We start from the raw sequence: 115,343 nt of genomic DNA on the forward strand, positions 1-115,343 counted from the left end.
GTGGTTTAAATACTCATCCAGCGTGCCATCAAAATTAATAACTTGCTTATCTTTAATATCAATAATTCGTGTAGCTAAAGACGAAACAAACTCACGGTCATGACTGACAAAAATAAGCGTGCCTTCATACAGTTTTAGTGCATTATTTAATGCCTCAATCGCTTCCATATCCATATGGTTCGTCGGTTCATCCATAATTAATACATTAATATCTTGCAGCATTAATTTGCCAAACAAGAGTCGATTTTTTTCACCACCAGAACAGTTGCGCGCTTTTTTGTTTGCATCATCTTCAGTAAATAATAAGCGCCCTAACATGCCACGTATCATTAAATCGTTATGCACGGGTCTACGCCACTGCGACATCCAATCCATAATGGTTAAATCATTATCAAATGCTGAACTGCTGTCTTGTGGACAATATCCCACATTAGCATTTTCAGACCATTTAACCACCCCATTCAACGGTGATAACTCATTGACTAAACAGCGTAAAAAAGTGGTTTTACCCACACCATTTTCGCCAATCACGGCTAATTTAGCGCCAGCTTCAAGGATAAGCTCACCTTTAGCAAATAACGTATTATCATCAAAACCGTGACCTAGGTTTTCAAGAATTAAAGCTTGGCGGTGCATTTTTTTACCCGCATCAAACCGAATACTCGGTGATACACGGCTTGACGATTTAACTTCATCTAGCTTAATTTTGTCCATGCGTTTAGCGCGTGAACTCGCTTGTTTAGCTTTAGACGCATTCGCACCAAAACGATTAACAAAGTCTTGTAATTCTTCAATTTCAGCGGCTTTTTTAGAGTTACTTGAAAGCAACTGCTCACGTATTAAACTTGATTGCTCAAGAAAATATTCATAATTGCCCGGATAAATACGCAATTCACCATAATCAATATCCGCCATATGTGTACAAACAGCGTTTAAAAAATGACGATCATGCGAGATGATGATCATGGTGCATTTTCGTTTATTGAGCTCGGTTTCTAACCAGCTTATAGTGTGAATATCCAAGTTATTGGTTGGCTCATCAAGCAATAAAATATCCGGATTAGCAAATAAGGCTTGGGCTAATAACACGCGTAACTTTCGGCCTGGTGCCACTTGCTTCATTAAACCAAAATGAAACTCTTCTTCAATACCGGCTTCAATTAAAATATCACCCGCGCGACTTTCTGCACTATAACCGTCCATTTCAGCAAACTCGCTTTCAAGCTCACCGGCTCTCATGCCATCTTCTTCTGTCATTTCAGGTTTTGAATAAATGGCATCACGCTCTTGCTTAATTTTCCATAATGCGACATCACCCATGATCACCGCATCGATTACACTATATTCTTCAAACGCAAACTGATCTTGGCTTAATGTACCTACTTTTAAGCCTTCAGTGATCGACATATTACCTGACGTTGGTGCAAGTTCGCCGCTTAAAATTTTCATAAAAGTAGACTTGCCGCAGCCATTTGCGCCAATCAAACCATAGCGGTTACCGTTACCAAATTTAGCCGAGATATTTTCAAATAATGGCTCAGGACCAAATTGCATTGTAATGTTCGAAGTAGTGATCAAAGGAGTATCCTATATTTACCGCTTAAAACACGGTAAATGGGTAATAATTTAAAAGAAATAATAAGGCGACAAAAAGAATGGGGTCGAGCCAAGATAAAGTAAAATAACGTTACCGCTCAAGCAATCATAAAATAAGGCCTTTTAAAGCCGCGCATTATACAGCAATCAAAGCAATGACCTAGCATAACTGCGGTTTTGATTAGGTTAATTCGTTCTAATTCTAAGGTTAAAGTTTACTTTGCTCTTAAAACAAAAAAAGCCGATAACATTAAACGTTATCGGCTTTTAAATTAAGTATGATGTGGTTGCTGCTTATTATTCTTCAACCCATTGCTCAGCTAAATAAGTTGCAGGTGCTTCTAGTGATAACATATCAGCTAAATAAGGCATGATAGCTTGCATATTACGCATTAAGGTCCAAGGCGGATTAATCACAATCATACCTGCGGCGGTCATGCCAAATTCATCTGAATCAGGCTGAACGGCAATTTCATAACGTTGAATATTACGAATACCACTGTCCATTAACTCGTGCTGCATACGCGTTATACGTTCACGCTGCACAACAGGATACCAAATGGCATAAGTGCCACTTGAAAAACGGTTATACGCTTTAACAATAAGATCGACCACATTATCGTAATCTTTTTTGATTTCGTAAGGGGGGTCAATCAACATTAATCCGCGTTTTTGTGCCGGAGGAACCAATCCAATGGCATTCACAAAACCATCTTCTTCAAGCACCTTCATTTGACGATCACGCCCAGCGAATGCTTTTAATAATTGAATATCGGTTGGATGAATTTCATGGGCAAAAAGCTGATCTTTGTGGCGCATCATGCTTTTAGTAAAATACGGAGAACCAGGGTAATTTAATAGCTTTTCATGATTATTAAACGTTTCAACGGCTTTTAAATAAGCATTAAGCGCATCTGATTCAACAGGCGGTTTTTCTTGCCATAAACGACCAATACCGGTTACGTATTCTTGTGTTTTTTGTGCGTGCGCGCTGGTGAGTTTATAACCGCCCGCGCCAGCATGTGTATCAATAACACAGTAAGGTTTATCTTTTAAATTTAAGTGCTGCAATATAGCAATTTGTACAATGTGTTTTAATACATCGGCATAATTGCCGGCGTGATAAGAATGTCGATAACTTAGCATTTATAAACCTTGTGCAAGTTTAGGTAAGCGCCCGGCTGTACCTCTTGCTTCATTAATAAGTTGTTGTTTAATAGGCGCAATTTGATTAGCGCTAATTAAGGCTAAACTGCGTAGCCATTTAATGGGCTTTAATTGGCTGGTAAAACTTTGATGAAATAATTCCATAGCGGCAATGCGGTCAAACGCTTCAGATTTGCGCCAACGTAATACTTTTTTAAGCTCGTCAAGATCACATCCGTGCTCAAGTATGCACTCACTTACGGCTAATGCATCCATTAACCCTAAGTTAGCCCCTTGTCCTGCCAAAGGGTGAATAGTGTGTGCGGCATCGCCAATTAACACGACATTGTGTTTAATAAAATCACGACTGTAGCGCATCGTCAGCGGAAAAGCCTGCCTTGCCGAACACAACTCAAGCATACCTAACACACCGTCAGATTGTGCGGTTATATGATGCGAGAATTCAATATCGCTCATAGCCAAACGCTGCTGGGCCACTTCAGTTTGTTGAGAATACACAATTGAACACAAATTAGCGTCGTAAAGCGGCAACAAGGCTAATGGGCCATTCGCCGTAAAAATTTGCCGTGCAATATGGTGGTGCGGCTTTTCAGTTTTGATTGTCGCGACAATCGCATTTTGTTGATAATCATTTTCGACTAACGGCATATTCATCATGTGACGAATGGATGAATGCGCACCATCAGCTGCAATCACCAACTTGCTTTGAATAAGTTGGCCATCAACTAACACAATGATACTTGAATCAAGATCGCTGTTTATTTGCGCAACCCGGCCAGAAATAACATCAACTTGATGGCTCGTTGCCGCCGCATTTTGCATTGTTAACGCTTGCCACAACCCCGCACACACCACGTCATTTTCAATAATACAACCTAGATGCTCTGCGTTAACATCTTGCGCATTAAACTCAACCCGGCCGGTATTATATTGATCCCAAACATCCATCCCCCGATAAGCACATAACCGTTGTTCACTAATCGCTTGCCACGCACCTAATTGCTCAAAAGCATTAATGCTAGCCTGATTAATCGCACTCACTCGTAAACCGGCAGGTTGTGTTTTATCAATTAAATCGACAGGGTCGGTATCAGAGATTAACACCACGTTTAATCGACTTTTTGCTAAGGCTAACGCACTTGTTAGGCCAATCATGCCCGAGCCAACAATCGCGACATCTGCTTTTATCATCATTTACTTAATCCCATCGCTTGCTGAGCAAACCAATTTTTAGCCAAACCGAAACGTTCAAACCCGCTCAATGCTTTTGTTCTAACATGGCTTAATAAAAAATCGTTGTTTGAAAAAATACGAACTAAGCCGTCTGTGGCGGCCACTATTTTTTGCGTATCACGTTGCCGATGCTCAATATAATGCTGCCACGTAACAAATTCGCCAATATCGGTGTTATGTTTATTCGCGTTTTTAAGCGCAAATACAATTTGTTCTATATCGCGTAAACCTAAATTTAAACCCTGTCCGGCAATAGGGTGAATGGTATGTGCAGCGTTTGCAACGAGTAAACAACGATGGTGATAAACTTGATCGGCTATTTGCCTGATTAAAGGGTATGTTTTGCGTGTGCCAACCTCAATTAACTCCCCTGCCCGATAGCCTAATGCTTTTTGCAACTCAGCAACAAACTCACGATCGCTTAATGCCATTAAATGGTCAACTCGATGCGCTTGTTGGCACCAAATTAAACCATAACGCTCATCTAACATCGGTAACATAGCGAGCGGCCCTTGCGCAGTAAAACGCTCAAATGCCGTATGAGGTGCGGTAGATTTAACCCGAACATTACAGCTAATCGCAACTTGATCATAAGCTGTCGCTTGTTGCTTTATGTTAAGCAATTCTCTTATACGACTTTGCGCACCGTCAGCACCCACCACTAATTTTGAACAAACAACGTGGTTATTATCTAATGTGAGTTCAACTTGTTCGGTTGATTGCTGTAACGACACAACCGAATGTGGGCAAAACAAACTGATCTGGCCACTACAGGCATTTAACGCTTGATGCAAAGCCGCGCCCAACACTTGCGCTTCAATAACATAACCTAAAGCCGGCTTTTGATAAGCCTGCGCATTAATTAAGCTATAACCTAACTGATGCTGGTCTGATATTTCAATATGTTTGATCGTGCCAACATGCGGCTCTAAAACAGGCCAAATATCCCACTGCTGCAATAATAAGGTTGAACCATATGAAAGCGCTAAAGCTCGGCCATCAAAACTGCCATGAGTTTTAGTATGCACCGGCTGAGCTTCAATAAGCGCGATTTTAAGCATTGGCATGGTTTTATGTAAAGCTAACGCCAAAGAGGCTCCTGCTAAACCAGCGCCAACAATACTTAAATCAAATTCAGGTTTAGATATCATATTGTTAATTATACAGTTAATTTTTTTTCGCCATTAATGCTTCAATAGCCTCAATGGTTTTGGGGGCGTTTTGGGTTAAATTTTCAAAGCCAGAATCCGTTATCACGACATTGTCTTCAATGCGAATGCCAATACCACGCCATTGCGGATCAACGTCAGCATCAAGGCTAATATACAACCCGGGCTCAACCGTTAAAACCATCCCGTTTTCAAAAGGACGCTCAGTATCTTGTTTTTTATAATCGCCCACATCATGCACATCTAACCCCAGCCAATGCCCTAAACCATGCATAAAATAATCACGATACGTTTTATGCTCAATGGCATCGGCAACTGAACCTGTAATAATGCCAAGCTCAACTAAACCACAACAAATAACCTCAATGGCTTTATCGGTTGCGAGTTTTAATGTTGACCCAGGTTTAATTAATTTCATTGATTCGGTTTGGGCATCTAAAACCAGTTGGTATAAGGTTTTTTGCGCAGGGCTAAATTGCCCAGATACCGGAAAAGTACGCGTAATATCAGCGGCATAACCATCAAACTCGCCACCGGCATCAATTAACACCAAATCACCCGATTTAAGCTGATCTTGATTATCGGTATAATGCAAAATATTAGCATTATCGCCACCGGCCACAATGGTATTATAAGCGGCTGAACGAGCGCCATTCATGGCGAACTCATGTAAAATTTCAGCTTCGAGTTGATATTCAAACACATCAGGTTGGCAAAATTGCATCGCACGCTGGTGCGCATGACAACTAATATTGCCAATATGCCGCATCACGGCGAGTTCTTCAGGTGATTTAAACAAGCGCATTTCATGCAAAATATCTCGGCTATCAAGCATTTGCTTAGGCGCTTTATGCAGCTTGGCTTGCTGGCGCAACGTATTCATAACCGAATACAAGGTTTCGTCGGCGGCGGCATATTCACCTATCGGCCAATAAATAGCGTTAACACCGTCAAGTAAGCCGCTTATTTTTTCATTAAATTCGGGTAACGCATAAGCGTCATCAAACAAAAACGTACTTTTGGCTAATTCGGGGCCGTATCGACGACCTTGCCAAATTTCAGCGGTTTTATCTTTAGGTCGACAAAATACTATTTGCTGGCTTGTGCCATCTGCAGCTTTAGTTAACACCAACCAAGCATCAGGCTCGTTAAAGCCCGATAAATACCAAAAATCACTATCTTGCCTAAACGTATATTCGGTATCGCGACTGCGCCGCGCTTCGGTATTAGCCGGAAAAACAGCCACAGAGTGACACGACATTTGAGCAATAAACTGCGCTCGACGCGCCTGATACGTAGCGAATTCAATCATAAAATAAACAACTAATGTAAGGTTGGTTTTTTAGGCAAATCTTCTGGTAAGGCATTACCAAATTCACCAAAACATAAAACAGACGTAATGCGAATATATTCAACGATCTCTTCAAACGACTGAAAATTTTCTTCGTTTTCTTCAAGCTGGGTGTCCATCGAACTAATCGAGACTAAATCTTGAAAGGCTTCACGAATTTCAGAGTCGGCATCTTGCAACTTAATTTTTTGAATGCCCACGGCTGATAAAAAGCCATTTAACCATTCAATTAAGGTTTCAGCGCGCTCGCTAAGTGCTACATCATCTTCAGGCAAAAAGAGTTGAAAACTGATTTGGCCATCTTTAAATTGGCTAAAACTCGTTTTATATAAATCGGTCATGGCCGCGGCAACTTCATCGGGTAATAAAGCACCATCAAGGCAAAAATCACGAATAACCGATAACCATTCTCGACTATGCTCGCTCATACCGCCGCAAATCACACCGCATAAAATACCGTGAACTTCAGAAGCACTACACGTTAATTTGTGGGTTTGCAGTAAAAAATCAAAATCGTCGTAATTAGGTAAACTGGCATCTGACATAAAAATGGTCTCTTCGTGTGTACTATTCATACCGCACAACTTAAGGGTGCGCACTAACAAATAAAAACTTATTCAATACAATCATACACTTAAGCATATAAAGCGTATTCTTTAAGGTAAACATTATAGCGCATACGGTTTGTATATGGCATTATATTACCGACTTAAACACAGCAAGTGCTATGTTTTTGTATGTTCACACTATGTTCCCTGGAGTATGTGCTAACGGTTATGTCCCTGAGCCGATAATTCTACTTTCAGGATCCTGGCTTAGTTACTATTGAGCAAGCTCGGCTCGTATCGAGAAGCCTACGGTAATTATCCAGCTTCCGCCTTGAACCTACGGTTCAAGGGCTAATACCCGCAGCGGTATTCTGGGGAACACCCACTTTTGATAATTTTCTGCTCTCTATAACCTATTTTATTCCTTATTTTTTTAACAATACCTTCTAATTATACCGTTTAAGTATATTTAGCTATTCATTTTTCGGTATAAAAAAGCCCCGACTCACTTAACTTAGGGTTAAGCTGATCGAGGCTTGGGGTTTGTGCTTTGCTTTGTGCTGAGCGCGGTACTTAGCCCTATATTACCGGGCTAAGCTCTACAGGGATTTTATAATGAACGTAAAAAGCTTAGTAGCTGTTCACGTTCGGTTGCACTGGCGCTTTCGTATGCGGCTCTTGCGGCTGCAGCTTCACCATTATGTGCTCGAACGGCGGCATCTAAGCCTTTTGCGCGGCCATCGTGCATAAACAATACGTTGTTTTCGTTTGCGGCAATGGCTTCACGTTGGTTTTTGTCGTGTGATGCATTTTTGCCTCCGGCTGAAACTTCGGCATCCATACTGAATGCGTTAACTTCGGCTGTGCGACCTAAACCCCAAAGTGGTGCGGTGCGAAATGCGCCATCGCCTAAATCATGGGTCAGTAAATCACTGTATGGACGAATAACATTGCCGTCGGTTGTGATTTGGCTTTCGGTATGACAAACCGCACATTGCATTTCGTTTTTAAACAGTGCTTCACCGGCGATCACGCTTGGCTCAAATAACAAGCTTTTATCGCGCTGCGGCACGGCTACTTCTTTTGAGTAGTTGGTTAGGCGATCAACCATGGTTTGATCTGGGTTGGTTACGCCAAAATCGGCACCCAACGCAAAGCGCACTGCGGCTTCAACATCTTCACGGTTACCAGCCCAACCAAAGCCTGCTTTACCTGGAAACTGTACTTTTTCAAGTAAACCTAAGCCAATAAGTGGCGGTGCGATACGTGGGCCAACGTTCGGCACGTTAAAGATCACTTGGCTACGACCATCGTTTACATGGCAACTTTCGCAGGTATTAAAACCTGGGTTTATGTCGTCGCCTATGTTCACGCGAAAATCTTCGTGTTGCTCAACAAAATCACGCGCGACTTGTAAATCACTGGTGTGGTTGTGTTGCATAAAGGCTGATGCTTTTTCGTATGCGTTTGCACCAAAGGCATCGATGCTGGCATAACCGCCAAGTGTTGCACGTGGGTCGACCGATTCACGTACCCAGCCATGGCCTTTTACGTAAAATAGCATTTGGCTGTATAGGTTTGAGCCTGCGCTATCACGCGGTATTACACGCAGCTCCCAATCGATGTTTTGTCCGTAGGCAAAATTTTGACCTAGGTTACACATTGCACTGTTATAAGCGGCATCGAGTGGTTCACACGCTAAGCTGATTTGCTGACGTGGGCTACCGCCGCCGGCTCGTTCTTCACTGCCTTCAATCGCAGCCCATGTGATGTCGTCGGTTGCTGACATGGTTGAGTAATTTTCGTAGGTTAAATCGATACGCACGAGTAAATCTTTACCGGGCTCATCTTGTGTAACGGTTGCGGTAAAACGCGGTAAGTTTTTAAAGTGACCTACGCTGTTATTGACTGGATCAATGCGCTCATTAAAAACGTTGTGATCGTTGAAGTATCCTTGTGGATGTTGAAAGCGTATCCAACCGGCAAAGGTTTCTGGGTCGGCATTATAGGTGCCCGACATACAGCCTTTGTTTAAACCGTATAGCGCTGAATCTTGATATGCCAGTGCGTTACCAATTTCACCTTGTTGTGGGGCAATTTTGCGCTTGTAAGATACATAGTAAACCGATTCGCCTTGCAACCAATCACTCGGTACTTGCATTGTGGCCGTATTGCCATTGCGGGCGCTTTCTACTGTGCCTAAGTGTTGTAAGCGACCGTTTACATCGTTACGGAAGAATACAGCGCGGGCACTGTCACCCCAAACGTTTGACGCCAACTGATTACCCGCTGTGAATACAACCGTGTTGTTTTGGGTATAAACATGGTAACCAATGTTAGGGATGTTGCTGCTGGCATATAAATCTGCACAGGCTGGTACTACCGATTTTTGCCATGTGTTGTCGGCAAACTCTGGCGTTGGTAAATCGGCAACCCACCATACGTCATTTACGCTATGGCCATTTGTATCACCTGCTTGTGTGTCGTTAGCGAATAAGTATAAGTTTTCGCCATTTAGGGTTACTTGCAGTGTGCCGTCGGTACGCGCTTGAGTTGCTAAACCCGTTACGCCAACTGGTGCGATCACATCTTCAGTGGTTGCGACGGTGTAAGCTGGCCATACGGTTGCACACCCGCCGTTGCACTGGCTTTCGCCACCCGCATCAACATCAAAGGTATAAAGTGTGAACCCAGCTTGTGCTGAATCGGCACCGGCCACGAGGTAATTTCCAAGCGTTGCATTGTTCGCTACACTCACCGTTGTTGCTGCAACTGGCGTTTCGGGTTCAGTTGGTGGCTCAATTGGTGGTTCTGTTGGTGTTTCAGGGTCTGTTGGTGTTTCTGGATCAACAGGTGGTTCTGTAGGTGTTGAGCTATTTTGGCTAAATTCAATGGTTTTGCTCACCATAAATTGGCTTAATATATCGTCTTGTATTTTAAATTCGATATCGTAAGTTTGACCTAATGCCGCATTCGCAGTACGACTATATACCCCATCAGTTAATGTACCTGGGCGACAATCACCGTTAACACATAGGTAGTTCCAGCTTGCTGTCCAACCGTTATCAACATGGAATACACGCATGGTATTGGCATCAACATAGGCCGCACCAAAATCTTCTGTCGGTTGTGCTGGTGTTTCTGGCTCAGTTGGTGTTTCTGGCTCAGTTGGTGTTTCTGGCTCAGTCGGCACTTCTGGCTCGGTTGGTGTTTCTGGCTCAGTCGGTACTTCTGGCTCGGTCGGTGTTTCTGGTTCTGTTGGCGGCACGCTTACGTTAGCTTTAAAGGTTGCGTCTTTGCTAACCATAAATTGGCCAAGCGAGTTATCTTGCGTTTTAAATTCGATTGCATAGGTTTGATTTAAAACCGCTGTCACATCGCGATAAAACAAGCCATTCTCACGTGTAGTTTGACGACAATCAGCATTAACACACAGGTAATTCCAGCTCGCTGTCCAACCATTATCCACATGATAAACGCGCATGGTTGTATCGTTAACGTAGCTTATACCGAACGCTTCCATCGGTTGTTCTGGTTCAGTTGGTGTTTCTGGCTCGATTGGCGTTTCAGGCTCTACCGGTACTTCGGGTTCAGTCGGTGTTTCTGGCTCGATTGGCGTTTCAGGCTCTACCGGTACTTCGGGTTCAGTCGGTGTTTCCGGCTCGGTGATCACGCTACCTTCTACGCAGGCTGAATCAACATTATTACCTGGGTTAACCGTAAATTGCCCCGACAAGCACTGACCCGTCGCGTTATCTTGCACTTTAAATTCAATAACATAATCTTGCTCTGCATTAACAGTACCAAAGTTATGTTCGTAACGGTCGCCGTTTAATGTCGCACTCTGACAACTATTGTTTAAGCAAAGATAAGCCCACGAACCACTTTGCTCACCTTTTAAGTGATAAACCAAACCTTCGTTGGTTAAACCAAATTCGGCACTGGTTGTGGGCGGTTCAGGTTCGGTTGGTGTTTCTGGATCAGGTTGTTGAACAGAATCATCGAATGCGGTTAAGGTATGGGTTTGTGTGCTGCTGTTACCGGCTGAATCTGCCGCGCTGATCACCACATTATTATCACCTACCGTTAAATCACTGGCTAAAATGGTCCACGTGTATTCACCATCCCCTTTGCTTTGTGAAGGATAAGCCGTGCTATTTACACTTAAATCAACGGTACTTAACCCTTCAGGTGAATCGGTGACGGTGCAACTAAACGTAACATTAGTTGAGGTTGCTACGGGTTGTGATTGATCAAATGCGCAGGCATTAATAACCGGATCACTGCTTGGCTCACTAACACCACCCAGTACAAAACCATTTTGCTCGCTGACTAAATCAATAAAGTGATTTTTAATTGTTGAATTTAGTTGGATGCGCGAATCGGTATATTTAAAGAAGTTAGCACCGGCTTGATCGGCTGCGCTTTCCCATTGTGGTTGCGCGGTCCAATCGGCATTAATGTAATGCCATGCTTTGGTGGATGTGCGCATGATTTCGGCATTTTTTTCGTTAAACCAATCAAGGTTATTCACGATCGTAACGGGGTTGCCTGAACCTTGTGCCGCTTGTTGGCTGCTGCCAAATACTTTTTTATAATCGTATTGCACACCCAGTTGGCCATGCGGTGTGACTTCGGCAATAAATAAAGGTAAGCCTTCGGCTTCTGCAATTTCAGCTTCTTCGTTTATATCACTGTTAAATTGTGAAACACCGACCCAATCAACATATTGCTTACCCGGCCAGTAACCTTGCTCTTGGTTACCTAATGCCGATGTGCTGACACGCCCCGTGCCATGATAAGCATCTGATTGCCATACATGCGCAACGTTATTTACGCCTTGGTTATCTAAAAAGGTTTTAACGTATTTGTAAATCGTTTTAAAGCCGTCGGCACTTAAACCGTGCGCATCACCATTGAATTCGTAACACGTACGCAAGAAGAATTTGGTATTGGTGTAGCTTTTAAAGAAGTCGGCCAGTTCAGTTAATAAATCATCGTGAGTGCCGTTTTGTGCTAATGCTTGTGCTTGTGATTCACCCGGGCAAAACATACCCAGGGCAACGACTTCTGGGTTGTAGGTTTCGATCACCCACTGTGCATTTTGTACACCTGAACCCCATTGGTTGCGACGCTGATTATCGGCACAGCCAGCGGCTGAGTTAGAGTTGTAATTACCGATATTTTTTAAACCGTCTAAGCCTTTAAAACAATAATCGGTTGTTGGCTCGGTATCACCGCGTGTTAATGTGGTGTACATGGTAAAACCATTAGGCTGAGGTAAAGAAGGATCGGCCATGTATTCTTCAATTGATACTTGGTCTTGACCCAATATGAATAGTCGTTGTCCGTCCGCTGGGATCGTTGGTTTAGCTGCAACACTTTCGGTTGCGCTTAATAAGCCACCAAAAGCAATCGACAAAGATATTATCGAATTGGCTAGTTTATTTTTTTTCATCAGCATCTCACTCTGTAAGAAAATTAGGGTGTCGTTTTTGTAAATATGTTGTTTGTCTCTTTATAAGTATTTTCAATTCGGCACAAACCAAATTGTTAACGTTATCATAACATTCAAATAGACACGGTTAATTATGTTTTTTTACTTTACAGGGTGATTTTGTTACTTTTTTATAACATTTAGTTTGAACGTTTTAATGGCTATGTGAGTAGTTGGAATAACACAAACAATTTGCTCTGTTGGGATAAGATAAAGGCTTTTTTGGTAATATCACTTTCAAGCATGACTCTTCTCTTGCTTTACCCCTTGCTTTTCCCCTTTGATATTTCCATTATGAAAGTTATATTTTTGCTTGAAAAATCATCAGTCTAATGTCTTAATTGTATCTTGACTGTGTAAGTAAATATTAATTAGGGATGTTTGATATGTCAGACGAACAAAATGAGCAAGTTAACGATCTGCCAGATGAAGTGAATCAAAATACAGAAGCATCAGTGACAGAGCTAGATCAACTAAGACAAATTGTATTTGGCAGTGCTAAAAGTCAACTAGAAAACCAAATTGCAAACCTAACTAATCACATGGATCAGCGGTTTGTTGAATTACAACAAACTATGAACGATGAGTTTTCGGCGCTTAAAGTACATTTGCAAAATACCGCAAATGAGTTAGATGACAGAATCAGTTTGAATGATCAAAAACAAGATGAAAAAGCAGTAGAGCTAAACGCATACGCAGACAAAATAGCCTCTGAACTTGAAATATCAGATACCAATTCAGACCAACACTTTAACGAAATGCAAGCACGTTTTGACAAAGAGATGGATCAATTAACCGACACCTTTAACAAAAAAATAGAAGATGCGCTTAATAAATTATCTCACGTTAATGAAGAATTAAACTCGTCTAAAACCGACCGTAAAACACTCGCTAGGTTGCTGGCAACCGTTGCTTCAGGGTTAGAAGCCGAGTAAAGGTAAACTCATGACGTCTGCCAAGGATAAGCCAGACCCAACAGACCCTAACCATGATCTAAATTCAATTAGAGACATCGTATTAGGTAAAGATAGCTCACACGTAGTCGATGCGGTCAATCGTCAAGCAAGAGAGATCGTACGCGATGTAGTAACTGAAGCCCTGCACGACCGCGAGCAATCAGATCAATCGGTTAATAAAATTTTGGTACCACTGGTTGAAAAGTCGGTTGAACAATCTGTCGCTAACCGAAGCGAACAAATGGTTAGCGCGCTTTACCCCCTTGTGGGTAGCTTGGTTAGAAAGTCAGTTAGTGCGTTTTTTGCTGAGTTTATGCAAAAAACCAATCAGCTTATCGAAAATAGTTTTACATGGCGCGGTATAAAATGGCGTTACCAAGCGTGGCGACAAGGCATTAATTACGCAGAATATATCACCCGAAAAACATTTAGTTTTAGGGTTGAACAGGTACTGCTTATTCATGCTAAAACCGGGTTATTGTTAAAGTCGATTAGTGTAGAAAAAGACGCAGCCGATGCCGATTTGGTTTCGGCAATGTTAACGGCCATCAATGACTTTGTTAGTGATTCTTTTCAACAAGAAGATTCGGCTGAGCAACAGTCGCTAAGTGTTGTTAAAACCAATGATTTTACTTTGGTTGTTAAACCTGGTCCTAACGCGATATTAGTGGGCGCAGTGACCGGTACGGTGCCTGAAACCCTCAACCAGCGCTTTGACCTTGCACTAGAAGAAGTTCACCAAATTTACCATAAGCAACTGTTAACATACGAAGGTGACAACGAACCGTTTGAAGCCTGTGATCCTATTTTACGACAATGTTTAATTAGTCAGCTTAATACCACTAAAAAAACCGTTCCGTGGCTTGCATTTATTGTTATGGGTATTGCTTCAGTCGCGTTAATTGGCGGGCTCACCTTTAGGTTTATTCAATTAAACAAGCTTAGTTTGCTTAAAAACATTGGTAACGAGCAGGGAATTGTACTGTTGCAGGCCAATCTTAATGGAATAAGCCAATTCAATCTTAAGTTACTACGCGATACACACGCTACGCCCATTACTGAATGGCTAAAAATGCATGAACTCAATATAGACCACGTTAATGTTCAAGAGTTTCCGTTTGTCTCTACCGAACCAGAAATCATTAACCATAAAATACAGTCTGTTATCGATCGTTATAATGCAGTACAGTTTGAATCAATGTCAGCTGAATTTAATGGTCAAGTTAACTTAAGCCAATATAAGTCAATGCAATCTCAATTGCTTGCTATTCCTGGTTTTAGTTTGTCTAACTACTCATTTGATAAGTTATTAATTGACACCCCAAAACCAGCGGTAAACCTGTTAGAAACACGTGAATTCAATATGTTGGTTAATGACATTAATCAATCTTGGATTGAGTTCGACATAGAGCAAGGTCAACTCTCTACAATGAGTAAAAAGACCTTGAGTCATGTACATAAAAAATTGGTTCGATTAATTGATCTGAGTATTATTTTAAATATTGATATGCGATTGCTAATAATCGGCATTAGCGATAAATCAGGTCAAAGCGGCGTTAATAAAAAATTAAGTGAGCAAAGAGCTTTTTCTGTTAAACAATATCTGGTTAAAAACGCAATAAAGGCGCATTATATTCATGCATTGGGCGCTGGTGAAATCGACGATAGCGATATAGCGTCTAACGCTCGTCGTGCCGTTTTTAGCGTGTTGCTACTTTCAGACAACAATAAGTCAGGTTTTAAACAGTAGCTTGTGATTAACCAAGGATAGATGAATGATACAAAAAAAAGTCGCTATTATTGGCGCTACCGGCGTAGGTAAAACCAGTTTAATTCGCCAGTATGTTGAAGGGATATTTAGCGAAAAGTATTTAACCTCTATTGGCGTCAAAATAGATAAAAAGCTGATTGAACTGGAATCAAAAAAAGTACAATTTATGATTTGGGATATCGAGGGTATAGACCAATTCTCTAGCTTTAACACTAAGTACCTACGCGGCACCAGCGGCGTGATTATTGTCGCTGATGTCACTCGTTCTTCTAGCTTTAATGAAGCATCAACTATTTTATTAGATGTTAAAAAGCAACTCGATATTCCTTGTATTCTGGCTTGTAATAAAACCGATTTAACTGAACTGCCAACCGACGACACCCTAAAAGAAACCACCGAAAAATTTAACTTTGTATACGAAACCAGTGCTAAAACAGGCAAAAATGTTGAAGCGATGTTTTATCAATTAGCCACAGCAGTTTGTGAGTAAACAACATGGAAAACTTACTTAATCAAGCGTTATCCATGGTTAACATGGCTATTTTTAGAAGACAGCAAAACGCGCAATATTTTTTAGTTTATGCAAGCCAACCTTGGTTTGAGCGCTGTATTCCAAACGCAAAAATAAATAGTTATTTAACACTGGCGGGTACGTCACATTTTCTCGATGATTTTTTGCTTGATGCCGATGAGTTTTGGCAACAAGGCAGCGATAAACTGCTGCAATCTGAGGTATGGAAAGAAAACCTTCATACCGCAACCATGACCTTACAAGCGGTCGCTTACGTTAAAGACGGCAATGAGTTTCTTATTATTAAAGATGCCGCACTCGAATACCAAAACAGACAAGATACACTGCAGACTGCACGTGAATCAATGATTGAACATCAACAACTAATGGATTCGCATTTTAGTGCGCAAAATCGATTAGAAAACATGTTAACCCAAGCGGAGTCACAAACCCAACAAAGCCTACAGTTACTTGAAGCTTTAGACCATGCTGATTTAGGCGTTATTGTTACTGACAATAAGCAAGGTATATTGTTACAAAACCCCGCAAGCTTTCAGTTATTTTCAATTGAAAAATCATCACTTGATAACTCACCCCTGTCACAACTAAAACGCATTTTAGGCCATCAATTACCCGAATATACTAATTTGTTATCAAGTGGCCGACGTTGGGACGGCGAGTTATATTATACCGACGCAACCAATAACGAAAAATGGTTTCAAGCCACTCTTTTTACCATTAAAAACCAATATGGTGAAACGGCTTTTATTGTTTATTTAATAACTGACATCACGCGTTTAAAGCACCTAGTTAAACTTAACGAAACACTTTATCAGCAAGACATATTAACCGAACTGCCCAATCGCCAAAGTTTATTTGCCTATATCAGTCAGCAAATGGCCAATAATATTCCGTTAAAGCTAACCTGTATAAATATAAAAAGATTTAGTTTATTTAATAAACATCATGGTTATACCAAGGGTGATCAAATACTTAATTCTTTTGCTAGTTGGCTGTCATCAAACTTTAGCCAAGCCAAGTATATTGCGCGTATAGGTGGTGACGAATTTGCACTGATAGACTGCCCTGTATCAGGCAATGACATTTTAACGCTTAATCAAAACACTAAGTGGCAAATAGACAATCAGTCCGTTGATTTAATGTTAAGCATTGCAGAGGTCGAAAGCCCGATTTATGGGCGAGATATCAACGAGTTAATGAAAAACCTAGATCTTGCAATGCATCTATCTAGACCTTGCTTTGAATCAAAATTTAAACTATTTGACGAACAAGTAAAAGCATCAGCCGAACTTACTCTTATTATTGAAAAAAACCTACCAATGGCATTAGAAAACGATGAGTTCGAGCTTTATTTACAACCCATAATAGATGTGGTTTCAGGCGAAGTCATTCAAGCTGAAGCACTTATACGCTGGAACCACCCTAAACATGGCATGATCAGCCCGGAAGATTTTATTTCAATTGCCGAACAAACCGGAGCCATAATTCCAATTGGTAACTGGGTGATTACTAAAACATGTGAATATGCTAAACGCTTTAATGATTTAGACAAAAAAATTAAAATCTCGTTTAATGTATCGCCAATACAACTCGCCAGCAATGATCTGCTGCAACATTTACAATACGAAGTCTCTCGCCACGAATTACAAAGAGGTCAATTAGAAGTAGAAATAACCGAAAACATTATGGTTTCTAATATTGACCAATATCAGCACTTATTTAAACATTGCAAAGAGCTTGGTATTTCAATTGCTATCGATGACTTTGGTACCGGTTATAGTTCTTTATCTTACCTAACTAAGTTTCCGGTAGACAAACTTAAAGTTGATCGTTGTTTTATTGCTAAAGTGCTCGAAAACCATACCAATAAGACCATTGTAGAAGCCGTTATTTCGTTAGCAAATAGTCTAAATATCGACATTGTCGCGGAAGGTATTGAAACACAAGATCAGTCAGATTTTTTAGCCGATAAAAATTGCACATCACTGCAAGGTTATTATTACAGTAGACCCTTACCGTACCAAACATTTTGCCAATTTATACTGTCGAATAATGCGGGGTAATATTGTGTAAGCCGCCCTAGTGGCTCTGTATTATGCTTGATAAACATAATGTAAATTCGGTTGATAACCCCAAGTGACTTCAAGAGGCGTGTTGCTATATCTTAAAGTCACTAAGCGTTAAGAGTTTAATTTGCGTTAGATACGTTTTATAGTACAGCTGATTATATTAACAAGAGACTTGCACATTGCTAACTTATGTTGAAGATGCATTTAATGGGGTTATTATATCAACCGCATTAACCGATTTAGATGCACCCACTTTTTCACTTACGCTTAAAGATATTATTGACGAAATAACCGGCCTTAAAAAACAATTAGCCTGGCTAACGTTAACACATGAGCAAGCACAGTATATTCCCATTGCGACTGCATTAGGTTTTGTTTTTCATAACTGCTTAGAACATGAAATCACTCTTATTTTACGCTTAAAAGCCGATGCTTACGCGCCTTTTGTGCCCACTCATTCTATTGGCGCTGGCGCATTGGTGATTAATGAACAACAAGTTTTAGTTGTTAAAGATGCAGCGCAAGAAAGCTCAGGCTTTAAATTACCCGGCGGCCACGTTGAATTAAATGAAGATATTAGCGAAGCGGCCGTGCGAGAAACATTTGAAGAAACCGGCATAAAAACAGAATTTGAGTCGATTATCGGTTTAGGTTGCCGACACCAATACCGCTTCGGCAAATCAAATATCTATTTTATTTGTAAACTAAAACCCACATCGCATGACATTGTTATTTCAGACCCGAAAGAAATTTTAGCCGCAGAATGGGTCGATATAGCGGTATTTTTAGCGGATGAAAATAATAGCCCATTTAATAAAATGATTATAAGTTCGTTATCCGACACTAAAGGGTTATTGCATTCACAGTTTAACTTGGCTAATAGCAATAAACGTGAAGTATTTTTGGGTCAACAATAAGAAGAATATTGCTCTGTGTTTAACACAGAGCAATAAATAATGATTCGGTGTTATTTAGGCTTCACTGTCGATTTCTGAATCACTATTATTAAGAATATAGTTTTGTGATGGGTCGACTAACACTTTATCGCCCATGCCTTCGCGCCCTAATAACATTAAATAACTCATATCTGAACGGTCTGTTAATGTTATTTCGATAGGCCAAGCTTGCCCACCCATTTTAATCGATGTTTGAATAACATAACGTTGTTGCGATGTGCCATTTGAAGATTTAACTCTTCGAATATCATGTAATTTAGCTTCGCACTGAGTAACGGTATCAACATTATAAAAATCGGGGTGGATATCAAATCGAACCCAAGGCTTACCAGCCCTTTTAAAACGCTTTAAATTATCAACATGTAACGAAGACGTTTGCGCGCCAGTATCAATTCTAATTTGTAACTCAGTGATATTAATATCGGGTAAATCACAAATCTCAAGCGCACCAATGATCATTTTTTCCATCTGCTATTTCTCTTAAAATATCGGTTTGATAAAACCTTGTGCTCGCGCCACAAAAAGGTGAAAGCACAAAGCAAGCAACAGGCTTTTATTTAGTTGCTTCATCGGGTAACAAGGTATCTTGCATTCGCTCTATATTTTCAACAATCTCTTCATCCGCTTCTGAAAAGTATGCAATATGAAATAATGCATCACCTTCTTGCGCCAGTGGAATATTTTGCTTACCGATAATAATGCCAGAGCGATTCGCTTTAACCGTATCAAAAATTTCACCTAACGGACTACCAATATTCGCTAGGGGTTCACCCTTATTAACTTGATCGCCTAGGTGTTTTAAGTCATTAACGATGCCACTACAGTTAGCCCGTGTCCATGCGCTGGTATTCGCAATAAAAGGGATCACTTTTTGCTTGCGTGTTTTAGCTCTAGCCGCGGTTAAACCAAGGTAAGCCAACACATTTGTAATACCTTTTAAACCCGCACGAATAGATAACTCATCAAAACGTAACGCTTGGCCTGCTTCATATAGTAATATTTTGGTACCCGATTCAACCGCAGCTTGACGTAATGAACCATCACGTAAATTTGAGTTTAATAAAACCGGTACACCAAAGGCTTCAGCTAAGTTAAGCGTCTCTTCATCTTTTAAATTGGCGCGCACTTGCGGCAAGTTTGAACGATGAATAGCACCCGTATGTAAATCAATGCCGTAATCACAGTGTGCAACAATTTCATTCAAAAACTTATGCGCCACGATGCCAGCAAGCGATCCCTTCGCCGAACCAGGAAAACAACGATTTAAGTCACGGCGGTCGGGCATGTATCGGCTTTGATTAAGTACACCATAAACATTAACCATAGGAACTAAAATAAGCGTACCCCGAATAACTTTAAGCGTTTTAAGCTTAACCAAGCGACGTATAATTTCAATACCGTTTAATTCATCACCATGAACGGCAGCTGAAACAAAAACCGTTGGCCCTTCTCTTTTACCGCGTATAACATGCACAGGCATACTCATATCGGTATCGGTATATAATCTAACAAGCGGTAAATCGATCTCTACCACGGTTCCCGGTAAAACAGTAACACCGCCAATGACGATCTCTTTCATTATTAATTAACCTTGACCACGAGTTCTAGTGTTGTTTGGTTTTGCATTAGTTTCAATGAATTCCATAACCATGGTTGCCACATCTTTGTTAGTCGCAACTTCAATGCCTTCTAATCCAGGTGAAGAGTTTACTTCCATCACGACTGGGCCATTTTTAGATTGTAAAATATCAACGCCGCATACGTTTAAACCCATGACCTTTGCGGCATTAACGGCAGTCGCACGCTCTTCTTTAGTTAATCTCACTAATGTAGCTGAGCCACCACGGTGTAAGTTAGAACGAAACTCGCCTTCAGCGCCTTGTCGTTTCATTGCGGCTACAACTTTATTGCCAACAACAAAACAACGGATATCAGCACCACCCGCTTCTTTAATAAACTCTTGTACTAAAATATTGGCATTCAACCCCATGAAAGCTTCAACAATGCTTTCTGCGGCTTTATCTGTATCGGCTAAAACCACGCCAATACCTTGTGTGCCTTCAAGTAATTTGATAACAACAGGTGCGCCACCCACATTTTTGATTAAGTCTTTAATGTTATCTGGGCGGTTAGCAAACCCCGTGCGTGGCAAACCAACACCTTTACGTGAAAGTAATTGCAACGAACGTAATTTATCACGTGAGCGACTAATGGCGACCGATTCGTTCACCGAGAACGTGCCCATCACTTCAAATTGACGTACAACAGACGTGCCATAAAAAGTAATTGACGCGCCAATTCTTGGAATAACCGCATCGTAGTATTCAAGCTCTTTGCCTTTATAACGTACTGTCGGTCGGCTTTTTGTGATATCCATATAACAATGTAATGTATCAATAACATCGACTTGGTGACCGCGGGCTTCGCCTGCTTCTTTTAATCGGCGAGTCGAATATAAACGAGGATTGCGCGACAAGATGGCAATTTTCATAATGTTCCTAGGGTAATTTTATTTAGTTATGATTAACCGTTTTTGATGGTTTAACCATAAGCGATGAACCTCATATCAGCCACTTAATACAAAAAATAAGTTTTATTTGCTTTTGTTTAAAAATTTATTTTTAGGTATTAAAACAATAACTGAACATCAAAAATATAATTAACGCACCACAAAACATGAGTCTAGATTAACCAAAAAACGCAATTATTGAGAAGCGATAAATTTTTTGCCTTTATATATGAGTTTTATCAAAACACATAATTTTATTTATCTATTTAACAAAATAATTTAGTTAATCATTTATCTAACTAAAAGCATTCAAATTATCCAATTGTGATTTTATTGTTTAGCACTATTAATTGTTCCAACATGGGTCACGATTTACGGTTATACTCAGTTATATACTCATGTTACATGGGCATGATGATTTATTTTTACTCAGTAATTAATTGGCTATCGTATGCAGAAATTGGACACGTTATATAAAGCAGAGCATCGTTATTCTTTGCAGCAACTGCTCGCGATAAAAACACCTTGTGCGCCTGATGATTTCGATTCGTTCTGGCAAAATATTTACGCCGAATGTTTAAATACCCACCCCAAGCCAACATTGCACGATACCGGTGAAATACACAAAAACTGGCGGGTTTTTAAATTGTACTACCAAACTACAGACCAACTTAAAATTGGAGGTTGGTTGTTAGTGCCACAAGATAAAGCGCCAACACGTGGTTTTATTGCAGGTCATGGTTACGGCGGCATTAACGAACCCGATTTTAATTTGCCATTTGATGATGCCGCGATACTGTTTCCTTGTTGCCGTGGAATTAGCCAAAGCCCAAATCCACCCATCTCTAATAACCCGCAATGGCATGTAATTCATGATATTGACAAAAAAGATCGGTATATTATGCGGGGCTGCGTTGAAGACATTTGGCTTGCGGTTAGTAGTATGTTGTGTTTTTTTCCTTATTTAGCCGGAAAATTAGGTTATGTCGGCATCAGTTTTAGTGGTGGTCTTGGCGCGATAGCCATGGCTTATGAAAAAAGAGTCGCTCGTGCACATTTTAATGTGCCTAGTTTTGGCGATCACCGTTTGAGGCTTCGACTTCCTACTTGGGGTTCGGGCCTAGCTGTGCAAGGCTTTTTTAAGCGTTACCCAAAAACAACATTAAACACATTACGTTATTATGATGCCGCTAATGCGGCTGAACGCATTGTAATCCCCACGCATTGTGCGTTAGCATTACAAGATCCCGTCGTCACTCCGCCTGGGCAATTTGCCATTTATAATGCGTTGAAGTGCGATAAACATTTGTATGTGCTTGAAGCAGGTCACTCTGAGTACCCTAGCCAAGAACAACAAAAACAGGAATTAAAGCAAGAGCTAATTAACTTTTTTAGCCCCTTACTCGAATAAAAATAATGAAAAGAGAATATCATAAGTGGTGGAGCCACAGTTTACAAAGAGATATGGAAATACTCGTCTTTGGGCATGCGGGTGCTAAAGTACTTGTTTTTCCTACCCGCGGTGGTCGTTTTTATGAATACGAAAACCTGCGTATGGTTGACAAGCTAAAAGATAAAATAGAAGCAGGTCAAATGCAGCTATTTTGCATTGATAGTGTGGATGCCGAAAGCTTTTATTGTTTTTGGGCTCACCCTGCTGGGCGCATTGAGCGACATCAAAAATATGAACGTTATGTTATTGATGAAGTATTACCCTTCATGGACGGAATGAACGATCACGACTGCACCATCAGCCATGGTTGTAGCCTCGGGGCTTTTCATGCCGCTAACATCGCATTCAGGCACCCTGAAAAGTTTAAAAAGTTGTGTGTGTTTAGCGGTCGTTATGATTTAACTTTACAGGTTGAACACTTCTCGGATCTGCTCGATGGCTATTATGATGAAAACGTCTACTTTAATACCCCAACTCACTTTTTACCCAACTTAAGTTGCGAATCTGCGTTATCGAATTTACGCAATATGGATATTGTTATCGTGATCGGAGCGGAAGATCCTTTTCTTAATAATAATCATCATTTAAGTGAGATATTGCATGCAAAAGGCGTTAACCATCAGCTTCATGTTTGGGGAGAGCGAGCACACCGTGGGTATTATTGGCGGCGCATGGTGCCTATGTATTTATAAATTTTATTATTTTTAAGCAATAAAAAAACCGGTATCAACATACCGGTTTTTTTGTACTCAATTGAAATTGAGTTAAGTGAATATAAGTCTATTCATCAGAAAAGCGTGTTATATAGTCTTCTCGCTCAGGTTTTATGGTTCATTGTCAGCGCTTACTCTCGACTTTGGCTCCTGCGTCGTTCTAACACCTAAATCCATTTAGGCGGCCTCAATCACATAATAGAGCATATGCTCATGGCGTCTCGCCCCTTACCTGCATGGATGCAGGTAAGGGGCGAGAGCAGGACGCGGTAGCTTTGACGGCTTCCCCTAAAACCTGATCGCTTTGACTATACACCCGAATCAGTTTGCGTTGGTAACGGTAATTCAATTGTTGAATTTTCTTTTAACGCTTCAAGCACAGCTCGGTATTGGCTTTCAGAATTTGCCGATAGTAAACGTTGTTTAACCGCATCGTCAGCTTCGGCTTCACTTGTTGTTACCGCCGTTAACTTGATCACACTAACTGCATTACCAAATTGTACCCATGAATAACTAGGTGACATATCAGTCGGTTTAGCCATTTCAAACGCTTTACGTTTAATTGGGCCAGTCACATCGGTATTATTGCGGCCAATAGCCGTCACCACTTTAAGCTCACTGTTTTTAGCGGTTAATGATTCAGTAATATCTTGATTAGCCCAAGTTGCAGCCAACTCTGTAGCCCACGCTTCTGCCGCTTCTTTTGCTTTACGTGTAGTAATAACGGCTTCAACTTGTGATTTAACCTCTTCTAACGATTGCGTTACGGCAGGCTTATAATCTTGAGCACGCAATATAACAATGCGATTCGCATCAACTTCAATTAGCTCACTGTTATAACCATTTTGCGCAACATCTTCAGAAAATGCAGCTTGCAAAATTTTAGGGTTATTCAAAGCTGCAGGTGCAGTCGCTTCATCAAAGAGTGGTGTATTAATAAGTTCAACACCCACTTCTGCAGCCGCATCAATCAATGAATCAGAAATTTCAAAAGCTAACTCAGCTACTTTCTGTTGTTTTTCAATAAATAAGATATTCGCTTTTTCACGTTTTATACTGAGCTCGATATCCGCTTTAACATCATCTAAAGGTTGAACCGCTTCAGCTTCAATGTCTGTTAACTTAATTATATGATAACCAAATGAGGTTTTAACCACATCTGAAATGTCGCCAATCGCCGTTAAAGCAAACGTGGCTTCTTCAAATTCAGGCGCCATAACCCCCTTACCAAAGAAATCTAAATCACCGCCATTTTCACCCGAAAAAGTATCTTCCGAATTTGATTTTGCTAACGCTGCAAAGTCTTCGCCCGCTTTTACTTGAGCTAATAATGCTTGAGCTTTAGCTTCTGATGCCGATGCATCATCACCTGTGCTAATCAATATATGTGAAGCACGACGACGTTCTTCACGTAAATAAGCATTCATATTGCTTTCGTATTGAGCTTGTATATCTTCATCGCTAACGGCAATTGAAGGTAATAAGTCATCAACTGTTAATTCAAGATAAGTAATAGCGACTTGTTCAGGTGTTCTGTATGAATCTAACGTTGATTGATATTCTTGCTCTAGTTCAGCAGCTTCAATAACAACGTCTGATTTGAATTGCTCAAGATCAACTTCTGCATACGTAAAATCACGAGTTTGATCTTGTAACTTTGCATATTGGTTTAATTCATGTGGTAATGAAAACTCAGAATCAGTTAAAGCTAATAGCAATTGGCGACGTTGCATGTCTGAACGCAACATTTCACGAAAGGCTGAAGCTTGATAACCGGCACGGGCTAACAATTGTAAATAACGATCGTTGTTAAATTTACCTTCAACCTGAAATTCTGGCATTTCAATAATGGCTTTTTTAACTTGTGCATCACTAATGCGTAAGCCTAAGTCATCAGCTAATTGATCTGATAATTCTTGGTTAACTAAACGGTCTAAAACACCCGCTCGAAAATTACGCATATAATTTTCATCTGATGCTAATTGACCAAATAATTCACCAAATTGACCTTCCATTCGAGAACGTTCATTTTGATATGCACGATCAAACTCAACTTGGGAAATGGCTTTGCCATTAACTTCTGCGGCAGGTATATCACCTTGGGTATTGATGTATGAACCAACACCAGCCACTGCAAAACTTAGAATGACTAAGCCTAATATGATTTTTGCACCAATACCTTGGCTGCTTTCACGGATTCTTTCTAACATTAGTAGTTATGACCTATGCTGCTTGAATTCTTATCTTAAAATAGCTGGCAATTGTACCTAGCCACAATAAGCTTGACTAGCTCTGAAACGATTCTATTTACATTTTTTTAAACATTCTTGGACTAACTCATGATTTAAATTATTAAATACCCCTATTTCAGCTCCACAATACAAATTATCCCCTGATATTTTATTTTTCTCGCCGTGTTTATTAAAGACAATGCAGTAGAAAAAGAGGAAGTGGAGTGAGATAACAATAAATTTAAATTAAGCGGTCGGTGTATATTCAAAAAAATAAACGCTAAATGGCGTGGGGTTAAATAGAAACAGGCTTTGGTTTAACAACCAAAGCCTGTTTTTAAAAGCTCATAAACAAAATTTTTTAGTTTACTGCGTCTTTTAATGCTTTACCTGGTTTGAAAGCTGGAACGTTAGCTGCAGCAATTTCAATAGTCTCACCTGTTTGCGGGTTACGACCACTGCGAGCAGCACGCTCACGTACAGAAAAAGTACCAAAGCCAACAAGCGCTACTTGGTCATTTTCTTTTAAAGCATCAGATACTGAATCTGTAAATGCATCTAATGCACGGCCCGCTGCAGCTTTAGATATATCAGCGCCAGCTGCAATTTTATCGATAAGTTGAGACTTATTCACTATTTTCATCCCCTTCAATTGTTATTATTTCGACACCAGATCAAGCGGGATGCTAGTTCTGGCTGATTCCCAAAAATTTATATCAGTCTTAGCGTTAGGATTCAAGCACGTTTTTTAATAAACATGAAAAAAAGTGCTTTTTGGCCTATCCGCTAGCCCTTATTCTATAAGGGCTAGCTAATATTAGCTATTTTTTAATCAGTTTAATGAGTTGTATTTATCAAACCCATTATTTTTTTTCTGATGCATTTTCGCTGTCAGATTTAAAATTATCAACAGGTTCAAAACCACTTGGATCATGTTCCAGCGCTAATTTTAACACTTCATCAATCCATTTAACGGGATGAATACTTAAACCCGCTTTGACGTTATCAGGGATTTCTTGTAAGTCACGTTCATTATCTTTAGGGATAATAACCGTTTTAATCCCACCTCGATAAGCGGCTAATAACTTCTCTTTTAACCCACCAATCGCTAATACTTCACCACGTAAGGTTATTTCACCCGTCATGGCTACATCACAGCGAACAGGGTTACCCGTTAAGCTAGAAACAAGTGCCGTACACATACCAATACCCGCACTTGGGCCATCTTTTGGTGTTGCGCCTTCAGGCACATGTACGTGGATATCACGTTTAGTATGAAACTCTGGGTTAATCCTTAATGATTCAGCACGAGAACGAACAATGGTCATTGCAGCGGTGATAGACTCTTTCATGACATCACCTAGTGAGCCGGTTGTTACCATGCCGCCTTTACCCATAACCGATGCGGCTTCAATCGTCAGCAATTCACCACCCACTTGCGTCCACGCTAAACCAGTCACTTGACCAATTTGGTTATCATTATCGGCTTTACCATAATCAAATCGCTGCACGCCAAGGTAATCATTTAAATTGTCACCATCAATGGTCACTTGTTTTAAATCTTTATCAAGCAGAATATTTTTTACGGCCTTACGACACATTTTTGAGACTTCACGCTCTAAGCTTCGCACACCGGCTTCACGCGTGTAATAACGAATAATACCGAGTAAAGCAGAGTCTTCGATCACCAATTCGCCTTTTTTCAGGCCATTACGTTCAATTTGTTTTGGCACTAAATAACGAGCTGCAATGTTCAGTTTTTCATCTTCGGTGTAGCCTGATAAACGAATAACTTCCATTCGATCAAGTAACGGTCCTGGGATATTCATACTGTTGCTGGTAGCCACAAACATGATGTCAGATAAATCGTAGTCAACTTCAAGGTAATGATCAGCAAACTTATTATTTTGTTCAGGATCAAGGACTTCTAATAATGCAGAAGCCGGATCACCGCGCATGTCGGCAGACATTTTGTCAATTTCATCAAGTAAAAATAAAGGATTTTTAACCCCAACTTTTGACATATTTTGAATTAACTTACCCGGCATTGAACCAATATACGTACGTCGATGCCCGCGTATTTCAGCTTCGTCACGCACGCCACCGAGTGCCATTCGAATATACTTACGGCCAGTCGCTTTAGCGATTGATTGACCTAAAGAGGTTTTACCCACACCTGGCGGCCCAACTAAACATAAAATAGGGCCTTTAACCTTGCTCATACGTTGTTGTACGGCTAGATACTCAATTATACGTTCTTTAACTTTATCTAAGCCGTAGTGGTCAGCATCAAGTAATTTTTGTGCCGCGACTAAGTCTTTTTTAACTTTTGAACGTTTTACCCAAGGCACACCAATTAACGTGTCTATGTAGCTGCGCACCACGGTGGCTTCAGCTGACATAGGCGACATCATTTTTAATTTTTGTAATTCAGCGCGTGCTTTTTCTTCTGCCTCTTTTGGCATTTTGGCTTCGGTAATTTTTTGCGCTAACGCTTCAAATTCATCAGGCGTATTTTCATCTAACTCGCCTAACTCTTTTTGAATCGCTTTCATTTGCTCATTTAAGTAATACTCACGCTGACTTTTTTCCATTTGCTTTTTAACGCGCGTGCGTATTTTTTTCTCGACTTGTAATAAATCGATTTCACCTTCCATCAGTGCCATTAAATATTCTAAACGGGCACCCACAGCGAGGATCTCAAGCACATGTTGTTTTTCAGACAACTTAAGCGGCATATGAGCAGCCATCGTATCAGCAAGACGAGCAGGCTCATCAATTCCACTCAACGATGTCAAAACTTCAGGTGGAATTTTTTTATTTAATTTAACGTAACCTTCAAATTGCGATATAGCTGAACGAATTAAAACTTCTTGTTCTTTTTCGTCGATATCTTCTGCGTCTAATTTTTCAATATCAGCAACAAAAAAGTCATCCGTTTGAGTAAACTCGCGAATTTTAGCGCGCTGATTACCTTCCACTAGCACTTTAACCGTACCGTCAGGTAATTTTAACAACTGTAAAATGGTTGCAACTGAACCAATGTCATACATATCATTTTGTTGTGGTTCATCAACTGTTGCGTCTTTCTGCGCAACTAAAAAGATTTGCTTCTCGTTTTCCATCGCTGCTTCTAAACAACGGATTGACTTTTCTCGGCCGACAAATAGTGGAATAACCATATGTGGGTAAACCACGACATCTCGAAGTGCCAATACAGGCATATTAGTGTTGCCTGAACTTACTGTTGCCATAATGAGGTCTCTTTGATGGAATTTATTAGGTTGTCATTAAGCGTTATATGGGGATAACTCATTGCAGATCAATCATTTTTTTTAAAATACACAAAAAAAACGACTAATTGACTAATTATTGTGCGGTTTATTTTTTTAGCGCTATTTTAATACACAAACACAAGACACAAACGCAAGACACAAAAAAAGCGAGATAAACTCGCTTTTTAATCACTAAACCTAACTGAATTAGAATTATTCAGATACGGCTTGTTTACTTTCTGGATTGTCATAAATCAAAATAGGTTTTGATTCACCACTGATAACCGTTTCATCAATTACCACTTTACTGACATTATCCATTGTTGGTAAATCATACATGGTATCAAGTAAAACGTTTTCAACAATCGAACGTAAGCCACGTGCGCCAGTATTACGATCCATTGCTTTACGTGCTATTGCTCGTAATGCATCTTCACGGAATTCAAGCTCAGCACCTTCCATGTTAATTAGCGCTGCATATTGCTTGGTAATTGCGTTTTTAGGTTCACGCAAGATTTGCAATAATGCATCTTCATCTAATTCAGTTAAGGTAGCGACTACCGGTAAACGACCGATAAACTCAGGAATTAAGCCATATTTAACTAAATCTTCCGGTTCAACTTCTAAAAACGTATCGGTCAATGAACGTTTTTCAGCTTTACCCAGCACTTCAGCACCAAACCCGATACCGGTATTTTTAGCGGTACGTTGCTCAATAACCTTATCCAAGCCCGCAAATGCACCGCCACAAATAAATAATATTTTAGATGTATCGACTTGCAAAAACTCTTGCTGTGGATGTTTACGACCACCTTGTGGTGGAACAGACGCGATCGTGCCTTCAATTAACTTAAGTAAGGCTTGTTGCACACCTTCGCCTGACACATCACGAGTTATCGACGGGTTATCTGATTTACGTGAAATTTTATCGATTTCATCAATATAAACGATACCACGTTGAGCCTGCTCTACATCATAATCACATTTCTGTAATAATTTTTGAATGATGTTTTCAACATCTTCACCAACATAACCGGCTTCGGTTAATGTCGTCGCATCTGCCATCGTAAACGGTACATCAAGTAAGCGAGCAAGCGTTTCGGCGAGTAATGTTTTACCACTTCCCGTTGGGCCAATTAACAAAATATTACTTTTGCCTAATTCAACGCCTTCTGCTGTTTTATCGCCATTGCGTAAACGCTTATAATGATTATATACCGCCACAGATAAAACGCGCTTGGCGATACGTTGACCAATGACATAATCATTTAAATGTTCATTAATTTCTGCTGGTGTTGGTAAGGCATCACGTTCGCTTTTAACGGGTGATATCTCTTTAATCTCTTCTCGAATAATGTCATTACATAACTCAACACATTCGTCACAGATGAATACAGATGGCCCTGCAATCAGCTTACGTACTTCATGCTGACTTTTACCACAAAATGAGCAGTATAGGATTTTACCATTGTCGTCGGTACCATCACCTTTGCGACTATCCGTCATCTAAATACCTCTAACCTTATTCGTGTTCTACCATCCAAAACTAGGACGATTTTTTAAACTATTATCATAGCGGCTCTGCCCTATTTAGACAATTAACCGCTAATAATTAGATTTAATAGGTATCTTAACGTGAAGTTAATACTTCATCAATTAAACCGTATTCTTTAGCGTCTTCTGCACTCAAGAAATTATCACGATCAGTGTCATGTGATACTTTGTCAATTTCTTGGCCAGTGTGTTCGGCTAACAAACGATTTAATTTAGCTTTAATACTTAAAATCTCTTTTGCATGTATTTCAAAATCTGATGCTTGACCTTGGAATCCGCCTAATGGCTGATGGATCATAACGCGTGAATTAGGTAACGCAAAACGCTTGCCTTTCTCACCACCTGATAATAAAAATGCGCCCATGCTTGCTGCTTGGCCAATACATACTGTTGATACATTCGGTTTAATAAACTTCATTGTATCGTAGATAGCCATGCCTGCCGTTACTGAACCACCAGGAGAATTGATATATAAGTGAATATCTTTATCAGGGTTTTCAGATTCAAGAAACAACAATTGAGCAACAATAAGATTCGCCATATGATCTTCGACTTGACCAACAAGAAAAATCACACGTTCTTTTAATAATCTAGAATAAATATCGAACGAACGCTCACCTTTAGCCGTTTGTTCGATAACCATAGGAACTAATGCACTAAGCGGGTCAAAATGGGTATTATCTGTCAACTTAAAATCCTTTACTCAATAAAAAATGGCTTGAATGCGATACATTCAAGCCATTTAAACAAGATCTACTATGTTTCGTCAATGTTAAATTTGAACGAATTAAGCCTGTTTATTCATTATTTCATCAAAAGTTTTAGTTACTTCAGTAACTTTAGCTTGAGATAAAACAAATTCAACAGATTGCTCTTCAACAGCAACGTTGCGCATGTTGTTTAACATTTCTTCGTTGCTCATGTAATAATTCACAACTTCTGATGGATCTTCATATGCTGAAGCCATATCTTCAATTAATGACTTAACTTTATCATCGTCAGCTTTTATTTCGTTTGCTTTGATAACTTCAGAAAGCACTAAACCGGTTTTAACACGTTTAATTGCATTCTCTTCAAATAAACTAGCTGGTAATTCAGGTACATTTTCAGTGTTGCCACCAAAACGCTGAACAGCTTGTTGACGTAACGAATCAACTTCTTGGTCAATAAGTGCTTTTGGAATTTCAACTTCAACAGTGTCAATTAAAGCATCAATTGCTGCATTTTTATTTGTTAACTTAAGGCTGCTTGCTAATTCACGTTCCATGTTTTTACGCACTTCGGTTTTTAACGCTTCGATACCGCCTTCAGCTACACCAAATTTAGTGCAGAACTCATCATCAATTTCTGGTAATGATTTAGCTTCAACTTTATTAACTTTGATAGCAAATTTAGCTTCTTTACCTTTAAGGTTTTCAGCTTGGTAATCATCTGGGAAGTTAACCGTAATTTCTTTTTCTTCACCCGCTTTCATGCCTTCGATTTGAGTTTCAAATCCAGGGATCATGCGTTCAGTGCCTAATTCTAATTCAAAGTTTTCAGCTTTGCCGCCTTCAAACTCTTCACCGTCGATAGAACCAGCAAAATCGATTGTTACTTTTTCGCCTGATTTAGATTCGCTTTCCACTTCACTCCACGTAGCGTGTTGGCCACGTAACGTTTCTAACATGTTAGCTAAATCTTCGTCGGTCACACTTGCGCTTACTTTTTCAACTTCTAAAGCATCTAAACCTGAAACCGTGATTTCTGGGTATACTTCAAATGTTGCAGTAAATGCAAAGTCTTCACCTTCATTTAATGAATCAATTTGAATTTGTGGAGCACCTGCTGGCGTTAATTTTTCTTGAACAACAGCTTGGTAAAAATTTTGTTGGATAACATCGTTAGCAACATCTTGACGTACAGTAGCGCCGAAACGCTTCTTGATGATGCTGACGGGTACTTTACCCGGACGGAAACCATCAATACGCTGAGTTTTTGATAAACGACGTAATTGATCATTAACAATTTTATCTACATTAGCACTTGGTACAGTGATCTTTAAGCGGCGTTCTAAGCCTTGAGTGGTTTCAACTGAAACTTGCATTTGATTACCTCAAACTTTGCAAAGCGATTTTGCGCTTTATAATTCCTCGAATAACTTAAAAGTAGTTATTCTGATGACATAAAAATTGATAGCAACAAAACGCTACAACCAACTTTATCTATTCTGTTCAAAAAATGACGCGGCATTATAGCGATGAGAAACCGTTACGTCCAATATCACATAAGAGAAAGCCGAATATTTTAACTATAAGAGTAAATAAAGAGTTATATTGAATATTATATGAGGAGATTTTACAAAAAATGAGGTGGTCGGTGATGCAAGATTCGAACTTGCGACCCCTTGGACCCAAACCAAGTGCGCTACCAAGCTGCGCTAATCACCGATACAGGGGTAAAAAAAGTGGGGTGACTGACGAGGCTTGAACTCGCGACAACCGGAATCACAATCCGGGGCTCTACCAACTGAGCTACAGTCACCATAGTAGAATTTTATAACAGTTAAAGCTGGTGCGTCCTGTAGGATTCGAACCTACGACCCACGCCTTAGAAGGGCGTTGCTCTATCCAGCTGAGCTAAGGACGCACATCGAAGTACAGAACTACTTATTAAGAGAGTGGTCGGTGATGCAAGATTCGAACTTGCGACCCCTTGGACCCAAACCAAGTGCGCTACCAAGCTGCGCTAATCACCGTTATCTGCTTAATGAGGAGTGCCTCAACTGCGGGGCGCATAATACATAGCCCCCCGAGTCTCGTCAAACGTTTTTTTACAAAAAACTTCAACTTTTTCACTATGACTAGTTTTACACCAAAAGACGATGTTTTTTTTATCTATTTAACTCATTGCTTATTATTTTGATATCATGAGAAAATAGACGCAATTAATTTAATACTCAGTAGCCTAAATATGACCGCAAATTTAATCCACGGGAAAGAAATAGCCCAACAAGTAAAAGATACCGTTAAAAGACAAGTTGCCGAACGACTTGCCCAAGGAAAAAAAGCACCGGGTTTAGCCGTTGTCTTAGTCGGCGCTGATCCCGCTTCACAAGTTTACGTTGGCAGTAAGCGACGCTCATGTGAAGAAGTAGGCTTTATTTCAAAATCTTTTGACTTACCGGCCGACACTAATCAACAACAATTATTTGATTTAATCGATAAACTCAACGCCGATGATTCCATCGATGGCATTTTGGTGCAATTTCCTTTACCAGAAGGCTTAGATCAAACACGTGTTATTGAACGTATATCACCCACTAAAGATGTTGATGGCTTTCATCCTTATAATGTAGGTCGTTTAGCTCAACGTATTCCTGCGCTACGCTCTTGTACACCAAAAGGTATTATGACGTTACTTGAATCAACTAAAGTTGATTTACACGGTTTAGATGCCGTTGTAGTTGGGGCTTCGAATATTGTGGGTAGACCAATGGCACTTGAGCTTTTACTAGCAGGCTGTACCACAACGGTTTGTCATCGCTTTACTAAAAATTTAGAGTCGCATATAAAACGCGCCGATTTAGTTGTGGTTGCGGTTGGAAAGCCAGGGTTCATTCCGGGTGAATGGATAAAAGACAATGCGATCGTAATCGATGTAGGTATCAATCGACTCGAAACGGGAAAACTCGTGGGCGATGTAGGGTTTGAAGTGGCGAGCCAAGTTGCCAGTTTTATTACCCCTGTTCCGGGTGGTGTAGGCCCAATGACGGTTGCGACTCTAATAGAAAATACATTAGCCGCTTGTGAAATTAGAGAACAAAACGCCGGTTAATACCACGCGACTAAAGGCATTAAAAACCCCATTCTTGCATGGCAAAAATGGGGCTTGTTTTTAAGCGACTATTAAATTTTAAAAGAATTAACTAAAGTAAGCTTCTAAATCATCACTGCCACCAATATGCTTACCATCTATAAAGACTTGTGGAACCGTATCACGACCAGAAAGCGCACGTAAACCCGCAATTGAAACGGTATCGCCTAATGCTAATTCTTCGTAAGCAAAACCTTTCTCTGTTAATAATGCCTTGGCTTTAGCACAGAAAGGACAACCTGGTTTAGTGACTAAACTTACATTCGCTTTTTGCACGGCTTCAGGGGCAATATACGCAAGCATAGTATCAGCATCAGACACTTCAAATGGGTCGCCTTCAACTTCAGGCTCGATAAACATTTTTTCAATAATGCCATTATCAACTAACATTGAATAACGCCAGCTACGTTTGCCAAAACCAATCGCCGATTTATCAACTAACATACCAATTTTGTCACTGAACTCACCATTACCATCAGGTAAAAAAGTAATATTTTCAGCATTTTGCGCTTCAGCCCATGAATTCATAACAAATGTATCATTTACTGATAAACAAATAATGTCGTCAATACCTTGCTCTTTAAATACAGAAGCTAATTCATTATAGCGCGGTAGATGGCTGGAAGAACACGTTGGTGTAAAAGCACCAGGTAATGCAAACACAACCACTTTTTTATTTGAAAACAACTGGTCTGTAGACCATGTTTGCCACTCATCATTAATACGAACAGGGAAACTAACGGCAGGTACGCTTTTATTTTCTTGATTGACTAACATAATACACTCTCTAATTAATGGATTTAAGTTTACGGTTAGAAGTGTAGATGCATACGATAAAAAAATAAAAAGGATAAAAACGATTAGTACTATCTGTTTTTTTGATAGTACTAATTAATCTTCGTCAACAAAATGGTTAAACCAGCGCATCAATTTTTTTGTACAAATCAATGGCTTCTTGTTCAGATAATCCCAATTTACTTGCCGCTTGGCCAATCGAACTAGACACTCTAACTGAGTCATTTTTATCTAGATCTTCACTTTGCTCACTGTCATTCGTATTCGCATCAACACGCGCTTGATTATTTTCACCTGTTTTTTGAATGATTTGAGCTTGCGGGCTTAACGTAACCGTATCTTGTTCTGCTTTGAATGGCAGCTTTATTTCGGGCGAGTTAGCCTTAGCATTAGACTCGCTAAGTCCTACATCTCTGTTTAGATTAAATGCAGTATTATTAATTTGCATTAGATTCACCCCACCCTAGCAAGAATACTCTACCTTAAGTATAATCCAAATTGGTTAATTTTCATCCAATTTAATAATAGTATTTTCAGCTAATTTGGCTTGTATCACAAATATTTTTTTCAGTAAATCCGCCAATACCGCTAATTCAGTTGGCGATATTTTTTCTTTCGCGCCATTATGCGTCGCATCATAAAAACGCATCGATATATCTTCAACGTAAGGTACTAAGCGATTGGCTTCACAGTTAAACCCCGCATCTTTTGGAAATATAGCATTAAACTTACCTAAACCCTGCTCCGAAAGCGCTTGTAAAATATCATCCGTTTGCTTGGCATTCTCGTAAGCGAGTTGTAAATTTTGTCTAAATACTTCAACTATATCTTGCATGATTTCCTCTTAAATTAGCTTTGACGATCAAAGATCATCATTTTATTTAATTTTTCTTCTAAAGTCTTTTAGTTTGCAGTCGATAAGTTGATTGAGGGTAAAAAACTCTCGTTAACCACAATTGATGTCAGTGTTCTAACAAACTACGGTTGTTAGGCACATAATTTGGAGGTACTTATGAACATAGGTCCAGCAAGTGGAAGCCCAATAGGTGGATCCGATTCTTCCGGCGTTGAATTACGATCGGCAAAATTGGCGAAAGATCAGCAAGAAGCAGACGGAAAAGCAACTTTGCAACTCTTGGAGTCAGCAGACATCCCCCCCTCAAAACCCGCTGATCCAGCGATTGGGAACAACATCAATATCAAGGTTTAACTTGGTATGCCAGACCCATTAAGGATATCGGTCTAGGCACCCCTCAATTATTACTCAAACCTCTACTTGTTAGAGGTTTTGTCTTTTTGGCCGCCAATTATTTAAGCTTAATAAAAAATAGGGGTTTTACTCGCTTCTCCACCGATCTCTCTTGCCCATTTAGGCATTAAAAAACCAGGTAATTCAGCTAACATTCCTTTATAAACCCTTGCTGCGGTCTCTTCAGTAACAGCAAAATGAGCAGCTCCTTGTACTTTATCCAGCAAATGAATGTAATAAGGTAAAATTCCAGCTGCAAATAATCGCTCACTTAAATCTACCATTGCTTGAGTAGTGTCATTAACGCCTTTTAATAAAACAGCTTGGTTTAACAAGGTGATATTAGGCACCTGTAATGGTTTAATCGCCGCCATAAAATCAGCGTCGATTTCATTTGCATGATTAATATGGTGAACAAAAATAACCTTTATCGGCAATTCAGTTAAACATTTGACTAACTCGGGTGTAATACGTTGCGGTATAACCACCGGTAAACGACTATGAATACGTACACGTTTAACATGTCCAATATTCGCAATAGCCTCAATAAGCTCAATTAATTGCTTATCTTTGGCCATCAATGGATCACCACCACTCAAAATAACTTCGTTTATTTCAGGCTTCGTTTTTATATAATCCAGTGCGGCCTGCCAAGTTAACTTACCCCCAGTATTATCTTGATAAGGAAAGTGCCGACGAAAGCAATATCGACAATTTATTGCACATCCACCTTTAACAATCATTAAGGTCCGACTTTTATATTTATGTAATAAGCCAGGAATAACGGCATCATGTTCTTCAAGTGGATCGGTACTATAGCCACTGGCCGTTAAAAATTCTTCTTTTTGGGTGATCACTTGCAGCAACAATGGGTCGTTATTATCACCTTTTTTCATCTTATTAGCGAAAGGGCGAGGCACTCTTAACGGAAACAATTGGCGTGCAGACGTACCCTCTGTATATTTTTCAGACGATATTTGCAAAAAAGTCAGTAATTTAGTTGGATCAGTAAAAGAATTAGCCAGTTCTTTTTGCCAACAAGCTTCAAAATTAATCATTTTGGTTTAGAATTGCGGGATAAGTTTAACGAACGTAAATAATGTAGAGACGATAATGGCGAACTATAGCACAAATGAATTTAAAGGCGGCTTAAAAATAATGTTAGATGGAGAGCCGTGCTCTATCTTAGAAAACGAAATTGTAAAGCCGGGTAAAGGCCAAGCATTTAACCGTGTTCGTATTCGTAAATTAATTTCGGGCAAAGTTCTCGAAAAAACGTTTAAGTCTGGCGATAGTGTTGAAGGAGCAGATGTGATGGAAACAGATCTTGCCTATCTATATAATGATGGTGAGTTTTGGCACTTCATGAATAACGACACGTTTGAGCAAATCGCCGCCGATGCAAAAGCATTAGGCGATAACGAAAAATGGTTGGCTGAACAAGACGTTTGTACAATCACATTATGGAACGGCAGCCCAATCGCCGTTTCTCCACCCAATTTTGTTGAATTAGAAATTACCGAAACCGATCCCGGTTTAAAAGGTGATACAGCCGGTACAGGTGGTAAACCAGCGACCTTGAGCACGGGTGCCGTTGTTCGTGTTCCTTTATTTATACAAATAGGTGAAATAATTAAAGTTGATACACGTACTGGCGAATATGTGGGCCGTGCGGGTAAATAACTTTTTAACCTAAAACGTTTCCGGTAAATTGGAAATAGCGAAAATAAAGCCTGATTTATCAGGCTTTTTTGTATCTTAACTTTATCGAGAACCACTCAATATGAATTGGCAACCATCTGCAAGTATCGCAACATTAAAAAAACGTGCTTTATTACTCCATAAAATAAGACACTTTTTTGCTGAACGAGATGTACTTGAAGTCGAAACGCCTTTATTAGCTAGCAGTGGCATAACCGATCTACACCTTGAAAATATAGAGTGTCAATTTACTGGGCCCGGTTTTGCAAAGCCACTTAATTTATACCTACAAACGTCACCTGAATATGCGATGAAAAGGTTAATCGCCGCCGGTTCAGGTTGTATTTACCAACTTTGTAAAGCCGTTAGAAATGATGAAAGTGGTCGTTTTCATAACCCAGAATTTAGCATGCTTGAATGGTATCGAATGAACTTTAATCATCATGATTTAATGCAAGAAGTAGATACATTCCTGCAACAAATGCTGGCATGCCAAGCGGCTGATTATTTAACGTATCAACAAGCTTTTTTAATGTTCACTCATATTGATCCACTTCATTGCCAAGTCACTGAACTAAAAAAATTTATAAAAGATAAAGGTGAACCCGATATTGCTAGCGTTTTAACCAGTAAAACGGACCTGTTGCAATATATTTTTTGCACCCATATTGAACATAAAATAGGTCAAGAGACACCTTGTTTTGTTTATCACTTTCCTGCAGCTCAAGCGTCATTAGCCAAACTCAATAAAGATGACCTAAGAGTCGCTGAGCGCTTTGAAGTTTATTTTAAAGGGATTGAGCTAGCGAATGGCTTTCATGAGTTAACCGATAAGCATGAGCAACTTAAACGTTTTGAACAAGATAACCAACTCCGACAACAGGCAGGAAAAGAACAAAAACCAATTGATCATTATTTACTTGCTGCTTTAGAAAATGGCTTACCTAATTGCGCCGGCGTTGCCTTAGGGATTGATCGGTTATTTATGTTAGCGGAACAATTGCCGCACATTAATGAGGCCATTGCATTTAATATTACTAACTGCTAATTTTCCCGCCAATCGCTAATTTAGCTAAATACACGTGGCTAGACTGACCTTGATGCTCAGAATAGTAACTAACAAATAAATGTCCATTATCTTCAAGCAGCCCAGGGTAACTGTTATCACCCGCTGATGGCAATTTTAAAGTCGGTGTTAATGAAGCACGATATTCACCCACATTATTGCAAGATAAAGCAAGCTTCAATAAAGCGGTTACGGGTTTATTGCGTTTAGTGAATAACCGAGCGGCGATCCATATCTCTCCATTTGATAATTGCAGCATCGCGGGCCCCCCAAGGTAATATCGTAAGTCAATCCACTGCCAACGTTTATATGGTGACTTAGCCACGCCCAATTGAGCAGAACCAGTATCGACATCACGTCGTAATAAACACAAAGCGGTTCCATCCGCTAAAAATATGACTTCACTTTCGTTTGGGTAACCTTTACCATTTTTACGTAAACTAAATAACTCAGGTTGAATGCATTTAAATGAGCGGCCAGGGTCGCCTGCGTACAAACGTACGCAATGACTTGCACGGTTATAAGCAACGCCTAAAGCAAATGGCGCTTGGGCTTCTTTTAACCAAGTTAAGCGCCATAGCCACCATTTATTTTCACTCAGCGTGATAGGTGTTCCCCATGAATCACCCGTTTGTGAAAAACTGACTTTAGATAAATTTGACAAAAGCGCGCCAGCAGAATCATATTGCTTATGATAAAAAAGCAAAGCCAATTGATTTTTAGGTGATACTGATAATTTCGGGTCCCGTAAATCGGATAACTCAAATTTAAGAATAGAAACGGTTTGCCAATGCAATAAATCCAAAGATTTGAGGATACGTATCAAACCATCTTTGCTGACATGATTTTGAGCTTCGCGATAACAAATATAGTAGGCATTTTTAAATTTAACGAAATCAGTAAAAGCATTGTGCTTTTGAGAGTTAAGCGATAGCGGGTTGACACTCAGCAATTTCATCTTGTTTTCCACATAAATTAAGCTAATACTTTCAAGTATCTATGCAATAAAAGCAGAACTCAAGATTTGATTATAAAACGTGTTATTGAGTGTGGATTAAGTATTTTTAACGGTTAAATGAGCAGATAACACACTGGCAATATCAGCCCGTTGAATAGGCTTAGCGATATAATCATTCATTCCGGCGGCGTAACCCGCGTCAATATCTTGCTTCATCACATTGGCTGACAAACCACAAATGGGTAAATCAAGGAAACCTTGCTCTCGAAGTGTTTTAGTGGCTGTGTAGCCATCCATCACCGGCATCTGAATATCCATAAAAATCAAATCATAATCAGGATTATTTTTAACCTTCGTCACCGCTTGCTTGCCATCTTCGGCGATATCACATGCCACCCCAAAACTTTTAAGAATTTCACTCGCGACCATTTGATTTACAAAGTTGTCTTCAACTAATAAAACTTGGCCAATAAAATGTAAATCGACTTCACTTGGTTTATCTTCAAGTACCTCTTCTACTTGCACGATGGCAGCATCAGACAGCTCATCGATAAAATCAACATATTGGTGATAAGTAAAAGGATGGGTAAGAAAATGTAACCCCTCCCTTGCTTCAATATACTCTAAATAATTACGTGAAGAAGAATAAGCGATAACGCCTAGTTTACATTCGCCAGCCAAATTTAAACTAACATCGGTAAGCCTGAGTTTTAATTCTTTATAACTTTGAATATCAACCACCACAAAGTCAGCAAGTAATGCCTCGGTTATCCAACTCGGGTCAAATGATTCTATTGATTGATATTTAACATCATCTGCGATGGCTTTACTGTATTGCATAATATCGCTATTTTCATGCGCCGAATAACAAACAATCTTATTAGCTTTATGATGAGAAGGTTCAGTAGCCTGTTCGTTCAACGAAAGTGGGATCCGCATTGTAAAAGCACTCCCACGGTTAACATTCGATTCAACATCGAGTCTGCCACCCATGAGTTTTAATAACTGTTGAACAATAGATAGCCCTAAACCGGTACCGCCGTACTGACGACTAGTCGAGCCATCAGCTTGCGTAAACGGTTCAAATATTTTATTAAGCTGCTCAGCATCCATACCGATACCACTATCAATAACCCTAAAGATAAATTCACCAGCCGAGCCGCTAGCAGTATCATAACTCACCTCAATTTTCACATTACCGATATTGGTAAATTTGACCGCATTATTACAAATATTAAGCAAAACTTGCGTTAAACGAAGTGGATCACCCATTAAATGAACGGGCATATTAGGCTGCATCACCAATAATACATTGAGGTTTTTTTCTTGGGCTCGAATAAGCACCGCAGACAATAAGTTCTCTAATACTTCATTTAGCGAAAAAGGCACGGACTCTATGCTCATTTTCCCGGCTTCAATTTTAGAGAAATCTAAAATATCATTAATCACTCCCATCAATACTTGACTAGAATAAGCCACTTTAGATAAATACTCTTGCTGCTTCGGGGATAACTCTGTTTTTAACGCCAGCTCAACTAAACCGATAATTCCATTCATTGGGGTTCTAATTTCGTGGCTCATATTAGCTAAAAACATACTTTTTGAGTGTGTCGCGGCTTCTGCTTTTATCTTTGACTGTTTTAGCTCTTTATTCAGCGAAATTTGCTCTTTATTTAATCTTTGAGCATGTAATAACAAATCTTGCGTTTGCTGATTTTTCTGACTAAAAATATGAGCGGCTTGAGCTAATTGTCCTACCTCATCTTGACGAGTCAAACTCGGAATTTCAGTGATTTTTTGATCACTTGATAATTGTGCAAACACATTAGTTAATTGATTAATTGGTAAAATAACGCGCTTAAGCAAAAATAAAGCGGTAATAATGATCAAAGCCACTGAAATTGTAGAGATTAGCCCAGCCTGAAAACGTGCATCACTGATACTTTTTTCAACCGATGATTGCGTGTTTTCGAATTCGAGTGTGACTAATTCATTTAATTTACGCGTCGCATATAAAAATTCATTTGCAGAGCCTGCCATCACCACATTAACTAAAAAAATATAACCGCGGGTAATTTGGGTCAGTTTAGTGAAATTTTGCTGCAGTAACTTAATTTGCGCACTATATGACTTGGACTGCAACTTGGGATGTTCAGCGATTAATATTTCAAGTTCATTTAGCTGTAGAGTAAAGCTTTCAATATGTTCATAGTCAGGTGAGGATATATAACGATATACAGCATTTTGTGCACGCGCTAAATGATACACAAATTGGGTATCAACGACATGCAATTGAGGTTTAACGGCATTTGACGTTGTCAGTGTAAGGTTATCTTTATTTCCATCAATATCTTGTAAAATAATATCAAAATGTTTTATTAAGCCATCTTCAAATAAATCGGTTTGCTGCAAGATCCCATCAATAACACCACCCAAATTATCTCGATAATCAGCGGCATGATCACGCATTAATTGGATTAAGTCGTTGTAATTTTCTTGCTCATCACCACTAAAGGTTAATTCATCAAGCTGGTTTAAATTACTATTTACCGCTTTGAATAGCTCATTAATGCGTTGAATTGCGGCGGGGCTAATGGTGCGTTTATAAAGCAGTACGTTGCGTTGTAAATCAATAACATCTCGTTCTAGTTCTCTAACACGTTCTTTTTTCTGAACCACATTCGTTGTTAAAGCAAAACCGTTAACAAAGACTTGATGACTATAATGATTAAAAAACGAACCAGCCCCCAACAATACAATGAGAGCAGTAACAGCAAATAATAACTGAAATTTTAACGACTTAAGCATGCTGTTGATCCACAAGCAAAATATCAAACGGCCAAAAAGAAACCGTCACATCCGTTAACGTTAATGATTCAACTGAACCCGTTTTACGCTTTATTTTTTTTATCATGAACTAATAAACTCATACCACTTTTGCAAACTATATTCGTAGGTCGGCATCACTGTATTCCAAACCGCTACATTGTTAAACCGATTAACATAGCTACCGCCGGTTCTTACCTCACCTTTATGTACGGATATTTTACCATCTGTACCTCTTAAATCTCTTGACGCTGGCTTGCCATCATACCAATACTCCCACTCCTCGACCGATAAATGCGATTTAGACCGTTCTGGGTTTGAGATGTAATAACCTTGACGCGCAATAAAAGCGCCCGGCCAACCTGATAACCACCAATTCATATATTCATAAGCGGCATCTTTTTGTTTTCCTTGGGTGGCAGATGATAAACACATAACGCCGTGCCAACCTCGGTAACCTTCTTTAGGTGCTGCATAAGTGACAGGAACGTTTTCACCATTTAACGCAGCAACGGCGGGGGAAAACATACTTTCAATAACAACACGCTCATTCCGCATGTAACGAACAGATTCAGGCACTGAAGACCAAAAACCACTAAAGTGCCCCGACTTTTTATATTCCCCTAAAATATTGAATAATTGATCAACTTCTGCTTTGCTCATATTACCAATATCAACAAAAGTCATTAACCCTTGTGCTTGAGCGGCCAGAGCGAGATCAAAGATACCAATCGTTGGCGCATTAACGATTGCCACTTTTCCTTGGTATTTTTTATCTAATAACCAACCCCAACTTTCAGTCTCAAAAGGGATACCTTTGGGAATAACACGAGTGTTGTAACCAAATGAATCCACATTATGTACATAAGGTAAAAAGCTTAATTTTTCAGTATGCGTTGAGCCTAATGAACCATCCGCTTGCACATGTAAAAGCTTATAAGGGGCATCTCCGGCACCAATTTTGGCCTCAGGCGATATTTTCCCTGTTTTGGTCAAATTGTTTATTTCATCCCAATATAACAAGCGACGTTTATCAATTGGCTGAATAGCGCCAGAGCTCCATAACACATTAATGCTATTCGACCATTGCTCGTACAAATCAAACGATTTCGGTTGCATTGACGCTTTTTGTAAAACAGCAGCACTACCTTTAGCTTCAAATTCAAGCTCAATGCCTAAATCTTGCATTGCCCTTAAACGCAACTCTTCTTGCAAGGTGACATGTGTGCCTAAAATTCTTAACTTTGTTTTTTGCCGAGCAAATACATAGGGCGCTTGGTTAATCAACGCACCACAAAGTAACCCTTTTGATAGATATTTTAAGGTGCTGCGTTTTTTAGCGTCAACACTCGTTGTTACCTGCGTTGTTACATGCTCTGTTAATTGATCCGTCACTTTATTCACACCATATTACGTTTTTACTGTTGCTCAATTAAAAAATCACAGCTAAATAAACGGCATCTAACTCGGCTTATACGTCATTCATATCAATAAAGTATAGGTGGAATTATTTATTGTGGAGAAAAAATTAAAAATAACTTAGATAACAACTTAAGTTGAAAATTTAATATTTTATAAAATTAAGCCACTATCACTTTAGCCATATTTTTTACAATCTTAAATAAACCGAACAAGTGCAATATATAGTCAAAGCGATCGGGTTTTAGGGGAAGCCGTCAAGCTTCGAGACCCCATGAGCATATGCTCTACTATGTGATTAGGGCGAGTAAGCGCTGACAATGAACCATAAAACCTGAGCGAGAAGACTATAACGTATAAACATCATGCACGCTTTTGTTACGTAATACAGTTGGCGAAAGTAGTAAGCCCAAAGAAAAAAGGATAAGAGTCGTGATAAGTGATTACCGAACAAGGTAAAAAGTGCAACTTCGCATTATCAAAGCTGCACTCTAAAATAGATTAAATATTAGCTAGCGCTTCTTCAAAACGTTTATTGAATATATCTTCGGTACGCCCAGCTAAAATAAAATCAGCTTCGTGTAACCCCTTTATTTTATGTGTCCACCAGCTTACCGTAACTTGCCCCCATTCAGTCATTAAACAAGGGTGATGACCATTTATTTCTGCTAGCTCACCAATTTTTTGTGTGAATTCTAATGCTTGTGCGAAATTTTTAAACTCGTAAACTCGGTTTAAACAGTCAACACCATCACGTGTTTTAATTTCCCAAGTAGCTAATGCAGCAAGGTACGTTTCTTTTAGTTGATCATTAATAGTGGTTGAACCCTTTTTACAAGGTTCGCAAGTAAGTGAGCATAATTGTTGTAGTTCAGCACTAGTTGGGGATTGCATAATAAAACTCCGTTAAAGGGGATATACAAGGTTTAGTACATAAACCTGGTGTTTACACATCAATAATCTCAAAACCATGGGTAATTTCAACTCCACCCGCTTGTAACATTTGCACAACAGAGCAATATTTATCGGCTGATAAAGTAACGGCTTGATTAACCGCCTTTTCAGGAATGTTTTTACCCGTAATGACAAAATTTAAATGCATATGTGTAAAAACAGCCGGCACACGGGTTGCTCGAGTCGTTTGTATATCGACCGAACAAGCGGAGATTTGTAACCTTTTCTTTTCTAATATAGACACAACATCGACAGACGAACAACCCCCTAACCCTAAAGCGATTAGTTCCATAGGACTCGCCGCTTCACGTGGACCACTATCAGCCGAACGTCCATCCATTAACACATCAAAGCCACTATCAGATGTACCCGTAAATTTTCGTTGGCCTTGCCATACGACTTTTGCTAATTGAGTTGACATAAAAACCTTATAAACAGACTATACTATTGATTAACTAAACAATTCAGTTGGTTAACTCTACTCGCGCCTATACTCATTATAAGAACAAGCGAATACAGAGAAAGTAACTCAACTGGATAAACCATCATTCGAATAGTAAGAGAATAAAATGAAAGCGCAAGGATTCACAACCCAAATTGTCCATTCAGATCGTCGCTTAAATTTAGAATCAGGCGCCGTGCATCAACCTAAACATCAATCTGTGTTATTTAAATATGATGATGTGCAAGAATTAGTCGATGTTTTCCAAGGTCGCAACCCTAGCCACGCTTACGCTCGTTCATCTACGCCAAGCATGAATGCACTACAAAATTTAATTTGTAATATGGATAATGGCCTGGCCAGTGTTGTGTTTTCGACGGGAATGGCAGCAATCAGTGCCACATTATTAACGCTGCTCAAGCAAGGCGATCATATTTTAGTTAGCCATTTTTTATTTGGTAATACAAATAGCTTTATGCAACAACTAAATCAATATGGCATCGAAGTCAGTTTTGTTGATGTAACTGATAGCCAACATGTTGCTGAACACATTAAACCCAATACACGGCTTTTATTTTGTGAAACCATTGCCAACCCAGTCACTCAAGTTGCCGATGTGGTAGGCCTAACAGCATTATGTGAAGCCCATCATTTACTATTCATACTTGATACCACGATGACCCCTGCTTACTTATTCAATGCCAAAGCACAAGGGGCTCATCTTATTACAGGCTCATTGACTAAATATATTAGTGGCCACGGAAATGCCTTAGGAGGCTGGGTAACTGACACAGGCACATTCGATTGGTCAACATACCCAAACATAAATGAAAGTTATAAAGGCGCAGATCCTAAGCTTTGGGCCATTACGCAAATAAAAAAGAAAGGCTTGAGAGATATGGGCGGTAGCATCAGTTCTGAAGCTTGTCATTTAATTTCTGTCGGGGCTGAAACATTAGCATTACGCTTAGATAGAATTTGTGCTAACGCTTTAAATTTAGCTGCATTTTTTCAACGCCACCCTAAAGTGAAAAAAGTTTATTATCCGGGACTACCTCAGCACCCGCAACATCAAAGAGCGGCTAGTTTATTTAAATATTTTGGCGGTTTAATGAGTATTGATTTAATTGAAGAAGCCGACCCTTTTGCTTTTTTAAATTCGCTCGATTTAGTTTTAAATGCAACACATTTAGGTGATAACCGAACCTTAGCAATACCGGTCGCTCCGACTATTTATTATGAGATGGGCGCGGCTAGACGAGCCGAAATGGGTGTAAGTGATAATATGATCCGCTTATCAATTGGTATAGAAGATCTTGATGATCTTATTGCAGATTTTAACCAAGCACTAGATAAAATAGCGTAAACTGATCTATTCTTAACAAAATAATACAACTAGGAAAGTAAGTATGAAATTAGATGATGATATTCATAACTATTATGAAAAATTAGTCGTAGACAAATTAGTCGCAACGGGGATCTCAGATAAACATGATTCAGATTTTCTTGCTGATTTGAGTTGTTTAATCCTAAACCAACTGCAACCTAAATACATTCGTTATGAAGTCGACATGGCATTTTATTTACCACAAGCAGAAAGACAACAAATGGAAATGAATGTTAATAATGCACTTAAAAGCGCGCTGCGCTTTTTAGAAGAAAATAACACCTAAGGTACAACATAAACGTGAGTAGTAAACCAGACCACTTCGCTAACGCACCTTACCATGTGCGATTAGCGATTGATTTAATTATGCAGTTTGAACAAAACCAAATAGATGAGAAAGAAGCGCTTCAAGCCATTGATATAGTAAGAAACGATTTAGTGAATAAACTTAATCAAAAAGATCAGGAAAACTAACTAGCGTATTTTCTAAGCGAAAATCAATTTGCTTTTCAACGTAAATTTTTGACATCATGCGCATTTCTCGCTCAACGGTATCAACTATAGTTGACCCACCCGCTTTATATTCATGACCGACAATAATCGGTCTTAACATAAAATCAGAATGGTCAAGAAGCTGTAAAACATGCTGGATTTGGTGCCAAAAAATATCGCCCATGGCAAAACCTAATAACTTAGCAATACCTAAATCACGGTATTCTGGCATCACATAATTATGCAAAAACTCGAGTTGAATACCTAATTCAAAAGGTCTTTGGGTGCGTCCTTCTAAGTTCCATTTATCTAATAAACTGATATCCATTGCGCCATAAGCTATCGGCAATGAAGGGTCAGCAGTTGAAAATAACAATAAACGATATTCACGCAACGTAGGAGCAACCGGGTGAGGATGGCTGTATTTTAAACGCTCACTCTCTATTTCATCACTTTGCCAAATTTCTGGTGGCAATAACGCATCCGCTAAAAAATCAGGTCGGTCATGTAAAAACAAAGGCGGTAACTTACTAATTTGTGACCAATTCGGATGAGTCGATAATACAATGTCTAAATCCATTACTTCATAAAAATCGAGTAAGCTACTCATCTTTTCATCCGTTTGATGAGAAGGTAATAATTGCAAACCAGCTAACATACATAATCCATCATATTATATTTATACACTAATCAAAGCTTAGTGCAGCCAGGTAAAAAACGTTAATGGCCACCCTCGCTTTTTCTAAAAAATTAATACACCTTAGGGCGTGTTTATCTTTTGTGTATGCTTTTGCTGCCGTATTTGCACTATTTATATAAGGCAGAGCGATTGCGGTGTCGTTATTCTACATAAAAGAGCGATAAAGACTTTATGCTCCTGCAAAGTCACCTTACCCCACATCCATGTGGGGCAACATAGTCAAATAGTGCAAATACGCTGCTCTTTGGGTTCAATCCAAAACGTTTTGCTCTTTGTTATTGGCTTTTGACGTAGAGCCACTATGCCATCAAGCCAATGCCGCGATCAAAACGCTTTTAAATTGAACAAAATCTATACGACAAAGATAAACACGCCCTAGCATTCTGCCTAATTTAAAGATCTTTTATTAAGCAAACCCGCTATACTCAAGAAACTAAAGAATTCCAAGTAATGCTCATATTTTGTGTGAAAGGCTGGTAAATGAAACTGTCTAAAAAAATATTCATTTCAATGTTAACTTTTAGCTTAGTTTGCTTGCTGGTTTTTGGCGGGACGGTCTATTATTTCACCAAAAAAAACATACAAAACGATATCGAACGACATTTAATTACAGTCAGTAATGGCTTAAAGCAACAAATAGAATTATTACTACAACAAAACGCAGAGCGTATTTTACTGACCTCAAGCCGCACACAATTGCGTAAATCACTGCAACTGCAACTCAATAAGCCAGATACCAAACATATAAACAAGATGCGCACTATTTTATTAGATGCACAAAAATCTATTAGTGACTTTATTCAAATAGATATACATGATGCCCATGGTAATATTATTACTTCAACCGCACATAACACGCAAAACTTAGCCAAATTATCACAAAGCTTTAAGCAACTAAAATCAAATAATGATGTTAGTTTAGACAATTACCATATTGTCGATAATAAATTTGTTCATGTGTTTACCACACCTTTAACGTTAAATAACCAAAGGTTGGCTTACTTAAGTGTTCATACTCAATTTTCAGCGTTATACGATTCACTTAACAATTCTCAATTATTAGAGACGGGAAATGTATATCTTATTGAAAAAAGACACTTACCCGATAATAACGACCCCATATTTAAAGCACTAAATCAGACCGCGTTTTTACATGCTCAAGAAAATAATATTGGTATCGTTTTGCATCCGGAACATTTGAATCATTTAAGTCAATTACAAACCACAATCAACAATCAAAATGAAACGACATTTTTTATTTTAAACACAATCAAAAAAACACCTTGGCATGTTTTAATAACCCAAACCGAATCTGTCGCCTTTATCAATTTATATAAAATTGAACGTGTCTTTTTATGGGTAGCTGGTGTTTCGATTATTTTAACCTTGTTTCTTGCTTATTGGTTAGCATCTGTGACCAGTCACCCTATTTTAGCGGTTATTAAGCAAACTCATAAAATAGCGACAGGTGAGGCTGAACAAATACACTTAAGTTTTAAACAAACGAATGAACTCGCTTTACTCGCAGATTCAATCAACACCCTGTCAAAAAATTTAAACTTAAGCAAACAAAATCTCGAACAGAAAGTGATCGAAAAAACTGAAAAACTCGAAGCCCTAACTCAAGAAGCCATTAACCAAAACCAAGCTACAAGTGAATTTTTAGCCAACATGAGCCACGAAATAAGAACACCAATGACCGGTGTTTTAGGTATGACTGAATTACTAGGTGAATCAGAACTTAATGAAAAGCAGCATAAATGGGTTTGTAATATAAAAATAAGTGGGCAAAACTTATTAACCATTATTAATGATATTTTAGACTTTTCTAAAGTGCAGCAAGGCTGTTTAAAGCTAAGACCAGAACCAACTCATGTGCGCGCTTTATTTAATAATATTGCGAGTATTTTTAATACTCACTGCGCCCAAAAAGGGATCAACTTAAACATTGTCATCCACCCCGAAGTACCTGACTACTTAATGATTGATAGCACTCGATTTTGCCAAATTTTATATAATATTGTGGGTAACGCGATTAAATTTACCGATAAAGGCGAAATATCGGTCAATGCATCTCTCCTGCATGTAAGCGATAACTTAGCAACAATCGCAGTTTCGGTTGTTGATACAGGGCAAGGCATGAGCGAGTCATTTATAGAAAATATGTTTAGTCCCTATGCTCAAGAAGTCACAGCAAACAACAAAAATGCCATAGGTACAGGTTTAGGCTTAGCAATTAGTAAACAGCTAGTCGAAATAATGGGCGGCAATATCTGGGTTGAAAGTGATTTAGGCCTAGGTACTAAATTTAATTATACACTTGAAATTTATATCGCGGCAGAGCCCGAAACAAAATTAGTCGATAATGATAAAGCCGCACAAGTTCAATTATATAAAAATGCAAAAATACTCGTGGTTGAAGATAACGAAATAAATCGTGAAGTCGCCATCGCTATTTTCAATTTGTATAACATTGATGTTGATATCGCAATCAATGGTGAAGACGCAGTAGAACAAGTTAAAAACAAAGCTTTCGACATTGTTTTTATGGACATACAAATGCCTATCATGGATGGTTTAACCGCGACTAAAACAATCAGAATGCTTGATCTACCAAAGGGATCGCCCACCATTATTGCACTCACGGCGAATGTATTGCCTGATGATATAGATAGTTACTTAAATTCAGGCATGAATGATCACATCAGTAAACCGATACAACGAGACGAATTAGAAGCCAAATTAACACGTTGGTTAACTTAAATTATTTAAATCTTAGGGTTATATAAGTGATCTCTCAGAATGCATCCAGCGGTTTTTGAACAAGGCGTCGGCGTACAGGAATGGCATAAATCACCGAAGCTATAATAAACAACACTCTACTCTATTTCTTATCAATAAAACGCCAAATCAACTTTCTTTCAGGCAAAAAAAAGCCGATGCAATGGCACCGGCTTTTAAATATTTAAAATACTATTTATGCATTTTCAGCAGGCTTTGCACTTTCTGCAGCGGCTTTTATGCTTAAGCGAACACGACCTTGGCGATCGATTTCTAATACTTTAACATTAACCACTTGACCTTCTTGTAAATGATCTTTCACATTCTCAACACGCTCTTCAGAGATTTGAGAAATATGTACTAAACCTTGCTTACCTGGTAACACTTCAACAAATGCACCAAAGTCAACGATACGAACAACTTTACCTTCGTATAGTGAATTAACTTCAAGTTCAGCAGTAATGGCACGAATACGTTCCATTGCCGCTTCAGCTTTAACTTTTTCAGTTGCCGCAACTTTAACCGTACCATCATCATCAATTTCAATAGTGGTATCTGTTTCTTCAGTTAATGAACGAATGGTCGCGCCACCTTTACCGATAACATCACGGATTTTATCTGAAGCAATTTTCATCGTATAAATACGTGGCGCAAATTCAGAAACTTCATCGCGATGACCAGAGATAGCATCATCCATTACCGCTAAAATGTGTAATCGGGCTGCTTTAGCTTGGTTAAGGGCAATTTGCATGATCTCTTGCGTAATGCCTTCAATCTTAATATCCATTTGTAAAGCCGTAATACCTTCTTCAGTACCCGCTACTTTAAAGTCCATGTCACCTAAATGATCTTCATCACCTAAGATATCAGAAAGAACAACAAATTTATCGGCTTCTTTAACAAGGCCCATCGCGATACCCGCTACAGAACCTTTAATCGGTACACCCGCATCCATTAATGCTAATGAAGTACCACATACAGAAGCCATTGAGCTTGAACCATTTGATTCAGTAATTTCTGAAACAACACGTACTGTGTATGGGAATTCTTCGATAGTTGGCATAACCGCAGCAACACCGCGTTTAGCTAAACGACCATGACCAATTTCACGACGCTTAGGCGAACCAACCATACCTGTTTCACCAACACAGTATGGAGGGAAGTTATAATGCAACATGAAATGGTCTGTGTATTCGCCTGATATGCTATCAATAATTTGTGCATCACGTGGCGTACCTAGCGTAGCAGCAACAATGGCTTGAGTTTCACCACGAGTAAATAATGAAGAACCATGTGTACGAGGTAAAATGCCAGTACGTACATCAAGCGCACGAACGCTTTCAGGATCACGACCATCAATACGTGGTTCACCCGCAATAATGCGGTTACGTACAACTGATTTTTCTACAGAACTTAGCATGCCGCCAACTTCATTTTTATCAAGTTCAGCATCTTCAGCGACTAAAGCTTCAAGCGCATCCGCTTTAACTTTATCAACGGCATCTTTACGTACCATTTTATCAGTAATTTGATAAGCTTCAGTAAAACCAGCCGATGCAGCAGCAGCCACTTTATCTTTTAATTCAGTGTTAACAACAGGCGCAACCCAATCAGAAACAGGCGGCTTAACCACAGCAGCAAATTCAGCGACCGCATCAACAACGGTTTGAGATTGCTCATGGCCATATACAACCGCACCTAGCATAACGTCTTCAGAAAGTACTTTAGCTTCTGATTCAACCATCAATACTGCGCTTTGTGTACCCGCAACAACTAAGTCTAACTCGCTATCGGCAATTTCACTTAAAACAGGGTTTAATAAGTATTGACCATTTTTATAACCAACACGTGCAGCACCCACTGGACCTTGGAAAGGAATACCGGCAATCGATAACGCAGCAGAAACACCAATCATCGATACGATATCGGTTGGGATTTCAGGGTTAACTGAGACAACCGTGATAACAATTTGTACTTCGTTATCGTAAGCTTTTGGAAATAATGGACGAATAGGACGATCAATTAATCGAGCGATTAATGTTTCGCCTTCAGAAGGACGACCTTCACGTTTAAAAAAGCCACCCGGGATTTTACCCGCAGCATACGCTTTTTCGATGTAATTAACCGTTAATGGGAAAAAGTCACGTGGCTCTGCAGATTTTTTTTCAACAACACTAACTAATACCGCAGTATCGTCCATGCTAGCCATAACAGCAGCCGTTGCTTGACGTGCAATTAAGCCCGTTTCAAGCGTAACAGTATGTTGACCATACTGGAAAGAATGAGTAATTGGATTCACTAATTTGTTCCTTTAAAGCATAAAAAAAATGTAATAAATAGACATCTGATTTGCAATAAGGCCCCAATGATTAGATTAGCTAGATGAAAAAACTGTAGCGACAAATAAACCAATACAATGCTTTCATCTAGCTATGCCGATCAAAAAGTTGGGTACCCACAAATAAAGCGAAAATCGTATTTATTACATGCTATCGCGTTGTGCGAAATTGATTTTAAAGCTGCAGTTAATCACATCAAATGCAAACACTAAAATTCAACACGCTTAGTATACGTAAAGATTTTAGATAAACAATTTATCTACTTAAAAAACTACTATTGAAAGGTAATTAAATCTATAGAAGGAATGAAATGGTGATAAAACAAACAAACGCCTTATTTATAAAGCAAGGCGTCGATTTGGAATATGAGTTAAGACTTGGGTATAGTCTTCTCGCTCAGGTTTTATGGTTCATTGTCAGCGCTTACTCGCCCCAATCACATAATAGAGCATATGCTCATGGGGTCTCGAAGCTTGACTGCTTCCCCTAAAACTCGATCGCTTTGACTATATATATGAATAACGTCTGTTTTAGAGTTTCGCCCCACAAGATTCGCGCACAATTAAACGAGCAGGAATATGGCGTGTTTCAATTTCCGTTTCCTCTATTTGTTTAATTAAATTATAAACAAGTGTTTGCCCTGCAAGATTCGTATTTTGCTGCACGGTGGTTAATGGCGGATTACTGTATTTAGCCACGGTTAAATCGTCAAATCCAACAACGGCAACATCATTAGGCACATTAAATCCGGCCTCGGTTAATGCCGATATGGCACCAATCGCAATTAAATCACTTGCACACACAATAGCATCAAACGTATGCCCGCTCGCTAATAAACGCTGAACCGCTTCAACGCCTGCAGCTTCAGTGGTTACCGCATCATACTGTAAACTCAAGTCTACATAATGACCTGACTCTTCAATCGCTTTGCAATAACCTTTATAACGCTCATACAGTTCAGGACTGTGATTATCTGCCCCCCCTAAAAAGGCAATAGAACGACGTCCTAATGATAATAAATGACGCGTAATCAGGTACCCCCCATTTTTGTTGTCACAGCCAATAGACAACCAAGGTTCACCTTCAACTACCGCTCCCCATCGAACAAATTTAGTGCCTTGTTCAACAAGTTCATTTAATTTACCTTCGTAATCAAGGTAATCACCGTAGCCCAATAAAATAATACCATCCGCTTTATTAGTATCCGCGAAGTCAGCACTCCAATCGGTACTAAATTGCTGAAAAGAGACTAAAAGGTCATAACCTTCTTTTGAACAAGTACGCGTAATACTGCCCAGCATAGACAAATAAAACGGATTGATATGTGACTCGGTGTCATCAAGCTCTTCAAAAAGTAAAAGTGCAAGGGTACCACTGTGCCGAGTCCGCAAGTTACTCGCATTTTTATCAACTTTATAATTTAGCTCGCGTGCAATCGCTTGTATTTTTTTACGCGTTTCTTCGTTTACTTGCGGTGAATTACGCAAAGCACGAGAAACCGTCGACTGTGAAACGCCGGCTCGGTAAGCTATATCAAACGAGGTTGCTTTAGATTTTGACATTGAAAATAAAAGCCTTTTATTATTTTATCGTAAACTTTCGCCTCTAATACTATATCAAGTATAGCTAATTAGCCAAAAATGCTTAACAAACGATTAACGGCTGCATACGTATGTTTTTTGATTTTTACTCGATTTGGTGTATCAGCTTATTTTTTACTACATGAGTTCAATATAATACAAACCATAAAATAATTTACCCCTTAATATAATAAATAAAAGGTCACGTTTACACCGTCAATAACGAGGCCAAAAGAGCAAGCAATGCTCTATCACCTAAGCCAAAATCAACTTAACAATAAAAACACCGATAGGATCCTAAGTTAATATAGTAAAAGGATTTAACCTCAAGCATAAAAACGTCATAATAGCCGCCAAACTGAGTTACTGTATTGCATAAGGCTTTTTGACGTTATATGGCAAATGACTGGAATAAAAAAAAGAAACCCACTTCGGTAGAAGATATAAAAGCGGCTCCGCATTCGTTGGAAGCTGAACAATCGGTTATAGGCGGCCTTTTACTCGATAATGAAACTTGGGATCAAGTTGCCGAACGTGTGGTTGCGCAAGATTTTTATAATCGCGCTAACCGTCTTGTCTTCGAAAATATGGCCCAATTGGTTGAAGCAAATAAGCCAATTGATTTAATCACAATTTCAGAAGCACTCGATCAAGCTAAAGTACTTGATGATATAGGCGGCTTTGCCTATTTGGCTGAAGTGGCAGATAACACCCCTAGCGCCGCGAATATAACCGCTTATGCCGATATCGTGAGAGAAAGGGCAGTATTACGTGAACTGATCGGGGTGGCTAATGAAATTGCAGAAGCGGGTTACGACCCACAAGGCCGAGACGCAAATGAATTACTCGACTTTGCTGAATCTAAAGTATTCAAAATAGCAGAACAACGAACAAATGCGAACGAAGGGCCACAAAGCATGGGTATCGTGCTTGAAAATACAATCAAGCGTATTGAAGAAGCCATGACATTAGGCAAAGATGGGGTTACGGGTGTGACCACTGGTTTTGCCGAGCTTGATAAATTAACATCTGGCATGCAGCCTTCTGATCTCATTATTGTTGCAGCACGTCCTTCTATGGGTAAAACCACATTTGCCATGAACTTAGTTGAAAATGCCTCACTAGCACATGATAAGCCAGTACTGGTATTTAGTTTAGAAATGCCGGCAGAACAAATTATGATGCGTTCATTGGCATCCTTAAGTCGAGTCAATCAAACAAGTGTGAGAACCGGTCAATTAGAAGATGATGACTGGGCTCGTATTTCTTCAACGGTTAGCTTATTAAATCAACGTCAAAATATATTTATTGATGACTCATCAGGTTTAACCCCAACTGAAGTCCGCTCTAGAGCTCGCCGGGTGCATCGTGATCACGGTGGTATCTCCATGATTATGGTCGATTATCTACAATTAATGACCGTTCCTTCTTTATCAGACAATCGAACCTTAGAAATAGCTGAAATATCACGCTCTTTAAAATCTTTAGCCAAAGAACTGCAAGTTCCAGTAATCGCGCTTTCGCAGTTAAACCGTGGTCTAGAGCAACGAGCCGACAAACGCCCTATTAACTCAGATTTACGTGAATCCGGCTCAATTGAGCAAGATGCCGATTTAATTATGTTTATTTATCGTGATGAGGTTTACAACGAAAACTCTGAATTTAAAGGTATTGGTGAAATTATTATTGGTAAACAGCGTAATGGTCCATTAGGTGTGGCTCGCTTAGCTTTCCAAGGCCAGTATTCACGATTTGATAACTTAGCTAACCCAGGTGATTATGGTGATTACGAATAAATGGGCGATTAACATGCTTAAACAAAGTAATGTATAACGTGACGATCTCTTCTGCAACCGCGATAATCAACTTATCGCGTATTGAGCAAAACTTACAAAAAATTAGACAGCTTGCGCCTAATTCACAAGTGTTAGCCGTGTGTAAGGCAAACGGTTATGGTCATGGTTTAGTACAAGTCGCCAATAGTTTGCAAACAGCAAATGCTTTTGGTGTCGCACGGATAGAAGAAGCCTATAAATTGCGTTCAAGTGGTATAGTAAAACCGATTGTCTTGCTTGAAGGCTTTTTTCAGTCAACCGACTTACCTCACCTTGTCGCGAGTAATATTGAAACGGTTGTTCACTGCATTGAACAACTAGAAGCAATAGAACAAGCCACGCTTGATAACCCCATTCAAGTCTGGCTAAAAATCGATACAGGCATGACACGCGCAGGCATAGCCCCCGAAGAATTATCACATTATTACACCCGGTTAAAAGCCAGCGCTAATGTAAAAACTGAAATACGTCTGATGAGTCACTTTGCATGTGCAGATGAATTAGACTCACCAATGAATTCAACTCAATTATCTAACTTTAACCATTGTACTCAGTATTACTCTGCGCCGCGTTCATTGGCTAACTCGGCAGCAAGCCTGCTAATACCAGAAAGCCACTTTGAGTGGATACGGCCAGGGATCATTCTTTATGGTGTTTCTCCACTCGAAAGTAACACCGAATCGACAAAAAAATTTAGCCCTGCAATGACCTTAAAATCCTGTTTAATCGCAGTTAAAAAAGTCAAAGCGGGATCGCATGTTGGCTACGGCGCAACCTGGACAACAACGGCTGATACCTACATAGGCATTGTGGCAATAGGTTACGGAGATGGCTACCCTCGACATGCTAAAAATGGGACCCCCGTTTGGATCAATGGCCGAAACGTGCCACTCATAGGCCGTGTTTCTATGGATATGATCACCGTTGATTTGGGTAACCATTTACAAGATAAAAATGGAGATGAAGTTGAATTGTGGGGCGACAATTTAGCCATAGAAACCGTCGCTGCGCACGCAACAACCATACCTTACGAGCTTATGTGTGGCTTAACTTCACGAGTTAAATTGAGCTACTTAACACCTAACATTAACACCTAACAATGAATATAGTCAAAGCGATCGGGTTTTAGGGGAAGCCGTCAAGCTTCGAGACCCCATGAGCATATGCTCTATTATGTGATTGGGGCGAGTAAGCGCTGACAATGAACCATAAAACCTGAGCGAGAAGACTATAGATTTATACCCACAAGCCACTAGGACGTGTTTATCTTTGTCGTATAGATTTAGTTCAATTCCAAAGCGTTTTGATCGCGGCATTAGCTTGATGGCATAGTGGCTCTACGTCAAAAGCCCATAACAAAGAGCAAAACGTTTTGGATTGAACCCAAAGGGCAGCGCATTTGCACTATTTCTACTATGTTGCCCCACATGGATGTGGGGTAAGGTGACTTTGCAGGAGCATAAAGTCTTTATCGCTCTTTTATGTAGAAAAACTACACCGCAATCGCTCTGCCTTGTATAAATCGTGCAAATACGGCTGCAAAAGCATACACAAAAGATAAACACACCCTAGGGGATAAACCTTACTTTAAGGGCTTAATTAATCCTTCAAGCCCTTCTATTTTAATCGCTAACGCTAAAGCCATTAATTGACCTAGTCGACCTTGCGGAAATTCTTTCTTTTGAAACCACAATAAATACTCTTCAGGTAAATCAATAATCACTCGTCCTTCATATTTACCAAATGGCATTGTGAAGCGTGCTAAATCAATTAAATCTTTTTGTTCAAACATGAAATGTCCTTTTTGAATCAGGCAAGCTTGTGTGCAATAAACACCAGCCTACCCTATCGGATAGCCGTAAAAGATACACGAAAAATACAATTCTAATAAACTCACTTTACCTATTTTTTAGTTATACCAATCCGTAATAATAAGTGCCCACTCAGAGAGCGTTTAAATGCGCTTAGATGAAAGAATAGTGGTGCTCTTTTGAGTTCGAGCAACACAGCGTAAGCGCATTTAAAACTCGCCTGAAAGGAATGCCCCAGTGGCTTTTGACCTGCGTTATCGGTATTTGAAAGGGAACAACCATTCCTGTACACCGACGCCTTGTTCAAAAACCGCTGGATGCATTCTGAGAGATCACTTATTTATATAAATTGGTATTAAACGACTCAATACATACATTTATTTAACATTAACGCATAAATAAAGCTTGATTGTTGAATATAAAATAAACTAAATTCGAAATATGTTGAAAGTTGATTAAATACAGCCTTGGCGATAGGAGTAAGCCGCTAGATATTCATTATATTGAAAACTCAGAAAAACGCTGTCATCTAGTTTTTACAATAGCGTCACATAATTTTAATCAATAGTTGATTTAATCATGTGCAGCAACTCAATAGTGTTCTGATTTATTACAATAAGCCCAGTTAAGGAGCAAACCATGAATAGCGAAACATTAGAAATGGCAAACTTTGATAAAGGTTCACGTGGACGCCCAACTCAAAAAAGAAAATGGCGCGAAATTGAAGCAATTAAAGAGCAATTCAGATTACGTAAGGAACTAAAAGAATTTGATTTTGCTGATGAAATCGACCTAGATAGCATTGAAGTGTAATAACGGCCTATCGGCCGTTTTTTTATTTAAAGCTAAAAATGACCAGACTATAACTGCCAAGTTATGGTCTGCTTATTTGCTTTTTGTAAATACGCATTCGCTTTAGAAAAATGCTGACATTCAAAAAAACCACGATGCGCTGATAAAGGTGATGGATGAACACTTTTTAAAATACAGTGCTTATTACCATCAATCATTTTCTCTTTTTGCTGTGCATGTGCCCCCCAAAGCATAAATACGATCGACTCGTTATTCGCATTCAATAGTTCAATCGCTTTATCGGTAAATAATTCCCAACCTTTTTTAGCATGAGAATGGGCTTTACCCGCTTCCACTGTTAATACCGTATTTAATAGCATGACACCTTGCTTAGCCCAAGCCGTTAGATTGCCATGTGTAGGTGGTGTGAATGTCTCATCATCAAGTGCTAAGGCTTTGTATATATTTTTTAAAGAAGGCGGTAATTTAATATCGCTCGCAATAGAAAAGCTTAAACCATGAGCCTGGCCAGCACCATGATAGGGGTCTTGGCCCAATATCACCACGCGTACGTCTTTTAAAGGCGTTAATAAAAAAGCGTTAAGTACATCTTGTTCTGCAGGATAAATCGTTTTGCCCGCCAATCGCTCACCTTCAACAAACGCGGTTAACTGTTTAAAATAGGCTTGCTGTTTTTCTTGCTCTATAAAATCCAACCAGTCTGTCATTTTTATTCCAGATATAAAAAAACCCCGCCAAGCGAGGTTTCATAATAAAACAATTCAAATTTAGCCTAACGTTTTAAGCATGTATGCTTTTAACGATTCAAATTGGCTATCGAGCTGTGAAGATAATAAGGCTTTATTAGCACATTCAGCTAACTCTTTAGGTAACGCAACGGGCGTACCCAAAATATTTTCAACCGTTTCTTTAAATTTAGCAGGATGAGCCGTACCTAAGAATAAGCCAACTTCATCATCTTCAATTGAACGTTTTAACGCTTTATAAGCAACACCGGCATGAGGTTCACTTAAATAACCTAAATCATTCAAATGCTTAACGGCCATTTGTGTATAGTCTTCATCAACCGTGTCGCCTGTTAGTGAGGCTTTATCGATGTAACCAAACTCAATTAACGCTTCAATACGTGGCCAATTGTTAGGTGCACTTACATCCATCGCATTCGACATCGTCGCAACGGTTTTATTAGGCTGCCATTCACCCGTTTTTAAATAACGAGGAACCGTATCATTGGCATTCGTTGCCGCGATAAAACGTTTAATCGGTAATCCCATGGCTTTAGCGATCATCGCGGCCGTTAAATTACCAAAATTACCACTGGGTACTGAAATAACAGCATCGGCACGTTTTTCAGCCGGTAACTGAGCAATCGCTTCGAAATAATAACAAACTTGCGCCAGTAAACGGCTAATGTTAATTGAGTTAGCCGAGTTTAAATGTAAACCGTCTCGGATCTCAGGTGCATCAAAAGCATCTTTAACAAGTTGCTGACAGCTATCAAAATCATCATCAATTTCAACCGTGTGAATATTGCCACCTAATGTACAAAACAGTTTTTCTTGTAAAGAACTGATCATGCCTTTAGGGTACAAAATAACCACATCAATGTTGCTTATACCATAAAAAGCATGAGCCACTGCCGCGCCAGTATCACCTGAGGTAGCGGTTAAAATAGTAATTTTTTCTTTTTTGCTAAATTGCGCTAAACATTGGGCCATAAAACGCGCACCAAAATCTTTAAACGCTAATGTAGGACCGTGGAATAATTCTAATGAATAAACATTATCTGCAATATGTGCAACCGGTGCTGGAAATTGAAATGCATTGTTAACCATAGTTTGCAATGTTTCAGCATCGACTTCATCACCAATAAACTGACCTAATATTTCAGCACTTCGTTCATTAAATGGTTTAGCTAATAAAGAATCAATATCGTCAATCGTCGGTATGTTTTTTGGAAAAAATAAACCTTGTTGTCTACCCAGACCTTGTTGCACAGCTTGGCTAAATGTGACGACTTCTGAGGGATCTTTTAAGTTAAATAATTCCACTTACTTATCCTCTGTAATGGCAATGCCATTATTATCTATTTTACAAACGTGGCTAAACCCAAATTCATTTTGAGTATAATTAGCTTGTAACCACGCGCGAATGTTTTCCGCTGCTTCTGCATTTTCAGAAACAGCAAAGACAGTAGGTCCTGAACCTGAAATCCCAAATGCTAAAGCACCTTGGCTTTTTGCATAAGCTCTTGCATCATCAAAACCTTTTAACAATGATTTTCTGTGTGGCTCAGCGATCACATCTTGCATCATGCTAGCGGCTAAAGCTTTATCGCCTGTGTGTAATGCATGCACAAAAACAGCTAATTGACGACCAAAGTCGATTGTCGTTTTAGTCGAAAACTCTTTTGGTAAGATATCCCGCGCAGCGGCTGTTGATACGCTGGCGCCAGAATAACAGATAGTCCAATACCAATCATCAAAGCAAGGTAAAGTAATGCTTACTTTATCTTCACTTTCAACCATCAGTTGTAGACCACCTAAGTAACAAGGCGCTACATTATCGTAATGTACGCTACCACTTATTTGGCCTTCTAATTTACCCATTAAACGTAATAAAGTTTCTTTGTCTAGTGGGTAATCAAAATAGGCATTAAGCACCGCAAGCGCCGCAACAATAGATGAAGCACTAGAACCTAAACCACTACCAATCGGTAAGTTTTTCTCTAATTGCATGGCTAAATTAGGTATCGCTTTGCCTTGTTCCAACATAGCGGCTTTAAAACCGATAAAGCAGTCATAAACAATATTTTCTTTAGGATCGGCCGGCAATTTATCGGCAAAATGACCAGCTAATGATAGGCTAAACTCATTGGCTTCATTAAGCACGGTAACGCGATCACCTAACAAACTGCCATCAATAGGTGCTAACGCTAAACCTAGAATGTCAAAACCTAAACTCACATTCCCGGTTGATGCCGGTGCATAAGCGGTTACACTCATGTTATACCTCTCGCTGCCAGCTAACCGTTCGCATTACATCCGTAAAGACACCAGCAGCCGTCACATCGGCACCGGCGCCATAACCACGAATAACTAATGGAATAGGATTATAATAAACACTGTGCAGTGCTAAAGCATTTTCACCGTCCTTAATCGCAAATAGAGGATGTTCACTACCCACGGCTTCAATGCTACATTTGCATTTTCCATTATCGATAATACCGACATAGCGTAATACTTGGCCTTGAGCTTTTGCCTTTTCAGCCAGTTCTTGATAATAAACATTCGCTTTAGGAAGGTTAGCCATAAATTCGTCAATTGAACCATTAGCATCAAACGTCGGCGGTAAAACAGACTCAACCTCGATATCAGATAGCTCCATCTGCATGCCCGCTTCACGTGCCATAATAAGTAATTTACGCGCCACATCCATCCCACTTAAATCGTCACGTGGATCCGGTTCAGTAAAACCGTTATCACGGGCGATAGATGTTGCATCAGATAAACTCATACCTTCATCTAACTTGCCAAAAATATACGAAAGAGACCCAGACAAAATACCTTGGAAGCCAGTTAAATCATCACCTGCATGCAATAAGTTTTGTAACGTATCAATAACCGGTAAGCCGGCACCTACGTTTGTTTCATATAAGAAACGACGTTTGTTATCTTGAGCTGCAGCGCGTAATTGATGATAAAAAGCCATGGAACTGGTGTTCGCCTTTTTATTTGGCGTAACGACATGGAAACCTGCATTTAAAAAATCTACGTACTGATCCGCAACATGTTCATTACTCGTACAATCAATGATGACTGGATTGATCAAATGATTGTCTTCAACAAATTGCTGTAAACGAGTTAATGAGAAACCTTCGGTTGCAGTGTCTAGCGTGTTTTCCCAGTTATTCAAATCAACGCCATTTTCAACAAGCGCTAATTTTCGACTGTTAGCTAAACCGTATACTTGTAGGCTTATATTGCGCTCATTAAGAAAAGCTTGTTGGCGTTCAAATTGCTTTATTAACGCTTTACCAACCGTGCCGCAACCAATTAAGAAAGCATCAACCGTATGTAAGTTGCTAAAGAAGTTTTGATGTATCACTTTAATCGCATCCTGACTTTTTGATCCTTCGATAACAGCTGAAATTGAGCGCTCAGAAGAGCCCTGTGCGATCGCGACAATATTGACATGAGTTTGGCTTAATGAAGAAAAGAACTTAGCCGCGATGCCTTTATGTTGGCGCATTCCGTCACCTACAATAGAGATAACAGACAATTGGTTTCTAAACTCAATTTCTTCCAACAAGTTATTATTTAACTCTAATTCGAACTCATCATTCAGAATATTTTGCGCTTTTTCTTCGTCTTCAGTGTAAATACAAAAGCTAACACTGTACTCGCTTGAAGATTGTGTGATCATGAGCACCGAGATATGTGCACGTGAAATCGCATCAAAAATACGGCTAGCCATGCCCACCATCCCTTTCATACCAGGGCCTGCAACATTCACCATCGTGATGTCATCAAGGGTCGAAATGCCTTTTACAACATGATCTGTATCGATGCTGTCATTAGTAATCAATGTGCCTGGTGCACTAGGGTTAAGCGTGTTCTTAATACGACATGGAATTGAATATTGAGCGATAGGACCGATCGTTTTAGGGTGTAATACGCTGGCACCAAAATATGAAAGCTCCATGGCTTCTTGATAAGATAGTTGTTCAAGTAATTGTGCCGCATGCACGCGACGTGGATCAGCATTATAAACACCGTCAACATCAGTCCAAATCTCACAAGTAGACGCATCTACACAGGCAGCAAGAATAGCAGCTGAATAATCAGACCCATTACGACCTAAAGTCACTAATTGGCCTTCTTCATTACCCGCACAAAAACCAGGCATCACTAAAACCGTGTTAGCCGGTAAATTTTTATCTGCAAACCGTGCTCGGCTCATTTCGATGTCTGCCATCGAGCTTAAAAAACTACCCTGCGCAGTAATTAATTCAACCGGGTTGATAACGAGTGCATCAGTGCCACAAGCTTTAACCAATTCAGCGAAAATCTCAACACTAACAAACTCACCTAGGCAAATTATTTGCGCATTAACAGAATCAGGACATTGACCTAACAAGCGGATCCCTTCGATACGGTCATGTAAAAAGGCTAACTTTTCAGTGACAACATTTTGTAAATGCGCAGTGTCGTATTGATCTAATTGAGCCGCTAAGTCACTAATAATTGAAGTAAACGTTGTCTCAAGCTGCTTATAAAGCGCGGCTGTATCTTGACCTGAAATCGCGGCGTTAACAATGGCGACTAAATTGTTGGTAACCCCCTGAGGTGCAGACAAAACGACTGCTGCATCTTCAGTTTTATGCTGTGCGAGTACAATTTCTTTTACTGCTTGATATTTATCTGCATTGGCTAACGAAGAACCGCCAAATTTTAAAACTTGCATGCCTTGTTTCCTATCTTCTTGAGACAAAAAAGCCCGTGACTTGTGAAGTCACGGGCTCTTGTTAATTCAGTTATTAAGACAAGCGCAAACCGTGACCACCCGCTATCGCATGGTGATCGAAATAATAATGGTTATAATTATGCTTGTACTTATTTTCATACGGAGAATTTGCCTTAACCAAGTATAACTGTCAACGATTTTTTGGCAAATGCTTATACTTATGCTTTATATAAAGTAACTCGGTTACGACCTTCACGTTTAGATTGGTATAAAGCCATATCTGCACGGCTTAACATTTCTTCATATGATTTGTATTGATCCGATATTTCAATCACGCCAATACTTAAAGTTACAAAGATAGCTTGCCCTTCAAACATGATTTTGTGCATTTGCACTTCTTTACGTATGCGTTCGGACAGTTCAGCAGCGCCTTTACCACCGGTATTAGGGCAAATAATACCAAACTCTTCACCACCATAACGACCAATTAAATCGGCACTACGTAATAAATCTTTTATTTTAGCGGCCAATTCAACTAAAACCTGATCGCCACCTCGGTGACCAAAAGTGTCATTAATATTTTTAAATTTATCTAAATCAAACAACATTAAAGAAAGCGGTCTATCATGTCGCTGAGCCGTATCAAACTCAATGATACAACGCTCTTCCCAATAACGGCGATTAGCCACTTGAGTTAAACCGTCAGTTTGATTAGATTTTTCAAGTTTATTCATGGCGACATTTAGCTGCTGTTGGTAATAACAGACATCCGTAGCGTCTTCTATAATAATACAAGCTTGCTTAACTTCACCTTTTTCAACAATCGGTAAAATAGTGCAATTTTGCGCCATAAAATCATTCGTGGTCGTAATAGGCCTCGAATGTGGCATTTTAAAAATATATTGCCTTTGTTCCCAAGAGCTAAAAGCTGGCGTATTTAATGTAAAAACACTCTGTAGCTTTCGCTTTAACCAATGCTCAGGTAATTCAGGAAATAAACTAAATAAGTTTTGACCTTTGGCTTGTTCTTTCTTAACGCCACCATGCAAAACAACAAAGTGGTTAATTAAATCAATATTATACTCAGCATCAATAATAACGACGCCTGAGTTAATTTGCTGAACAACAAATGAGTTTAACTCTGTGATATTCAATTTAGTATTCTTCTAAAATACGATCGAGAACAGATTGAATATTTTGAATAGCTTCACCCGGGATTAATAAGATCATGTCACAATTAAAAGAATAATCCGTAACTTGATAGCTGATATCAACCTTTAACGCTAATTCCCAATTAAATGATAATTGCTCTAAATGACTATCAAGCGACGTATTTAAAGACGAAATTAACCGTGGCGCGCTATATGACATTTGATTAGAAATTAACTCAGCGAGTCCATTTAAAAAAGTAGTCGTTAAAATAGAGCTAATATCGGCAAGCTGCTCGTTTTCATTTGCCTCTTCGGGTTCATACCCTAATAAGCTAGCAACTTCTTTAGCGTTATCTCGGCGATAAACTAATAATGATTCACCTCTAATACCATCGTTACCATAAAAGCCTTGGCTAACGACAGAAACACTACTGCCATTGTATTTTTGGGCAAACAATAGCGGTAAAGTATCAGACCCTACTAGCTCTATATAAGGCACATCTAAGTGAACAAACGTTTCAAGATAACGAGCGAGCTTGTCACTTGCTTGCCCCATTGCCACGTTAATAAGCTCTTGCAAGCAGTCTCTTTGGTCTTCACTTAATGTAATATTCATTATAAGAGCCCATAATCTTTTAGGATATTATTTAACTTGTCAGTACTGACAGGCTTATTAATAAATGCCAAAGCACCTAAAGACTCTACTTTTTTCTTCATGTCGGGTTGAATATCAGCTGAGACAACAACCACAAAATCAACTAACTTTTCTGCTTTGTTGATTTCGAGCACACCGATACCGTCAATTTCTGGCATCGTTAAATCAAGAAACATGATCCCAACACGATTAGCACGTAAATAATCAATTGCTTCTCGGCCATTAGTCACCATGCTTACATCGATATCCCATCCTTGCGGTAAGCTTTTTTTAACTTGTTTTCGCGCTAGCGCTGAATCATCACAAATGAGTACTGGAATAGACATGATTTTCTTCTTGGTTTTATAAATAATTGATTAACATTGCATGATGATGCAATGAAGTAACAGTATGTTAACATAATAGAAAGTGCACACGATAGCAAGCACCAAACACGTTAAGCGCAAGTTTCTATCCATGGGCTGGATAAAATACAGCCTCATTATTGCATTTTTTTGACTTCGACACGTAATTGACTAATTAATTTTCGTTTTGTTTTAATCGGTAAATTACGATATTGAATATCGTTCAGTAATTGAATTATTTTATGCCAAATAGGTAAAAGCTCAGGGGCTTTGTGCTCTATCTCATGAACAAGCTGTTCTGGTGTTGCCCCGATCGGCTTATCAATGCCTTGAGTTGATAATGCCTTAAGTGCTTTATGATAATATTTTACAACATCTGTCGGCTGTTTCTTATAGCGCTGAATAAGCCAAATAATCAAAACAAACAACCCAATTGAAGCACATAAAAATGAAATCAAATATAAATAAAAAGTCCAATCCGTTTTTTGACCAAACAAGCGTTTTAATAGGTTCTCTTGGGCCGATTGATTGTAATTAATAATCCAACGAGTCCATTGATAATCTACATTCGCTAACCAAAAACGGACATCCGACACAAAAGGTAATTCTTGATATTTCACCAACGCAAAATTATTATCCGGTAAAAAGTCTTCCTTTTCTTTGAATAAATCTTGTACTGACATTTCAACCCTATCAGGTGCAACAAAGGCTGTTGGGTCAAATCTAACCCAACCTTTATTTTGTAAATAAACCTCTGACCATGCATGTGCATCATATTGATACAAACTTAAATACTCACCTTGCGGATTCCATTCGCCGCCTAAATAACCCGAAACAACTCGGGCGGGTATCCCGGCTGCACGCACAACAAAGGTAAATGCACTCGCATAATGAGCACAAAACCCAGATTTACTTTCAAATAAAAAATCATCAATACCATTATATTGGCTAACGCGTGGTGGCTTTAAAGTGTAATGATATTCGTCTTGATTGAATCGTCGCAACAACGCATTAATTAATAGCTCGTTATTTTCTGCATCATCAGGGTATTGCTGCCTAAGTTTTTGAGCTAACGCGCGAGCTTGTTCATTCTCATCAGCGGGTAACTGTAAATTTTGTGCGGTTGAAAAATCAACATATGGCTCAACCGGTAGATGCATATAAGACTTTATTTTATATTGCATTCTTGCTGAAACAGGTTCAGTTCTAACTAAATTATAATCAGGTGTTAAATAGACCTTGTCCGCTAATGGGTAAGCAATATCAAGTGCATGCAACCATTTTTGATGACTCGGTTCAGCGATAACCGTATACAAAAAGCTATTCTGATTAGTATCAATCAGTTGATTAGCAAGTTGCTTGTGAGGAATGGCTTTTTTCCAAGCTTGACTCTGCTCTGATATAGCCCAACTTTCGCCATCAAAACTTTCATGGACTAACGTTCGCCAATACAGATTTGTCGTATCGGGAATAGCACCTTCAAATTCAACTCTAAAGGCCAGCTTATTAGAACCGGCTAAATCGGCCAAATCGCCTGGTTTTACGGTTTCAGTTAAGCCAGTTGGCGGAGATTTAGGTTTAGCCATTTTCCATAATGGCGGCAACTGCGGCATCATAAAAAATAAAACCAATGCAATAGGTAAACTCACCAGCGCAAGTTGAGAGGCCATTTTTAAACTAGCAGCAGGACTAAAAATTTTAATTTTACATTGAATAACCGCTGCAACGGTTAAGAATAAAGACAAGGCTAAAGCTAATGAATGCATTAAATCAAAATAAAACAGTAAGGTGCTCGCCGTCAAAAACAAGTGAATAATAAACAGAGATACAACATCTCGTTGGGTTTCAAACTCAAGAATTTTTAGTGATTGCGCTACGGCTAGCATAACAAACAAGCTCACTAAAATATTTGTCGATACGCCTGTAAAAACGACCAATAACAGCCCCGTGATAAAGCACGCATTTTTAGCGAACTTGCCAATCGGTTTTACTGATCCGGTTAACATAGCAAAACGCCAAATAGCACAAATCAAATAAAATAATATCGCCCACCAAGCATGGTGGACAGACTGATATACTTGAACAATGATTTGGGCAGGAAAAAAAAGGCTTAATAACTTCAGCTCATGAGTCAATTCAGTTTTTAGCCAGTTCATTACGGCATTTCCGCTAAGGCTAACAAGCACTCTTCGATAAAGATAGGTCCAGCGTTCGGGCCTAACGAAGCATGAGGTAGTTCTAAGCCAAACGTAATATCTTCATTTTTAGTTTGTAACACTAACCAAGTTAAATGCGAAATAGTTAGTTCATGGTCATTATCATGCACAATATAATACGAAAACCAACGCTCAGGTTGATTAGGCGCCGCAAATTGCTTTGTTAACCAACCTTTACCTTTGGCCAATTGCTTCCATGCAACATGTTTTAACGAATCAGTTTCAACATATTCCCTTAAACCATAAAAGTCTTCCGCATTTTGTATATCATTGCTCTGCCCTTCTTCTTGACTTAATCCGGTTCCTGTTAGCCATTGCGGGCACTCTATCGGTTTAGGGTAAACTAATTGTTTAATATTAAAATGTGGCAAGCTCCAAACCGTAAATAACATAAAAGGCGCTTGCGTTTGCACTCTTATTCGTTCGGGTAAGCACCAGCCTCGGTGCGGAGGTACAAAAGGCATTTTAATCAAATGAGTATCAACGTAGGGCAAATCAAATTGTACTTTGCCATCATGATGTAAAAACTCAATAGCCCAGCTAGGTCGCTCATTTATTATTCTAAATGTTTGTAAACACACATTAGATAAAAATACAGGCGGGGTTTTCTCGACTTGAATAGTTAAATGGGCAACATTTAAAAAGCTATAAAAAATAGCAGAAATTAAGATCGCGGTTGAAACGTAGGCTAAGAGTAAGACGAGATTATTAGCATAATTAGTGCCTAATAAATAAATAGCTAAGGTAACTAAAATAACAGCAACACCCGCCTTACTCGGTAAGATAAAAATATTACTGTGATCGAGTTTACACTGTCGCTGCGGTGGTAAACGTTTATCCAGCCATTTGCTTAACCATCGACTATGCGTCATTAAATAGGCTCAACTAATCCAAGCAATGTTTTTGCTTGTTCACTTTCACCATAATTCGCTTGCTGACTTAACCGGTGTTCTGTCACGGCAGGAAAAATAGCTTGTAAATCATTTGCGGTAACATAATTACGCCCATTCATTAACGCCCAAGCTTTAGCTGTATGCAAAATAGCCTTTGAGGCGCGGGGGGATAAGCCCATTGCAAAATCTGCATTATCTCGACTTTCTTGGACTAACTTTAATAAATAAGCAATCAATTCATCGGTCACCGTCACATCGCGCACCGCGGCTTGAACCTGCTGCAATTGTTCTGGTGTAATACAAACAGGCAAATCACTCACATTTACACTTCCCGCTTGTAATAACATATCACGCTCTGCATCATGACTCGGGTAGCCCAGTTTAATTCTAACTAAAAAACGGTCGAGCTGGCTTTCAGGTAAAGGAAATGTGCCAGATTGATGCAATGGGTTTTGAGTTGCAATAACAAAAAAAGGCTCATCTAAAGGATGCGTTATGCCATCAATGGTGACTTGTCTTTCTTCCATGGCTTCAAGCAATGCAGATTGTGTTTTAGGGCTTGCGCGATTTATTTCATCCGCTAAAACGATTTGAGAAAAAATAGGACCTTGATGAAATTCAAATTGTTGAGTTTCAGACTTGAATATAGAAACCCCTAAAATATCAGCCGGTAATAAATCAGAAGTGAATTGCACTCGACGATAAGAAAGCCCCATTACTTGAGCAAGCGCATGCGATAATGTGGTTTTACCCATTCCGGGCAAATCTTCAATAAGCAAGTGCCCTCGAGCAAACAAACAACACAGCGCTAACTTAATTTGCGCTTGTTTACCTATAACAACTTTACCCACTTGCTCAGCAGCAAGTTGACTAATACGTTCAATATCCATTAATACAACTATTTTTTTAATGTGTTAATTGAGTATTTGCTTTCTTAATAATTTCTTCAAGTCATTTATCAAAAAAAAACAGTAATTTATCAATACCTTATTTTATTTTTTCACCTAAACCATAATGATTTAACTTCACTTCTTCTTTCAATTTATCTAATTCAGAATTAAGTTCATCTAAAGTGCACTTCAATTGATAAAGCGATGAAGGGGGTTCTAACATAGATGCCGTTGAACTTACTTTTGGATCTACCGGTAGAGGTGTATTTAAACGACTGGGCTTTTCCACTGTTTATTATTCCATTAAATAACAAGATGTCTCAGTATGTAATAAAACCAATAGACCACCAGCCGTTATTACGTTTTTTAACGTGCGATTTATCTTACAATATAATCAAGGCTGCAGTCGTTTAATCGACCAGTTTGGTTCGTTGTTAGCCTCAAATTCATATGAAAATCGATCGTGTAAGCGGTTTTCTCCGCCTTGCCAAAATTCAATAGCGACAGGTTTTACACAATAACCGCCCCAATGCGCAGGTCGTTTTAATGGGTTTTGCTCATAAAAAGCCAATAAATCTTGATAATTTTTTTCTAATACCTCTCGACTCGCAACCGGTTGAGATTGCGCCGACGCAATTGCGGCGACTTGGCTGGTCAACGGTCTAGAATAAAAGTAACGGTCGTTTTCTTCTGCACTAATCGGCTCTGCAATGCCGGTTACAATTACTTGCCTTTCCATCGCTAACCAAGGAAAAATTAAACTAACTTGGTTATTTTGTTGTATATGCTGCCCTTTACGACTTTGTTGATTAGTAAAAAAAACAAAACCGTTATCATCGTATGATTTCATTAATACCGTTCGTTGATATGGCATACCTTTACCATCAACAGTGGAGACGATCATTGCCGTTGGATCTGCAACCGCTTTCACCGCTACAAGCTCATCAAGCCAACGTTGAAAAAGCAAAAAAGGCGTATCAGTTAGCACTGACTCTTTAAGGTGTGTTAGGTCGTATTCGCGACGGACAGAATAAAAAATAGACATTTAGCATAAAACCAGAGTAAATAATGGCGGCAATTATACGCGTTCTATTTTAATAAGCGAATCAAGCCACGCTTGATTTAATGCACAATAAAAACAATATACAGGACGAACACAGTACGTATCGCGCTAGGGCGTGTTTATCTTTTGTGTTTGCTTTTGCAGCCGTATTTGCACGATTTATACAAGGCAGAGCGATTGCAGTGTCGTTATTCTACCTAAAAGAGCGATAAAGACTTTATGCTCCTGCAAAGTCACCTTACCCCACATCCATGTGGGGCAAAGACTTTATGCTCCTGCAAAGTCACCTTACCCCACATCCATGTGGGGCAACATATTAGAAATAGTGCAAATGCGCTGCCCTTTGGGTTCAAAATCTATACGACAAAGATAAACACGCCCTAGTCAATCTGTTCAGCTCAATTTGTACAAAATGATGAAGAAGCCTTAAAAGATAAATTAGCCATCACTGCTGATCATGAGGCTATTAATCCGAATTTTTTATCACCCTTCACACCAACAATATTAACGAGAAACAGGGTTCAGTCATTATATTAAAATAGGTAAGGCTAGATAACAGAACGACTTTAGCAAAAAACTAGCTGACTTGCGCGTATGGGATTTTTTAACCTTTCCGCTGTTTTTCACCGGTCAGTCAGGTTAAAATATATTTTTAAATTAATGAATATTGTTATTTCATGGCCCTTTATTTTTCTGCTGCTAAAATCCCAGCCTTAGCTGATTACACATTTAAACAACGTTCGCGTATTTTATCTATCGCCCTTTCGCTTATAAGCGTGCCAGACAAATTGTTTTTAAATGTTGTCAAATTAGCCCTACTCGCCCCGTTATTTATTTTAATCGCACGTGTTGAAGGTTGGTTGATATTATTACCGCTCGTGGCGCTGGTAACATTTTACCCATTAATAACAAACCCACTAATGCTCTTTTTTGCTCAAAAAGAATTAGATAATGCCATTAAAAAATTTACTGCCGAAGAGAAAGCAGCTTTAGATGATGATGAAGAAGAAGTAAATGATTTAGACCACAAAGATAAATAAGGCTTAATCTTTATGTAACAGAGTACCAATAAAAAGGCTTTATCAATAAAGCCTTTTTTAAAGCGAGAGACTATAAACCTTCTAGCTGTTGTTCAAAAGCCTCAAAATCTTCAAAGCTTTCTTCTTCTACGGGTGCTGGTTCAACTTTACCATCGTTAACTTTAAATGCTAAACGCTGAAAATAAGCTTCTCGCACAAAGGTATAAGGATCAAAGCTATCTTTAAGCAATCCTTCTTGTTCCATCAATGAAATACGCGCTTCTAATACTTTGACAGAAACTCGGCTCACACTCGCCAAAGGGTTTAAACCCGACAAAGGCCAATATAAACTATCAACAGAATTACCAACCAATGAACGCGCATCAGAAGGACCATAAGCCGGTAGCATAAGATACGGCCCCGTTTCTACGCCATAAACACCCAGCGTTTCATCAAACCCTTCATGCTTTTCTTCTAAACCTAATTTAGTTGCGATATCAAATAGCCCCAGAATGCCCACGGTGCTATTTATTGTAAACCGACTTAAACTAATCCCCGCATCTTTAAATTTACCTTGTAATGCGTTGTTGATTACCGCAGAAGGCTCATCTAAATTATTTGCCGCATTATATAATCCCTTTCGTGCCGGTGTTGGCATATAATCGCGGTAGACAACCGCACTCGGTCGTAACACGTAATTATCAAGTATGTCGTAGTTAAAGTCCCACATATGCCGGTTAACACTTTCTAACGGATCATTATTACTGAGTTCTTGATCGGCTTGCTGCTCAGGTACCGTGGTACAGCCAAGCATAAGCGCAGCCGTTAATAAGCAAGTTAATACTTTGGGCACACACGTCAGTATATGTTTTGTTAACTGCATTTTAGGTGAATATCCTATAACCCTATTTTTCATCTATATTCCAACTTATCTAACTATTTTTCTCTAAATTAAAACTGTACCGACGTCGTTTTGTTTTTAGCAATATCAGTGAGTTCAGAATGAAACTCTAACTCACCGTCAGCTAGCATGACGTTGGCATCAAACGACAATCTAACCGAAACATAAACTTGGCTAACGCTCGACAAATTCATGCCTTGCATCATGGCATTCGCATCCGTTAAAGTCACCTTTTCAGGTAATGATTGTCCCAGTGCTATTTTTTGTACCGCAAACGGCGGTCCTTTTTTAGCAGGGCGAGCAAAAACAAATAAATATTTAAACGATTTAACATCAGCGTCAATTCCCGCTAGCGATACCTCAATCCGAGGCGAATCAGTGTTAGCTGTAGCGCTCTCGGTTTTTGCATTATCAGTTTTGTTGTGCGCTAATGTCGGCATTGCTTGCAGGATCAACTCTCGTCTAGGGTCGTTTAACGGCAATTGAGTGATAACATCATTTAAAATCGCATGCGCAAGCTCATGATTACCCAGCTGATTTTCTACATAACCTAATAGCATGGCCGCTTCTACATCTTTAGCGTCCATTTTTATAAGTGCATGTAGTGTTTTTTTAGCGGTATGAAAATGCTTTTCTTGTTGTGTACCAATTAAAGCTTGTGCATAACTCAGCATCGTTGAGCGCTTATTAGGTTCTAAAATTAAGGATTGCTCAAAGCCTTTAATAGCGGCCTCATGATCACCAATAGCCGCAGCCACTCGACCCAACAATAACCAACCAACGGCATCATCCGGTTTTTCGTATAACTTGATACGTAAACCCAAATAAAATGTTCTTAAATCTTCAAACGTGACATCTTTTCCGTCACCCATGACAATTTTTTCACCCAGCGCACTGCGAGAATCATTAGCGTGCTGCCACGTTTGCAGCTGTGCAGGCTTACCTTGCATAAAATAAATAACAACAGCTAAGCCAACTATCACAATCGGTAATGCCCATATAGGCGTCAATTTAATATCGTTGCCTTGAGTAGCCGGTTTGTTTTTTAAGTAAACGGCAAGTTCAAGTGTCAATTCATCATTGGCTTTTTCGTAATCAGCTTTAGATAAACGCTGAGCTTTAAAGTCTTCATCGAGTTCTGTTTTTTTATCAATAAAGATTTGTTCTTCATTCTGTTTTAATGCCGAATGCGTAACAGACTTAACTCTTTGCGCCCGCAATATGGGTAAACTTAAATAACCAATTGTTATTAGCGATAATATGCTTAAAGCACTGTAGATTTCGAACATGATTACTTACCTTGCTTTAATATAGCTTTTGCTTTTTCTAACATTTCTTGCTCAATATCTGTTTGAGAAGCACTTTGATGAGCCGATTGCGAACGCTTATACACAATAAAACCTAACATGAAAGCGATAAGCAAAGGGATAAGCCACAACCAAACCGTAACGGAATTAATCGGCGGCTGGTAGGTAACAAAATTGCCATAGCGTTGAACCATAAAATCAATAACATATTGCTCTGATTTACCTTCTTTGACGAGCTGGTAAGTTTTATTTTTTAAATCAACCGCTACACCCGCATTAGAATCAGCAATGTTTTGGTTTTGACATTTAGGGCAACGTAATGCTTTAGTCAATTGATTAAATAAACGTTGCTCTTCAATCGTTTCAAACGGGTATTTATCTTTTGGAGATGCAGCCGATGAAGCCGTAATAACAAGAGATATGATTAAACTGAGTAAAATTTTCATTATTTTCATCCCTACTCGGCTTTGAGTTTTTCAAATAATGGCTTTAATTCTTCTTGCCATAAACGCACGTTAATATCACCACGGCGATGCCAAACAATTTTACCTTGCTTGTTAACTAAAAAGCTTTCGGGGGCTCCCGTAATCCCTAAATCAAGCGACAAGTCACGTTTTTCATCATAAACATTGTAAAGAAACGGGTCTCCCAGTTGACCTAACATTTGCCTGACTTCAAGACGAGTTTTATTAACATCAACGGGACCAAATGCAGCATCAACGGCGTTATCGTAATACACGCCGACAATGCGCATATTTTCTTGTTGTTTAAGCTGAGTTAAAAACGGTAATTCAACTCGGCACGTAATGCACCAAGTCCCCCAGACGTTAACTAATGTGACTTTACCCATTAATTCAGATTCAGTGCGCTTTAAATCTGGCGTCATTAAATCAGCTAAGGCGAATGCCGGAAACTCACGATCTAAGCTGGCATTTTTAATATCTCGCGGATCAGAAAACAAACCGCGATAAAAGAAAATACAGACAAATAAAAATGTGACAATAGGAATAAGCAAACGTAATTTTTTCATCTTATACCGCCTTTGTTAAGCCATCAGTCGATGTTTTAGCTTTACGCAGTGAGAGTACACTTTTGTAGCGGCGATCAGCTATACATAATATAGCGGCAAAACACATAAATATCGCACCTAGCCAAATCCAACGCACAAATGGTTTAACATAAACACGCACCGCCCAAGAACCATCAGACATTTGTTCACCTAAAGCAACATACAAATCACGTGTAAAACCAGGATCAATACCCGCTTCAGTCATGACCGATGATTGAACCTGATAAAAACGTTTTTCTGCAAATAACTTAAATAAAGCCGTATCGTGTTTAACACTCACCGTTGCCATATAAGAGGAATAATTAGGTCCTGCGACCGAATCTACACTGTCTAAGCTAAAGATATAACGGCCTAAATCGACTTTATCACCGACAGCCATGCGCACATCTTTTTCAACTGAACCAAACTGAGTTAATGATATACCGGCAATTAAAAAGGCAAACCCAACATGTCCCATCACCATTCCCCAATGAGATAATGGTAATTTACGCAAGTTACCATTTTGCATGATTTCAAAAAGGGTTAAAACGACAATCCAAACCGCCAAAGAAACACCTAAGAGCGTCCAAATATGATCAATGGCGTAAATAAAGTAGCACGTCAACGCAAATAAGGTCGCTAAACCAAGGGCAATGAATAACTTGCTTTTGTTACGCGGTAATTTATCTTGTTTCCAACGAACCAAGGGGGCAATCCCAAGCACTAAAGCAAAAGGTACAAATAAATAGGCAAATATTTGATTAAAGAAAGGTTCACCAATTGAAATAGAGCCTAAACCGATTTCTTTGTGCACTAAAGGCAATAAAGTCCCCAGTAACACAACAACCAAGGCAACGATCAATAAAATGTTATTAATAAAGAGTAAAACTTCACGTGAAAATAAGGTGAAACGATGTGAGCTTTCCATTTTAGAGGCTCGCGCAGCATAAAGCGTTAATGCACCACCAATAACAATGAGTAAGTACACTAAAATAAATAAACCACGTTCTGGGTCACTGGCAAAGGCATGCACCGAAACCAAAATCCCCGAGCGCACAAGGAAGGTACCTAATAAGCTCAGAGAGAAAGCCGTTATAGCTAATAATAACGTCCAGCTTTTGAATGAGTTTCGCTTTTCAGTCACGGCTAAAGAATGAATTAGCGCCGTCCCCGCAAGCCATGGCATAAATGACGCATTTTCGACCGGATCCCAAAACCACCAGCCGCCCCAGCCCAGTTCGTAATAAGCCCACCAACTGCCAAGCGCGATACCACACGTTAAAAACCCCCAAGCGGCCAGAGTCCAGGGGCGAGTCCATCGTGCCCAAGTTGCATCTAACTTCCCACTTATCAAGGCTGCGATAGCAAACGCAAACGCGACAGAGAATCCAACGTATCCCATGTATAACATTGGCGGGTGTATAATAAGGCCGAAATCTTGTAATAAAGGATTTAAATCGTGTCCATCAACAGGAAAATGAGGAAAAGTACGTTCAAATGGGTTAGACGTAATAAGAATAAACGCTAAAAAGCCAACCGCAATAAAGCCCATTACCGCGATAACACGTGCCACATCTTCATCATCAAGCTGACGACTAAATAATGCAACCCCTATTGACCAAAGTGACAAGATCCAAATCCATAATAATAACGAACCTTCGTGTGCGCCCCAAACCGCTGATATTTTGAAATACCAAGGTAAAAGGCTATTCGAGTTATTCGCGACATATGAAACTGAAAAATCATTCGTGTAAAAAGCCCATACTAAACAACCTAACGAAATTGAAACTAAAATAAAATTACCAATAACTAAAGGTCGAGCAAGAGAGACTAAACCCGCATGATTTTTTTGCGCGCCCCAAAGCGGAAATATCGCTTGAGCGATAGAAAATAACAGCGCCAAAATTAATGCAAAGTGGCCAATTTCTGGGATCATCTTAGTTACCTAGTTGCTGTTGAGTATATTCAGGTTTAACATGCTTTATACCTTTCATTGCTTCAGCAATTTCAGGTGGCATGTATTCTTCATCATGTTTAGCAAGCACTTCAAACGCTTTGATTGTTGTCGCATTAACAAGATGACCTTGAGCAATGATACCTTGGCCTTCGCGAAATAAATCAGGCAAAATACCATCATAAATAACCGTAACGATAGGTCCGGTATCGCTGAGATCAAAACTCACTTCGAGATCAACATCTGAACGTTTCACCGAACCTTCAACAACCATTCCGCCAATACGTAAACGCTGACCGACTTTAGGTTTAATTCCCGTTTCATTTTTACCGTTAATGATTTCAGAAGGCGTATAAAAATAATCTATATTCTCATCTAAAGCCGTTAAAATTAAAGCGGTGGTGGCGGCAAGGCCCAGCAGGATGATACTTACTAATAATAATCGTTGTTTGCGTCTTGGGTTCATAATGTCATTTCTGAATTTTGTTGTTTACGGCGGCGTTTTTCAATTTCTAGTTTTTGCTCAATGTGTTTAAACATTGCTTTGCGCTCTACTTTCGAAAAATAAAACAAACCAATTAATAAAGCGAAGACTAATCCTACACCACTCCAGACATATGCGGCATACCCACCCATCGCAAGAAATTGTTGAACTGAATCAAATTGCATAAAAACCTCTTACTAACTTAAATTTTTTCTAACGAGTTTTAAAACCCATTTACGATGTGCTTCACTTTTTGCTAATTCGGTGGCAAATCGATAGCTAGATAAAGCAATGAATAAAAGTAAAAAGCCGACAATATTAATTAATAACGGCCATAACATATCCCCTGCAATCGACGGCTTATCAAACTTCGTGATTGTGGCACCTTGATGCAAGGTGTTCCACCATTCAACGGAATAATGAATAATTGGAACATTGACAATACCAACAACCGCTAATATACAAGCCGCTTTACCGCCAGTGCGTTTATCATCAAAGCTAAAATACAGCGCAAAAACGCCTAAATATAAGAACAATAAAATAAGTTCGGATGTTAAACGTGCATCCCAAACCCACCATGTACCCCACATGGGTTTACCCCAAATAGCCCCCGTTGCTAAGGCCAGTATGGTAAAAATAGCGCCAATAGGAGCTATCGCAATAACCGCAAGTTCGAGCGTTCGAATTTGCCATACCAAGGCACAAAACCCTAAAACGCCCATCGTTGTATAGGCGCCCATAGACCAAATAGCGGCCGGTACATGAAAATAGATAAGTCTAAAGGATTCACCTTGTTGATAATCTGTTGGCGCGAAAAGTAAGCCCCATAGGCTGCCGACAATTAAACATAACGTGGCTAGCGGGATCACAAATGCGTAAATTTTTTCAGATAACGTATAAGCGTTTTCGGGTTTAGCGTAAGGATGTAACCATTTAAACATAAACTTAACTCATCATTAATTTTAGTGAATGCTCTGTCGCAATAGGTGCAAGCGTTATACTTAATACACTTATCCCGGCTAACATTAACATGGGCCCCGTATTGGGTAAGCCTTGGATAACAGCGTCGACAGCCGACGTTGCAAATATTAAAGCGGGTATAAGCAAGGGTATAACTAATAAAGCCATAACAGCACTGCCTTTGCGAGAGCCCAATAATAATGCACTTGCAATAGACCCCAGTGCCGTGATTAAAAAACTTCCCATCAAGAGTGTTTGCGCCAACACCAACCAATACTCAAAAGCTAATTGAAAAAAAGGAACCAATAAAATACTCGAGAGTACTAAAGGCAATGCATAGAGCAACCAAAAACTGATCATTCGCGCAAGCACAGCTAAAATAGGCGGTTGACCCGAAATGAAAACTAATTCAAGCCAACCATTGTCATAATCTTCAGCAAACATTCTAGGCAATGCAATTAACATCGATAGAATTAATGCGATCCAACCCATCGCTGGAGCGATCCGATTTAATAAATTAATTTCAGGTCCGACAGAAAGTGGAACCAGTAATACAACTAAAACAAAAAAAACCAGTGGCAAACCAAATTCATGTTTTTGCGTCGCGGCAAGTTGCATGTCGCGTTTAAGTGATAAACAAAAATAATCTAAATATGACATGAATTAAAATCGATATTCTAAATTTAAATTAACATCGACCAAATCATCTGGTAAAGGCTGATGCGAAGTAACAATAACCATCTTGCCATTGTCTACGTGACGTTTAAACAATTGATTTAATACATTAATGCCAACGGCATCGATTGATGTATAAGGTTCGTCTAAAATCCATATAGCCGCGGTCGAGATCCATAATCGAGATAAAGCAACACGTCGCTTTTGCCCTGCGGATAAAAACTTTACCGGTACATTATCTAGGCCACTTAAACCAATTTTTTCAATAATTTCGTTAATATTGGCTTTTTCACCCGTGAGCATTAGCCAATGTTGCATATTATCAATAGCCGTCAAATTTTCATTGACGCCCGCTTTGTGGCCAATATATAAAACATTCGCCAGCATTTCACTTAACGGTTGTTTATTCAATTCAATATCACCACTATGATACTGATGCAAACCGCTAATACTTCGTAATAACGTCGTTTTACCAGCACCATTAGGTCCGGTAATATACATTAGTTGACCTGGCTTCAATACAAAGCTCAGATCTTCGAATAAAATGCGATTATTTCTAATGCAGGTAAGTTCATTGACCGATAACAAAAACAGCTTATCTCTATGCGCTATAATTGTTGGCATGGTAGCATAATTTTTTATTAGCCGACTATAGCTATTCTACGTAACTAGGGTTGTGAATTTTGATTTGGCGCAATGAATGTTAAAAAGTGATATTAATACACAATTACAAAAACATACCACGGCTATGCAAAATAAGGCTCAAGGTATAGTTGATCGTGTGCTTGCCTCACAAAATGAGTACAAACAAGCCGTTTTAACTAAAGTAAATAACACATTAGCCAACATAACGCTCGGTGATAAAAAATCATTTAATGTGCCCTTAACAGAGCGTCAAAGCGCGATATTTCAAACAAAGCAACCAGTTCAAATTAAACAAACCGATCAAAAACTGGATATAAAACTAGGCCAAGATCTTAAACACAGTGTTAAATTAACCAACCCACAACGTGCTGAAATAGCATTAACGAGTATAAAGTCGGCGTTAAAACATGCGCCAACAGGCGAACTAGTCGCAGGAAACAAAAACAACGCCGGTCAAATCACATTTAATTATCAAAACAACGTTTACACCCTAAAGAGCACACAAATAGGTCCAGCGGCTCCAATAAACTTATTAATATCAAGCAATGCAAACCAATTGCAAGTTACATCGATAACCTCCACTCCCGAACAATGGGTCACACCAGAAAAAATTAAGATCACGAATGGCCAACTCGAATATAAAGGTCAGCTATATAAAGTGCCATCTAATTTACTAACGCTTGGGCATGGCGAGTTTAAAATATCAACAAGCCAGCCTCAACAAGGTCGACAAATAACGGTACTGCACAATCAGCAACAAATTCCCGTTACACTCATCCCTATAATATCGGAGTCATCAACGACTGAGCAAAACGATAAATCCGCTTTCAAGCTCGTGAGCAGTCAATATGTACCTCTAGATAAAAAAATACATATCCAACTTAATCAACAAACCTTAACAATTGATTACGCTGGGCAAGAAAATAATGATAAAAAGAAATCAGCAATTGATAACTTGATGCAAAGTGGAAGTGAGAGTCGCAGTGATAAAAATAAGTTAGTCTATACTCCCCCCATAGCCTCAATCAAATTATCTCAAAACGAATTAACATTAAAAATTGCGATTGGTAACAAAATTGAAACCATTGCTGTTCCAACCAATAAGCTAGTTGACAACAAAACGGTTCAAAACATTAGTCAGGCTTTTATTCAAAAATTAAGTGTATTAAACGAAGGATTAGTCAAGCTATCAAATCTCGACAATAAAAATGCATTTGAAGCGTTATTTAAAGCGGCCGGTATTCAATTACCCACAGGGTTTAATGCTGAACCCAGTTTTAAAGATAATTTAAAGCAATTAAGCCTTATTAAAAAAAACAGTGTTAACATTTCTATTGCTATACCGAGCGCTTTAAAAGCACAATTAACCGAACTAGGGATCATCAAAACACTTAGCCCATCGACTGAAAATACCAGCGCATCTTCTGATATTTCGATTCAAGCTCTGCAAAAATCTATTGCTAAATTACAACCAGAACAAAATAAAGCTCAGGTGCTAAATAAGATTGATAACATTTTAAAACAACCAACAAATCAAGCGATCAATATAGCTGAATCGCTTAATCAATTAACCGATGCACTAAAACAAATTAAAGGTGATAATAAACCAAAACAAATCACCCATAATGCGTTGAACCAACTACAGGCCACCAAAACAGCGATAGATATACAACAAATTATTTCAAGCCACCTAACCAGTCAACATATTCTAAGCAACGTAAGTAATAATACAACGCCTTTAAATCAGTTAGCACTCGCTTTACAGGTTATATTAACGGGAAAAGCGGCCTCATCTAAATTAAATAAACCACAATCAAAAACAGGAAAAGAAAGTAATACTAACGCAATCAAGCATGACTCGCTGCTAAATACACCTAAGCAATCGGCCTCAACAAACACAACCAACACCCCATCCACTAAATTATTTACGGCGGTGTTCGATAACAAGCAAACTCGCCCAGCTAAAGTTAATCACGATAAACTACCTAAAAGTGCAATCGAGCCATTAACATCGGCTTTATCTAAAACCATCAAGTCACAACAAATTAATCAACTTAAAAGTGCTCAATCACAAATTAAGGAACAAAATAACCTATACTTTCAATTACCCATTATGGTGGATGGGGAATTTAAATCGATTGATTTAGCAATAAACTATGAAATAGATAAAGACAAAAAAGATCAACAGTCAGAAGAAACAGCCAATACAACCTTAGTCCGATTCTCTTTGAAATTTAATATGGGTGACATGGGCAGTATGTTAGCCAAAGCATCATTGGCCGATAATGAACTAAAACTTAGTCTTTATACTGATAATTTGCAAACACTCAAAACATGCGAAAATGAAATTAACCGGCTGCGAGAAGAACTCAGTAAACAAGCAATTCAATTAACAGACACACAATTTAAACAAGGTAAAATACCTCAACATTTATGGAATGAAACGGCTATTGGTATTCAATACCGCGTATAAAACAAATCCGTAATAATAAGTGCCCACTCAGCGAGCGTTTAAATGCGCTTAAATGAAAGAATAGTGTGCTCTTTTGAGTTCGAGTAACACAGAGTAAGCGCATTTAAAACTCGCCTGAAAGGAATGCCCCAGCGACTTTTGACCTGCGTTATCGGTATTTGAAAGGGAGCAACCATTCCTACACAAAAATGTCTGGAACATTTTTGAACAGCTTTGCTGGCTTTAGCGAAAGGCAGGGTGCCTGAAGTACACCGACGCCTTGTTCAAAAACCGCTGGATGCATTCTGAGAGATCACTTATTTATATGAATTGGTATAAAATATTGAAATGATGAGGAACTCGATGAAAGATAAACAAGCCGTCAGTATTAAATATAACGCACCTAAAGCGCCTGAAGTCATCGCTAAAGGTTTTGGCGAAAGAGCCGAAGCCATAATAAAGTTAGCAGAAGAAAGTGGGATATTAGTTCATCAAGATACCGAGTTAGCAAGTTATCTGACCCGGTTAGATGTCGGAGATGAAATACCAAAAGAAGTGTATGTTATTATCGCCGAGCTCATAGCATGGTCTTATATTTTACAAGGTAAAAAACCGGAGAAATGGAATAACATACATAATAAAGTGGATGATCGCGTTTAGCATGAATAATATAACGCTAACCAGAGAGTAAAGTTTGCTATTTAGAGTTTTCGCATCGAAATAACGAGCTCTGCTTCAGCTCTCGGAATTTCACATTCAAGCATCACCTCTTCAATTGAAGCGCCTTTAGCAACCATTTTAGCCGCTCGATTATATAGTTTTGAGCCAGGATCATGCATTGCTAATTCAGCATGTTTATCAGCAAGGACTTGCAGCTCGTTTTCTGTATTTAATTTGATTTGCTGAATAACTTGTCCCATGCCAATAGAACCCGCACGGATCTCATCAATAGCTAAGGTATTTTTTTCATTAGATATGCCAACATCATTAAGCGCTTTAGTCAGCAACCTAAGTTTATCATTAGTCTGGCGTACATAATAAAAACAAAACGCTATAAGTATTAAACTTACAGCGCTCATTATGAGTGCGATTAAAGCGTAAACATCAATCATTAAATAACGCTAAGCTCTTCCCACTCTTCATCACTTAATAATTTATTAAGATCGACAAGAATTAATAACTCACCATCGCGGTTACTGACACCTTGAATAAATCGAGCACTCTCATCCGTACCCACATTAGGTGCAGTATCTATTTCAGAGGCTCGTAAATAAACCACTTCAGCGACGCTATCAACCAAAATACCAATAACTTGCTTCTCTGCTTCAATAATAACAATACGGGTATTGTCAGAAACTTCCGTCGATGGTAAACCAAAACGAGAGCGTGTATCGATAACGGTTACTACGTTACCGCGTAAATTAATAATACCTAACACATAATCAGGCGCGCCTGGTACAGGGGCAATCTCAGAGTAACGTAAGACTTCTTGGACTTGCATTACATTAATGCCATAAGTCTCTTCATCTAACTTAAACGTAACCCATTGCAATACCTGATCATCACCGGTTGCTGAGTCCGATGTTAAATTTCGCTCATCGCTCATATAACAGCTCCACAATATTTATTAGTATTTATAATTTAACTACCTAAACCTTGTTCTAGCAAGTCAATTAACTGCTCAACATTAAGTAAGGCACACATTTTTTCTTTTACTAGCCCCGCAAGCCAAGGTCTTTTCCCTTCACTTTGGCGCCATTTAACATCTGATTGCTTTAACGTGATCGTATTAACAAGTGATTCACAGGCTAATCCCCATCCACTATCACCTAGCATAATGAGGTATCGATAATTAAGAGACTCTTCTAGTTTAGCATCATATTTGTCAGGCATAACCCAACGAGCCGTATCTACTACATTTAATTTTTGTTTTCGGTGAACCATAACCCCTAGAAACCAATTAGGTTTACCAAACAAAGAGTTCATTTTCTCTAAATTATGAATACCTCCTAGCTCAGTTAAAGGAACGGCTAAAATTAAGCCAGCAACTTCAAAATATAACGCTTGGAAATCGCCAACGCGATATGGCTCTGGCGGCGTCACTTTTTTCGGCGGTTCATGGCTGACCGTTTGGGTAGCTAACTTAGTGTTGACAACCGGCTTCGTTAAGGTATCAACATTTACTTTTGGCGCCACTACCGGGGCAGGAGCAGGTACCTTTTCAACAACATCAAAATCTTGTTCATATTGTCGATTTTTAGCTTCTTCAAATAACTTAGCAACTGGATTTTCAGGTTCTGAGTCATGTAACTTTTCAGCTACTTTAACTGCGATTGTTTTTGGTTTTTCAGGTGCAGTAGAGACTTGTGGTTGAGGGATCGGATCTTCAGTCAATAAAGCTGAAAGATAATCCTCCATCACTTTCTCACTCGCAAATAAATGTTTACTCATCACTTAACCATCAAGCTGCATCAAATAAGTTAACAGCGTATTATAAGAAAAAACACCTCTCGACTTTGGTGCATAGACAGAGGGTGGTAATTGTTGAAAACTCGCGTCTCTAAATTTAGTGTCGATAGGGATAACACTTGACCAAACGGCGTCAGCATATAAACGTTTCAGTTCTTTATATGCCTCCAAAGAAGCACGCGTTCGTTTATCAAACATGGTTGGTATAATTGTGTATTGATATTCTTTTTGTTTTGACCGTTTCATTAACTGTAATGTTCTTAACATACGGTCTAACCCTTTTAATGCTAAAAACTCAGTTTGAACAGGCATTAAAATACGCTGACAAGCCGCTAATGCATTAACCATTAAGACGCCAAGTACAGGCGGGCAATCAATTAGCACATAATCATATTCACTCGCGATTAAATCCAAAGCATTTTTAAGAATTAAGCCCATGCCACCTTGATTACCAAGACGACGGTCTAATGTAGCCAAAGCCATTGTGGCTGGTAATATATCAAGATTCTCAATGGTCGAAGGGCAAAGCGCCTGAAACACCTGCTCTTTTTTGATATTTTTACCTTGAATAAAAATATCAAACACACTGTTATCAAGCTCTTCAGAGTCGATACCAAAATAGTATGTTAACGAGGCATGCGGATCAGTATCCACTAATAATACACGATGCCCTCTTTGCGCTAACAAGCCCCCTAAGGTTACTGTCGACGTTGTTTTACCTACACCACCTTTTTGGTTAGCGACAGTCCAAATTACCACAATATCTACCTAACTTTACTACATACCTAATTCAGTAATTATACGCTGACTTAAATCTTTTATTGAAACAGTTTCTTCAGATAAACCAGCAGCGGCTACCGCTTGAGGCATACCATAAACAACACACGATGCTTCATCTTGTGTCCAGATAGACGCATTTGACTCTTTTAATAAACGACAACCCTCTCGACCATCAGCTCCCATCCCGGTTAACACGATAGCTAAAGTTGATTCGCCATACACTTTTGCCACAGAACCAAATGTTAAATCGACACTCGGTTTATAAGTTAAGCGATCGCTATCATCAACCATCACTTTCAGCTTACTTTGTGTGCTTCGACCTTCTAAAATCATTTGCGATCCACCAGGCGCTAAATAAGCGGTACCAGGTTTTAAAATGTCGCCATTAGTCGCTTCTTTTACATTTATTTTGCACAAGGTATTTAATCGATTAGCAAACGCAGGTGTAAACGCTGCTGGCATATGCTGAACTAAAAGAATTGGAACAGGGAAATTAGCCGGAATATCAACTAACACCTTTTGCAAAGCGACAGGTCCACCTGTTGATGTCCCAATAGCCACGACTTTGTAAGTTTTATCTTTTTTGGGTTTTCTTTTAGTAATCGCAACAATTTTGCTTTTCGCAACCGGCGCGATACGTGGTTTGACCGTCGTCGTTTGAGAAGGTCGTGTTCTATTAGAAACAACGGGCGTAACGGTTTTTTCAGGTGTTGAGCGCTGAACTGGGGTAATGACTTTTAACGGTTTTTTAAAATAACCTCGGTACTTACCCAGTTGTTTAATTCTGTTTTGTAATAATTCAACGGCATCATTACGATTACGTGCTATATCTTCAAATTTCTTAGGTAAAAAGTCTAGCGCTCCCGCATCTAATGCATCAAGTGTTGCTTTAGCTCCATCATGTGTTAATGAAGAAAACATCAAAATAGCCGTAGGCTGTTTAGACATTATTTCTCGGACTGCAGAAATACCATCCAACACTGGCATTTCAACATCCATAGTGATCACATCGGGTTGTAAAGTTAGCGCTTGTTCAATCGCCTCTTTGCCATCTTTAGCGGTTCCCACAACAGAAAGTTCTGAGTCTTGCTCAATAATCTCTGAAACTCTGCGGCGAAAAAAACTAGAGTCATCTACAACTAAAACCTTAATGGTCATAATTTCTCGTTTCTTTGTTGTTTAACTACGCTCTGCGAGTTGCGTAATGTTTTAATAAACTAGGGATATCGATAATTAATGCTATTCCACCATCACTGGTTATAGTTGCGCCGGCCATGCCAGGAGTGCCTTGTAATAATGCATCAAGCGGCTTAATCACGACTTCTTCTTGGCCAATTAAAGAATCTACAACAAATCCAATTTGCTTATCTGCACCAAGTTGAACAACAACAACATGCCCTTCACCCTCAACACTGCTATCAACACCTAAACGATTCAACCATTTTTCTAAATAAAACAACGGTATCGCTTTTTGTCTCACAATCATGGTTAACTGACCATCAACCGTATTTGTTTTATTCAAATCTAAATTGATGATTTCACTCACGGCGGCAAGCGGTAAGGCAAAGGTTTGCTCAGCAATAACCACCATTAATGTTGGCAAAATGGCTAAGGTTAATGGTACTTTGATTTCTAATTTCGTACCTGAACCGAGTTCAGAGTCAATATTAACGGAACCATTGAGTTGAGTTATTTTTGTTTTAACAACATCCATGCCAACGCCACGGCCGGATATATCAGATATTTCGGCTTTAGTTGAAAATCCTGGCGCAAAAATTAGATTATAAGCTTCATTATCACTTAAACGGCCCGCAGCATCGGTATCTAAAATACCTTTGGAGATTGCAATATTTTTAAGCTTCTCTGGGTCCATACCTGCACCATCATCTGTGATGGTTAACAAGATATGATCACCTTCTTGTGAGGCACTTAATTTAACAATGCCACACCGCGGTTTACCGTTTGACTCTCTAACATCTGGCATTTCAATGCCATGGTCAACGGAATTACGTACTAAATGCACAAGAGGATCAGCAAGCGCTTCAACTAAATTTTTATCTAAATCAGTTTCTTCACCTTCCAGCTCAAGAGATATTTCTTTATTTAAAGAGCGAGCTAAATCACGTACAACCCGAGGAAATCGGCCAAAAACCTTCTTAATCGGTTGCATGCGTGTTTTCATAACAGCGCCTTGCAGGTCACCCGTTACGACATCAAGATTAGCTATCGCTTTCGACATACGCTCATCGGCTTCTGTCGCTAAGCTAACTAAACGATTACGAACTAAAACCAGTTCACCAACCATATTCATAATCTGATCTAGACGAGAAGTATCAACCCTAACCGTTGTTTCTTGAGCCGGCGGTGGTGTCGCGGCTTTCTTTTTCTCTGCAGGTTTAGCAGCGACAGGCGCTGGAGAATTGCTAGCTACAGGTTTAGGTGGTGCTGAAGCAGGTGTCGGTGGCGCAGAAGGTGCTGCAGCTGGAGAAGGAGCTTCGGCTTTAGGCGATTCAGTTTTCGGTTCTTCTTTTTTAGGTGGCTCAACTTTAGGTGGCGCGTTTTCTACTGGCGTCACACTTTGAGGTGCTTTGCCTTTACCATGGAGCTCATCAAGCAAACTTTCAAATTCATCATCCGATATATCATCACTAGACGTTGAAGCAACAGCGGAAGTAGCGGGCGCGCTTGGTGGAGCTGACGATTGAGGCGTATTCTCAGCGGCAGTTGAGAACTGACCTTTACCATGTAACTCATCAAGAAGAGCTTCAAATTCATCATCCGATATATCTTCATCACCACCGGAAAAAGTACTGATATCGGGACTTGATGCTGAAGCGGGAGCAGACTCGGCAGAAGCAGGTTGCACCGTAGGGGCGTTACCAGAGCCATGCAATTCATCTAATAATGCTTCAAATTCATCATCCGTGATCTCATCTATGCTTGAATCATCTGAACCACCAATCATTGGTGAGCTAGCGGGTGAATCAAAAATTTCAGGTTCAGGCGCTATTGGCTCAGGTATCGAAACGGGTTCTGGAATATCAACAGGCTCAGGGGCAGCTGAATCTTCAAGGCAAAAGCGATGTAAGGCTTCTAATAAAGCAGGATCTGCGGCATCAGGTTCACCACGCGCTTTAACGACAGCAAACATTTCATTAATAGTATCTAAAGTTTGTAATATAACGTCCATTAACTCAGAGGTAACTGAGCGTTGTCCATTTCTTAAAATATCAAATACATTCTCCGCACCATGGCAAGCGTCGACTAACGTCGTTAAAGATAAGAAGCCTGCTCCACCTTTAACGGTATGAAAACCACGAAATATCGCATTTAATAAATCAGCATCTTCTGGATTATTTTCTAATTCAACAAGCTGCTCAGAAAGCAGTTCTAGAATTTCTCCAGCTTCAACTAAAAAGTCCTGCAATATATCTTCATCTACTTCAAAGGCCATGAAACCTTCCTTCTTTTAGAAACCTAAACTTGACAATAAATCATCAACATCATCTTGATCTGACACAACGTCAGCACGCTCTTCAGCATCAATGATTGGCCCTTCAGCTTTTTCATTTAAGCCTGATTTTGATTTTTCTTCTTCTATCAAGGTTTCAGGGGGTGAACCAAAAACGGTGAGTAAATGGATCAAGTTATCTTCGACTTCTCGCACTAAGTCAATAACTCTGCGAATAACCTGACCGGTTAAATCTTGAAAATCTTGAGCCATTAATACTTCATTCAGATGAACTCGGAGCTGATCTGAATCACCATCAACTTTCTTAAGTATGTCATCGACGGAATAACATAATTCTTTAAATTCTTGTAAGCTTATTTGCCTACTCATTAACTTATCCCAAGAAGGGATCACAGTTTTAATATTACTGCTTAAATTTTCAGCTACCGGAATACTGGCTTCGACCGCATCCATCGTTTTATTGGCTGCGTTTTCAGTCATTTCAATGACGTATGCAAGTCTATTTTGTGCGTCTGGAATATCTTCGTTAGCTAAATTCGCAATACGGGAGTCTAACTGAAAATCTTGAAGAGAATCGTGTAACTGCCGAGTCAGCTTACCGACTTCAGCAAATAACTCTTCAGATGCTGCTTTAGAGCACTCTTCCACAATTAAATTTGCAGCATCAATATCGCCTTGCTCCAATAAAGTGACAAGGTCTTTAGCCATTTCGAGGCTTATATAAGGAATTTTTGAACTCAAAGTTTATTCTCCAGTTATGAGGGCGAACTAACCTAAACGTTCAAAGACTTTTTCTAGTTTTTCCTTAAGCGTAGCCGCAGTAAAAGGTTTAACAATATAACCATTTACGCCCGCTTGCGCAGCTGCAATAATTTGCTCTTTTTTAGCTTCAGCAGTAACCATTAAAACAGGGATATGTTTTAAACGGTCATCAGCTCGAATAGCACGAAGTAAATCAATGCCTTGCATTCCAGGCATATTCCAATCTGTAACAACAAATTCGAAATCACCATTTTGCAACATCGGCAAAGCTGTTGCTCCATCATCTGCTTCCTGAACATTAGTAAAGCCTAAGTCACGAAGTAAATTTTTAATAATACGTCTCATTGTAGAGAAATCATCAACAACAAGAACTTTCATATTAGTATTCAAAGCATTCTCCAGTTAAGGTTTTGTGCTAAACAAATAGTTAGGTTTGCCAAGAAACCATACGACTCTTTAATCTATGCATAGCTTGGCTATGTATTTGACTAACTCTAGATTCGCTGACATTCAGTACGGCACCTATTTCTTTTAGGTTTAATTCTTCATCATAGTATAATGAAAGTGTTAGTGCCTCTCTTTCAGGCAATGTTTTTATTGCAGCTGCTAGAGACTGTTGAAAAGCGCCGTGCTCAATGTGACCGTAAGGCTCATCAAGCCCTTCTTCGTGATTACCAAGTACATCTTCAGTAACCCCAAGATCTTCAATTCCAATTATTTTGCCACTGCTTACATCGTTAAGCATTTGGTGGTATTCGTCAAGCCCGATCTGTAGTTTGTTTGCTACATCAGAATCTCTTGCATCTCGCCCGGTTTCTCTTTCAACCGTGGCAATGGCAGCCGCAATCATACGACTATTTTTATGCACAGATCGAGGAGCCCAATCACCTCGTCTGATTTCGTCTAACATCGAACCCCGGATCCGGATGCCAGCAAACGTTTCAAAACTAGCACCTTTAGTTGCATCAAAGTTGCGCGAGGCTTCTAATAAACCAATCATGCCAGCTTGGATTAAATCATCAACAATAACGCTAGCAGGTAATCTGACCATCATATGATGCGCAATACGCTTAACTAGCCCCGCGTGCATTTCTACAAGCGTCTGTTTTTGGTCTACAGATTGATAAGCAGCTGCTTTATTCACGTTTACACCTTATGCTTCTGGTAAAATCAACTGTTCAATAAAAAATTCTAAATGCCCACCAGCAGTATCAGGTACGGGCCAATTCGCAGCTCGATTTGCAAGTGTTTTAAATGCAATCGAAGCTGGCGACTTAGGAAAAGCATCAACAACTGTTTTTTGCTTTCTTACTGCTTTTCTTACATTTTCATCAAATGGAACAATCGCAACGAGCTCAATCGCAACATCTAAAAAGCGATCGGACACTTTAGACAGTTTAGCAAAGAGTTCCTGACCCTCTCTCAGCGAGCGTACCATGTTTGCTACGATTTTAAAACGGAACAACCCGTATTCCCGATTCAAGACTTTTATTAACGCGTAAGCATCTGTTATAGACGTAGGTTCATCACAAACAACAACCAATACATCTTGAGCCGCTCTAGCAAAGCTTAGCACCATATCTGAGATTCCGGCGGCTGTATCAACAATTAATACATCAAATTGTTGTTCTAACTCACTGAAAGCGCGAATTAATCCTGCATGTTCATTTGGTGTCAACTCTACCATATTCTTAGTGCCTGACGTTGCAGGAACGATAGTAATACCAAATGGACCTTTTACCAAAATATCTTGTAGCTCACATTCACCAGCTAATAGGTGTGATAAATTTTTTGTAACCCGCACGCCTAACATAACGTCTAGATTAGCCAACCCTAGATCGGCATCAAATACCAACACACGTTTGCCTTTCTGCGCTAATGAAACGGCTAGATTTAAGGAGACGTTACTTTTACCAACACCTCCTTTTCCACCGGTTACTGCAATAACTTTTACTTTATCGTCTTTTTTCATGTTACGAAGGCCGTTTGCCTGATCGCCTAACTGATTAATATTATTCATAAATTCTATTTATATATAGGCTGTAAGCTGTCATCTGTAAACCAATTTGACTGAGAAATATTTCGTTCGCTCATTAAATGAGCTGTTTTTTCAATTAAAAACTTCGCCTCAGCCACCCGTAAATCCTCTGGAACCCTTTGCCCTTCGCTTAAATAAGCTATTGGTAATGCATTTTGTATTGCGACACTCACAATTTCACCCAAACTGGTACATTCATCAATTTTAGTAAAAATACAGCCGGTTATCGGTATTTGTTTAAAACGTTCAATAGCCTCTTGCATAACCCGACGCTGAGCGGTTGATTGTAAAACTAAATAACTACGTACTTTAATTGATGAAGTCGTCATGAGTGTTTCAAGATGTGCAGCTAAGCGCACATCCCTTTGACCCACACCTGCAGTGTCGACTAAAACTAATTTTTTGTGCCGCAGCTGGTGTAATGTTTCCGTTAAATCGTCTTTATCTTGTACTATCTTACAAGGGCAACCTAAAATTTTAGCGTAAGTTTGCAGCTGCTCATGAGCACCAATTCGGAATGTATCTGTGGTGATCATGGCGATTTGATCACTCCCGTGCTGTTGAGCAAAGTGTGCCGCCAATTTTGCAATGGTCGTTGTTTTTCCAACGCCTGTAGGGCCTAACAAAGCAACAACACCACCGCGGCGTATTATATCGTTGTTGGTAACGTTGATTTGTCCTGCAAGCAATTCTAAAGCGTTTTCCCATGCATCTGCTTGGTCAAGCTCTTCCGGTATAAAACAAGCAACTTGATCAGCAACATCATTAGCAATACCCATTTTATTGAGTCTATCAACTAAATAAGCTCTGATAGGTTCTTTTCTTGCCATTTCTTGCCACATCAAACCAGAGACCTGATGTTCCATTAACTTTCTCATTTCAGCCATCTCTCTTTTCATTTCTAAGAGTTCTTCGCTGTTATTTGACGTATTGGTTTCAGGCGGGGTTGGTGTCGAAGAAGGTATTTTATTAGCGGTAAATTGAGCAAACTTTTCGGCTTGCGTTGGTATTTGTGCAGAGTGAGTCGGTTGTTGAAAAGCATGTTGATTTGGCTGTGCGGTTGACTCTTTGGCTTTTTTTAAACCGTCATGCAGTTTTTTATTTTGACGCTGCAGTAAAGCTTTGAGCGAATCAGCAACTTCATCTTCGTTAAGGTCTTCGCCTTGAGAAAAATGCGAGCTTATCCGATCATCTAATTCATCATCGAAATGCGTATTGTGACGTTTTTTTGGCACTGACGCAGGATTATTAGCCTGTTCATTAAAAGGTTGCGCCGTTTTTTTGACAGAAGCAGTCGCGGATGGCCGTACTTGAACAGGTGCATCGATATTGTCATCAACAGCAGCAACAATTTCAATTCCTTCGCTAGTCTTAGTATTAGACATGATAACAGCATCTGCGCCAAGCTCATTCTTGACATCAATAAGGGCTGTTCGCATATCTTTAGCGAAAAAACGTTTAATTTTCACAATTGACTCCTACGTCATTTTTTTGACTTATTGCCCTATCGAATTCACAATTCGAATTTGCTTATCATCAGGTATTTCTTGATAAGACAATACATGTAAGCCTGAAACGGTATGCTTAGTAAACCGAGCTAATACTGAACGTAAAACGCCAGAAGTCAATAGTACCGCGGGTTCACCATTCATTTCTTGTTGCTGACTAGCATCGATTAAAGCGGTTTGAATACGTTCGGCTAAACCGGGTTCAATGCCACCTCCTTCAGCCCCTGCGGCTTGCATCGACTGATGCAACATTTGTTCCAGCTCAGGAACTAATGTAATAACCGGTAAATCGGGTAAATCTTGACAAATATCTTGAATAATCAATTTACGCAGCGAAATACGCACTGCGGCAGTCAATACATCTGGATCTTGGCTCTTAGGTGCATACTCAACCAAAGTCTGCACTATGGTTCGCATATCTCTTATAGCAACACCTTCAAACAACAAGTTTTGTAATACTTTAACCATAGCAGATAATGACATAGTATCGGGCACCAATCCATCAACTAACTTACTATACGTTTTAGCCAACATATCTAATAAGTTTTGCGCTTCTTCATGACCCAGTAATTGTGAAGCATGGTTAGTTAACAAATGACTCAAATGAGTCGCGACAACTGTCGCTGCATCAACAACCGTATAGCCCAGTGATTGTGCTTGCTCTCGTTGTTCTAAATTAATCCAAACGGCTTCTAAGCCAAATGCAGGGTCAATGGTTTTAATCCCTTGAATATCACCAAAGACTTGGCCAGGGTTAATTGCCATTTCACGATCATGATAAATTTCAGCTTCACCCACAACAACGCCCATTAATGAGATGCGATAGATATTAGGCGACAAATCAAGGTTGTCACGAATATGCACAGGGGGCACTAAAAAGCCTAATTCTTGTGATAATTTTTTTCGCACCCCTTTAATTCGACTTAATAGTTCACCACCTTGTGTTTTATCAACTAATGGGATTAGTCGATAGCCCACTTCCAAGCCGATTACATCCATTGGTTGAACGTCATTCCAACTTATTTCTTGCGGTTCAGGCGCTATAGGCGCATTTGCATTATCACTAGGGGCAAGAGCTTGACCTTTCGAATCTCGCTTAATCAATGAGCCTTTGCCTTTCTTTGTGGTATCTACATCTCTACCCATCCAATAACCGGCTCCCACTAAACAAGCAGCAAGCAACAGAAAAGCAAAATGCGGCATGCCAGGTACAATCCCCATTACACCCAGAATGCTAGCGGCTACATATAGCACTTTAGGCTTGGCTAATTGATCTGAAAGCTGGTCACCTAATTCAACTGAATCATTTTGACGAGTAACAATAATGGCAGTTGCAACAGAAAGTAATAAAGAAGGGATTTGAGCGACTAAGCCATCGCCAATCGTTAATAAGGTGTAAATTTCAATAGCATCACTAAAGTTAAGATCATATTGGATCATCCCAATTAATAACCCACCCGCTATATTAATGATCATAATTAATAAACCGGCTATAGCATCACCTTTGACGAATTTACTGGCACCATCCATAGACCCATAAAAATCGGCTTCATCAGTCACTTCTTTTCGTCGTTCAACAGCTTCTTCTTGCGTAATAAAACCCGCATTTAAATCTGCATCGATCGCCATTTGCTTACCGGGCATAGAATCGAGAGTAAAGCGAGCACTTACTTCAGATATTCGTCCTGCACCGGCCGTAACGACTTTAAAATTGATAATCATCAAGATAGCAAATACGACCAAACCGACAGCGTAATTACCACCAATCACTACTTCACCAAAAGCGGCAATAACTTGACCCGCCGCATCATCGCCTAAATGACCTTCTAATAAGACAATTCGAGTTGAAGCCACATTAAGGGCAAGCCGTAAAACCGTAGCAATAAGAATAACGGTCGGAAACGAACCAAAATCCATCGGTTTTAAGGCATAAACGACAACTAGCATCACAACAATCGATAATGCAATGTTAAAGGTGAAAAGAATGTCGAGTAGAAAAGCAGGAAGAGGAAGAATAACCATGGCTAAAATAGCCAATACAACACCAGCTACGCCGAGGCCTTTTATGCGGCGATAATCAAACGCTTTAAAATTTTGAAATAATTGGCCAGTCTGCATGTGTCAAATTTCTAACTCTCAATATAGATTTAATAAGCTAAGCAAATCATAAGCCAACTTATGTTAACGAACTTATAAAGGTTTTATTAATAACGAACTTCAGGCGGAATAGGTAAGCTTGTCGCTTTAGGTTCTTTAGGTCGTTTAGCTTTACCTTTTTGATATTCTTTTAGCTGAAAGACATAAGCTAAAATTTGAGCGACCGCTGAAAATAATTTTTCAGGTATTTCACTGTCAATTTCGGTGGTGTGATAAATTGAACGAGCCAGCATCGGCGAACATAAAATGGGAATATCATGTGCTTCAGCAATATCCCGAATATGCCTAGCCACTTCATCACCACCTTTGGCCAATAAAATAGGTGCAGCGCTTTTTGTTGTGTCATACTTTAAAGCCACAGCGTAATGGGTCGGATTAGTTACCACGACATCGGCTTTAGGCACTTCAGACATCATTCGACGCTGCGAAGCTTGAAACATTTTTTGCCGTATCTTACCCTTAATAACAGGATCACCCTCAGCATTTTTATGTTCATCTTTAACTTCTTGTTTTGTCATTTTTAATGAGTCAGTGTGTTTATGCAATTGGTAAGGTACATCAATGATAGCGACAATAATTAATGAAAAAGCTAACCAAATAAATATCCAAACGATGATCTCTAGTGCTGTTTTAATATTATTAGGAATTTGCTCAATATTAATATGCATTAATTGATCAAAGTAAATCCCCAGCAAAACATAGGCAGCAATCACGATAACCGCAAACTTTGCTAATGATTTAACCAATTCGACGAGCCCTTGCGGACCAAACATGCGTTTTAAGCCAGATAAAGGGTTAAGTTTATTAAACTTAGGAGCCGCGGCTTGCATCGAAAAATTGTACCCGCCGACAACAATTGAACTCAAAACGCCAATCAATAACATGACAACAGCAAAAGCAAGTAACGGTACGATAATGGGTTCTAGTAAACCCTCTAAACGAATGAACATCCGAGAGGGATCAAAAGCATCTTCTTGTTCAAAAGTAAGCCCTTTTTTCATGACTTTATACATGCCTTCCGCAATAAAATCGCCCCACAGCAGAAAAAATATTGCAGCACCAAGAAGTTGAAGAAAGGTAGCAAGCTCTTTAGACCGAGCAACTTGCCCCTTTTCCCTGGACTTGGATTTCTTTTTTTCCGTGGGGTCTTCGGTTTTGCCTTCGTTTTCAGCTGCCATCGTAATTACTCATCATCAACGGCAACCTGCAATTTCACACATTAAGTATGAAGCCGACGCCCACATGGTGTCGAAATGTAACATAAAAGCCGACATGCTTAACCAAATAACAATCAAACCAGAAATTTGAGTAATTGGAAAACCAATCGAGAAAATATTAAGTTGCGGAGCGGCTCGTGTCATCACACCAAAAGTAAAACTCACAATTAACATGGCCGTTACAGGGGTAATAGTCATGGTAATCGTCGCTAAAAATAACCACTTACCCCACTCTATTATTTTCCAATAATTACTCACATCAACCCAACCAGAACCAATCGGAAACGCTTCAAAACTAAACGCAACCATTTTTATCATTGTTAAGTGACCATCCACAGCCCAAAAAATCAGCGTCGCCAGAATTAAGTAAAACTGGCCAACCGCCGCAACATTAATGCCATTAACCGGATCAACTAACGATGCAAACCCTAAACCGGTTTGCGTTGCAACAACTTGCCCTGCAACAATAAACGTATTTAAAAATATTTGAGAAACAAAACCAATTGCAACACCCCACAATATTTGTTGCACAACCAATATAAACCCTTGAACGGATAACATATCAGTATAAGGCTGCGATGGAATAACTGGGGCAATTAATAATGCAACGGTAAATGCAAAAAGGACTTTAAGTTGGGTTGGAATACGCTTAGCATCAAAGCCAATCATCACCACTAACAAAGACGATATTCTGACAAAAGGCAGTAAAATATCAGCAAGCCATTGCAAAACGACATCAACGGCAAAGTTCATTAACCGACAACCTCGGGGATCCGGTTAAAGATATCAATGGTATAGTCCATCAATTTATTAATCCCCCAATTTCCGCCATAAATAATAGCAAGCAGAGTGACGATTAAGCGTGGTAAAAAACTCAATGTTTGTTCATTAATCGATGTGGCGGCTTGAAAAATAGAGACAATCAAACCAACGACTAAACTCGGCACAATAATCAGCGACACTAACAATATAACCATAAACATAGCATCGCGTAACATATCAACAAACGTTTCAGCCGTCATTTAAGTACCGACTCCAAAACTGGTCGCTAATGTACCCATGGTTAAATTCCAGCCATCAACCAGTACAAACAACATAAGTTTAAAAGGTAAAGAAACCATCATCGGCGACAACATCATCATACCCATCGCCATTAGCACCGAAGCAACAACTAAATCGAGGATCAAAAATGGAATAAAAATCATAAAGCCCATTTGAAAGGCGGTTTTTAATTCACTCGTAATAAAAGCGGGGATCAAAACACTCATCGGCACATCTTCAGGTCCATTTAATGTTTCATATCCGGCGATTTCAGCAAACGTGGCAATATCTTTAACCCGAGTTTGGCTTAACATAAAAGCTCTTAAAGGTAATTGAGCTTTATCGAATGCTTGGGTAGCCGTTAATTCTTCTTGAATATAGGGTTGAACCGCCGTGACATTAATTTCATCAAAAACGGGCGCCATGATAAAAAACGTCATGAAAAGAGAGATACCAATGATCACTTGATTTGATGGAGCTTGTTGCAAACCGATAGCTTGCCTTAAAATCCCTAAAACAATAACGATTCGGGTAAAAGAGGTCATCATGATCAACATTGCTGGAATAAAGCTCAGCAATGTCATGATACCTAAAACTTGCAGTGATATCGTGTAATCTTTACTGCCGTCAGGGTTTTCATTTAAAGTTAAAGCGGGTAACCCCTGCTCAGCAAAAGCATCGGGGATAAATAGAAACAAGCCAAGTAAAAGATATTTAATCACGTTTTTTTACCTGTTCGAATATTTTTTTAAATCCCTCGTTCAACGGCGAATTAGATTGAGGAGTAGTAAGAGGTTCATCAAGCTCTTTTAATAAACTAATATTGTGTTGAGTCACACCTAATAATAATTGTTGGCCATCAACATCAACCACAATTATTTTTTCACGCGTGCTTAAAGGCAACATAGTAACAACCTTTAAGCCATTTACCCGCATCGCCGATAAGCTAGTACGTTTAAAAACAGCCGCAATGACAAAAATAAGTGCGATCACAAACAATAAAGAAAGTAATAGGGTCGGTAAGGCACTTTCCATTGTGGGCGTTTCGGCTAAAAGAGGAGAACTAGCACAAAGCGCACCTAATCCATAATATATACGCTGCATGTTTAACTCTATTTAAGTTTTTTAATACGCTCAACTTGGCTGATAACATCCGTTAAACGAATACCAAATTTGTCATTGACTACAACAACCTCACCATGAGCAATCAATGTACCATTAACCAATACATCAAGCGCCTCACCCGCAACGCGATCTAATTCAACAACTGAACCTTGGTTTAGCTGCAATAAGTTACGAATGTTTATTTTTGTTCGGCCCACTTCCATCGAAATCGTTACCGGAATATCTAATATGGTATCGAGTCGACGTTTTTCTTCATTCGTTATATTGCCACTATCGGTCAATTCTTCAAGTTCTGCAACCTGCGCTTCGCCGTTACCGTCATTTTCTTCTGATTCAGCTTGCTCTGCCATAGCAGCTGCCCAATCATCCATTGCATCATCACTCATAATTTAACTCTCTCAGACGATTTAAACTCGGGAAACTTAATCCCAATCTTCTAACTCACGTAATTCAGCCTCAGCATCAATACGTCGACCAGCTCTTGTTACCATTTGCAACTCAGATTTAACAGAGGCAGGTCGTTTAATTTTTTCAGATATTTGCACAGCCAGATTTTCATGCGAACGTCCCATTTTTGCCCGATAGGTTGGTAGCTCTTCAACAAAGACGGTTAAATGCTCAGGCATATCAATCGGAATAACATCACCGACTTGCAAATCCATCACTTCTTGTAACGATAATTCAAAATCTAATAATTTAGCTAATACTTCGACTTGAACATCCATCATTTCATCACGCAGGGCTTTACTCCAACGTAAATCAGTATCCTCTTGGTCACTCTGCACACCCGCATCAAGTAACTCTCGAATAGGTTCAAGCATAGAATAAGGCAAACAAATATGAAAATCGCCACCACCGCCATCCAGTTCAATATGAAATGAACTGATAACAACAACTTCGGTTGGGCTGACAATATTTGCCATTGCAGGGTTTACTTCAGAGTCAAGATATTCAAATGAGGTGTCCATCACCGGTCCCCACGCTTCTTTATAATCTTCAAATACTAATTTGAGTAGCATCTGAATTATGCGCCTTTCTGTGGGCGTGAATTCTCGACCTTCAATTTTGGCATGATACCGACCATCACCGCCAAAAAAGTTATCCACTAAAATAAAAACTAAGCGCGCTTCCATGGTAATTAACCCTGTCCCTTTTAAAGGACGGAAACGCACCATATTCAAACTGGTCGGTACAAATAAAGTATGAACGTATTCACCAAATTTAATCATTTGAACACCGTTGATGGAAACTTCAGCGGTGCGGCGCATCATATTAAATAAACTAATGCGCATATGACGAGCAAAACGTTCATTAACCATTTCAAGCGTAGGCATTCGCCCACGCACGATCCGGTCTTGTGATGAAAAGTCATAATCAGACATACTGCTCTGACCATCTTCTCCACCACCGTCATCGCCGTCTTCTGATTCTTCCTCAATGTCATCAACCCCATGTAATAGAGCATCGATTTCATCTTGGGATAATAGGTCTGTTGCAGCCATATTTTATTGCATCACAAAGCCTGTAAACAGGACATTTTCAATCACTTTATTCCCTACGATATTAGTCAGCTCATCCTGAACTGTCGTTAATGAAAGTGTTTTAAGTGCTTCTTTACCTTGAACTGTTGCTAAATCTTCAGCGTTAGCACTACTGAATACCCTTAACAAACCACCTTCAATTAAAGGAATATGCTTTTTAGCCGTTTCTTCATTCGTACTACCACGAACTAATAATTGCACTTTAATTTGCACAAGACGATCTCGACTTGCGCCTGGCACATTAAAAACAAACGGTCTAGGCATTGCTACATACAAAGCGGTGCCTAATTCAGCTTTAGCACCAGAAGATGATTCTTCTTGTGGAGCGGCTTCATCAAGCGTTAACTCTTCGGTTTCGGCGGCGGGTTCATCACCGCCCATTAAAAACATGGCAGCCCCCCCGCCAATAGCGAGTACAGCAACGGCAGCAATGATGATAAGCATCTTGCTTTTACCACCTGATTCTTCTTCTTCAACTTGGAGTTCTTCTGCAGCCATTTAAATATCCTTGAAATACTTAATGTTTTTATATGATAAACGCACTTAATTGTAACTGATTTTAGGCGTAATAATCGACTTCACCAAGGTGTCCGTTGATAATTTTGCTTTCTGCACCTAAATTATCATCATTTTGTTCCGTTCCAGCTTGTTCATTACCTGAACCTTTGCCTTTACCTTGCTCGCCTTGTCCTTGTTTAGCCTGCTGTCCATTACGCTGTTCAATATTACTTTCACCTAATTGGATACCCGCATTTTCCAGCATTTCTCTTAATCGAGGTACGGCTTGATCAAGCATTTCTTTCGCTTGCGGATTTTGCACGACTATACTAACCGAAGCTTGATCACCATTCATATTTATTTTTATCTGCATTTGACCTAGCTCAGGAGGGTCTAAACGAATTTCAGCAGATTGAACACGACTATTAATTAAATATTTCACATTTTCATTAATCGTTTCAGCACTCGCTTGTTTATCATGCAGTGGAACTTCTTTTAAGGTTTGCATTTGTTTTTGCAACGATTTATCAGCCAGCGTAACTTCAGAACGATTTACTTGATGTATCACTTGTGCTTGCGTATTTTTTGCATCTTGAGCACTGCGTTCATTAGCTGATTGCACTAAAGAATTAGTGATAGCCTGCTCTTGAAGGGTCGCGTCAAGCTCTGTATTCATGGGTTTTTCTACAAAGTCGACCTTAATTTGCTTACCCTCTCCATTTTGCTGCTCAGTTTCTTTTTTTACTTTGCGTTCTTTTAAATCAGTTACTTTATCAGACTTACCTTCGTTTGATGCATTAACCGCTGAGGCATTGGGTTTACCTTCACTTTTCACTTCAGAAGCCGTAATTGATTGCCCTAGTTGTGCGTTTTCTGCCGACAATTCAGCTTGTAAAGCGACATCGTTGTTTTTAGTTTTGGATTCTACCGCTTTAGTTTCAACATTTTTTTCTTTAATTTTCTTACTCTCAACACCATCCGTTGCATTCGTTGCATTCGTTGCACCTGAGTTTAATGGCACTGTAAGCTCGGATTCAGCTACTTGCTCACGCTTCCCCTCTTTACTGAGTGCTGTTTTTTCAATGGCTTGAGCAGTCTCTGTTGTTTGTGCAGTAGCGGAACCACCATTATTTTGCTTTAATTTTTGAGCAGCTTTATTGTCAGCATTCGAAGCCATTTTTATATTGGTCGCGTCAACATCTTCAACTTTGCTTGAGGTTTTGTTACTCGTATTTGTGCTTGCAACCGCATCTTGTCGAATCACACCATTAACATCATTTTTGCCTGTAGCGGTTTGCTGAATAGCCCTTTTATTCTCTTCAACGATGACAGCAGATTCTTTTTTAATTTGTGTCGCGTCACCTTTAGCTTCGCTGTTTACCTCTTTTGTTTTTTCACTTACAACCGTATTATTAACGTTACTTTTAAGGTTATTAAGTGGTTCAGCCATTACCTTCGCTTGATTCGCATCACTTTTTTGATTTGCACCGGCTACGGTCGAGCTCACAACAGTCGTTTTTTTAACGTCGGTTGGGTTTAATTCAGTATCTTCTGCTTTTGCAATTTTGCCTTTTTGCTCACCAGCTAAATCAACAGTTTGGGTTTTGTTTACAGCAACCGGTTTATTTTTAGCATCAAGCTCGCTCACAACATTGTCTTTCTGAGTGTTTTTATTTATTTCATTCTCGCCTTTACCATCAACCGTTAAAGCCAATTTACGGTGCGTTTTTTCTAGATCAAGTAGACTCTCTACATCCGTCTTTTTTTCAATTTGTTTATCGTTTAGGGCTGATTGACTTACTTTTTTAGCGGTCTTTAAATCGGCTATACTGTCGCTGTCACTATGGGCAGTCGAAACTTTCTGAACCGCCTCTAATTTAAGACTATTGTCTGTCTCAGCTTTATCTTTCTTCGCGTTGTCTTTAGTTGACATTATCTGAATAGAGTTAGATTCAACCTGGGTTTGATCGATACCATCATCGACTTTTTCTATTTTATTTGTGGTTTCTGCATGCGCGTTTTTATCCGCCACTTTTTTACTCGTAGGCTCCATTCCTTGGCTTTTTTCAATCAAGGTTAATAACGATTGAGTGTCATCTTCTAAACTTTTCGTTAAATTTAAATCAGTCGTTTTCTCATTATCAGCCGATTTTTTTGTATTATTTTCAAATGATTTTTGTTCGGATGAATGAGTACGATCTCGCTCCAGCCGTTCAGTCTTATTAGCGTCGGCTTTATCTGGCATCGCCGCAATAGGTGTTTTACTCTCTTGTTCAGCTAACGCTTTGGTATTAGATGCACTACTTGTTGTAGGCTCATCACGATGTTGAGTTGATGAGTTTTGTTCATTAGCTTTTGGATTAACCGACGCAGAGCCAAGAGGTTGGCGCTCTGAACGGTGACGATTAGCCAAGCGTTCTTGATTTTGTATTTGTTGTGAATGAGCCGCTGCCGCATCTTGACGATGGTCATATTGACGCTGTTGCCATTCTTTTGACAGAGCAAGGCGCTGTTCGAATTCATTAGAATCATGCTGCCAATCCGTTAAGGATTGTTTTTCAGCCGTTTTATTTGAAGAAATAAGACTGTCAGTTTGGGGCACGGCAATGAATTGCATAGCTATTCCTCGGTAAAGGCAATGGTTAGTATCAATAAAACATAATGTTGTTGTTGCACGGCATAAACACCCTGCGATGAATATTTATTAGCAAGCAATGTTCCAATAATTTAGTTTGCCTGCGTTTTTCTAAAATATTGTTGCATCGCAAATTCATCAAACATTTTTTGCTCTGCTCGTTGCTCAGCTAATTGTTCAGCTTGTTTTTGTTTATCAATAACCGATTGAATAGCTTTACGCTTTCTTTGTTGGTTTAGCCATAATGCTCGGCGCTGCTCGACTACTTTTTTGGCCGTTTGAACTTTATTTGACTGCACTGAACAAGCTTGATCTAATTTTCCAATGAACACATGAAACCGATTCATTTGCTGGATCCCAAGTCCTTTTTTTCCTTGGTCTAACACATCTTGCATGTATTGTTTTTTGTGTTCTTGTAATGCCTGAGAACGGATTTCATGCTCCGCTAAATCGTTTTTCGCTTTACCATAATCAGCCGCCATTCGATCTTCTTTACGCTGTTCCATTTCAACGACTAAGTACAATTGTTTATTAATCATGATTAGCTCGCTCTAAACTGTTGCGTCAGGGTATCTAAATGTCCCATACAATCATCAAACGCGATCACATCGTGCATTTTTTGTTGTAAGAATTCATCAATTTGCGGTTTGATTGAAATAGCGGTATCAACAATGGGATCACTGCCTTTGTTATAAGCTCCAATCGTGATCAAATCTTGATTTTTTTGATAAGCAGAATAAAGTGTTTTAATAACTCGGGCTTGATCTTGGTGTAGCTCAGTTGTGACCGCAGGCATAACACGTGAAATTGATTTACCGACATCAATCGCAGGATAATGACCACTGTCTGCCAATTCACGTGACAAAACAATATGCCCATCAAGGATCGCTCTTGAAGCATCGGCGATAGGGTCTTGCATATCATCCCCTTCTGACAACACAGTGAAAAAAGCGGTTATCGAACCCTGACCTTCACCTCCGTTGCCGGCACGTTCAACTAAAGCCGGTAACTTGGCAAAAACCGAAGGTGGATATCCCTTAGTTGCAGGGGGTTCACCAATAGCCAGCGCAATTTCTCGTTGAGCTTGTGCATAACGCGTAATTGAATCCATCAGTAATAAAACATCCAGACCTTGATCACGAAAATATTCTGCCACCGCCACCGCGGTTTCACATCCCTTCAAGCGCATTAAAGGTGAATTATCTGCAGGTGCGGCCACCACAACGGAACGCGCTCGCCCCGCTTCACCCAAAATTTCTTCAATAAACTCTTTTACTTCTCGGCCACGCTCACCAATTAACCCAACAACAACGACATCTGCGGTTGCACCTCGGGTCATCATGCCAAGCAGTACCGATTTACCAACACCAGAACCGGCAAAAAGCCCCATTCGCTGACCTTTGCCTACGGTTAACATGCCATTAATCGCTTTAACGCCTACATCGAGCGGTTCACTTATTTGTCGTCGCGAAAGAGGGTTAATCGCTTTATTTACGCTTGCCGTACGCTGCTTACTGGTTATTGAACCTTTGCCATCTAAAGCTCGACCGGCACCATCAATCACTCGACCGAGTAAATGCATGCCAACAGGAATACCTTGTTCAACAGAAAGTGGAGTGACTTTTGCGCCCGGTAAAATGCCTTTAATATTTTCACTCGGCATCAGAAAAATTTTATTACCATCAAAGCCAACTACTTCAGCATCAATAAAGCCACTTTCAGTTTCAACTGAACATAAGCTCCCCACTGAAGCTTGGCAGCCAATCGCTTCAAGCGTAAGCCCAACAACCCGCACTAAACGGCCGGCGACTTTAGGGCCTGAGTGGCCAATATTATGATGATATGCTTTTAATTTTTGGCACAATGCTTCAGCAGACATAGGCAAAACAAACCTGATTGGTAAATAAACAAATGAATTTATAGTCTTCTCGCTCAGGTTTTATGGTTCATTGTCAGCGCTTACTCGCCCCAATCACATAATAGAGCATATGCTCATGGGATCTCGAAGCTTGACGGCTTCCCCTAAAACCCGATCGCTTTGACTATAGTTATTATTTAATAATTAACGCGAGTGTTAATTCTGAAAAGCGTAAAAATTGACGCGTCGTTTTATAACGAGCTATCCTGCAAGAATCTATCCAATATTTCAGAAGTACGTTGTTCAATTGTATAAGTTACACTGGAGGTATCCGCTTTAATTTCACAGCAACCTCGCGCAAGAGCAGGTTCAGGTAGCAAGCGCCAACCTTTTTGTTTTATGCCGTCTTCACCATATGATTCAATTAAAATTGCAATGTCATCCGGATGTAAGTGCATTTCGAAATGTTGAGTATTAACAGGTAACGCGTCTATCGCTTCTTTTACAGTTTTTAATAAAATATCAGGATTCGTCTTAACTTCATGCTTAATCACGGCTTTTGCTAATTGTGTAACCAGCATTAACAGTTCTTTTTCAACACTTTCGTCAACATGACGGATAGGCTCGTCTAAACAATCAATGAGCTGCTGCCAAATTTGAACTTTCTCATCGATGATCTCTTTAGCTTCGGTAAGCCCCGTATCAACACCTTCGGCTTTACCTTCGGTAAAACCAGCCTCTTTTCCTTCGATATGACCTTCGGCTTTACCTTCTGTAAAACCGGCATCTTTACCTTCAGCAAAGCCCTCATCGTATGCGGCTTGACGAATCGCTTCAATTTCTTCTAATGTTGGAGGCTTAGGTGGCTCGGGCTCGGGTTCAGGTGGCTCATATACCCAACCTTCGGGTTTACGCAACGCATTGGTATAATCATCCGATTTAACTTTGCCACTTGTAACCGTCGGCACTTCCCACGTTTTGCTTTTTTGGGCACTCGCTTCAGACGCTTTAATGTAACGGCGAAATTTATCTTGTTCACTCATGTTTATAAGAACTCTTCGCCGCCGCCGCCGCCTAACATAATTTCACCGGCATCAGCTAAACGTCGAGCAATTGAAAGCACTTCTTTTTGCGCACTTTCAACTTCACTCACTCTGATTGGCCCCATTGCGTCTAAATCATCTTTCAATAATTCTGCCGCTCGTTTAGACATATTAGCCATGATCTTATCTTGTAAACCTTCATCAGCCCCTTTAATGGCTCGCATAAGAGCTTCTTGTTGTACTTCGCGTAAAATAGCTTGAATACCTTTATCATCAACATCGGCTAAGTTATCAAATACAAACATAAGGTCTTGGATTTGCTGGCTCATCTCTTCATCATGTTCACGGATAGCATCCATTAACTGACCTTCAATATTAGTATCAAGGTAGTTCATAATATCAGCCGCTGCTTTTAAGCCGCCCATTTTAGCCGCTTGAGCACCCGCTTGACCCGCAAACTGTTTCTCCATAATTTCGTTCAATTCTTGCAAGGCCGCTGGTTGCACTTCTTCTAAATTAGCAATACGCATCATTAAATCAAGCCTAACTTTTTCAGAGAATTGCGACATGATTTCAGCTGATTGTTCAGGGTCAAGATAAGACATAACGATCGTTTGAATTTGTGGATGCTCGTTACGAATAATATTAGCAACCTGTTTTGAATCCATCCATTTTAATGAATCAAGGCCTTTAGCGCCTGAGCCCATGATAATTTGTTCAATTAAGTTACCGGCTTTTTCTTCACCTAGTGCAGCCGTTAACGCTTTCTTCACAAACTCTTCAGACTGGAAGCCAATAGTTGAGAAGCTTTGAATCTCATCAATAAAAAGTTTATGAACGGCTGTAATTTTATCTTGGGTAAAATCTTCTAACGAGGCCATCGCCATACCCACTTTTTGAACTTGCTTAGGTTCTAAGTGTTTAAGTATCTGAGCTGCATCTTCTTCAGATAGACTTAATAGTAATATGGCTGCTTTTTCAACGCCTTCTAAACGTTCAACATCGAATTGTGGGCTACTTTCTTCAGACATCTTCGTTTAACCACGCTTTAACTACTTGAGACGATAATTCAGGTTCATTCGCGACTAACGCTCGAACCGCTTTAAGTACATCTTCATCTTTATGCAAATCAGGAAGCATCAATGAGCCATCAGATGCAAAACCAACCGCACTTGAATCAAACTCACTCGATAACATATCAATGGTTTCGTCACCCAAATCAACACCCGAATCAAGCAAGCCGTCATCATAATCATCTGGCGTATCTTCTGGGTAGATAAGTTTGCGTAACATCGGACGCACAACAAATACAATAAGCACGATAATAATCAACATACCCGCTAACAGGCGAGATAACTTATCAAACCAAGGCTCCTTATAAAACGGAACCACAATATCTTTACCAATATCATCACGTGTAAATGGAATGGTGATCACATCAAGCGTGTCACCTCGTTGCATACTAAAACCAATACTACCTTGCAGTAAACGTCGAATGTTGGCGAGTTCTTCAACTGCACGTGGAATTGATTCCATTTCGCCAGAATCAGCATTCGTTTGATGCAGATGATCAACAGCAACCGAAACCGTCACACGACGCACCACACCACTTTGTTGACGAGTATGACTGATCGTCGTATCTAATTCGTAATTTCGAGTTGATTCTCTATGATTTTTACTTGGCGAGCCATTGCCACTCCCTAAACCATTCGCTTCTTCAGGAATATTAGAATCAAGGGGGGGTTGGTTAGTTAAAGCACCAGGAATACCAATCGCACCGCCACCCAATGAGCTTGTTTCAACCGTCATTTCACTGCGCACTGCGGGTAAATCAGGGTTAAAACGTTTTTGCGTTTGTTCAACCGCGGTGAAATCCATCGTGACGTCAACTTGCGATGTATAATTGCCGATGCCAACAATCGGGATCATAATGGAATCTATTTTTTCCATGTATTCCCTTTCACGCTTTTGTTCTATTTCATATTCTTTGCGCGAACGCGCTGATAATGAGCTTTGCGAACCTGAATTAAGTAAACGACCGTTTTGGTCAGTAACCGTAATACGAGCGGGTTCTAAACCTTGAACCGCAGAGCCAACAATATCAACAACCGAATCAACCTCTTCACCTGATAATTGACGATTACGGTTTATGCTTAATACCACCGTGGCACTGGGTTTTTTCTCATGACGAGCAAAGACATTTTCTTTCGGGATGGCCAGTAAAACACGAGCGCGTTTTATGTTTTGTAATTCTTCAATGGTACGCGCGAGGCTTTGTTCGCGGCTATACTTTAAGCGTTCACGCTCGACCCGTTGACTCACACCAAAGCCCATATCTTTTAATAAAATATCTTCACCTTGCGCGGGGCCATTTTGCATACCCGCACGAGCTAACATCAATTTGATGTTTTGATATTCATCTTCAATAACTTTGATGGTGTCGCCCTCAAGCACATATTCAATTTTGCTTTGGTCGAGAAAATCTAACGTTTCAATTAATTCCTGTGTTTCAAATTTACCTAATGGACGTAAATCAGGCTCTTGCGCCCATAAAATAATAAACAGTGCAATCGCTAAACAAATGGTTAAAGCAAGGATCAAAGTCACTTGACGCAAAATATCAACATTTGATAATGCGCCCATAAAACCTGACTTTTGTTCTTCGCCTAATGGTGAATCCGAATCGCTATCATTGGCAATTGCGATATCAGTTGTTCCAGCTTGTTCAGCCACATTCACTTCCTCAAATACGTTTTAAGCCTAAACCGGCATTTGCATAATTTTTTGATATGCTTCAAGTACTTTATTACGTACTTGTAGTGTAGCTTCAAAAGCCACACCCGATTTTTCTTTTGCTATCATAGCATCAGCAATACTGACACTTTTATCACCCATTTCAAAAGCCGTTACTTTTGCTTTTGATTCATGACCTAAATCATTCACATTACTTAAGGCTTTTTGAAATAATTCACCAAAATCGGTTGTTGACGATTTAACGACACCTTGATCAGGTTTAACTTCTGGGGTTATGTTATTACGAGCGTGCGTAGAAAGCGACTGCATTTCGGCATAAAGTGAGTTTGCTGCAATATCAAATGAACCAATTTTCATGGTAATACCCTAAATTTGAATAAATACTGTCAAAAAATTGAAGATTGTATATTTTTTGACACGATAAGTAGGTAAATGCATGAGGTGTGCCAATGTTAATATTATTGGCAAAAAAGGGAGGAAACACAAAAGGCTCAGATAAACACAATTAAATTAATCGCATTTATCTAAGCCTCTAGACTCAAGGATTGAGCCCATACCCAAGTCACTTGGGTATAAATATGAAACGAGTTTAAATAAGACTAAACGGGGATCGCAATACCTTGATCACGCATTTTGGCAATTTTATAACGCAAAGTACGTGGACTGATCCCTAACTTGTCGGCAACCAAATTACGCTTGCCGTGAAAAGCGACTAAAGTATCGAGAATGATCTGTTGCTCTTGCTTTTGGATCTCGGCCCCCAAACGTTCAGGCTTGTCGGCTTCAATAGATGATTCAGCAACTGTTTCAATCATAGCGGTATCGGTTTCAAGTAAAATATCATGTTCCGTGATCGTTTCATTATTAGCGAGGATTAAAGCGCGTTGGATCACATTATCTAATTCACGAACATTCCCAGGCCATTTATGCTGTAGCAACTTACTACGAGCTTCAGGCGCTAATACATAAACCACTTGTCCGGTTTGAGCACAATGACGCTCAATTAAATTTTCAGCTAACGGTAAAATGTCCATTTTGCGTTCAGCTAATGGCAACCACGTTAACGGAAAAACATTTAAACGATAATACAGATCTTCTCTAAACTGGCCTTGGATCACCGCTTGTTTTAAATCTCGGTTACTCGTTGCGATCACACGCACATCTAACTTAATTGTTTTACTTGATCCTAAGCGTTCAACTTCGCGTTCTTGTAATACACGCAATAATTTAGCTTGAAGATTTAAATCCATCTCAGTGATTTCATCAAGTAAAATAGTACCGCCTTGTGCCTGCTCAAACTTACCCGGACACCCTTGTAAAGCCCCCGTAAATGCGCCTTTTTCATAACCAAATAAAGTTGATTCCAACATGTTTTCAGGAATAGCGGCGCAGTTTATCGCGACAAATGTAGAGTCTGCACGTTCAGATTGACAATGAATATAACGCGCAAGGACTTCTTTACCGGAACCACTCGGGCCATTAATCATCACATTAGCTTCTGATCGTGCCACTTTAGCTGCTAACGCCAATAATTTAATACTGGTCTCATCTGCAACAACCGGCGAAAAGCGTTCAGAACTAACCGCTGGCGCATATCGACTAACTAAATTAAGCAAAACTTCAGGCGAAAAGGGCTTAGATAAATAATCCGTTGCGCCATCACGCATCGCTTGAACAGCATCATTAATATTGGCAAAAGCCGTCATTAACAATACCGGCATATTAGGTTGATTAGCTTTAATAGACCGAAGTAATGACAAACCATTTATCCCCGGCATTTGCACATCACTCACCACTATATTGATCGATTCTTCTTTTAATTTGATAAGCGCATCTTCACCTGAGCAGGCCTCTACCGCCTCGTACCCAGCCATACCTAAGGTATCAACCACGGCTTCGCGCAAGGCTTGATCATCTTCAACAACTAAAACTTTTGCATTATTTTCCATGATAAATCCTCTAATTTTGGCCTGACACTTGCGCAAGCGTGAACGTATGATTAAGTGTTTCAACAATCGGTAGTTTTAAAATAAATTTAGCACCCTGACCTGAAGTTGATTCGATCTCGACGCGTCCTTTATGCTGTTCAATAACCGATTTAACGACCGCAAGCCCAAGACCTGTACCTTGCGAACGCGTAGTATAAAAAGGTTCAAAAATATGTGCGTGATGGGCGGCGTCGATACCAGGGCCATTATCTTGCACGCAGATACACACTTCATTGGGGGAGTTTATATCGCGACTCGCGCTCAGAGTGATCATGACGCCTTCACCGATGACTTGAATACTGTTGTGAATTAAGTTTTGGATTGCACTCGCCAAAGCGTTTTTATTACCTAAAATAATAATATCGGGTTCAGGTAATTGCGCTTCTAAACGGCCAGCACATTGAGTCAACATAGCTTCGCTGCCAATTTGTACTTCGCTTAGCAATTGTTGTAATGATATTTTTTGGGCAACATGATCTTGATCGCCTTTAGCAAACAGCAACATATCGGTTATTTGTTTTTCTAAATCTTGCAATCGAGAAATTAATTTTTGTTGAAAACTAATGCGAGAATTTGGTTTTAAAGATGAATTACCTAAATTAGCGGCATAAAGCATCGCAGCAGAAAGCGGCGTTCTAATTTGATGGGCTAACGTCGCCATCATTTTACCCAATGCTGATAAATGCTTTAATTTAGCCACACGAGATTGTAATAACCGAGTTTCAGTCATATCAGTTAATAACACCAATTGACCTGATTCGGGAGATAAATCCGTAGTTTGTAACTTAACTCGACGCCCATCTTTAAGTGAAACTTCATGACCATCGTCAGCTTGTGGCGCAAAAGCACGTTCAATAATCGTTAACCAGCGCTGACCTTTTAAAGGAGTGCCTAAAAAATCAATCGCGATTTGATTGGCATCTCTCACTAACCCCGACCCATCAATAATAACCACACCAGCAGGTAATACTTTTACAAGATGAGTTAAACTGGATGCTTGTGTTCTTAACGATGCAAGTTCACCTTGATAGGCTTCAACAGCCAAATCAACAGGGTTCTGTTCCGCATTTAAATTACAATCAAACATACAAATAAACCTCAGTGTCAATTTACTAACTTATTTAACTAACCTCACAATGCAGTTAACGTGCCAAAAAAAATAAATCATATAAAACAAAAACTTAGATTAAAAAAAATGACCAGTCATAAAAATGACCCACCGATTCAAGCGTAACGTTTTATAGAAATAAGCATTTATCCTTTTCTTGAATTCAGGTTTCATTGATTTGTAGATGATTCGATTTTTTATTTACGTTGTTGATAAGAAAACGTATTTTTGAGGCTAATTAGCGATTTTATTATGATCTAGTGCTATAAATAGTAAATACTCAACCCAATTGTGCCTTATATATTTTGACGTTTTTCAGACATCCCCTATTCATCATTTTGGTTTCGTTTGCTTGTTATTTTTGCTTTGCCAAAGTGGGCCTTTTATTTGCTATTCCGCCGGGGTTCGCCAGCGCAATTTGGCCTGCTGCAGGGATCGCTTTAGCAATCTATTTAAAATGCGGCCCTTATGCTTTACTGGGTGCTTTCATTGGTTCAACACTTGCTAATTTACAAGTTAATTCGATTAATTTATTAACAACCTCGATGACCGATTGGTTATTACCCTTACTGCTCGCAACAGGCACCCTATTACAACTTATCTTCGCCAAATATTTAGTTTTACGGTTTTTAAATCGTCCTATCAAAACAAATAATTTAAAATCGATCCTTTATTTTATTATGCTAATTGGCCCTGTTGCTTGTGTTATTGCGGCAACGATAGGCGCCTCGTCTATCGCATTGATCAACGATTTACCTTTTTCGGTGGCCAGTTTTATTGGCTTCACTTGGTGGGTCGGCGACTCTATCGGCACAATATTTTTTGCACCATTAGTCTTGCTATTAACAAGTAACACTTTATTTGAGAACAATACTTACCGCTGGAAAATTATCGTTCCATCAACATTATTGTTTATATTAGTTAGCTTTATTTTTTCGCAATCTAAAACGCAGTTTGAAACAAAAAAATATCAATTATTTGTTGATGATGCCGAGGTTTTTAGTCAAAGGTTTAGTCTTGCTCAACATACCATCGAGCAACAGCTATATGCTCTCTCAGGGTTATTTTATGCCAGTAACAAGGTATCAAGAGAGGAATTTGCGCACTTTAGCCAAATAATCAACCAAGGTAATGTCAAGCTCAGAGCGCTAGGTTGGATACCTAAAGTTTTGTCAGAGCAAAAAGAGGCCTTCATAAATCAGGTAAAACAAAGCGGTATAAGCGAATTTACCATAAAAAAATTAGCCTCAGACGGGCGCTTCACTCATGCACTAGCACAAGATTATTATTTACCGATCACCTACCTAGAACCTCAAAGCATTAACCGCCCCGCTTTAGGATTAGATGTGAGCTCTCACCCTATCGTACAAAATACCGTTAATTTAGCCATTACAACTGCGGAGCCGAGAATAACGCCACCCATCATGCTAGCTCAACAACAAGATAAATATACGGGTGTGGTTATTTATTACCCTTTATACAAAAATAACCAAATACCTATTTCTGTCGAGTCTAAATACAGGAATTTACTCGGGCTTGTTGAAGCCGTGGTCGAAGTGGATGCCTTGTTACTTTCTCTTTATCATCACGATAAACAGCCTTTATTTAATTTTCAGGTGATAACACACGACTCAAACAACACA

Annotated in this window: 102 protein-coding genes, 4 tRNA genes and 1 other RNA gene (2 of these 107 only partly in view); 23 read left to right on the top strand and 84 right to left on the bottom strand. The window is 39.4% G+C overall.

What is annotated here, in order from left to right; genetic code table 11:
- The 6 genes from DPX34_RS01290 to DPX34_RS01315 form a co-directional block, all read right to left on the bottom strand.
- On the bottom strand, window positions 1–1,578 hold the 5' portion of the coding sequence (locus DPX34_RS01290) for an ABC-F family ATPase (RefSeq protein ID WP_111976599.1). 3 nt of this gene lie to the left of the window's left edge; the window shows 1,578 of its 1,581 coding nt (coding positions 1–1,578); it begins with the start codon at window positions 1,576–1,578; its stop codon lies off the left edge, out of view.
- Window positions 1,579–1,893: 315 nt separating this feature from the next.
- Window positions 1,894–2,742 carry a 23S rRNA (adenine(2030)-N(6))-methyltransferase RlmJ gene (locus tag DPX34_RS01295; protein ID WP_111976600.1) on the bottom strand — a complete coding sequence of 283 codons (849 nt, stop codon included), beginning with the start codon at window positions 2,740–2,742 and terminating at the stop codon, window positions 1,894–1,896.
- Window positions 2,743–3,957, bottom strand: coding sequence for a UbiH/UbiF/VisC/COQ6 family ubiquinone biosynthesis hydroxylase (locus DPX34_RS01300; protein ID WP_111976601.1), 1,215 nt, complete (start codon window positions 3,955–3,957; stop codon window positions 2,743–2,745).
- Complete coding sequence (gene ubiH / locus DPX34_RS01305; protein WP_111976602.1) at window positions 3,954–5,147, bottom strand: 2-octaprenyl-6-methoxyphenyl hydroxylase; 1,194 nt, start codon at window positions 5,145–5,147, stop codon at window positions 3,954–3,956. Before ubiH ends, DPX34_RS01300 begins: the two co-directional genes overlap by 4 nt.
- Before the next feature lie 16 nt (window positions 5,148–5,163).
- Window positions 5,164–6,477: a Xaa-Pro aminopeptidase gene (gene pepP, locus DPX34_RS01310; protein ID WP_111976603.1), complete on the bottom strand. Its 1,314-nt coding sequence runs from the start codon at window positions 6,475–6,477 to the stop codon at window positions 5,164–5,166.
- 11 nt (window positions 6,478–6,488) lie between these two features.
- Window positions 6,489–7,091: a UPF0149 family protein gene (locus DPX34_RS01315; protein ID WP_111976604.1), complete on the bottom strand. Its 603-nt coding sequence runs from the start codon at window positions 7,089–7,091 to the stop codon at window positions 6,489–6,491.
- A 174-nt stretch (window positions 7,092–7,265) separates the two neighbouring features.
- Here DPX34_RS01315 and ssrS point away from each other — a divergent pair.
- Window positions 7,266–7,446: non-coding RNA, 6S RNA (gene ssrS / locus DPX34_RS01320), on the top strand.
- Window positions 7,447–7,674: 228 nt separating this feature from the next.
- Here the strand turns inward: ssrS and DPX34_RS21845 are convergent.
- Complete coding sequence (locus tag DPX34_RS21845; RefSeq protein ID WP_198673596.1) at window positions 7,675–12,522, bottom strand: family 31 carbohydrate-binding protein; 4,848 nt, start codon at window positions 12,520–12,522, stop codon at window positions 7,675–7,677.
- Window positions 12,523–12,947: 425 nt separating this feature from the next.
- On the opposite strand from DPX34_RS21845, the gene DPX34_RS01350 reads away from it, so the two are divergent.
- The 5 genes from DPX34_RS01350 to DPX34_RS01370 all read left to right on the top strand — a co-directional run bounded on the left by DPX34_RS01350 (window position 12,948) and on the right by DPX34_RS01370 (window position 18,806).
- Window positions 12,948–13,496 (top strand): hypothetical protein, encoded by a 549-nt coding sequence (locus DPX34_RS01350; protein WP_111976605.1) that lies wholly within the window; start codon window positions 12,948–12,950, stop codon window positions 13,494–13,496.
- Window positions 13,497–13,506: 10 nt separating this feature from the next.
- Complete coding sequence (locus DPX34_RS01355; protein ID WP_111976606.1) at window positions 13,507–15,267, top strand: OmpA family protein; 1,761 nt, start codon at window positions 13,507–13,509, stop codon at window positions 15,265–15,267.
- A gap of 25 nt (window positions 15,268–15,292) precedes the next feature.
- Window positions 15,293–15,778, top strand: coding sequence for a Rab family GTPase (locus tag DPX34_RS01360; RefSeq protein ID WP_111976607.1), 486 nt, complete (start codon window positions 15,293–15,295; stop codon window positions 15,776–15,778).
- Window positions 15,779–15,783: 5 nt separating this feature from the next.
- On the top strand, window positions 15,784–17,883 hold the full coding sequence (locus tag DPX34_RS01365) for a putative bifunctional diguanylate cyclase/phosphodiesterase (RefSeq protein ID WP_111976608.1): 2,100 nt from the start codon (window positions 15,784–15,786) through the stop codon (window positions 17,881–17,883).
- Between the two features lie 185 nt (window positions 17,884–18,068).
- Entirely contained in the window at window positions 18,069–18,806 is a 738-nt protein-coding gene (locus DPX34_RS01370; RefSeq protein ID WP_111976609.1) for an NUDIX hydrolase, read from the top strand.
- 54 nt (window positions 18,807–18,860) lie between these two features.
- Here the strand turns inward: DPX34_RS01370 and DPX34_RS01375 are convergent, their stop codons facing one another.
- From DPX34_RS01375 to rimK, 3 genes are all read right to left on the bottom strand, one after another.
- Entirely contained in the window at window positions 18,861–19,313 is a 453-nt protein-coding gene (locus DPX34_RS01375) for an ATP-dependent zinc protease family protein (RefSeq protein WP_111976610.1), read from the bottom strand.
- Window positions 19,314–19,398: 85 nt separating this feature from the next.
- Complete coding sequence (locus DPX34_RS01380) at window positions 19,399–20,424, bottom strand: succinylglutamate desuccinylase/aspartoacylase family protein (protein WP_111976611.1); 1,026 nt, start codon at window positions 20,422–20,424, stop codon at window positions 19,399–19,401.
- A gap of 6 nt (window positions 20,425–20,430) precedes the next feature.
- Window positions 20,431–21,336, bottom strand: a complete 906-nt coding sequence (rimK, locus tag DPX34_RS01385) for a 30S ribosomal protein S6--L-glutamate ligase (RefSeq protein WP_111976612.1) — start codon at window positions 21,334–21,336, stop codon at window positions 20,431–20,433.
- A gap of 469 nt (window positions 21,337–21,805) precedes the next feature.
- On the opposite strand from rimK, the gene DPX34_RS01390 reads away from it, so the two are divergent.
- On the top strand, window positions 21,806–22,765 hold the full coding sequence (locus tag DPX34_RS01390) for an acetylxylan esterase (protein WP_111976613.1): 960 nt from the start codon (window positions 21,806–21,808) through the stop codon (window positions 22,763–22,765).
- Between the two features lie 5 nt (window positions 22,766–22,770).
- On the top strand, window positions 22,771–23,499 hold the full coding sequence (locus DPX34_RS01395) for an esterase family protein (protein ID WP_111976614.1): 729 nt from the start codon (window positions 22,771–22,773) through the stop codon (window positions 23,497–23,499).
- 329 nt (window positions 23,500–23,828) lie between these two features.
- Here DPX34_RS01395 and DPX34_RS01400 read toward each other — a convergent pair whose 3' ends face one another.
- The 10 genes from DPX34_RS01400 to DPX34_RS01445 form a co-directional block, all read right to left on the bottom strand.
- Window positions 23,829–25,730, bottom strand: coding sequence for a SurA N-terminal domain-containing protein (locus DPX34_RS01400; RefSeq protein ID WP_111976615.1), 1,902 nt, complete (start codon window positions 25,728–25,730; stop codon window positions 23,829–23,831).
- A gap of 382 nt (window positions 25,731–26,112) precedes the next feature.
- Window positions 26,113–26,385, bottom strand: coding sequence for a nucleoid-associated protein HU-beta (gene hupB, locus DPX34_RS01405; RefSeq protein WP_111976616.1), 273 nt, complete (start codon window positions 26,383–26,385; stop codon window positions 26,113–26,115).
- Between the two features lie 229 nt (window positions 26,386–26,614).
- Window positions 26,615–29,005: an endopeptidase La gene (gene lon, locus DPX34_RS01410; RefSeq protein ID WP_111976617.1), complete on the bottom strand. Its 2,391-nt coding sequence runs from the start codon at window positions 29,003–29,005 to the stop codon at window positions 26,615–26,617.
- A gap of 234 nt (window positions 29,006–29,239) precedes the next feature.
- A complete protein-coding gene (gene clpX / locus DPX34_RS01415; protein WP_111976618.1) occupies window positions 29,240–30,532 on the bottom strand; it encodes an ATP-dependent protease ATP-binding subunit ClpX in 1,293 nt (430 codons plus the stop codon).
- Window positions 30,533–30,656: 124 nt separating this feature from the next.
- Window positions 30,657–31,268 (bottom strand): ATP-dependent Clp endopeptidase proteolytic subunit ClpP, encoded by a 612-nt coding sequence (gene clpP, locus DPX34_RS01420; protein ID WP_269815493.1) that lies wholly within the window; start codon window positions 31,266–31,268, stop codon window positions 30,657–30,659.
- 99 nt (window positions 31,269–31,367) lie between these two features.
- Window positions 31,368–32,666 carry a trigger factor gene (gene tig, locus DPX34_RS01425; RefSeq protein WP_111976619.1) on the bottom strand — a complete coding sequence of 433 codons (1,299 nt, stop codon included), beginning with the start codon at window positions 32,664–32,666 and terminating at the stop codon, window positions 31,368–31,370.
- 266 nt (window positions 32,667–32,932) lie between these two features.
- A tRNA-Pro gene (locus DPX34_RS01430) sits at window positions 32,933–33,009 on the bottom strand.
- 18 nt (window positions 33,010–33,027) lie between these two features.
- Window positions 33,028–33,103 (bottom strand) — tRNA-His (locus DPX34_RS01435).
- Window positions 33,104–33,131: 28 nt separating this feature from the next.
- Window positions 33,132–33,208, bottom strand: a tRNA-Arg gene (locus DPX34_RS01440).
- 32 nt (window positions 33,209–33,240) lie between these two features.
- Window positions 33,241–33,317 (bottom strand) — tRNA-Pro (locus DPX34_RS01445).
- A 215-nt stretch (window positions 33,318–33,532) separates the two neighbouring features.
- Here DPX34_RS01445 and folD point away from each other — a divergent pair.
- A complete protein-coding gene (folD, locus tag DPX34_RS01450; RefSeq protein ID WP_111976620.1) occupies window positions 33,533–34,396 on the top strand; it encodes a bifunctional methylenetetrahydrofolate dehydrogenase/methenyltetrahydrofolate cyclohydrolase FolD in 864 nt (287 codons plus the stop codon).
- 87 nt (window positions 34,397–34,483) lie between these two features.
- Here the strand turns inward: folD and DPX34_RS01455 are convergent, their stop codons facing one another.
- The 3 genes from DPX34_RS01455 to DPX34_RS01465 all read right to left on the bottom strand — a co-directional run bounded on the left by DPX34_RS01455 (window position 34,484) and on the right by DPX34_RS01465 (window position 36,065).
- Entirely contained in the window at window positions 34,484–35,212 is a 729-nt protein-coding gene (locus DPX34_RS01455; protein WP_111976621.1) for a glutathione peroxidase, read from the bottom strand.
- Window positions 35,213–35,348: 136 nt separating this feature from the next.
- Window positions 35,349–35,678, bottom strand: coding sequence for a hypothetical protein (locus DPX34_RS01460; protein WP_111976622.1), 330 nt, complete (start codon window positions 35,676–35,678; stop codon window positions 35,349–35,351).
- A gap of 54 nt (window positions 35,679–35,732) precedes the next feature.
- A complete protein-coding gene (locus tag DPX34_RS01465) occupies window positions 35,733–36,065 on the bottom strand; it encodes a hypothetical protein (RefSeq protein WP_111976623.1) in 333 nt (110 codons plus the stop codon).
- Between the two features lie 177 nt (window positions 36,066–36,242).
- On the opposite strand from DPX34_RS01465, the gene DPX34_RS01470 reads away from it, so the two are divergent.
- On the top strand, window positions 36,243–36,440 hold the full coding sequence (locus DPX34_RS01470) for a hypothetical protein (protein WP_111976624.1): 198 nt from the start codon (window positions 36,243–36,245) through the stop codon (window positions 36,438–36,440).
- 107 nt (window positions 36,441–36,547) lie between these two features.
- Here the strand turns inward: DPX34_RS01470 and epmB are convergent, their stop codons facing one another.
- Complete coding sequence (epmB, locus tag DPX34_RS01475) at window positions 36,548–37,537, bottom strand: EF-P beta-lysylation protein EpmB (RefSeq protein WP_111976625.1); 990 nt, start codon at window positions 37,535–37,537, stop codon at window positions 36,548–36,550.
- A 55-nt stretch (window positions 37,538–37,592) separates the two neighbouring features.
- Between epmB and efp the strand changes: the two genes are divergently transcribed.
- Together efp and epmA are read left to right on the top strand one after the other, a co-directional pair.
- The gene (efp, locus tag DPX34_RS01480) at window positions 37,593–38,162 is read left to right on the top strand and encodes an elongation factor P (RefSeq protein ID WP_111976626.1); all 570 of its coding nucleotides are present in this window, start codon (window positions 37,593–37,595) and stop codon (window positions 38,160–38,162) included.
- A gap of 100 nt (window positions 38,163–38,262) precedes the next feature.
- Window positions 38,263–39,228 (top strand): elongation factor P--(R)-beta-lysine ligase, encoded by a 966-nt coding sequence (gene epmA / locus DPX34_RS01485; RefSeq protein WP_111976627.1) that lies wholly within the window; start codon window positions 38,263–38,265, stop codon window positions 39,226–39,228.
- On the opposite strand, the gene DPX34_RS01490 is transcribed toward epmA, so the two are convergent.
- From DPX34_RS01490 to DPX34_RS01510, 5 genes are all read right to left on the bottom strand, one after another.
- On the bottom strand, window positions 39,218–40,204 hold the full coding sequence (locus DPX34_RS01490; RefSeq protein WP_111976628.1) for a sialidase family protein: 987 nt from the start codon (window positions 40,202–40,204) through the stop codon (window positions 39,218–39,220). The genes epmA and DPX34_RS01490 overlap by 11 nt on opposite strands.
- 96 nt (window positions 40,205–40,300) lie before the next feature.
- Window positions 40,301–43,012, bottom strand: a complete 2,712-nt coding sequence (locus tag DPX34_RS01495; protein WP_111976629.1) for an ATP-binding protein — start codon at window positions 43,010–43,012, stop codon at window positions 40,301–40,303.
- A gap of 102 nt (window positions 43,013–43,114) precedes the next feature.
- The gene (locus DPX34_RS01500) at window positions 43,115–44,425 is read right to left on the bottom strand and encodes an ABC transporter substrate-binding protein (RefSeq protein WP_232824618.1); all 1,311 of its coding nucleotides are present in this window, start codon (window positions 44,423–44,425) and stop codon (window positions 43,115–43,117) included.
- Between the two features lie 525 nt (window positions 44,426–44,950).
- Window positions 44,951–45,343 carry a 4a-hydroxytetrahydrobiopterin dehydratase gene (locus DPX34_RS01505; protein WP_111976630.1) on the bottom strand — a complete coding sequence of 131 codons (393 nt, stop codon included), beginning with the start codon at window positions 45,341–45,343 and terminating at the stop codon, window positions 44,951–44,953.
- Between the two features lie 52 nt (window positions 45,344–45,395).
- The gene (locus tag DPX34_RS01510; RefSeq protein WP_111976631.1) at window positions 45,396–45,824 is read right to left on the bottom strand and encodes an OsmC family protein; all 429 of its coding nucleotides are present in this window, start codon (window positions 45,822–45,824) and stop codon (window positions 45,396–45,398) included.
- Between the two features lie 148 nt (window positions 45,825–45,972).
- Between DPX34_RS01510 and DPX34_RS01515 the strand changes: the two genes are divergently transcribed.
- From DPX34_RS01515 to DPX34_RS01525, 3 genes are read left to right on the top strand one after another with little or no spacing between them, the layout of a single operon-like run.
- Window positions 45,973–47,211 carry a cystathionine gamma-synthase family protein gene (locus tag DPX34_RS01515; RefSeq protein ID WP_111976632.1) on the top strand — a complete coding sequence of 413 codons (1,239 nt, stop codon included), beginning with the start codon at window positions 45,973–45,975 and terminating at the stop codon, window positions 47,209–47,211.
- 43 nt (window positions 47,212–47,254) lie between these two features.
- Complete coding sequence (locus tag DPX34_RS01520; RefSeq protein WP_111976633.1) at window positions 47,255–47,518, top strand: late competence development ComFB family protein; 264 nt, start codon at window positions 47,255–47,257, stop codon at window positions 47,516–47,518.
- A 14-nt stretch (window positions 47,519–47,532) separates the two neighbouring features.
- Window positions 47,533–47,706, top strand: a complete 174-nt coding sequence (locus DPX34_RS01525; RefSeq protein WP_111976634.1) for a DUF2496 domain-containing protein — start codon at window positions 47,533–47,535, stop codon at window positions 47,704–47,706.
- Here the strand turns inward: DPX34_RS01525 and DPX34_RS01530 are convergent.
- A complete protein-coding gene (locus DPX34_RS01530; RefSeq protein ID WP_111976635.1) occupies window positions 47,681–48,382 on the bottom strand; it encodes a hypothetical protein in 702 nt (233 codons plus the stop codon). The genes DPX34_RS01525 and DPX34_RS01530 overlap by 26 nt on opposite strands.
- A 522-nt stretch (window positions 48,383–48,904) precedes the next feature.
- Here DPX34_RS01530 and DPX34_RS01535 point away from each other — a divergent pair.
- Window positions 48,905–51,187 (top strand): hybrid sensor histidine kinase/response regulator, encoded by a 2,283-nt coding sequence (locus DPX34_RS01535; RefSeq protein WP_111976636.1) that lies wholly within the window; start codon window positions 48,905–48,907, stop codon window positions 51,185–51,187.
- A 214-nt stretch (window positions 51,188–51,401) separates the two neighbouring features.
- On the opposite strand, the gene pnp is transcribed toward DPX34_RS01535, so the two are convergent.
- Window positions 51,402–53,504 (bottom strand): polyribonucleotide nucleotidyltransferase, encoded by a 2,103-nt coding sequence (gene pnp, locus DPX34_RS01540; protein ID WP_111976637.1) that lies wholly within the window; start codon window positions 53,502–53,504, stop codon window positions 51,402–51,404.
- A gap of 570 nt (window positions 53,505–54,074) precedes the next feature.
- Entirely contained in the window at window positions 54,075–55,106 is a 1,032-nt protein-coding gene (locus DPX34_RS01550) for a LacI family DNA-binding transcriptional regulator (protein ID WP_111976639.1), read from the bottom strand.
- A 413-nt stretch (window positions 55,107–55,519) separates the two neighbouring features.
- On the opposite strand from DPX34_RS01550, the gene dnaB reads away from it, so the two are divergent.
- Together dnaB and alr are read left to right on the top strand one after the other, a co-directional pair.
- On the top strand, window positions 55,520–56,920 hold the full coding sequence (gene dnaB / locus DPX34_RS01555) for a replicative DNA helicase (protein WP_111976640.1): 1,401 nt from the start codon (window positions 55,520–55,522) through the stop codon (window positions 56,918–56,920).
- Between the two features lie 44 nt (window positions 56,921–56,964).
- Window positions 56,965–58,056, top strand: a complete 1,092-nt coding sequence (gene alr / locus DPX34_RS01560; RefSeq protein ID WP_232824622.1) for an alanine racemase — start codon at window positions 56,965–56,967, stop codon at window positions 58,054–58,056.
- Window positions 58,057–58,541: 485 nt separating this feature from the next.
- Here the strand turns inward: alr and DPX34_RS01565 are convergent, their stop codons facing one another.
- Complete coding sequence (locus DPX34_RS01565) at window positions 58,542–58,751, bottom strand: DUF3820 family protein (RefSeq protein WP_111976642.1); 210 nt, start codon at window positions 58,749–58,751, stop codon at window positions 58,542–58,544.
- Between the two features lie 679 nt (window positions 58,752–59,430).
- Between DPX34_RS01565 and DPX34_RS01575 the strand changes: the two genes are divergently transcribed.
- Window positions 59,431–59,583: a DUF3545 family protein gene (locus DPX34_RS01575; RefSeq protein ID WP_232824623.1), complete on the top strand. Its 153-nt coding sequence runs from the start codon at window positions 59,431–59,433 to the stop codon at window positions 59,581–59,583.
- 47 nt (window positions 59,584–59,630) lie between these two features.
- Here DPX34_RS01575 and ung read toward each other — a convergent pair whose 3' ends face one another.
- From ung to pdxH, 12 genes are all read right to left on the bottom strand, one after another.
- The gene (gene ung, locus DPX34_RS01580) at window positions 59,631–60,290 is read right to left on the bottom strand and encodes a uracil-DNA glycosylase (RefSeq protein ID WP_111976644.1); all 660 of its coding nucleotides are present in this window, start codon (window positions 60,288–60,290) and stop codon (window positions 59,631–59,633) included.
- 60 nt (window positions 60,291–60,350) lie between these two features.
- Entirely contained in the window at window positions 60,351–61,634 is a 1,284-nt protein-coding gene (gene thrC, locus DPX34_RS01585) for a threonine synthase (RefSeq protein WP_111976645.1), read from the bottom strand.
- Complete coding sequence (thrB, locus tag DPX34_RS01590; RefSeq protein ID WP_111976646.1) at window positions 61,635–62,588, bottom strand: homoserine kinase; 954 nt, start codon at window positions 62,586–62,588, stop codon at window positions 61,635–61,637.
- A 1-nt stretch (window position 62,589) separates the two neighbouring features.
- Entirely contained in the window at window positions 62,590–65,076 is a 2,487-nt protein-coding gene (thrA, locus tag DPX34_RS01595; protein WP_269815494.1) for a bifunctional aspartate kinase/homoserine dehydrogenase I, read from the bottom strand.
- Window positions 65,077–65,267: 191 nt separating this feature from the next.
- The gene (locus DPX34_RS01600; RefSeq protein ID WP_111976648.1) at window positions 65,268–66,203 is read right to left on the bottom strand and encodes a GGDEF domain-containing protein; all 936 of its coding nucleotides are present in this window, start codon (window positions 66,201–66,203) and stop codon (window positions 65,268–65,270) included.
- 1 nt (window position 66,204) lies between these two features.
- Complete coding sequence (locus tag DPX34_RS01605) at window positions 66,205–66,816, bottom strand: chemotaxis protein (RefSeq protein WP_232824619.1); 612 nt, start codon at window positions 66,814–66,816, stop codon at window positions 66,205–66,207.
- Window positions 66,816–67,181: a response regulator gene (locus tag DPX34_RS01610; protein ID WP_111976650.1), complete on the bottom strand. Its 366-nt coding sequence runs from the start codon at window positions 67,179–67,181 to the stop codon at window positions 66,816–66,818. Before DPX34_RS01610 ends, DPX34_RS01605 begins: the two co-directional genes overlap by 1 nt.
- A 155-nt stretch (window positions 67,182–67,336) precedes the next feature.
- Window positions 67,337–69,355 carry a transglutaminase TgpA family protein gene (locus tag DPX34_RS01615; RefSeq protein WP_111976651.1) on the bottom strand — a complete coding sequence of 673 codons (2,019 nt, stop codon included), beginning with the start codon at window positions 69,353–69,355 and terminating at the stop codon, window positions 67,337–67,339.
- Window positions 69,355–70,287, bottom strand: a complete 933-nt coding sequence (locus DPX34_RS01620; RefSeq protein ID WP_111976652.1) for a DUF58 domain-containing protein — start codon at window positions 70,285–70,287, stop codon at window positions 69,355–69,357. The genes DPX34_RS01615 and DPX34_RS01620 overlap by 1 nt, the downstream gene beginning before the upstream one ends.
- Window positions 70,287–71,198: an AAA family ATPase gene (locus tag DPX34_RS01625; RefSeq protein WP_111976653.1), complete on the bottom strand. Its 912-nt coding sequence runs from the start codon at window positions 71,196–71,198 to the stop codon at window positions 70,287–70,289. Before DPX34_RS01625 ends, DPX34_RS01620 begins: the two co-directional genes overlap by 1 nt.
- A gap of 97 nt (window positions 71,199–71,295) precedes the next feature.
- Window positions 71,296–71,487, bottom strand: coding sequence for a hypothetical protein (locus DPX34_RS01630; RefSeq protein ID WP_111976654.1), 192 nt, complete (start codon window positions 71,485–71,487; stop codon window positions 71,296–71,298).
- A 105-nt stretch (window positions 71,488–71,592) separates the two neighbouring features.
- Window positions 71,593–72,243, bottom strand: a complete 651-nt coding sequence (gene pdxH / locus DPX34_RS01635) for a pyridoxamine 5'-phosphate oxidase (RefSeq protein ID WP_111976655.1) — start codon at window positions 72,241–72,243, stop codon at window positions 71,593–71,595.
- Window positions 72,244–72,938: 695 nt separating this feature from the next.
- Here pdxH and DPX34_RS01640 point away from each other — a divergent pair.
- Complete coding sequence (locus DPX34_RS01640; protein ID WP_111976656.1) at window positions 72,939–73,301, top strand: DUF6170 family protein; 363 nt, start codon at window positions 72,939–72,941, stop codon at window positions 73,299–73,301.
- A 70-nt stretch (window positions 73,302–73,371) separates the two neighbouring features.
- Here DPX34_RS01640 and DPX34_RS01645 read toward each other — a convergent pair whose 3' ends face one another.
- The 10 genes from DPX34_RS01645 to ccmA form a co-directional block, all read right to left on the bottom strand.
- The gene (locus DPX34_RS01645) at window positions 73,372–74,163 is read right to left on the bottom strand and encodes an MlaA family lipoprotein (RefSeq protein ID WP_332872810.1); all 792 of its coding nucleotides are present in this window, start codon (window positions 74,161–74,163) and stop codon (window positions 73,372–73,374) included.
- A 68-nt stretch (window positions 74,164–74,231) separates the two neighbouring features.
- A complete protein-coding gene (gene ccmI, locus DPX34_RS01650) occupies window positions 74,232–75,470 on the bottom strand; it encodes a c-type cytochrome biogenesis protein CcmI (protein WP_111976657.1) in 1,239 nt (412 codons plus the stop codon).
- 2 nt (window positions 75,471–75,472) lie between these two features.
- Window positions 75,473–75,934: a cytochrome c-type biogenesis protein gene (locus DPX34_RS01655; protein WP_111976658.1), complete on the bottom strand. Its 462-nt coding sequence runs from the start codon at window positions 75,932–75,934 to the stop codon at window positions 75,473–75,475.
- 11 nt (window positions 75,935–75,945) lie between these two features.
- Window positions 75,946–76,518 (bottom strand): redoxin family protein, encoded by a 573-nt coding sequence (locus DPX34_RS01660; RefSeq protein WP_111976659.1) that lies wholly within the window; start codon window positions 76,516–76,518, stop codon window positions 75,946–75,948.
- A gap of 1 nt (window position 76,519) precedes the next feature.
- Window positions 76,520–78,472, bottom strand: coding sequence for a heme lyase CcmF/NrfE family subunit (locus DPX34_RS01665; RefSeq protein WP_111976660.1), 1,953 nt, complete (start codon window positions 78,470–78,472; stop codon window positions 76,520–76,522).
- Between the two features lies 1 nt (window position 78,473).
- Window positions 78,474–78,956 carry a cytochrome c maturation protein CcmE gene (ccmE, locus tag DPX34_RS01670; protein WP_111976661.1) on the bottom strand — a complete coding sequence of 161 codons (483 nt, stop codon included), beginning with the start codon at window positions 78,954–78,956 and terminating at the stop codon, window positions 78,474–78,476.
- A complete protein-coding gene (gene ccmD, locus DPX34_RS01675; protein WP_111976662.1) occupies window positions 78,953–79,159 on the bottom strand; it encodes a heme exporter protein CcmD in 207 nt (68 codons plus the stop codon). Before ccmD ends, ccmE begins: the two co-directional genes overlap by 4 nt.
- Window positions 79,160–79,171: 12 nt before the next feature.
- On the bottom strand, window positions 79,172–79,915 hold the full coding sequence (locus tag DPX34_RS01680) for a heme ABC transporter permease (protein ID WP_111976663.1): 744 nt from the start codon (window positions 79,913–79,915) through the stop codon (window positions 79,172–79,174).
- Window positions 79,916–79,919: 4 nt separating this feature from the next.
- On the bottom strand, window positions 79,920–80,594 hold the full coding sequence (gene ccmB, locus DPX34_RS01685) for a heme exporter protein CcmB (protein WP_111976664.1): 675 nt from the start codon (window positions 80,592–80,594) through the stop codon (window positions 79,920–79,922).
- A gap of 3 nt (window positions 80,595–80,597) precedes the next feature.
- Window positions 80,598–81,233, bottom strand: coding sequence for a cytochrome c biogenesis heme-transporting ATPase CcmA (gene ccmA / locus DPX34_RS01690; protein ID WP_232824620.1), 636 nt, complete (start codon window positions 81,231–81,233; stop codon window positions 80,598–80,600).
- Window positions 81,234–81,309: 76 nt separating this feature from the next.
- Here ccmA and fliK point away from each other — a divergent pair, with 76 nt between their 5' ends.
- A complete protein-coding gene (gene fliK, locus DPX34_RS01695) occupies window positions 81,310–83,727 on the top strand; it encodes a flagellar hook-length control protein FliK (protein WP_111976665.1) in 2,418 nt (805 codons plus the stop codon).
- Window positions 83,728–84,069: 342 nt separating this feature from the next.
- Complete coding sequence (locus DPX34_RS01705; protein ID WP_111976666.1) at window positions 84,070–84,366, top strand: EscU/YscU/HrcU family type III secretion system export apparatus switch protein; 297 nt, start codon at window positions 84,070–84,072, stop codon at window positions 84,364–84,366.
- A 41-nt stretch (window positions 84,367–84,407) separates the two neighbouring features.
- Here the strand turns inward: DPX34_RS01705 and DPX34_RS01710 are convergent, their stop codons facing one another.
- The 29 genes from DPX34_RS01710 to DPX34_RS01850 form a co-directional block, all read right to left on the bottom strand.
- Window positions 84,408–84,785, bottom strand: a complete 378-nt coding sequence (locus tag DPX34_RS01710; RefSeq protein ID WP_157964585.1) for a DUF2802 domain-containing protein — start codon at window positions 84,783–84,785, stop codon at window positions 84,408–84,410.
- Window positions 84,786–84,817: 32 nt separating this feature from the next.
- Window positions 84,818–85,312: a chemotaxis protein CheW gene (locus tag DPX34_RS01715; protein WP_111976668.1), complete on the bottom strand. Its 495-nt coding sequence runs from the start codon at window positions 85,310–85,312 to the stop codon at window positions 84,818–84,820.
- A 35-nt stretch (window positions 85,313–85,347) separates the two neighbouring features.
- Window positions 85,348–86,157, bottom strand: coding sequence for a chemotaxis protein CheW (locus tag DPX34_RS01720; protein WP_111976669.1), 810 nt, complete (start codon window positions 86,155–86,157; stop codon window positions 85,348–85,350).
- Between the two features lie 3 nt (window positions 86,158–86,160).
- Window positions 86,161–86,934 (bottom strand): ParA family protein, encoded by a 774-nt coding sequence (locus DPX34_RS01725; protein ID WP_111976670.1) that lies wholly within the window; start codon window positions 86,932–86,934, stop codon window positions 86,161–86,163.
- An 18-nt stretch (window positions 86,935–86,952) separates the two neighbouring features.
- Window positions 86,953–88,113, bottom strand: a complete 1,161-nt coding sequence (locus DPX34_RS01730; protein ID WP_111976671.1) for a protein-glutamate methylesterase/protein-glutamine glutaminase — start codon at window positions 88,111–88,113, stop codon at window positions 86,953–86,955.
- Window positions 88,114–88,138: 25 nt separating this feature from the next.
- The gene (locus tag DPX34_RS01735; protein WP_111976672.1) at window positions 88,139–90,409 is read right to left on the bottom strand and encodes a chemotaxis protein CheA; all 2,271 of its coding nucleotides are present in this window, start codon (window positions 90,407–90,409) and stop codon (window positions 88,139–88,141) included.
- Window positions 90,410–90,424: 15 nt separating this feature from the next.
- Entirely contained in the window at window positions 90,425–91,135 is a 711-nt protein-coding gene (locus DPX34_RS01740; RefSeq protein WP_111976673.1) for a protein phosphatase CheZ, read from the bottom strand.
- Between the two features lie 60 nt (window positions 91,136–91,195).
- Window positions 91,196–91,579, bottom strand: a complete 384-nt coding sequence (gene cheY, locus DPX34_RS01745) for a chemotaxis response regulator CheY (RefSeq protein WP_111976674.1) — start codon at window positions 91,577–91,579, stop codon at window positions 91,196–91,198.
- Between the two features lie 37 nt (window positions 91,580–91,616).
- Window positions 91,617–92,333 (bottom strand): RNA polymerase sigma factor FliA, encoded by a 717-nt coding sequence (locus DPX34_RS01750; RefSeq protein WP_111976675.1) that lies wholly within the window; start codon window positions 92,331–92,333, stop codon window positions 91,617–91,619.
- A 9-nt stretch (window positions 92,334–92,342) separates the two neighbouring features.
- Complete coding sequence (locus DPX34_RS01755) at window positions 92,343–93,209, bottom strand: MinD/ParA family protein (protein ID WP_111976676.1); 867 nt, start codon at window positions 93,207–93,209, stop codon at window positions 92,343–92,345.
- Between the two features lie 5 nt (window positions 93,210–93,214).
- Complete coding sequence (gene flhF, locus DPX34_RS01760; protein ID WP_111976677.1) at window positions 93,215–94,696, bottom strand: flagellar biosynthesis GTPase FlhF; 1,482 nt, start codon at window positions 94,694–94,696, stop codon at window positions 93,215–93,217.
- 27 nt (window positions 94,697–94,723) lie between these two features.
- Complete coding sequence (flhA, locus tag DPX34_RS01765) at window positions 94,724–96,853, bottom strand: flagellar biosynthesis protein FlhA (protein ID WP_111976678.1); 2,130 nt, start codon at window positions 96,851–96,853, stop codon at window positions 94,724–94,726.
- Window positions 96,854–96,939: 86 nt separating this feature from the next.
- Window positions 96,940–98,070 carry a flagellar biosynthesis protein FlhB gene (flhB, locus tag DPX34_RS01770; protein WP_111976679.1) on the bottom strand — a complete coding sequence of 377 codons (1,131 nt, stop codon included), beginning with the start codon at window positions 98,068–98,070 and terminating at the stop codon, window positions 96,940–96,942.
- Between the two features lie 15 nt (window positions 98,071–98,085).
- Window positions 98,086–98,862 carry a flagellar biosynthetic protein FliR gene (gene fliR / locus DPX34_RS01775; protein ID WP_111976680.1) on the bottom strand — a complete coding sequence of 259 codons (777 nt, stop codon included), beginning with the start codon at window positions 98,860–98,862 and terminating at the stop codon, window positions 98,086–98,088.
- Entirely contained in the window at window positions 98,862–99,131 is a 270-nt protein-coding gene (gene fliQ, locus DPX34_RS01780) for a flagellar biosynthesis protein FliQ (protein WP_111976681.1), read from the bottom strand. The genes fliR and fliQ overlap by 1 nt, the downstream gene beginning before the upstream one ends.
- Entirely contained in the window at window positions 99,132–99,872 is a 741-nt protein-coding gene (gene fliP, locus DPX34_RS01785; protein ID WP_111976682.1) for a flagellar type III secretion system pore protein FliP, read from the bottom strand.
- Complete coding sequence (gene fliO / locus DPX34_RS01790; protein ID WP_111976683.1) at window positions 99,865–100,254, bottom strand: flagellar biosynthetic protein FliO; 390 nt, start codon at window positions 100,252–100,254, stop codon at window positions 99,865–99,867. The genes fliP and fliO overlap by 8 nt, the downstream gene beginning before the upstream one ends.
- A gap of 8 nt (window positions 100,255–100,262) precedes the next feature.
- Window positions 100,263–100,661: a flagellar motor switch protein FliN gene (fliN, locus tag DPX34_RS01795; RefSeq protein ID WP_111976684.1), complete on the bottom strand. Its 399-nt coding sequence runs from the start codon at window positions 100,659–100,661 to the stop codon at window positions 100,263–100,265.
- 36 nt (window positions 100,662–100,697) lie between these two features.
- Complete coding sequence (gene fliM, locus DPX34_RS01800; protein WP_111976685.1) at window positions 100,698–101,777, bottom strand: flagellar motor switch protein FliM; 1,080 nt, start codon at window positions 101,775–101,777, stop codon at window positions 100,698–100,700.
- Between the two features lie 3 nt (window positions 101,778–101,780).
- On the bottom strand, window positions 101,781–102,314 hold the full coding sequence (fliL, locus tag DPX34_RS01805; RefSeq protein WP_111976686.1) for a flagellar basal body-associated protein FliL: 534 nt from the start codon (window positions 102,312–102,314) through the stop codon (window positions 101,781–101,783).
- Between the two features lie 61 nt (window positions 102,315–102,375).
- Complete coding sequence (locus DPX34_RS01810) at window positions 102,376–104,931, bottom strand: flagellar hook-length control protein FliK (protein WP_111976687.1); 2,556 nt, start codon at window positions 104,929–104,931, stop codon at window positions 102,376–102,378.
- Between the two features lie 110 nt (window positions 104,932–105,041).
- Window positions 105,042–105,488, bottom strand: a complete 447-nt coding sequence (fliJ, locus tag DPX34_RS01815) for a flagellar export protein FliJ (RefSeq protein WP_111976688.1) — start codon at window positions 105,486–105,488, stop codon at window positions 105,042–105,044.
- A 2-nt stretch (window positions 105,489–105,490) separates the two neighbouring features.
- On the bottom strand, window positions 105,491–106,828 hold the full coding sequence (gene fliI, locus DPX34_RS01820; RefSeq protein WP_111976689.1) for a flagellar protein export ATPase FliI: 1,338 nt from the start codon (window positions 106,826–106,828) through the stop codon (window positions 105,491–105,493).
- 230 nt (window positions 106,829–107,058) lie between these two features.
- Window positions 107,059–107,850 carry a flagellar assembly protein FliH gene (gene fliH / locus DPX34_RS01825; protein ID WP_111976690.1) on the bottom strand — a complete coding sequence of 264 codons (792 nt, stop codon included), beginning with the start codon at window positions 107,848–107,850 and terminating at the stop codon, window positions 107,059–107,061.
- Between the two features lie 2 nt (window positions 107,851–107,852).
- Window positions 107,853–108,881, bottom strand: coding sequence for a flagellar motor switch protein FliG (fliG, locus tag DPX34_RS01830; protein WP_111976691.1), 1,029 nt, complete (start codon window positions 108,879–108,881; stop codon window positions 107,853–107,855).
- Window positions 108,874–110,583 carry a flagellar basal-body MS-ring/collar protein FliF gene (fliF, locus tag DPX34_RS01835; RefSeq protein ID WP_111976692.1) on the bottom strand — a complete coding sequence of 570 codons (1,710 nt, stop codon included), beginning with the start codon at window positions 110,581–110,583 and terminating at the stop codon, window positions 108,874–108,876. Before fliF ends, fliG begins: the two co-directional genes overlap by 8 nt.
- 27 nt (window positions 110,584–110,610) lie before the next feature.
- On the bottom strand, window positions 110,611–110,961 hold the full coding sequence (gene fliE, locus DPX34_RS01840; RefSeq protein ID WP_111976693.1) for a flagellar hook-basal body complex protein FliE: 351 nt from the start codon (window positions 110,959–110,961) through the stop codon (window positions 110,611–110,613).
- Between the two features lie 242 nt (window positions 110,962–111,203).
- Window positions 111,204–112,553 (bottom strand): sigma-54-dependent transcriptional regulator, encoded by a 1,350-nt coding sequence (locus DPX34_RS01845; RefSeq protein WP_111976694.1) that lies wholly within the window; start codon window positions 112,551–112,553, stop codon window positions 111,204–111,206.
- Window positions 112,554–112,563: 10 nt separating this feature from the next.
- A complete protein-coding gene (locus DPX34_RS01850; RefSeq protein WP_111976695.1) occupies window positions 112,564–113,679 on the bottom strand; it encodes a sensor histidine kinase in 1,116 nt (371 codons plus the stop codon).
- A 359-nt stretch (window positions 113,680–114,038) separates the two neighbouring features.
- Here DPX34_RS01850 and DPX34_RS01855 point away from each other — a divergent pair, with 359 nt between their 5' ends.
- Window positions 114,039–115,343: the beginning of a CHASE domain-containing protein gene (locus tag DPX34_RS01855; RefSeq protein WP_269815497.1), read on the top strand. Its footprint extends 1,425 nt past the window's final position; the window shows 1,305 of its 2,730 coding nt (coding positions 1–1,305); its start codon is at window positions 114,039–114,041; its stop codon lies off the right edge, out of view.

The organism is Algibacillus agarilyticus (assembly GCF_003286125.1).
Lineage (GTDB): Bacteria > Pseudomonadota > Gammaproteobacteria > Enterobacterales > Alteromonadaceae > Algibacillus > Algibacillus agarilyticus.

Excerpts from the sequence above, each read along its gene's own strand:
- DPX34_RS01505 (WP_111976630.1), bottom strand. The coding sequence starts at position 45,343 with ATGCAATCCCCAACTAGTGCTGAACTACAACAATTATGCTCACTTACT.
- DPX34_RS01390 (WP_111976613.1), top strand. The coding sequence starts at position 21,806 with ATGCAGAAATTGGACACGTTATATAAAGCAGAGCATCGTTATTCTTTG.
- DPX34_RS01730 (WP_111976671.1), bottom strand. The coding sequence starts at position 88,113 with ATGACCATTAAGGTTTTAGTTGTAGATGACTCTAGTTTTTTTCGCCGC.
- flhB (WP_111976679.1), bottom strand. The coding sequence starts at position 98,070 with ATGGCAGCTGAAAACGAAGGCAAAACCGAAGACCCCACGGAAAAAAAG.
- DPX34_RS01315 (WP_111976604.1), bottom strand. The coding sequence starts at position 7,091 with ATGAATAGTACACACGAAGAGACCATTTTTATGTCAGATGCCAGTTTA.
- DPX34_RS01665 (WP_111976660.1), bottom strand. The coding sequence starts at position 78,472 with ATGATCCCAGAAATTGGCCACTTTGCATTAATTTTGGCGCTGTTATTT.
- pepP (WP_111976603.1), bottom strand. The coding sequence starts at position 6,477 with ATGATTGAATTCGCTACGTATCAGGCGCGTCGAGCGCAGTTTATTGCT.
- flhA (WP_111976678.1), bottom strand. The coding sequence starts at position 96,853 with ATGCAGACTGGCCAATTATTTCAAAATTTTAAAGCGTTTGATTATCGC.
- DPX34_RS01740 (WP_111976673.1), bottom strand. The coding sequence starts at position 91,135 with ATGGCTAAAGACCTTGTCACTTTATTGGAGCAAGGCGATATTGATGCT.
- DPX34_RS01620 (WP_111976652.1), bottom strand. The coding sequence starts at position 70,287 with ATGACGCATAGTCGATGGTTAAGCAAATGGCTGGATAAACGTTTACCA.
- DPX34_RS01515 (WP_111976632.1), top strand. The coding sequence starts at position 45,973 with ATGAAAGCGCAAGGATTCACAACCCAAATTGTCCATTCAGATCGTCGC.
- ccmI (WP_111976657.1), bottom strand. The coding sequence starts at position 75,470 with ATGTTCGAAATCTACAGTGCTTTAAGCATATTATCGCTAATAACAATT.
- fliR (WP_111976680.1), bottom strand. The coding sequence starts at position 98,862 with ATGAACTTTGCCGTTGATGTCGTTTTGCAATGGCTTGCTGATATTTTA.
- DPX34_RS01365 (WP_111976608.1), top strand. The coding sequence starts at position 15,784 with ATGGAAAACTTACTTAATCAAGCGTTATCCATGGTTAACATGGCTATT.
- DPX34_RS01810 (WP_111976687.1), bottom strand. The coding sequence starts at position 104,931 with ATGCAATTCATTGCCGTGCCCCAAACTGACAGTCTTATTTCTTCAAAT.
- pdxH (WP_111976655.1), bottom strand. The coding sequence starts at position 72,243 with ATGTCTATTTTTTATTCTGTCCGTCGCGAATACGACCTAACACACCTT.
- ccmA (WP_232824620.1), bottom strand. The coding sequence starts at position 81,233 with ATGCCAACAATTATAGCGCATAGAGATAAGCTGTTTTTGTTATCGGTC.
- dnaB (WP_111976640.1), top strand. The coding sequence starts at position 55,520 with ATGGCAAATGACTGGAATAAAAAAAAGAAACCCACTTCGGTAGAAGAT.
- fliM (WP_111976685.1), bottom strand. The coding sequence starts at position 101,777 with ATGGCTGCAACAGACCTATTATCCCAAGATGAAATCGATGCTCTATTA.
- DPX34_RS01350 (WP_111976605.1), top strand. The coding sequence starts at position 12,948 with ATGTCAGACGAACAAAATGAGCAAGTTAACGATCTGCCAGATGAAGTG.
- DPX34_RS01565 (WP_111976642.1), bottom strand. The coding sequence starts at position 58,751 with ATGTTTGAACAAAAAGATTTAATTGATTTAGCACGCTTCACAATGCCA.
- DPX34_RS01755 (WP_111976676.1), bottom strand. The coding sequence starts at position 93,209 with ATGAATAATATTAATCAGTTAGGCGATCAGGCAAACGGCCTTCGTAAC.
- DPX34_RS01645 (WP_332872810.1), bottom strand. The coding sequence starts at position 74,163 with ATGCAGTTAACAAAACATATACTGACGTGTGTGCCCAAAGTATTAACT.
- DPX34_RS01520 (WP_111976633.1), top strand. The coding sequence starts at position 47,255 with ATGAAATTAGATGATGATATTCATAACTATTATGAAAAATTAGTCGTA.
- DPX34_RS01495 (WP_111976629.1), bottom strand. The coding sequence starts at position 43,012 with ATGCTTAAGTCGTTAAAATTTCAGTTATTATTTGCTGTTACTGCTCTC.
- DPX34_RS01715 (WP_111976668.1), bottom strand. The coding sequence starts at position 85,312 with ATGAGCGATGAGCGAAATTTAACATCGGACTCAGCAACCGGTGATGAT.
- epmA (WP_111976627.1), top strand. The coding sequence starts at position 38,263 with ATGAATTGGCAACCATCTGCAAGTATCGCAACATTAAAAAAACGTGCT.
- DPX34_RS21845 (WP_198673596.1), bottom strand. The coding sequence starts at position 12,522 with ATGAAAAAAAATAAACTAGCCAATTCGATAATATCTTTGTCGATTGCT.
- efp (WP_111976626.1), top strand. The coding sequence starts at position 37,593 with ATGGCGAACTATAGCACAAATGAATTTAAAGGCGGCTTAAAAATAATG.
- fliG (WP_111976691.1), bottom strand. The coding sequence starts at position 108,881 with ATGTCTGAAGAAAGTAGCCCACAATTCGATGTTGAACGTTTAGAAGGC.
- DPX34_RS01490 (WP_111976628.1), bottom strand. The coding sequence starts at position 40,204 with ATGAAATTGCTGAGTGTCAACCCGCTATCGCTTAACTCTCAAAAGCAC.
- ccmB (WP_111976664.1), bottom strand. The coding sequence starts at position 80,594 with ATGTCATATTTAGATTATTTTTGTTTATCACTTAAACGCGACATGCAA.
- DPX34_RS01850 (WP_111976695.1), bottom strand. The coding sequence starts at position 113,679 with ATGTTTGATTGTAATTTAAATGCGGAACAGAACCCTGTTGATTTGGCT.
- ubiH (WP_111976602.1), bottom strand. The coding sequence starts at position 5,147 with ATGATATCTAAACCTGAATTTGATTTAAGTATTGTTGGCGCTGGTTTA.
- DPX34_RS01610 (WP_111976650.1), bottom strand. The coding sequence starts at position 67,181 with ATGTCTATTCCAGTACTCATTTGTGATGATTCAGCGCTAGCGCGAAAA.
- DPX34_RS01460 (WP_111976622.1), bottom strand. The coding sequence starts at position 35,678 with ATGCAAATTAATAATACTGCATTTAATCTAAACAGAGATGTAGGACTT.
- DPX34_RS01710 (WP_157964585.1), bottom strand. The coding sequence starts at position 84,785 with ATGAGCGCTGTAAGTTTAATACTTATAGCGTTTTGTTTTTATTATGTA.
- DPX34_RS01615 (WP_111976651.1), bottom strand. The coding sequence starts at position 69,355 with ATGAACTGGCTAAAAACTGAATTGACTCATGAGCTGAAGTTATTAAGC.
- DPX34_RS01470 (WP_111976624.1), top strand. The coding sequence starts at position 36,243 with ATGAACATAGGTCCAGCAAGTGGAAGCCCAATAGGTGGATCCGATTCT.
- ccmD (WP_111976662.1), bottom strand. The coding sequence starts at position 79,159 with ATGCAATTTGATTCAGTTCAACAATTTCTTGCGATGGGTGGGTATGCC.
- DPX34_RS01680 (WP_111976663.1), bottom strand. The coding sequence starts at position 79,915 with ATGTTTAAATGGTTACATCCTTACGCTAAACCCGAAAACGCTTATACG.
- thrB (WP_111976646.1), bottom strand. The coding sequence starts at position 62,588 with ATGAGTGTAACCGCTTATGCACCGGCATCAACCGGGAATGTGAGTTTA.
- DPX34_RS01455 (WP_111976621.1), bottom strand. The coding sequence starts at position 35,212 with ATGTTAGTCAATCAAGAAAATAAAAGCGTACCTGCCGTTAGTTTCCCT.
- DPX34_RS01625 (WP_111976653.1), bottom strand. The coding sequence starts at position 71,198 with ATGGATATTGAACGTATTAGTCAACTTGCTGCTGAGCAAGTGGGTAAA.
- DPX34_RS01360 (WP_111976607.1), top strand. The coding sequence starts at position 15,293 with ATGATACAAAAAAAAGTCGCTATTATTGGCGCTACCGGCGTAGGTAAA.
- DPX34_RS01395 (WP_111976614.1), top strand. The coding sequence starts at position 22,771 with ATGAAAAGAGAATATCATAAGTGGTGGAGCCACAGTTTACAAAGAGAT.
- folD (WP_111976620.1), top strand. The coding sequence starts at position 33,533 with ATGACCGCAAATTTAATCCACGGGAAAGAAATAGCCCAACAAGTAAAA.
- epmB (WP_111976625.1), bottom strand. The coding sequence starts at position 37,537 with ATGATTAATTTTGAAGCTTGTTGGCAAAAAGAACTGGCTAATTCTTTT.
- DPX34_RS01845 (WP_111976694.1), bottom strand. The coding sequence starts at position 112,553 with ATGGAAAATAATGCAAAAGTTTTAGTTGTTGAAGATGATCAAGCCTTG.
- DPX34_RS01535 (WP_111976636.1), top strand. The coding sequence starts at position 48,905 with ATGAAACTGTCTAAAAAAATATTCATTTCAATGTTAACTTTTAGCTTA.
- DPX34_RS01640 (WP_111976656.1), top strand. The coding sequence starts at position 72,939 with ATGGCCCTTTATTTTTCTGCTGCTAAAATCCCAGCCTTAGCTGATTAC.
- fliI (WP_111976689.1), bottom strand. The coding sequence starts at position 106,828 with ATGTCTGCTGAAGCATTGTGCCAAAAATTAAAAGCATATCATCATAAT.
- ung (WP_111976644.1), bottom strand. The coding sequence starts at position 60,290 with ATGACAGACTGGTTGGATTTTATAGAGCAAGAAAAACAGCAAGCCTAT.
- DPX34_RS01375 (WP_111976610.1), bottom strand. The coding sequence starts at position 19,313 with ATGGAAAAAATGATCATTGGTGCGCTTGAGATTTGTGATTTACCCGAT.
- DPX34_RS01355 (WP_111976606.1), top strand. The coding sequence starts at position 13,507 with ATGACGTCTGCCAAGGATAAGCCAGACCCAACAGACCCTAACCATGAT.
- fliE (WP_111976693.1), bottom strand. The coding sequence starts at position 110,961 with ATGAAAATTGGTTCATTTGATATTGCAGCAAACTCACTTTATGCCGAA.
- fliJ (WP_111976688.1), bottom strand. The coding sequence starts at position 105,488 with ATGATTAATAAACAATTGTACTTAGTCGTTGAAATGGAACAGCGTAAA.
- DPX34_RS01735 (WP_111976672.1), bottom strand. The coding sequence starts at position 90,409 with ATGGCCTTTGAAGTAGATGAAGATATATTGCAGGACTTTTTAGTTGAA.
- rimK (WP_111976612.1), bottom strand. The coding sequence starts at position 21,336 with ATGAAAATTGCCATCTTGTCGCGCAATCCTCGTTTATATTCGACTCGC.
- DPX34_RS01300 (WP_111976601.1), bottom strand. The coding sequence starts at position 3,957 with ATGATGATAAAAGCAGATGTCGCGATTGTTGGCTCGGGCATGATTGGC.
- DPX34_RS01550 (WP_111976639.1), bottom strand. The coding sequence starts at position 55,106 with ATGTCAAAATCTAAAGCAACCTCGTTTGATATAGCTTACCGAGCCGGC.
- DPX34_RS01655 (WP_111976658.1), bottom strand. The coding sequence starts at position 75,934 with ATGAAAATTTTACTCAGTTTAATCATATCTCTTGTTATTACGGCTTCA.
- DPX34_RS01575 (WP_232824623.1), top strand. The coding sequence starts at position 59,431 with ATGGCAAACTTTGATAAAGGTTCACGTGGACGCCCAACTCAAAAAAGA.
- DPX34_RS01705 (WP_111976666.1), top strand. The coding sequence starts at position 84,070 with ATGAAAGATAAACAAGCCGTCAGTATTAAATATAACGCACCTAAAGCG.
- lon (WP_111976617.1), bottom strand. The coding sequence starts at position 29,005 with ATGGCAACAGTAAGTTCAGGCAACACTAATATGCCTGTATTGGCACTT.
- DPX34_RS01720 (WP_111976669.1), bottom strand. The coding sequence starts at position 86,157 with ATGAGTAAACATTTATTTGCGAGTGAGAAAGTGATGGAGGATTATCTT.
- ccmE (WP_111976661.1), bottom strand. The coding sequence starts at position 78,956 with ATGAACCCAAGACGCAAACAACGATTATTATTAGTAAGTATCATCCTG.
- DPX34_RS01510 (WP_111976631.1), bottom strand. The coding sequence starts at position 45,824 with ATGTCAACTCAATTAGCAAAAGTCGTATGGCAAGGCCAACGAAAATTT.
- fliK (WP_111976665.1), top strand. The coding sequence starts at position 81,310 with ATGTTAAAAAGTGATATTAATACACAATTACAAAAACATACCACGGCT.
- clpX (WP_111976618.1), bottom strand. The coding sequence starts at position 30,532 with ATGACGGATAGTCGCAAAGGTGATGGTACCGACGACAATGGTAAAATC.
- DPX34_RS01380 (WP_111976611.1), bottom strand. The coding sequence starts at position 20,424 with ATGAAAGAGATCGTCATTGGCGGTGTTACTGTTTTACCGGGAACCGTG.
- fliL (WP_111976686.1), bottom strand. The coding sequence starts at position 102,314 with ATGGCTGCAGAAGAACTCCAAGTTGAAGAAGAAGAATCAGGTGGTAAA.
- DPX34_RS01465 (WP_111976623.1), bottom strand. The coding sequence starts at position 36,065 with ATGCAAGATATAGTTGAAGTATTTAGACAAAATTTACAACTCGCTTAC.
- DPX34_RS01605 (WP_232824619.1), bottom strand. The coding sequence starts at position 66,816 with ATGAATATTACATTAAGTGAAGACCAAAGAGACTGCTTGCAAGAGCTT.
- fliH (WP_111976690.1), bottom strand. The coding sequence starts at position 107,850 with ATGAGTGAACAAGATAAATTTCGCCGTTACATTAAAGCGTCTGAAGCG.
- fliQ (WP_111976681.1), bottom strand. The coding sequence starts at position 99,131 with ATGACGGCTGAAACGTTTGTTGATATGTTACGCGATGCTATGTTTATG.
- DPX34_RS01660 (WP_111976659.1), bottom strand. The coding sequence starts at position 76,518 with ATGAAAAAATTACGTTTGCTTATTCCTATTGTCACATTTTTATTTGTC.
- DPX34_RS01400 (WP_111976615.1), bottom strand. The coding sequence starts at position 25,730 with ATGTTAGAAAGAATCCGTGAAAGCAGCCAAGGTATTGGTGCAAAAATC.
- DPX34_RS01295 (WP_111976600.1), bottom strand. The coding sequence starts at position 2,742 with ATGCTAAGTTATCGACATTCTTATCACGCCGGCAATTATGCCGATGTA.
- DPX34_RS01530 (WP_111976635.1), bottom strand. The coding sequence starts at position 48,382 with ATGTTAGCTGGTTTGCAATTATTACCTTCTCATCAAACGGATGAAAAG.
- tig (WP_111976619.1), bottom strand. The coding sequence starts at position 32,666 with ATGCAAGTTTCAGTTGAAACCACTCAAGGCTTAGAACGCCGCTTAAAG.
- fliO (WP_111976683.1), bottom strand. The coding sequence starts at position 100,254 with ATGCAGCGTATATATTATGGATTAGGTGCGCTTTGTGCTAGTTCTCCT.
- fliN (WP_111976684.1), bottom strand. The coding sequence starts at position 100,661 with ATGAGTGATGATGCAATGGATGATTGGGCAGCTGCTATGGCAGAGCAA.